Consider the following 91912-nt stretch of genomic DNA (forward strand, 5'->3'; position numbering starts at 1 on the left):
TCGTCCGTAAATCGTGCTTTCTTCATCACTGCTCCTTGCTGTCAAGGAGCCATTGTCTCTAATTTCGCGTGGTCTGAAAATCCCAGGGCAGGTCAGCCTCAGGCTGACGAACGTCGAAATTAGCGTGATTAGTTTCAAGCGGCAGCAACCGAAATGTTTATGCCCACACCTGACGCCCAAACTGGCAACGTCAGGTGCATATCTTGCACCTAGTAACCTCTAGCAGCCTTATGCAACCTAGCGAGTACGCTGTCTACAAATTAGAACCGCGGGCTCCTTCATAATTTGGTGTGAAGCATTTGCAATCGATTGAACACGCTGTAAACATGAGATTTAGAAGATCGTAAACACGTTTGTGTTGCGAGTGAGATACACCGTATACAAAAAATAAAAATAAATTTTTTAGAGAAAATATTACCTGTGAGTTTCTTTATATTTCTTAAGTGTCACCAAGTACTTTGATGATACCGGAACGTGCTATTCCCTAATTGGAGGTCCATCACTAACATTGATTTGTCACCCACAAAGGAGCAAATCTATGATTGATAAAACCGTTGCAAAGACATTTCGATTCTCCGTTGGCCTCTACTCATTACTAGCGTCAGAGTCAGAAAGACTAAAGACCTCAGAGGCTGATGTCGTTCGTCTTTCCCTTCGAAATTATTTTGATGATCGACAAAAAGATGACCAGCTGATGGTACTTGAGCAGCGCATAATCCAGCGATTAGATGCACAGTCCAGTCAGATAGTCTCGATGTTGCAGCAAGTGCTAGCACTTGCTCAGCCTCACGACGGAGACAATCATGCATAAAGGAGAAAAAAGATTGCCTGGCGATCTTGGCTTTGGTCTGATACTGGGTTGTTTAACATCAGTAATTATTTTTGTGGGCTTGTCGTGGCTGCTGTGGCAGATACCATTTCCATTCAAAATGGGAAATTATCTAGACCATTTGCTTGGATGGCTCTCGATGGAAATCAACTCGCTGATCCCCTTGATTTTCAAGGACAGAGGGCACGGATACCTTTTTTATCTTGCGCAGTTACGAGATCCAGTCCAACCTTGGATGTTAGTTAGCAGATTCTACGTGGCATTAGCAGCTGCTGGTCTGTTCGGTATTCTCGTCGGCTATATCGGTTCACGAGGGCAACTCACTGAGAGGCATATCGCGGGGCGTCAATTGCACGAAGGCCAGGCTGCTCTAAGGTTCATGGCAAGACGAGCAAAAATTCTAGCCGAAGCATCGGAACCTGGATTGCGACTCCATCCAAGTTTTAACTGGCAGTTATCCATCGACCGGGAGACCCGCCACACTTTGGTTTGGGGATCTCCGGGAGGCGGCAAAACCCAAATATTGATTCCGTGGATCCGAGCAGCGCGGGCACGCGGCGATAAGTTGATTATTTTTGATAACAAAGGTGACTTCACTTCGTGGCTTCCAGACCCTTTTATTCTTGTCGCACCCTGGGATAGTCGCTCAGTAGTTTGGGACGTAGCCAAGGATTGTAGAAATCAACAGGATGCACGTGAGTTGGCCGCTAGGCTTATCGCTGATGGCCACGATCCGCTGTGGCATATGTCTGCCCGGCAGATTCTGACCGCAGTCATCATTCGGTTGCAACGTGAGCAACCTGGTGTTTGGACATGGGCATCGCTGTATTCAAAAGCCTGCGGTTCGCAGGATGAGTTGATGCAGACTGTAAAACTATACATGCCCGAGGCGCGACACTTATTCGAGTCCCCAGGAAAAACGACTCAATCAGTGCTCATCAATCTTGGTTCGAATTTGAGTATGGTTGGAACACTTGCAGCAGCATGGGGCGCAGCGGAACCCAAGAAAATGTTCTCATTTTCTAATTGGCTGATGACCGAGTCACCGAAACGTCGAACGATTGTGCTACAAGGGTCTGGGCGCTATATTGAACTTGCTCGGGCGTACCTTCAATCGGTGCTGACGTTGGTGTCTTCACGAATAAACTCGCCGCAGTTCCCCGATAGTAATAAGCGTCGCTTATGGTTTTTTCTCGATGAATTTCCTCAGCTTGGCTTAATCAAAGATTTCTCGCCTCTGCTAGAAATAGGTAGATCGAAAGGCGTCAGAGTTGTCATTGGTGCCCAGGACACAGAACAGATTAAAAATCTATACGGTGAACATACCGCAGACAGCTGGACCAGTATGGTCGGTACCCAAATCGTTGTACGGGTGAATCCTGGCTCAACAGCAAACATACTTGCAAAAGAGATAATCGGTACTCGCACTGTTGATCGCGTCATTGTTCATAAAGGTAAGGTTGAACCACCTCAGCGGGAATATCCACTGGTCATTGAGCCCGCTCAGCTTGGAGAGGACTTAGGTCCAACAAAAAATGGTGTTCGAGCGCTAGTGCTAGGCTTTAATGACGTAGCTATGTTGGATTGGCCTTTCAGTGAGATCCCGAAATTACGGCCATCGTCAGTGCCTGCATCATGGTTGCTGAATTCAAATAATTCAGAACGGCCAAGCAGCGAGAATCAAGATCCGCGTGGAAAGATTGATGAACCGCAAGTAAAGAATCTCAAGCCGCATCTAAAGCTGCGGCTTGCATCTTCGAGTGAGCTATCAAAAATGGCTGCTACTGGAACGACGCTTAACATTGCCGCAGAGGATTTATCCGATTTTTCTGACACTGCGAAAGGGGGCACTCATGAACCCCGTTGATTATCGCAAGCAGCTCACAGACCGAATAATCGAGCAACTTGAATCTGGCGTGGCTCCAAGGATTAAGCCATGGGATGAAAACGTCCAAATACTCGGTCGAGTCCATAACGCGATTACAGGTCGACCATACACAGGCGGAAATAGTCTCTGGTTGCAGTGCCATGGCTATGCTGACCCACGGTGGTGCACCTATAAGCAGGCACAAGCTGCGGGCTGGCAAGTAAAAAAGGGACAGAAGGCGGCCGTCGTTGAGTATTGGAAATGGGAGGAAACCGCAAAGGAAGAGGCAGGTCAAGTTATTCGTGACCGTCTGACTATTCCGAAGGTTTTTTACGTACATATATTTAACGCTCAACAAATTGAAGGAATGCCCGAGGTCGTTCCCATTCAGCCTAATTGGGTTCCAGAGGATCAAGCCGAGCGAATTCTTATTGGTTCCGGTGCAAGTATTTATCATGACCAAGAGGCGCGAGCGTTCTATTCTCCGACGTCCGATGACATTCATTTGCCACCCCGTTCGATATTTTCTGATGCTACAAAATATTACGCGACTGCATTACATGAACTGGGACACTGGACCGGTCATGAAAGTAGACTAGGTCGCGAAATAAGTAATCGGTTTGGAACAGAGGACTACGCGCGTGAAGAGCTTCGCGCTGAGCTTGCCAGTTTCTTTGTGGCATCGCGGCTAGGTATCCCCAATGATCCGATAAATCATGCTGCGTACATCGGCAGTTGGATCAAAGTACTGCAGCAAGACCATAATGAAATATTTCGCGCGGCCGGAGATGCGGAGAAAATCACTGAGTTCGTTTTGCAGTTTCAGCATGAAAAGTCGAACCAGATTCAGTCTGAGTCTGAAGCGACGTTTGAACCAGAGGCAGCGCTGTAATGTTGAGCCTAAAAGCAATAGGCGCGGCAAACTCTGACGTGGCCGCGTATTATGAGCAACTCGCACAAGATGACTATTACCAAGTTGGTCTTGAGCCCGCTGGCCAGTGGTTCGGCGAGCTTGCTAAAGACTTACTCCTATTTGGCGACGTTCAAAAGGGTCAGCTCCGAGCAATGTTTCAAGGGTTTCATCCTCTGACAAACGAGCCGTTAGCCAGCAATGCCGGCGCTCAGCATAAGGCGGGCTGGGATTTAACCTTTTCTGCACCCAAAAGCGTAAGTGTGCTTTGGGCAGTGGCGGACGTTGAAAAGCGTGAATTGTTCGCGGTTGCGCATGATGAGGCAGTGCGTTCGGCGATGGTCTATTTGCAAAGTAGGGCATTCTCAAGTCGCGACAGGCTGGGTGCCTCTAGCGTTGATAGATTGTTGGCAGCAGTATTTCAGCACGGCAGTAGTCGAGAGCTAGATCCTCAGTTGCACAGCCATGTGCTGGCCGCAAATTTGGCCGCACGTGGGGATGGGACGTTTTCAGCAATCGATTTTGATTCACGCTACAAAATGGCAGCTGGAGCGATTTACCGAGCGGAGCTTGCTTCGCGGTTAAAGCAGGCCGGTTATCAGATAGAGCGCGAGCAAAAGTCATTTCGAGTGACTGGTGTCGATCAGTCGGTGTGTGATAATTTTTCAAAACGGCGTAATCAGATCCTACAAAGCATGCAGGCCACGGGATATATCGGAGCTAAGGCTGCAAGCATTGCCGCCTTGGCGACTCGCGAAGCGAAAGTAGCCGTTGCGAGAGCTGGCTTGCATGAGGCTTGGCGTGAAGAGGCATCTGAGCTCGGGTTTGTCGGAGTATCGGTCACCGAGCAAAACACGTTGGGTAAGTCAGAGCCTAACGACAAGGTAGATATCGATAGCGTCCTTCGTACGCTGACTGAGAGCTCTTCAACATTTACGATCATGCAACTCGAAGCCGCGCTTGCGATTGAGGCGCAGGGCCGACTTGGTGCAGCTCAGGTAGAAAAATTGATTGAGGACACCCTAATAAGTCGAGTCGCTGACCCGAGCAAAGTCGGGTTGATCGAGCTTCGGGATGGTAAGGAACAACGGCGTACGACAACACGGTATACGACAAGAGAAATGCGGGACTTGGAGACTAGCCTGGTGGCCCAAGCAGCCTCACGTCAAACCGAAACCGAACATTCAGTGGACTGCGCTCAGGCTATAGCTGCATTTCCAACCTTAAGTGACGAACAACGGTTTGCCTTGAAGCACATTACCGAGTGTGTTGGTGCCGTCAAAGTTGTCCAGGGTATGGCGGGAACCGGAAAGTCCTATCTCTTGAGGGCTGCCAAGGATTGCTGGGAGCGGGCAGGCTATTCGGTTCTTGGAGCAGCGCTTGCCGGTAAGGCAGCTGATTCTCTTGAACAAGGCAGCGGCATCCCTAGCCAGACGCTGCATAGTCTTTTGCTACAACTTGATAAAGGGCAGAGAAAGTTAAACAGTTCGGATGTGGTGGTGTTAGATGAATCAGGGATGATAGGTAGTCGGCAGATGGAGCGACTGCTTTCACATGTTCATGAAGCTAGAGCTAAAGCGGTGCTAGTGGGTGACTACATGCAACTTCAGCCAATCGATGCAGGGACAATATTCAGGGCTTTAGCTGAACGCTTAGGGAGCGTTAAATTAGAACAAATACGTAGGCAGGAGAAGTCAGCAGATCGTCAGATGATTCACGACGTCATTTCGGGAAGAACTAGCGAGGTTCTTACCGGCTTGCACGAACGTGGTCTGTTGCAGATACATTCAAAGAATGACCTATTCAATAAGATGATTGCGATGTGGGATGAGCTGAGAGACATCGCTAACCCATCTGAAACTATGATGCTCGCTGGAACACGCGCGGAGGTCTATCAGTTGAATCAATTGGCGCGGAATCGTCTGAAGGAGCAAAACGCCTTGCGCTCCGAAATAACCGTCAATACAGAAGCTGGAGAGCGTCAATTCGCGATCGGCGATAGAGTGGTTTTCACGAGAAATAACAAAGCAATCGCCGTAAAAAATGGTCAAACTGGCAGCCTAACTGGTTGGCAAATTAGTGCGCGAGGCGATATTCAATTTACGGTTCAGACTGATTCCGGCAGGCAGGTTAGTTTTTCGTCAGGCAAATACAACCATCTTGATCATGGATATGCGTTATCCGTGCATAAGGCACAGGGTCAGACGTTAGATAATGCTCTGATTATGTTGTCGGAATCGATGAGCGACCGGGAATGGGCTTATGTTGCTGCTAGCCGTCACAGACAGGAACTGCGTGTTTTCGCAGATCGTGATCAATCGGATCTGCTCAGCCTTATGCTTAGTCGTTCTCGCCCAAAAGACGTTACGCTGGATTACGTTCATCTTGACCAAGGATCGGATTTGGAGATGGATCGTTAGTTAGAGTTAGCAGCATTTATATGTAATGCATTCTTTAGTCTCAGAAATATCGCCAAACGATTGATCAGAGACCATTCGGCCTGACGCACGTTGATCCTCTCGGATTAGCCATATGAGGCAAGTGCTTATGCATAGGGTGATTGACAGGTTTTATGCCAAACTACTAACTGATGCAATTTCTGAAGTTAGATGGGCATTTGCTGAAGTAACCTTGCCTAGTGAGGGGCAATTAAAATCAACTGCATTAATGCACCGAAACCCAATGTTATGGAGTAGTCCGGGTACTGTTATAAAGTGAAAAAATCGGAGCGTTGAAAGAAATGAAGGATGTACTGATTGTAGGATCAGTAACCGAGAAAATAAAAATCGAAGATAGTGTCATGATTAGCCAAAGTTCCCAAACCGCGCTTGAGTCGCATATCGAAATCACACCTGAATGGACAGCTATCGCGTAGGCCATTCGACTAAACTTGATCGATAGTTTCGATTAGACATGAGTTTCCTAGAACCGAAGCATAAAACTGCCAGACCTAGTTTCTTGTTAGATCATCTGATTTTGTAATGATTCAGTAGATAAAGAGTAGGGGATGTTAATTGGATATGAATTTCATACATAGACGCCAACAATGGTCGGTCGGCCACGGTTTCTTTCACACAGCCACTATTGATATTGAGAGGTATTTATATCGTTACATATACGATTGTGGTGCTCAGCAAGGACGGGTAATAGAGCGCGAAATTGATCGATATGAAAAGAATGTAGACTTGGAGGGGAGTGGGAAGGAAATAGACATGTTAGTTATTTCACACTTCCATGCTGATCATATAAAGGGTATTCCAGAATTATTAAAGCGATTCAAAATAAAACATTTGGTAATTCCCTATTTGTCCGAAGAGGCAAAATCTTTAGTGTTGGCATACCTTGCAGCAATTGGTGTAGAGGAGTGGATTGTTTTTTCGAGTCTGATTCTCACCCCTGAGGTTTGGCTAACCGATCTAGGATCCGATGCGCAACTTGTGCAAATTTCTGCTGAAAACGGCAATAGCTCGGATGAAGCTAGTATTCCACGTGCTGGAAATGGCCTATCAATTGGCATCGGAATCTCCAATCAGAGCACACCTAGTGCTATTTTTTTAGATGGTGTACCAATATGGCGATTTAAATTCCATGTAGAGGATAATTCACAGTATGTCGCAGCGATAGTTAAAGAGATTGCAACCGAACTGGCATTGAATGAGGCGCAGTTGAAGGCATGTTTACGAGATAACAAATGGATTAATGCCAATTGGGAAACTTTGAAAAAATGCTTTACTTCAATAGGAACTGCAAAACAAAATGCTACTAATCTTTCTATGTTCTCAGGACCTATTAAAGACATATATGTTGCACGCGCTACCTTCCAGCCCAATGAGAGGAATTTAGGCTGCCGGTGCTGTATGAGGGACGGAATAGGATGGTTAGGCACAGGTGATGCAAACTTGAAAACTTCAAAAGCATATACAGCTTTCGAGTCAAGTTTTAATAACTACTTGTCACAGATCGATACAGTCACAATTCCACATCATGGATCAAAGCATGATTACAACGCGAAAATTGGTGATTTGTGTATTCGGTATGTAATTACTTCAAATCACTTGATCGACCCCAAGGATAAACATCCGGCGAGCGAGGTATTGGTGAATCTGAGGTCAAAGGGCGCTGCTATAGACATAGTGACCGATGACCCAAGCACCACGCAATTTGACAGTTTTTTTGGTTTCTTAAATTGTAAAAACTACGTAACGGTCCGGTGAATACCGTACGCTACCCCTGTGTTTAGTTTATGCTGGTGAAGCAATTTTTATCAAAGCCACTGTAGTTATTAGCATTGGCAATAGAGCAACACATGGCAAATCTGCTATCTAGCCTATAGTCTCTGATATTACGCGCAGCGACTTATTAATCTTTCTGAGCGCAAACTGGTGGACTGTTTGACACGATTGGGCTACGACATTGAAATAAAGCTTCGTTCGAACAAAGGTAACGGTCCGGTCAGTACCGCCTAGAAATCTCTCTCAAATCTAGTCACCATAGCGTCCATTAAGTTCTTAATGGACACTTGAGATGATAGAAAAATCTATGCCTGCCTTAGGTTTGGACTGGATCGAGCCACTTAAACCTGTTCGCAAAAATCGCTCAGTTGAAGAAAAACGAAAAATCGTTTTTGAGTCATTATCTTCTGAAGCTTCGATTGCGGCGGTCGCTCGCGCCCATAACATCAACTCAAATTTACTACATACTTGGCGCTGGCAATACCGTCGGGGTGAACTTGGCGAAAAAAGTGCTAACCCAAGTTTCGTGCCCGTTCAAATTGCAGCGCAGCCTGCTCCTATTAGCGCGCCTATACTCGGGGCGCACTTAGAGATTATTGTTGGCCCGGCAAAGGTCTTGGTTCACGGCACAGTGCCGGTTGAAACCCTCAGTGCGGTGCTCAGAGCATTGCATGTTCGCTTATTTTTAGGTTGACACCTATTCTGGCGAGATCATCGGAGAATGGCTAGTGCGTTGTTGACCGGACGCTTACACCAAATGCGCTTTCAGTTCCCAATTTTGGGTGGTTGTCAATAGACTGAATCAGCAACGGCAATTTACCTTGCAATTCCAATATCCATATAGGTATAATTTGCCATTGATTCATGGAGTAAATGCAGCCATGCCGAATCGTCGCCAAGTTAAGGAAGGTGGGCCTAAAAATACCCCGAATGCGCCCCGTGATCTCGTGCCCTTGTCATCTTTGGGACATGTGGGAAGTGGTCAATTGCTCAATGAGTTCTCTGATACAAGTCACGATGGATCGGTCAAAGCAACACTGGCATCCAGGCTCAACGCATTACTTGATGAGAGTGGGCTAAGTCAAAGTGCAGCGGCGCAGTTGCTAGGGATGCCTCAGCCTAAAGTTTCAGCGATCAGAAACTACAAGCTTCGCGGGATTTCATTGGAGCGCCTGATGCAGGCTCTCCTTGCGTTAAATCAGCAAGTCGAGATCGTCGTGAAGCCAGGTCGAAAAGCTGGTCATTGTTCAATTCGGGTTGCGGCCTGAGAAAGTACAGGGATACATGAATTTATTGTTGCGAGAGGTGGACATATGTCACGAGCTGACCTCATAGTTAGTCTCGTCAAAGCGGGGAGTCAGGGCGATCAGCAACTGTTGCGCACGACCGTGGAAGCGATGGCGGCGGAAGAGCGTGCCAAGCATCATCACCAGCTTGCTGACAAGCTTGAAGAAAATCTGCAGGCTGCTAACGGGCGACCACGCGCACCGGAGGTTGTACGTTCATTTGACGGCGGTCATGGCGGCTTACTGTATGAAGTGGAGCCACGCCGTGCCCTCGAAGCATTGTTTCTGGAAAGCTCGACACTTGAGGCATGCCGCGAACTGGTGGAAGAGCAGCATCGCAAGGACATCCTGCGTTCTTATGGCTTGGAGCCAAGGAATCGTGTGTTGCTTTCTGGTCCTCCTGGCAATGGTAAGACTTCGCTCGCCGAAGCGATCGCTGCGCAGTTGCTCGTGCCACTCTTTGTCGTGCGTTATGAAGCGGTTATTGGCAGTTTCTTGGGTGAAACCAGTGGCCGATTGAAGCGTTTGTTTGACTTTGTTCGGACGCACCAATGCGTGCTGTTTTTCGACGAGTTCGACACGCTTGGCAAGGAACGCGGCGATGTCCACGAAACCGGGGAAATCAAGCGTGTTGTCAGTTCGCTCCTGCTTCAGATCGACGCTTTGCCTAGTCATGTCGTGGTCGTGACCGCCACCAATCATGCTGAATTGCTTGACCGCGCTGTTTGGCGGCGGTTTCAGTTGCGGCTCTCGTTGCCTGCGCCGACTCTCGCGCAGAAAGAAGAATGGTTCACGCGATTTCAGGCTCGCCTGGATGCCCCGCTCGGCTTCTCCCCGAAAACCTTGGCTGCAAAGATTCAAGCTTCCAGTTTTTCAGACTTGGAGCAGTTTTGTGAGGACATCCAGCGTCGCTACGTTTTGGCTCTTCCTGATTCGAATCTGAAGCGCATCGTGACGGCACGACTCAAGCAATGGCAAGCGCGATTTACCATCAACCAATAACAAACAATAACAAGGGATGGTCAACGGATGGCAACAGGAAATTTCCCACTTCTATTTTTTCCCGAACCGACACCCGCTGATCGAAACCTCCTCCCCGGCGGAGGAGGCAAGGTGCATATTCCTGATATTGCACGCCAGCGTTCTCGCATCGCCCCACAGCTCACCGTGCTGCAACAGGCTTTCGATGCACAACGCCTAAAGCTGCAACAGACGGCGCCGATGGAGAACCCAGAACTGATCCTGGTTCTGGAAGTTGCGGGCACGGTGGAGGACTTCGCCAAGGCCGTTGCGAAGATACCTGGACTGGAATGGCTCGTTGAATGGGCTGAGGACCAAATTACGCCGGACAACGATTTTTTCATCCAAGGCAAGGAAGACAAGGCTTTTTCGGGACGCCTGTTCTTGCTTGCGAGCAATCAGGCGGCGCTCACGCAGTTGCTGTCGCTTTGGACCCGTTACCAGAATGACCCTGCCGCGCAGTTCGATCGAGGACTGAATAAGTTTCGCAACATGTTTGGACAGTTGCGCAATATTCGCCATTGGAGCGTAGCGGACCGTATTGATCAAGATGTTCGCCAGTATTGGCAGAACTGTATCGACGATGGCTTGCAGGTTATCCGGTTTGAGATCGAGGCGTGGTGCTTCGTCTCACAGCAGAAGAATGACGCGGCCCGTTCGGAAATCGAGACTCTGGTCCAAAGTCTTGGCGGGCAGATTCTGCGTCGTGCGCTGATTGGCGAGATCGCCTACCACGGGTTTCTTGTGGAGTTGCCTGCGCAAGCCGTTACCCGTGTCATGGCTGGCGAGACGCCTGAGTTGGTGTTGTCCGACCGAATCATGTTCTTCCGGCCCAAAGCGCAATCAATAACGGATGGCGTGAACGAGGCAGATGTATTTCCGCAAGCTGTGGCGGCTGGAGTCTCAGAGCTGCCGCCGGTCGTAGCACTGCTCGACGGGTTGCCTTTGCAGAATCATGCGCAGCTACAAGGGCGGCTGCTGGTGGATGACCCAGATGGCTGGGAAGGAAACTACGCGGCCAAGGACCGGGTTCACGGCACTGCCATGGCCTCTCTGATTTTGCACGGCGAATTGGACGGTGCCGCCGAACCTCTGCAACGTCGCCTCTATGTGCGCCCCGTCCTGCGTCCTGATTCCAATGACAACTTCAACGCGCGCCGGCGCGAACACACGCCGGACGATGTATTGCTGATCGACTTGATTCACCGAGCAGTCAAACGCATTTGCGTGGGAGAAGGTCAGGAGCCTGCAGTAGCTCCGTCGGTGCGTGTCATCAACTTGTCGATCGGCGACGAAGCTCGCTTGTTTGAACGCCAGATGTCACCGTGGGCGCGCCTGCTGGACTGGCTTTCGTTCCGGTATTCCGTGCTGTTCATTGTTAGTGCGGGTAACGACATGCGGCCACTGAGTCTGGATACGCCGAGTCATACTTTGGAAGGACTGACAGCCGAACAGCGATCAGCATTGGCATTCACTGCGATGACCACCGAGCATGCAGAGCGGCGTCTGCTGGCGCCTGCGGAGGCACTGAATGTGCTGACTGTCGGTGCCTTGCACGCCGACCAGGCAAATCCGCCCGTGGTGCCAGGCCGCTACGACCTCTTCCAGGCCGGTGGGCTCAGCCCGCTGTCGCGGGTTGGGCATGGTTTCCGTCGAGCCATCAAACCGGACATCCTGATGCCGGGAGGGCGTGTGCTTTATCGCGCAAGGATGCAGGCCAATCCCGCCGCAAGTGTGCTGGATGCCGTAACGGCAGGAGTGGCACCAGGCCATCGCGTTGCGGTACCTCCGCTACAAGGTGAAACACTGGCCGCAACCGCGTACACGCGGGGCACCAGCAACGCCGCTGCGCTTGCCAGTCGAGCTGCCGTGCAAGCCTATGACATGCTCGAATCGCTGCGTGCCGAGGCGGAGGACGCGCCGGGAAGCGTATACGACGCGGTGCTGCTCAAAGCATTGTTGGTTCATGGCGCGCAATGGGGCGACTGGCCGGAACGGCTGCTGGCGGAACATCCCGAGTTCGAGTCCATCCATGGCGTCGCGAGGCATGCGGCCCAGAAGGACTTGGTGACGCGATGGCTAGGGTACGGTCCCGTTGATGTCGAGCGGGCGATTAGCTGTGCGGCCGAGCGCGCAACGTTGCTTGGTGTAGGAGAGTTGGGTGCGGATGAGGCCTTTGTGTTTTCTGCACCGCTGCCACCGACATTGGCCGGCAAGATTGCGTGGCGTCGTTTAACGGTGACATTGGCATGGATGTCACCAATCAACTGTACACATCAGGGCTATCGCCGCGCCAAACTCTGGATAACGCCGCCGCAAGACCAGCTTCGAATCAAGCGAATGAACAGTGTGCATGACAAGGCCGCACTACGCGGCTCTGTACAGCACGAAATTCTTGAGGGTGAGGATGCAGTTGCATTTGTCGATGGCAACCGGTTCGAGTGCAAGGTTAATTGTGCGGCTGACGCCGGTGACCTTACGGGAAAAATTCGGTTTGCAGTTTGTGTTTCTCTTGAGGTGGGAATCGGATCAGGTATTCCGGTGTACCAGGAGATTCGCGACAGAATTAGGCCGCCGGTCATCATTCAACCTGCTGCGGGGTAGAAGTGCAACGAAGAAGAATAAATATGTGTGACGCAATGAAAGCAATGATGCCACGTAGGCAAGATACCCCATGAATGCAGTAGAAATCGAAGCAGCCATATCGGAACTAGCTTTGCAGCCCTTCGACGCGGCAGAGTTCCCATTCGCGTTCCTGGCCGCTTTCGGTAATAAGGACACGGCCCTCAGTCGCCTGCGTGCAGGCAACAACAACACCTCGGATGTGTCTGGTGGCGTGCTCCAGCGGAACAACATCCATATCGCCGTGTGCGATGTCGGCACCGTAGGCGAAACCCTCAAGGCATTGCGCACCAGCCCGGCCACTACAAAAGCCAAGGCCAAATTTATCCTCGCCACTGACGGGCAGACGCTTGAGGCCGAAGACCTGACTGGCGGCGAAACCAAGACCTGCGACTATCCGGACTTCCCCAACCACTTCGGCTTCTTCCTGCCGCTGGCCGGTATCTCCACCATCAAGGAGATCAAGGACAACCCCATCGACGTGCGCGCGACCGGGCGCATGAACAAGCTGTACGTCGAATTGCTGCGCGAAAACCCGGACTGGGCCACGAACGAGCGTCGCCACGACATGAACCATTTCATGGCGCGCTTGATTTTCTGTTTTTTTGCCGATGGTACCGATATCTTCAACGGCACCGGCCTGTTCATCCAGACCGTAGAGCAGATGGGTGAGCGCGATGGCTCCAATACCCATGCTGTGTTGGAAACTATCTTCCGCGCCATGAATATCAAGATTGCCGAGCGCGCCAATGCCCAACCTCGTTTGCCGAACTGGGCCAATGGCTTCCCCTATGTGAATGGTGGCCTGTTCTCCGGCAGTACCGACGTGCCACGCTTCACGCGCATGGCGCGCACCTACCTGCTGCACGCGGGCGGACTGAAATGGAGAGAGATCAACCCGGACATCTTCGGCAGCATGATCCAGGCTGTGGCCGACGACGAAGAGCGCGGTGCCTTGGGCATGCACTACACCAGCGTGCCAAACATCCTGAAAGTGTTGAGCCCCTTGTTCCTGGATGAGCTGCGCGCGCAGTTGACCGAAGCCGGTGATAACGAGCGCAAGCTATTGAATCTGCGCAAACGCATGGCGCGTATCCGCGTGTTCGATCCGGCTTGCGGTTCCGGCAACTTCCTAGTGATCGCCTACAAACAGATGCGCGAGATCGAGGCGGAAATCAACCGCCGCAGGGGAGAACTCCATCTGGGCAGCGAGATTCCGTTAACCAACTTTCGGGGTATTGAGTTGCGCGATTTTCCGGCTGAGATTGCGCGCCTGGCGCTCATCATTGCCGAGTTCCAATGCGATGTGCTGTATCGCGGGCAGAAGGATGCTCTGGCGGAGTTTTTGCCGCTGGATGCACAGAACTGGATTGTTTGTGGGAATGCGCTGCGGCTGGATTGGTTAAGCATCTGCCCGCCCACAGGCACGGGCGTAAAACTGGTGGCTGATGATTTGTTTAGCGCACCGCTCAATCAGACAAAAATCGACTTCGAGAACGAAGGTGGAGAGACGTATATTTGTGGCAATCCGCCGTATCTTGGCTCCACTTGGCAGACTGATGAACAGAAGGCTGACTTGGAGGCCATTTTCACCACGCGTACCAAGAACTGGAAATCTCTTGATTATGTGGCGGGTTGGTTCATGAAGGCCGCAGACTACGGAACTAAGACCAAAGCCGCCGCCGCGTTTGTGTCCACCAATTCAATTTGCCAAGGGCAGCAAGTGCCCATTCTCTGGCCATTGGTCTTTGCTACGGGGCACGAGATTGCCTTTGCCTATACTTCCTTCAAGTGGACGAATCTTGCCAGCCACAACGCTGGTGTGACCGTGATCATTGTTGGTATTGCCAGCTTTGCGCAGAGAAATCGAAAACTGTTCTCGGTATCTGAAGACGGGAATGTCAACGCCAAAGAAGTTGACAATATCAATGCCTACTTGGTGGCGGGGAAGCAAGTGGTCGTTGAGAAGTCAGCAAAGCCCCTCACGAGTATTTCTGAAATGATGTTCGGTAGTAAGCCAGTAGATGGCGGACATCTATTATTTTCACAAGATGAGCTGGAATCGCTTGGGCTAAGCCAGCAAGACAAAGAGCGATTTATCCGTCCGATAGTTGGGTCCGAAGAATTCATCGGCGGGAAGCAGCGTTTTTGTATCTGGATAGAGGATGAAGACGCAGCTTATGCCCACGCACATCCTGTCATTGGACCGCGCCTGCAGATGGTCCGTTCAATGAGGTTGAGCAGCACCAAACTTGCGACGCAGCGGGGCGCAGAATGGTCGCATCGGTTCGACGAGCGACGCCAAACGGGCGATGAGACAGTGGTGATTGTCCCGAGCGTTTCCTCTGAGTCACGCGATTACCTTCCAGTTGGGTATATGCCCAAGGGGACGATCATTAGTAACCTGGCATTCGCCCTCTACGACGCCCCGCTCTGGAACATGGCTCTTATTGCTTCCCGACTGCATTTGATTTGGATTGGCACTGTCTGCGGCAAACTCGAAACGCGTTATCGCTATTCCAACACCATTGGATGGAATACTTTCCCAGTGCCGCTACTCACCGAGCAGAACAGGGATGACCTTACCACATGCGCCGAGGACATCCTGCTGGCGCGCGACGCGCATTTTCCTGCCACCATTGCCGATTTGTACAACCCGGTCAATATGCCAGACAACCTGCGCCGCGCGCACGAACGTAACGATGAAGTGCTGGAGCGCATCTACATCGGCCGCCGCTTCAAGAACGATACCGAGCGATTGGAAAAACTGTTTGAGCTTTATACGAAGATGACGTCTGCAACAGGCAAGGCAAAGCCTGCAATAAAAGCAACAAGGGAGAAGAAAGCATCATGAGCGAGCAAGTCAGCAACCCGACCAACGCTTACACCGTTCCATCGGTGTCCATCGCCACGGCGCGCACGGGCGCTTCTAGCAAAGCCAACGCGCTGGGGATGCGCGCGATGCAGGAGCGCGCTTATGCCAAGCGTGGCGAACAGTATCTGCTGATCAAATCGCCACCGGCATCAGGCAAATCTCGTGCGCTGATGTTCATCGCGCTGGACAAGCTCAACAACCAGGGCCTGCAGCAGGCCATTGTCGTAGTGCCTGAGCGATCCATTGGCGGCAGCTTTGCTGATGAACCCCTGAGTCAGCAGGGATTCTATTGGGATTGGCAGGTGGCGCCACAGTGGAACCTGTGCAACGCGCCTGGTGTGGACGAGCCGCGCGTGGCGAAGTCCAAGGTAGATGCCGTGCGCAAGTTCCTTGAAAGCACTGACAAGGTGCTAGTCTGCACCCATGCTACCTTTCGCTTTGCGGTGGAAGAGTTGGGTGTCCAAGCGTTCGATAACCGCCTGATCGCCATTGACGAGTTCCACCACGTCTCCAGCAACCCGGACAACAAGCTGGGTAGTCAGTTGGGCGCGTTCATCGTCCGTGACAAGGTGCATCTGGTGGCCATGACCGGCTCCTATTTCCGTGGCGACAGTGAGGCAGTTTTGGGTCCGGCGGATGAGTCCAGATTCGAGACGATCACTTACACCTACTACGAGCAGCTCAACGGCTATCGTTGGCTCAAGTCACTGGACATCGGCTACTTCTTCTACACAGGCCCTTACGTTAATGCCATCGCCAAGGTCTTGGACCCGGCACTGAAAACCATCGTCCATATTCCCAATGTGAATGCCCGTGAAAGCCTCAAAGACAAGGAGCGCGAGGTGAATGAAATCATGCACGGTTTGGGTGAATGGAAAGGTGTCGACCCGGCCACCGGCTTCCATCTGGTGCAGGCCCATGATGGACGTACTCTGAAAGTAGCGGACTTGGTGGACGACAGCGATCCAGCCAGACGCTCCAAAGTGCTCACTGCGTTGAAAGACCCGACGCAGAAGAACAATCGCGACAGTGTGGATGTGATCATTGCGCTTGGCATGGCGAAGGAAGGCTTTGACTGGATTTGGTGCGAACATGCATTGACTATTGGCTACCGCAGCAGCCTGACTGAAATCGTGCAGATCATTGGCCGCGCCACTCGTGATGCTGAGGGCAAGGAGCGATCGCGCTTCACTAACCTGATCGCAGAACCTGCGGCCGAACAATCCGCCGTAGCCGAAGCTGTTAACGACATGCTCAAAGCCATTTCTGCCAGCCTGCTGATGGAACAGGTACTGGCCCCGCGCTATGAGTTCACCCCCAAAAACGCTGGCCCGAAGGAAGGCTTCAATTACGGCGAGGATGGCTACAAGGAGGGTGGACACAACATCGGTGTAAATCAGGAAACAGGCCAGTATCACGTGGAGATCAATGGGCTGACAACTCCACAAAGCTCGGAAGCTACGCGCATCTGCAAGGAAGATTTGAACGAAGTCGTCACCAGTTTCTTGCAGGACAAGACTGTGCTGGAGCGCGGCCTGTTCGACAAGGAAAACACCCTGCCCGAAGAGATAACCCAGCTACGCATGGGCAAGATAGTGCGGGAGCGTTACCCGGACTTGAGCGAGACCGACCAGGAGGCTATCCGACAACACGCCGTCGCCGCCATGAACATCACCCAGCAGGCCAAATTGGCGTTGGCCCAGGCCGATGCCAACGGGAGCGGCACGGCGCAGGGCAATACGGCGTTGCTGGATGGGGTGCGAAAATTCGTCAATGTGCGTGACCTGGACATTGACCTGATCGACCGCATCAATCCCTTCGATGCCGCCTATGCGGTGCTGGCGAAAGCAATGGATGAGAAATCGCTGCGCCAAGTTCAGGCCAGCATTGCCGCCAAGAAGGTGAGCATTCCTGAAGATGAAGCCCGTGAGCTGGCCAAACGCGCCTTGCAGTTCAAGAATGAGCGTGGCCGCCTGCCAGATATCAACTCTGCCGATGCATGGGAAAAACGCATGGCCGAAGGCGTGGCGTCTCTGGCCCGTTACCGTGCGCAGGTCAAGGCAACGCAGGTGCAAGGAGAGTCCGGCAATGGCTGATATGAATGATGACGAGTTGCTGGATGCTCTGGGGGTAGAAGTCACCCCACTCAAGGCCTCCAGCCGCACCCCGCGTGAGGAACGAATCATTGCGGGTTTTGAGGATATTCTGCGATTCCATCAGGCCCATGGCCGCGCCCCGCTGCATGGCGAGGAACGTGACATCTTCGAGCGCCTGTGTGCCGTGCGTCTGGATCAACTACGCAAGTTGCCGGAAGCGAAAACCCTGCTGGCTGGGCTGGATAGTCCTGGCCTCTTGGCTGGTGTGGCAACCACCTCGGCAAATGTGGATGACTTGGACGAAGACGCCTTGCTAGCCGAACTGGGTATTGGCCATGAACCCGCCGACCAAAACGACATCACCGTGCTACGCCATGTACGTTCCAGCACTGAAAAGCGTGCGGCGGAGGAAATCGCAGACCGTACATCATGTGCGGATTTTGACAAGTTCGAATCGCTGTTTGAGCAGGTGGAGCGGGAGCTGAAGTCTGGCATTCGAATAACGTTGCGCTTCGGACGCGACACAAGCATTGCCAATGGAAACTACTTCATCGTCGGCGGGCAGCTCGCCTATGTCGCTGAAACCGGCGAAACCATCAAGGCTCCGAATGGCGAAAGTGATGCGCGTCTACGCGTCATTTACGCCAACGGTACTGAAAGTAATTTGCTACGGCGCTCGCTACAGCGGGCGCTCTATAAGGACGACACTGGCCGCCGCCTGACCGACCCGGACATGGGGCCACTGTTTGGCGATGCGCCGGAGCCTGATGATATTGAAACCGGAACCATCTATGTGCTGCGCAGCCTGTCCAATCATCCATTCATCGCCGAGCACCGTGAACTGATCCACAAGATCGGCGTAACCGGCGGCAAGGTGGAGACTCGCATCACAGGCGCTGAAAAAGATGCCACTTATTTGCTGGCCGACGTGGAGGTGGTTGCCACCTACAAGCTGCACAACTTGAACCGCACGAGGCTGGAAAACATCTTCCACCGCTTATTCGGCGCAGCGCAGCTCGACTTGACCATCGAAGACCGCTTTGGACATCCGGTCAAGCCGAGGGAATGGTTCCTGGTGCCACTCCATGTGATTGACGAAGCGGTTCTGCGTATTCGGGGTGGATCGATTACCGAGGTGGTCTATAACCCGACGACGGCACGGCTGGTAGATCCCAAGACATGAAGTCATCACGCTAGGTTCCAATAGGCGAACCTGTCGCGCATTCACTCGGTGTACACCCCTTTGGCTTCGTTGGCATATAGCTGGTAGAACCGTTCAGCCCTAGACGGTGCCTCGGGAAAGAAGCCGTCATCATCTTCATGCGATAGCAGGTAGTCGTGAAGGTAAGCGACGCTCTGTCGGGCGACCCGCAATCTGGGGATTTGCATTATTTCGTCGAGATCGAGGTGTGCGACAAACTTGTCGCGGTATGTCCGCATATCATTGATGTAGGCCTCAAACTGATCCTCGGTTAACCGTAGCGTTCTAAGCATGTCGTTTAAGAACGCGTTTTGGTCTGTCACAACCTTCCGCCAGTGATGTTTGCCCCGGCCATCCGCGAATAGTTTGCACCATTCAAGGACGCAATGGTCCAAAAAGTTACCGTTCGCAGTTACCCAGAATTGGCTCTTGCGGCGAGCTACACGGTTTCGCCAGCCTGCTTTATAAAAAGCCAAATTTCTGAGAAAGTGGCAACACAAAATCAACGCCCGCCGAACCCGTTCTCTGCGCGTCATAACGAACTTATCGGGTCGTAGCAATGGTGCTTGTCATGGCGGCATCCAAATCAGCAAGACTAAATATCTCAAGTTGAGCAGCCGGACTGCGTTGCTCAACGGGGGTGAGCGCCAAGCCGACGTTATTGATTGCAAGGGTAAAAAACCGGACCCCAAAGGCTCCGATCGCACTTGCCAGCATAGACAATTCCCATGCATCAGGTCGAATGTCACCGTGCACTAGATCATCAATCGCGCGACTAATCACCGTGACTGCCCATTCCCGTTTCTGGACATCGTCAAGAACTATCCAAGCTCCGTCAATTGGGCACCCATCAAAGATTGCGCGCCCATCCATGTTTTTCTCCCTTTGAAAACCACGGTATGACATTGCACCCTAACGCTGGGGTTTGGGTTCAATTGTTGGGTGAATTGCCATGGCTCTTGTGGATGCCCGTTGGTTTAAGTCATTGCACGTGGAACAAACTGTAACCAACCGATGACCGATCATCGCTGAACGGGTAAACGTATCCTAAGTTAACTGGGATTATAAGTAGAGTTTTCTCACCTACGCCTCTACGCACTAGATAAATTCTTATATAAATTTCTTCAATACACCCAATGGGTGTATTTATTTCTGTACAATCGAAAGAGCGTAATGTGCACGCAAGACTTCTTCCCCCGCAGGCTGAGGATTTTGACGGAAAAAAATTATGGGCGAACACTATAGACTATCTGCCGCATCTGACCAAATTAAACAAATAGTGAGCGATTATTTTTCGGGTGAAGCGCACTATGAAGCTGTCGATGCCATTAGTGCGCAGGCAGCGGCGTTAGCTTATAACGATGGTGAGCAAACATTCATGAAGGCAGTTAATAACTATCTCGCAAGCATCGGGCGTGCAGAAGAGTTGTCAGCAGAAGAGTTCGCACGCAGGTTTGTCCCCAATGACAGCATTTTTGGCTTTGATGAAGGAAAATTTAAGGGCAAAATTTTCTCGGTGGATTATGCAAACGACAAATTTTTCGTTGGCACACCCGATGAATATGGGGATCACTGCTGGCTGGAACTCATAAAGGATATCCCAGCGCTAGTTGATGACATGCTGGAGTCTCCGGAACCTGAGGACGTCGCAGCCGCTCGTGCTGTATCTGGTCTCACTCAGACTGAAGCAGCTCGAGTGATTCACTCGACGCTCAGAGCTTGGCAGAACTGGGAGGGTGGGCACCGATCAATGCACCCGGGCCTTTTTGAGCTGTTTAAAATCAAAACTGGTCAGTTAGATATTGACGCCGGATGAAAATTGACCTTCAAAGGGGGTGCGGCCATGAAGTTTGAAGTCCGCCCAACCTTCTGAGGTCAGCCTTTTAATATTTGCAGCAATCACTCAGCCTTATGTACATAGCTATGCTTGTAAGTTAGCAAGCCTACCCAGCCTAAGGTATCCCGTAAATAAGTGATACTTGCAACTTACAATCTTAGCTAATTTGACAGGTGCAAAGTGCGTATGTTGGCAATAGTCAAGATTAGAGAGCAAAGTGCAGCGCCGACACGTGGGAACATTTATCGCCCGCTGGAGAGAATGATGTTTCAAGTTCTCTCTCTAATTTTTGCTAGTTTCTTTTCTTCTATAGTCTTTGGGCAATTGCAATTTCCGGTGTTGCCAGCGCCAGTGCCGACCTTTTCTGCAGAGGATAAGGACTGGAGTGTTGAACCCTCAACAACTCTTAAAAGAGGATCGGCCCGTGCACTTACTCCGAAATCCATTCCTGGCGCTCGGGTGATCAAGACAACGTAACTCAAAGCTCTTTTGGAAAGGAATAATCAGGTAATAGTCGTCGATGTCCTTTATTCATCAAGTAGAAGAACGGTTCCCGATGCTTTCTGGATGTTTGGTGCAGGTGATAGAAGATTTTATGGTGTAGAGAAAAGCAGATTTTCATCTGCCATGAACCAACTTACGGGTGGAGATAAAAAACTTCCGATCGTTTTTGTGTGCAAAAGCGCTGAGTGCTGGTTATCCTATAACGCCTCGTTGTACGGCTCTTGAAGCCGGGTACACAGATGTTATTTGGTACCGTGGACGCTCAGACGCTTGGAGGTGCGAATCTCGACTTGAAAACACAAGAAAGCGTTAGTTGGTAACGGATTGACTAGACACCTAGTTCGGGCACCAGCTTGAGGTGGTAAATTTACTAGCTGAAAGTGACAGGGTGTCTTCAAGACAACACAATCTCGCTTACGTATTGTGTATCGTTAGTGTCTGATTTGAGCTAAGATAGAGACCCGATTGCGTGACGTGTTTCCTTCACACGGCAGGGGTCACAAGTTCGAAACTTGTACCGCCCACCAAAAATTGCTTTTCAATCAGGCCTAATCGACAACGCAAAGTGTCCCGTCCAAATCGATATAGGTTTTGGGGACGCAGTCACACCAGCGCCTGAGTTAGCCATATACCCGGTCATTTTGCGAGACACACCCTTAGATCAAAAGATTCTGTCGAAGGCTGTTGTCGCAACCTTAACGAATCGTAGAACGAAAATGCCTAATAATTTCCCCGTGGGACTGAGTTTTCTTGAGCTAGATAGAGATTTCGAAATGCTCTAAACCACGCTCGGTCCAATGAACGCCATTACGCTCTTCGACTTTGAACCAATGTGCAGCGTCTGAGTCTGATGGTTCGGATGCAATGGTTGTGATTGCGTGCAATTGGTTTTCACCGGCACGTGTATGCGGAGAGCCATAATACATACTGGGCGACTGGTCGTCACTTGAAAATCTAAAAGCCCACATTTCTCGGCCGTTGGTCAAGGCACAAGAGATTCGCATCGGTTCATCTGCATTGTGTCGCTCCATGATTTTGGTCACATCTCGCAGAGTTGATTGCAATGCCCTGATCGGGTCATGGATTAAGCCCTTGCTAAGTGCAACTAAAAACAAGGCTTCACTGTCAGTGGTGCCTTCCCTGTGTGGATAGTGCACATGGTCAATGAGATCTTCTACACTTTTTCTGCAGTCATGCCAATTGCCAATCTTGCCGTTGTGCATGAAGGTCCAGTTTTGCCAAATAAACGGATGGCAATTACTTCTGTTAATCGCAGTGCCAGTGGTAGCGCGGACATGAGCGAAAAATAATCTTGTTCGAATATGGGCTGCAAGCGAGCGAAGATTGGCATCGTTCCAAGCTGGCAGTACATCTTTAAATAGTCCAGGTGTTGTGCGTTGGGTGTACCAGGCAACGCCAAAGCCATCGTCATTTGTGACCCATGCAGATTGGGTTGCAGCCAAGCTTTGGCTCACAATGGAATGCTCTTGATGGAAGATCAAGTCTTCAAGGTAAATTTCTGGACCGGCGTCAGTTGGGCCTAAGCGCCCTTGGGCCCAATGCGGCTGCGCGTCTTGCAGCGGTCACCAGGCCTTAAGCCTGTTAGCCGAAGCAGTAGCTAAAAGCCAAGCAGCGCTTCACAGAATAATGCGACTGGCACGACGATTGTGACAGTGAGCAAAACAGATACTGAAGCGCGACCGACTTGTTTTAAAAGCTGAGTCATGATGAATATCCTCGAGGTGGGTTTAGTTCAGAAAACTTTGTATTTAGAGGCAGCCACTACAGGCTTGTGCCGCATCGTTTAACCTAAACTGGACAAGGTGTTCAGCTTGTGGCGCATTTGGGTTAGCTGTCACGCTCTCACCAAAAATCATGGTCCCAAAACACAACGCGATGACTGCAGCGACTAAAACGACTTTGTTCATGGTTAAGCTCCTGTGTTCCGATTGCTCGGGAGTTGTGTGGCGGGTTTCGAAAATAAAGCAGCAATAAACACGAATACGTTTTCGATATATTTCGACTTCAATTGATTAGTGCTGAGTTGTTCGGGCGTTTGCGCTAAATCAACAATGCGTGTGAGCTCGTGTAGGCGAGGATGCCGAGACATCCTTTTGTTATTTGCTTCTGACTCTGGAGCCAGCTCGCTCGCGATTTGACCCCGCTCTTCATTCTCGACAGGAGCATCAAAAGAAAGGCTATCTATACATATAGTCATTTGCAATTTCCTCGATATCACTGATGGATTTGGGCTCTTTACTACTGATGTAGGCTGCAATATCTTGGGCTTTCGTGTTTCGCGCAAAGGCGAGCACAAATAAATTGAGATGAAATTTGAGTGAATGGCCTGTATGCGGGCGCGCCATGGCCATAGCGTCTGAGAAGGATAGGTCTGTGATTTTGTCCATGGCCGGTGGTCCTCACTGTGAAAGTTATCCCGCAAAAAGGGATTAACTTGACTACTCATTCACAAAGATTACGACCGAACCCAATACAATATTGTTAACTATTGTTACCCGCGTACTTAATAATTAGTCGACAGCTGAGACATGGTGCAAGCGTTGATATTTGCTGAGGTGGACTCGGTCTGAGCTAACTGTTATTGACACACAATTGAAATATTTATGTAACATCTGACGGGTTAACAGCGCTGGTTGGCGCCCTGAAGGTGCAGTGATAAATTCGCAAATAGAATTATCAAAAAAATGAAGCGAGACAAAATGAAATTAATAAAAAAGTGTCTGTTGCTGGTGACCGCCGCAGCGATGTCAATCTTTTTACCGCTCACTGGGCATGCCCAAGACAAATGGCCGACACAAGCGATCACTTTTGTTGTTCCCTACCCACCTGGGGGGCCAACCGATGTCATGGCTAGATTGCTATCAGTGCCATTGAGCACCAAACTTGGGGTCTCGGTTGTTGTTGAGAACAAGGCTGGGGCAAGTGGCAATATCGGCACCGCGCAGGTGGCCAGAGCGAAACCCGATGGCTACACGATCTTGCTAGCCGCCAGCGGCAACATGACCATTAACAAAGTGATCTTTAAAGATCTCGCTTACGATCCGGTTAAAGATTTTGCGCCTATCACGCAGATTTCGAAATTTCCGCTGGTCCTTGAAGTCAAGGCGGATTCAAAGATCAAAACACTGCAAGAATTCATTGATTACGCGAAAGCTAATCCCACAAAAGTCACCTTCGGTTCAGCAGGTAGCGGTTCGCCACAGCATTTAGGGCCCGAATTACTTAAAAAAGTAACTGGGGCGCCTATGCAGCACGTTCCGTACAAGGGTGCTGGGCCAGCGGCCAATGATTTGCTCGGCGGTCAGATTTTCAGCATGTGCGACATCACTGCTGGCTCAATGAAATATATTCAGTCGGGCTTGTTGCGCCCAATCGCGGTCACGACAGCAACTCGCTCTCCTGTGTTGCCAGATGTGCCCACGATGGATGAAGCGGGTGTTAAAGGTTTTGATTTTTTTGCCTGGCATGGTATTTCTGCACCTGCGAACACACCAGTTGCCATCATCGATATTTACAACAAAACGCTTCTGGAAATTTTCAAAGATCCGGATTTCCGAAAAAAATGGGAAGCTATCGGAAGCGAAATCGTTGCCGGGACACCTCAACAATTCGCAGATCTGATTGACTCGGAATCGATCCGTTTGGGTGCGCTGGTTAAGGATCTTAATATTCAGCTGGACTAAATACTGAATCACGATACTTAATCAATCAATAACAAATAGACAAAATTATGAAAATTAAAAAGCTGATCATCAGCGCAATCCTCGTTGCTTTACCGCTTCAAGCAGGCTTCTCACAAACACTCGCCCCACGAGAAGTACCGGCTAAAGTGATCGCGGTGCCAGACACGGTCAGTCCGCAAATCCAAAAGCAGATCGCGATGCCGTTAACCCCAACCTGGAATGTCATCCCCGACACGGCAGAGGGCTGGCGTGAGCAGGTTCGCGCAGGTGCTATCGCCACGGAGAAAACGATCCCAGCACTGCTGGAGTTATTAAAGGTAAAAGTTGAACCGACGATCATCAACGGTGTGAAGGCGTTTGTGATCACCCCAGCGGTCATTGCACCTCAGAATAAGGACAGGTTACTTGTTCACGTGCACGGTGGTTGCTTTGTAAGTGGACCAGGTTTGGCTGGGACGGTTGAGGCGATCTATATGGCGGGCCTTGAGCACTTTAAAGTGATCTCGGTCGATTACCGGATGCCACCCGACTATCCCTACCCAGCTGCGCTAGATGACGCGATGGCTGTATGGAAAGCAACCACTGCCACGCATGATCCCAAGAAAATGGGTATTTTTGGTTCTTCAGCTGGCGGCAACTTAACGCTTGCGATGGTGTTGAGAGCAAAGCAAGATAAATTACCGTTGCCTGCTGCAATCGCACCCGGTACACCGATGTCTGACTTAACCGGCGCGGGCGACTCGTTTCAGACAAACGCAATGATTGACAATGTGCTTGTCGCTTATGGTGCAAGCTGCGATAAGCGCGCGGCGCTCTATACCAACGGACACGACCTGAAGGATCCGATGCTCTCGCCGGTGTATGGAGACTTTAAGGGTTTCCCACCGACGATCTTAACGACTGGGACACGCGATCTGCTCTTAAGCAACACTGTTCGTGTTCACAGAAAGCTTCGCAATGCTGGCGTACTTGCCACGCTGCAAGTTTTTGAGGGGCAGTCACACGCGCAGTTTTACAGAGATATCAACGCGCCAGAAACGAAAGAAGCGTTTGACGAGATCGCTATGTTTTTTAATCAATATTTGAAGCGGTAAAACGACTTGCTCAATAGCCAATTTGTAAGACTTTGAAACAGCCGCCCAAACTCTATTGTTTTTACTCTTCAAAAAGTTCAGACTTCATCCTGTGAGTCGCTTCAAGGCTCAGTTGGATTTTTTGAAGGGTAGTCATGAGTACATTTAATTCTCTTTCTTACGCCAAGCAACTTATTAACGCTGGCGTCCCGAGCGATCAGGCCGAAGTACATGCGCTGATGCTCCAAAGCCTTTATGACGAAGAGCATAATAAATATGCGACCAAAGCTGATTTTTTGAGCCTGAGCCATGATGTCAGAACGCACATTAATCAGCTTGAGGTAAAAACTGATCGGTTAGAGGGTAAGACTGATCATCTAGAAACTAAAATCGTTCAGGTTGAAACTAAAATCGTTCAGGTTGAAACTAAAATCGATCAGATCGAAACAAAAATTTCTGCTGAAATCGCAGATCTAAAAACGACAATCTATCAATGTAAAGACGACTTTGCAGAGTTTCGATCCGATCTCTCGGCGTTGCGGACATCTCACAAATACATTATCTGGATTGGTGGTGGGGTAGCTACCCTGTGTTTAAGTGCTTTTGGCCTGTGCATCACGATGTTTTTACACACAGTAAAGATTTGACGAGATCGCTATGTTTTTTAATCAATATTTGAAAGGATTAGCGGGTTGCTATTGCTAAGCAGGTGGTGACTTCGACCTGTAAGACGAGCAGATTAGCTGATGATTAGCTGTTGTGACTGTGCCTCACCCATTTCACCAATCACCGTAGCTTCATGAAACCCGTGGCGCTTGAAGACAGCCAGGACCTCTGTGACGGTTTCTGGCGCACAACACACCAGCAATCCGCCACTCGTTTGCGGATCAGATAACAAAGTCTGACAGTCAGGCGGCAATCCCGTCGCGAGGCCGATATCTTGGCCATAACTGGCCCAATTTCTGCCGGAGGCGCCCGTCACCATGCCGGCTTTAACAAGCGCTGATACTTGTGGCAACAAGGGCACCTCTGCCCATTTGATATGAGCAGTCAACTTTGCACCGCGCGCAAGCTCTAGCGTGTGCCCAGCCAGACCAAAACCCGTCACATCTGTTAACGCATGCACGCCAGCTGTCTGCGCAAGTTCTGAGCCTGGAGTGTTAAGTTTAGTGGTGGTGGCGATCATGGATGCGTAGCCAGTCGCATCAAGTGCTTCTTTCTTTAGTGCAGCCGACAGAATCCCAACGCCTAGAGGTTTGCCAAGGATTAGGACATCACCTTTGCGAGCGCCGTCGTTTCGCTTCACGCGATCAGGATGAATCAAACCTAAAACCACCAAACCGTAAATCGGTTCGACAGAATCGATGGTGTGACCCCCAGCAATGGGTATCCCAGCCTCACGACAAATTGAAGCACCCCCTTCGAGGATTTTTCCAATGGTCGCTGTCGATAACACGTTGATCGGCATCCCGACCAAGGCTAGTGCCATGATCGGTGTGCCACCCATGGCGTACACATCGCTAATCGCATTGGTTGCAGCGATCCGGCCAAAGTCATGCGGATCGTCCACGATAGGCATAAAAAAGTCGGTCGTTGCGATCAAGGCTTGTTGGTCATTTATTTTATAGACTGCAGCATCATCCGATGTCGCGATGCCGACCAGCAATTCTTTAGGGATGGGCATCTGCACGGTGTCTTTCAAAATCTCAGCCAAGACTCCCGGCGCTATTTTGCAACCGCAGCCGCCTCCGTGTGATAGGGAAGTGAGGCGGGGTTCAGTTGAATTCATGGGGAGGTCTCTTAAGCACGAGCGGCAGTGAGGAACAGATAAACTGGCATGTCAAGCTATTGTAATCAATTCGTTCTGACTTAATTGTCCCCTGTAAAATCAAACAAGTAGCTATTATTTTATTAATCTGCAATTAACGAGATCATCTCGCATGACCCTTAGCACTGAACATCTGTTGCGCACGGCGAGCACCCTAGAGAGAGCGCTTGACGCCTTGAGCAGGATTCCGGCCGGCCAACGCGATGTAGAGCAGGACATTATGTACGACTTGTATCGTAATGCGGCTGTCAAAAGTTTTGAGTTATCCCTTGAAACCACCGGCAAGCTGTTGCGTAAAGCGATCAAGGCATTCAACGCGAATCCGCGCGAAGTGGATTCGCTCGTTTTTAATGATGTATTGAGGTATGCCGGCAAGCATAGTCTGATGGATGAAGCAGCGGTGGTTCGTTGGATTCAATATCGTGCCAACCGAAACAGTACAGCGCATGACTATGGGGTGTCGTTTGCAAACGAAACGTTGGCACTTTTACCTCAGTATCTGATTGATTTGCGACAATTAGCAAAGCGTATTCAAGGCGTTTTTGATGCCGCAAATTAATCTGCAACAGCTTCAGTTGTCACCGAATCATCTCGAACTGCTGAGAATCCTCTTGCGACAATGTGTACCCGCAGCTGAGGTTTGGGCCTACGGTAGTCGGGTGACTGGTGGCTGCCATGAGGGCAGTGATCTTGACCTTGTTTTACGAAACCCAAAGCAATTAGATTGCGTTGTGGACGGGCTTGAGGACTTGACCAAAGCGATACAAGCAAGCTTGCTACCCATGCTTATTGATCTTCATCTTTGGGCGGGATTGCCAGAAGAATTTAAGCGCAACATTGAAAATGCGTACGTCAAAATTCAGGGGTAGGTTACGTCAGTACATGCCGAATTGTTTTTGACACACCGATTGTATTAAGCAGATATAAATGATGCCCAACGAGTTCGATTAAGTCGTCGGTTAGCACAGCACCGTACTGACCGAAGACAGTCTCGACTTGGCACAGCGCTCTCGCTCGGGCTTGGCATGACTGTCGGTCCCCATCCAACGCCGGTGCGACCACCAGCTTTTTTTTAAGGTCATCAGCAAGCGGGTCACTGATCTCGTAACGATTACCGGCCTCGTCATATCCCTGCAAGTATCTCAACCAGCCAGCCAGGCACAAGCTCAATAGCTTGGTTTCGCCTTTCATGTTGCTTTGATCGGTGAGTGTCCCGAGCCATCGTTGTGGGATTTTCTGCGATCCATCCATGGCGATTTGTTGGGTTCGATGAGCGAGTGCTGGGTTGGCAAAGCGAGCAAGCAGACTGTCTCGATAGCTAGCTAGATTTATTCCCGACAGCGAAGACAGGGTTGGTTCGACCTCGTCTCGCAACAGCGCCTCGATGCAGGCGCGCAGTTCTGGTTGTTTGATGGCGATATCAACGGTTGACCAGCCCGCAACTGAGCCTAAATAAGCAATGCCTGAATGCGCGCCGTTCACCATGCGAAGTTTGAGGGTCTCCCATGGTGTGGCGTTCTTTACAAAACGGGCGCCACCAGCAGCCCAATCGGGTCGGCCAGCAGCAAATTCATCTTCGATCACCCAATCGATAAATGGCTCGGCGATAACAGGCCAGTTATCCAGTGCGTTGAGTGCCCCCGCAATCTTGTTTATGTCTGCTTGAGGGGTGCGCGGCACAATTCGGTCAACCATTGAGCAGGGGAAGGTACAGCGCTGTTCAATCCAGTGAGCGAGATCGCTGTCATATTTGCGAGCAAAAGCCAAGACCAGGCTTTTGAGCAGATGACCGTTTGACGGCAGGTTATCCAGAGACATCAACGTTAAGGGCGAGCCCGATTGTCGCTTGCGTGCCGCTAGGCCATAAACGATAAAGCCGATAGCGGTTCGAGGCGACTCGGGGTGTGCAAGGTCATGTTGTATATCTGGGTGGGCGAAGTGCAAGGTACCGTCCGCCGGGGTGTGACAGTAGCCTTTCTCGGTAATGGTTAAGCTAACAATTTTGATATCGGGATGCGCGATCTGATCGAGCACTGCCTGCGAGGAATCCGGCGCGACGAGGATTTGTCTGACACAGCCAATAACTTGAAGTACCTGTCTGGGTTTGCCATCCTGATCGGCATCCCGGATCCCGAGTGTATAGAGCCCCTCTTGGGGAGTCAGCGCATCGCGAGTGTCAGTCTGACGAAGTGAAACGCCGACTATGCCCCACTTTGTCCAATGGCCCTCGTCTCGCTCAGACAAAGCTGCAGGACTAGTTTGGCTCTCGATGAAGGCGTCATGAATTGGCCCAAGGTGGGCTCGCATGAAGGCGCCAATACCCAAATGAACAATACCTGATTTCAGTTTCGTCCGATCATATTGAAAGCATCTGACCCCTACAGCTAAGCGAGACAGATTGTCAGGATGTAGTTTCACTGCGGGCAAGCGATCCACCACCTGAGCTACCAGCTAGTGAGCGTGCCATCATGCTGCAGGCGATTCACGGGCAGATAGGCGCGTTGGTAGGGGTATTTTGCAGCGAGTGCTTCGTCAATATCAACGCCATGCCCAGGCACATCCCCTGGATACATGAAGCCTCGATCGAACGTGTAGGCATGAGGGAAAACCGCCTCCGTTTCTTCGTTGTGCGGCATATGTTCTTGTATGCCGAAATTAGGCACCCAGAGATCAAAATGCAACGCAGCGCCCATACAGACCGGTGAGAGATCTGTTGCACCATGCGATCCCGTTCTCACTTGATAGAGTGATGCAAAATCCGCAATACGCCTCATATGCGTTATCCCGCCTGCGTGTACAACGGTTGTTCGAATGTAATCGATCAGTTGATTCTGAATCAGGTCTTTGCAATCCCAGATCGTATTGAATACTTCGCCCACAGCCAAGGGGGTAGTCGTGTGTTGTCGTATTAGTTTGAATGCCTCTTGATTTTCAGCAGGCGTGAGATCTTCAAGCCAGAACAGGCGATAGGGCTCGAGATCTTTACCGAGTCTGGCAGCTTCGATGGGCGTGAGTCGATGATGAGCATCGTGCAGCAGGTGGTGATCCCAGCCAATTTTCTCGCGCACGGCATCAAACAGCTTGGGTGTGTGTCGCAGGTATTTTTCGGTCGACCAGTCGTGCTCTGACGGCAAGTCAGCATCGGCAGGCTCGTAAAAAGTCGTGCCTTTTCCGACCCCGTAAACCTTGTCGAGCCCAGGTACACCGCTTTGTGCGCGAATGGCGGTGTAACCCATTTCAGCGTGTCGAAGGACTTCTTCAACTGTATGGGAAATATCTCGACCGTTCGCATGGCAGTAAACCATGATTTTGCTGCGGCTCTTGCCCCCAAGCAGCTGATATAGCGGCATGTTGGCAGCCTTGGCCTTGATGTCCCACAGGGCCGTATCGACTGCTGCGATCGCTGACAGGGTGACTGGGCCTCGACGCCAATATGCGCCTTTGTAAAGATACTGCCAGATATCTTCGATCTGCTGCGGATCGCGTCCGATTAAACAGGGGATAACGTGATCCTGCAGATAGCTGGCGACGGCCAGCTCGCGGCCGTTTAGCGTGGCATCGCCCAAGCCAGTTAGACCCTCATCCGTCTCTATTTTCAGGGTCACGAAGTTACGCCCAGGACTGCAGACGATGACACGCGCTGAAGTGATCTTCATGTAATTGGTCCCTAGCTTACTTGATCATGTCGAAGTACTTGGGCAACCAAAGGGTGATCGACGGGATATAGGTAATTGCAATCAGAGCCAGCATCAAAGGGATAAGCCAGGGCAAGATGGCTACCGTGGTTCGCTCAACTGACAGTTTGGATATTCTCGCCAGCACAAATAGCACCATGCCCAAGGGTGGATGTAGCAAGCCCACCATCAGATTCAAAGTCATGATGAGGCCGAAGTGCACCGGATCAATACCCAGTTTGAGAACAAGTGGTAATAAGATGGGGACTAGGATCGTGATCGCAGCTGTGGTGTCGATAAAGCAGCCCACAAACAAGATCAGCAAGTTTGCCAGTAGCAAGAACACCCACTTTTCAGAAGTGATCGATAGAATCCAGGCAGTCAGCGCTTGAGCAGCTTGCGTTGTCGTTAACAGCCAAGCAAAGATCGATGCTGCCGTGACGATAAATAAAACAGAAGCGGTAGTCTCGATCGTATCAAAACTTGCTTTCACCAGGTTTTTTAAAGTCATCGAGCGATAGCGCACTAATCCGAGAAACAGCGCCCAGATGACTGCAGCGACTGCGGCTTCAGTCGGTGTGAACCAACCCATGGTCATGCCACCGATCAAAATGACTGGTGTCATCAAAGCCATGACAGCGGAGAAATTGAACTTCCAATCCAAAGCCAGCAAGAGAACAAACGCGCCGAGCGTGGCAAGGTTGGGCGATACGCCGCGCTCGACCAATAACCAGACGCCTAAGGGGAAAGCCAACACAATCAGGATTTCGAGTGTGGCGCCGCCCAAGCGCTTCCAGTCGAATGCGACATCACTGCCCCAGTTGTTTTTGCGTGCGAAATAAGCAACGGTGAGCATCATGAGCGCTGTCATGAAGATACCTGGCAGGATCCCCGCTACAAACAAGGCACCGATCGACACGTTTGCCATCATGCCGTAAATCACAAACGGCAGTGATGGTGGGATGATGGGACCCAGCGTGGCTGATGCAGCCGTCACACCGACTGCGAACTCGGTGTCATAACCGTGATCCTGCATGGCTTTGATTTCGATTGAACCAAGGCCCGCAGCATCAGCAATCGCAGTGCCTGACATGCCAGAAAAAATGACGGAACCAATAATATTGACATGGCCCAGGCCACCGCGCATCCAGCCGACCAGTGCAACAGCGAAATCATAAATACGCCCAGTGATACCGGCGATATTCATCAAATTTCCAGCCAGAATGAAAAATGGTACGGCAAGCAGCGGGAAAGATTCAACCCCAGAAATCATCCGCTGAGCGACCACCACATCAGGAACCGATCCGGAGACAAAGATAAACAATAAAGAAGAACCCGCCATGGCGACTGCGACGGGCAAGCCAATAATCATCAAAATCAAAAAAGAAACAATCAAAATTAACATGTCAATATCCGATGAAATCAGTCGTATGCTTCGGGTCGTTCAAGGACCGAGTAGCCTTGCTTGAGGTGTAAAAAACTCACCTGTATTGCGCGGATTGTCATCAGAAACATGCCCACAAACGAGAGCCAGTAAACATCGCTTTTGCTCCAGGTAATCGTCGTCATGGGCTCGCCATCGACTGCCATGGCGTAGCGGGCAAACAACCATGAAACATAGCCAAAAAACAGAATTGACATCACATCGGTAATGGTTGCCAGCACTCTGCCAAGTCCACCAGGCAGGTAGCGATAAATGAAATTCACCTGTATGTGGCGACTACGACGAACACAAGCGGCCGCGCCGATAAAGACGACAGGCATGAGGCAATAGACGGCGAGTTCTTCGGTCCAGGCGACTGAGTCGTTCATGACGTAGCGTGTAAAGAATTGCACGCACACGAGCACCGTCATGATCCAGAAGAAGACCAGACAAATCCAGTCTTCTGCCGAATAGCCGGATAGGTCGGCTTCGTGATGGTCCGCCTCGGCGAAGCTCGCCACAATGTCACTGGCACTGACAGTGTGGGGCCCTGTTTTGTTTACTTCAGCGGTTGTCGACATGTTTATTTGACTGCCTGAATGCGGTCCCAGTCTGCCTTGCTATAACCGTATTGCTCAAAGGGCACTTTCTGCAATACGGTGTCACGAAACTCATTTGTATCGATGCTCACCACATTGATGCCTTTTGCCTTGAATATATCTACCAACTCTTTCTCACGGGCCGCGACTTCTTTTGATGCCTTTGCAGCTGCTTCTTGCATCACTTCAGTGAACATTTTTTTATCATCATCACTGAGTTTTTTCCAAGTACTGCTTGAGACAATGGTGTTCAAGTGATCAACGATATGACCGGTCAACACGATATTCTTTTGTACCTCATAAAACTTCTTGGCTTCTATGGTGGTTAGCGGATTCTCTTGTGCTTCGACCGTGCCATTTTGCAAAGCCAAGTAGACTTCTGCAAACGCGATTGGGGAAGTGTTGGCGCCGCAAGCGCGCGGCATGGCAAGATAAGCAGGTACGTCAGGAACACGGATTTTCAGACCTTTCATATCGGCGCATTTTGCAATGGGCTTGTTGCTGCTGGTGTGACGAACGCCGTAATAGGTTGTTGCAACAATCGTGTTGGCAGTTTTGTCTTCGTAGCCTTTGTTTAGTTCTTTATAAATATCGCTTTTGGTGTACGCCAGCAAATGATCAACACCGCGGAAGGTGTAGGGATAGTAAGTCACCCCGATGCGGGGGAAAGACTTCGCGGCAAAGCTTGAGCCGGAGATGATGATATCGACAGTACCTAGCGACAAGCCTTGATTGATGTCGTTCTCTTTACCAAGCTGAGACGAGGGATAGACGTCGATTTCATATTTGCCATTTGAGCGTTTCTTGATTTCTTCAGCAGCCCAAACCGATGAGGTATGGAAGGGCTCGCTCGGTTCGTATACGTGTGCCCATTTCAGTTTGACGGGATCAGCTTGTGCGGGCGATATCGCCGCAATGGTAGCCCCTGCGACTAACAGAGTAGCGAAGGCAAGCTTCATGGGTTTCATATTCATTTTTGGTCTCCTGAATAGTTTTGTATGGTTTGTGCTTGTTGATGACTTTTTTAAAGCAAAATCTAGTCGAACGTAATCTGTACCTTTGTGCTGCGTTGTCGGTCGAGTGCAAGGTCAAATGCGGCTTGAGATTGGGCAAGTGGTAATTGAGCGCTGATGATTGGTCTGACATCAGCACGCCTGGTTCGAATTGCCTCGACGGCCCAATCAAAGGCGGCCAAGGCACGAAACGCACCCACATACTCAAGTTCTCGCGACATGATTTGATTGGCAGGGAAAGTCATCTCAGACGGAAGCGTGCCGACCTGAATAATCCGACCGCCGCGTTTTGCCGCAGTCAGGCAAGTAACTACTGCGGACGGGTGTCCGGCTGCTTCAATACAGACATCTGCACTATCCGCGAGCTCAGAGGCAGAGATCAAATCGGACCTAAGGCACAAATCAGCACCAACTGCCTTGGCAATTGATAACGCTCTGTCTTGCACATCACACACAATGATTCTTGCGGCTCCAGCAATACGTGCAGCGATGGCTGTCATACAACCAATCGTTCCGCCACCTGTGATGAGCACGGTTTTTCCTAAAACCGACCCTGCACGATGAATCGCATGTAAGCCAATTGATAGCGGTTCGGCACAGGCAATTTCACCCAGGGAGATTTCAGCCTCGCTGATAGGTGTGAGTTGGCGCTCACCCACGATGAAGTGCTCACGAAACAAGCCAGGCAAGTGAGGGAATATTGCTGCGCTGCCTAAAAACACCATTTGATTACATAGATTGCCACGGCCTGCGCGGCAGAATTCGCATACGCCACAGGGATGTGAGGGGTTAACCGCCACTTTGTCGCCGACTTTGACCTGCGTCACACCGACACCAATGGACTCCACGACCCCAGACGCCTCATGGCCGGGTACGAACGGTGCCCTGATTGCGAAAATACCGGCCCGGCCATGCTCGTAGTAATGCAAATCTGAGCCGCAAATACCGCCGGCACCCAGCCGGACTCGCACTTCGCGCTCGCCTGGCGCGGGTACTTCGTGATCCGTTAGCCTCAAATCCCGAGGACCGAAAAGGGTGCAGGCAATACTCATGCTTGTCTCGTTGTATTGTTCAAATTGGTCAGACCAATTTCATACTAAACCGCAGCAAAGATTTGTCGATATTAGGGACTACCCTGCCTAGCTTTCGTGCGCTAGACTAACGCTGACAGAAACAGGATTCAGGCCAAATGAACGATAAGACTAAAACTGCGCAAGTCACTAACGATAATCTGTTGGACTTTGCGAGTGATGATGATCAGCCTATTCGTTATATGCAACGTACCCGCGATTGGTACCTCGGCTTGGGCTACGACAATCCTTATCGCTGGGCGCACTATACGGATGTGCCGTTCACCTCGGTCGTTAAGCCGTTGAAAAACAGTTGTGTCACGCTTATTACCACTGCTGCTCCGTATCAGGCAGATAAAGGCGATCAGGGTCCTGGTTCGACCTATAACGCAGCAGCTAAATTTTATGAGGTCTATTCAGGCGATACGAATGCAGAGCACGACTTGCGCATCTCGCATGTCGCAATTGATCGCAAGCATACGAGTATGCAAGATAGCAATACTTGGTTCGCCTTGCCCATGCTGAAAGCACTCGAGCGAGAAAATATTATTGATCGGGTGGGGCCAAATTTTTATGGCGTGCCAACTAATCGAAGTCAACGCCACACACTAGAAGTCGACGCGCCCGAAGTGTTGAAGAGATGCCGAGAAGATGGTGTAGAGGCTGCCGTACTCATCCCCAATTGCCCGGTGTGTCATCAAACCTTGAGTCTCATTGCACGTTTTCTTGAGGCTTCTGGGATACCCACAGTTGTCATGGGCTGTGCCAAAGACATTGTCGAGCATTGCGGCGTGCCGAGATTTTTGTTCAGCGATTTCCCGTTGGGTAATTCGGCTGGGCCGCCTGACGATGCCGACGCCCAGCGTTTCACTCTGTTGCTGGCTTTGCGCTTGTTGGAGACTGCCCCAACGGCTCGCACCACGGTGCAGTCGCCCCTGCGCTGGGCTGCCTCGCATGAGTGGAAGTTCGACTACTCGAATATCGACAGAGTGAGCCCTCAAGAGCTGCTTAAACTTAAGCAGGAGTTTGATCGCGGCAAGGCTGTAGCGGCAAGCCTGCGTCAAACGCAGATCAAGAGTTGAAGCCTTAGTCTGGTGGCAAAGCCGTCTTTAGTTGGTTATGCAAAAACCAGTTTGGTGCTGACCCAAGCCAAAACCAGCGAAAGTAGCCCTCTGATGAGACGATCAGGTACTTTATGGGATAGGCGAGAGCCCAGCCAAATCCCAGGCAGCGAACCAGCAAGCAAAGACGCCAGCAAATACCAGTCAACTGACCCGAGCGAGGCATGCCCCAACCCGGCCACCATGGTCAGGGGTACAGCATAAGCAATATCGGCCGCAATGATGCCGGCCAAGGGCAGTCGAGGATAAAGAATCATCAGCACGGTGACACCAATCGCGCCCGCGCCGACCGAGGTTAGGGTGACGAGACTGCCGATGACTGCGCCGAATAAAATGGGCAAGGACCAATGACGTGGCCGAGTGGCTTCTGCCAGTCCCTCTGCGGTGGTTGCTGGCGCTAACTGGCGACCCCGGATCGCTTTGTAGAGCATGGCACAGGCTGTCAGCAACAGAGCAATCCCTAAGCTAGTGGACATGACATGCTGGACTTCGGGGCTCGACGGCCCAACTTCGTGCAAAACTAAAAGCGTGACTAGTGCCGCAGGGATGCTACCCGCGCAGAGCGACAGCACTGGCTTCCAAGGTACCAGGCCTCGTCTGGACAGGCTAAAGGTTCCACCAGCCTTGGTGAATGCAGCAAAGAGCAGGTCGGTTCCAACCGCCAGATAGGGTTTGATGCCGAAGAAAAAAATCAGCAAAGGGGTCATGAGTGAGCCGCCACCTACCCCAGTCAGCCCAACGATGAGACCGACAAAAAAACCTGCGATGACGAAGCCATAATTTTCCATGGCTCCACTTTAGGTCTGGTTGGCACTAAAACAAACGATTTGTTTGTTTTACCGATATGCCTTGGGGAAATATGGCACCCGATTAAAAACGTTTCTTGTTTAGCTTTTCAAACAAAAACTGAAGGAGTAGGGCGAGGCTTGCGGCCGGGATCGCACCGGCTAGTAACAACTCGTTGTTATTTAAAGCTAATCCCTGGGCAATTCGATCGCCGAAGCCGCCGGCACCAACAAAAGCCGCAATGGTTGCGGTGCCGACGCTCAGCACGGCGGCAATCTGTATCCCACCCAAAATAACTGCTTTTGCGATCGGCAGCTCGATGAGTATCAGTCTATCTAAGGGTTTGAGCGCCAGTGCGGTGGCCGCCTCACGCATCCCCGGAGATATTTCTCGCAGCCCCGCGTGCGTGTTCTGCACGATGGGTAAAAGGGCGTAGAGAAATAGTGCGGTGATCGCAGGCACCATGCCAATCAGACCAAAGGCTGATATGAGAAACGCTAACATGGCCAGTGACGGGATGGTTTGGACAATGTTGCAGGCTGAAAGCACCCAGCGCCCGGTTTTGGGTTGATAAAAACAAAGAATACCCAACGGTAATCCGATGCAAGTCGCCAACCCAACGGAGATCAGCACAAGCAAGCAATGCTGAAGACCCAAGCGCCAGAAATCGTCACCAAAAAGAAGCTTGAAAAAAGACTTGTTGACCGGATTTTGTTGATCACGACTCAAAAACTGAGCCGCTGCCTTCTCGAAAGTCGAGCCTTTAATTTCAACGCTCGTATTCAGTTCAAGCATTTTTTGTTGCGAAATACTATTTCGCAGGCTCAGCAGTGCCTGCCATGATGAGGGAAAACGAGTGGGGAAATCGGCTCGATAGAGCAGCACAGCCTCGTAGACAGGAAAAAAATGCCTGTCGTCTTCCAGAACCGTTAAGTCGTAGCGAATTAACTTCGAGTCGGTCCCGTAGGCATCCACGATATCAATTTGCCCGGACGCGATCGCCTCGTAAGCCAACCCGTGATCTAGCCCGCGAGGGTGAAGTTGGTCGAGCTGATAGGCGCTAACTAGCCCCTTCCACCCGTCTTCACGACCGATAAACTCGTGCGATAAGCCTGGAATCAGCGCTGGATGTTTACTCAGGTCTGATATCTTGCTGATCTTGAGCTTAGCCGCCTGTTCTCTTCGCATGGCAAGCACGTATGCGTTATCGAACCCTAACAAGACGCCTGCTTGTAAGCCAAGCGGTAACAGACGCTTGTTGATGTCGGTTAGAGACAATGCCTGGTCAGTTTTTAAAATCTCACGGGTGATCGTACCGGTGTACTCGGGATAGAGATCGATCTCTCGACTACTGAGCGCGGCAACGAGGATGCCGGTATTGCCAAGCCCGGACTTCAGCGTCACCTTGTCTTGGCCGGCCTGTTTCAGTCGCTGACTAATGATTTCGCCAAGAATATACGCTTCAGTGAACCGCTTTGATCCGATCACGACCCCCGTATCAGAGGGATTTGACGCCACAGTGTTCAGCGGACAGGAGGCAACCAATAAACAGCAGGCCATCAGTCGCAGAAGCTTTGACGCCCGGCGCGTTGCCGGATTATCGGGATGGGTTGTCATAAGGCGGGGCGGATATTTAACAGGGCGACTCACGGTCACGGGTACCGGCTCAACCTTAACGTAAAAAAAGCTCAAAAATCCCAAGCGCGGGTTTTCACTGATTACACATTTCTGGCCATCAGGCGTATAACTGAGTGCAATCACTAAGATTAACGTTGGTATAAGACCGCGGAGTGATTAGGTGACAAAGGGGTGGGCGAGCAATGCGCCTGAAGTTACAAAAAATAGAAAAGCAGGTCGGGGCCGAGCAGTTTTTATATCCGATGAGTATCGACTTACAGCCCAATACGGTCAACGTATTGCTTGGGGCGACCTTGGCTGGCAAAACGACGCTCATGCGATTGATGGCAGGGCTTGAACCACCGACAGGAGGCGAGATTTTCGTTGATGATCAGGATGTCACCGGCTTGACCGTGCGTAATCGCGACGTGGCTATGGTGTACCAGCAATTCATCAATTATCCCTCAATGACGGTATTTGACAACATCGCTTCGCCCTTGCGCTTGCGGCGCGAAAAAAATATCGCTGCCCAAGTCAATGCGCTCGCGGCCAAGCTACACATCGACCCTTTTCTTAAAAGATTGCCGGCAGAATTATCGGGTGGACAACAACAGCGGGTCGCCCTGGCAAGGGCGCTTGCCAAACGGGCGCCGCTGATCTTGCTGGATGAGCCCCTTGTCAACCTTGACTACAAGCTCAGAGAAGAGCTGCGTGACGAGCTAACGCAAATTTTTGCTAATGGTGAATCAACGGTGGTTTACGCGACCACTGAGCCTAGTGAGGCATTGTTATTGGGTGGTTATACCGCGGTGCTTGAGGCGGGTCGACTGCTGCAGTACGGCGCGACCCCAGAGGTTTTTCATCAGCCCGCGTCGCTGAGCGTTGCGAGAGCCTTCAGTGATCCTCCAATTAACTTGATTGCCGCCCGAGTTTCAGCGGATGGTCATCAGATCGCCTTTGGTCAAGGTTTAATTCTGAATCTGACAGCGGCGCTTCAGCCTAGTCAGACTGTGACTATCGGGATGCGAGCTAACGCATTACGAGTGCAGGCTCGACCAGGTGATTTGTCGCTGAGTGGGTTGGTAGAGCTGGCGGAGATATCGGGATCTGACACGTTTTTACATGTCAAGACTCAGTTAGGTAATGTCGTCGCACAGCTAACGGGTGTGCATTATTTTGACATTGCATCGACTATTACTTTGTATATGAGTTCCGAGCACGCTTACTTGTTTGATAGCACTGGGATATTGACTGTTGCGCCCCGCGGCACAGCGATTTCGTTTAAGGCGGGGGTGTGATTTGGCTCAGATAGATCTCGATCTGGCTCACTCCTATCGACCTGGTCCGCAGTCCGATAGTGACTATGCCTTATTGCCGCTCAAAATGAGTTTCCGTGATGGGGGCGCCTATGCACTGTTAGGGCCTTCAGGCTGTGGCAAGACTACCATGCTCAATGTCATTTCGGGTCTGGTTCAGCCGTCTCAAGGATCGCTGCGCTTCGATGGTAAAGACGTTACGACCTTGACCCCTCAGCAAAGAAATATTGCGCAGGTGTTTCAGTTTCCGGTGATTTACGACACGATGACTGTTGCTGAAAACTTGGCATTCCCGTTGCGAAATCGGGGCGTATCCGTCGATCATATTGCCAAGCGGGTGGGTCAAATTGCCGAGATGCTCGAGATCAGTCATCAGTTGAATCAGCGCGCAGCGGGTTTGTCTGCCGATGCTAAGCAGAAGATCTCGCTTGGACGGGGCCTGGTTCGTGAGGATGTTTCAGCCGTTCTGTTTGACGAGCCCTTAACTGTTATCGATCCGCATTTGAAATGGCAATTGAGACGCAAACTCAAACAAATCCACCACGAACTGAAACTCACCCTGATCTATGTCACGCACGATCAGGTCGAGGCCTTGACCTTTGCTGAGGAAATTGTCGTCATGACCCGGGGCAGAGCGGTACAGACAGGATCGGCAGCCGAGTTGTTTGAGAGACCACAACATACCTTCGTGGGTAATTTTATTGGCTCACCAGGCATGAATTTCTTGCCTGCTCACTGCCTTGGCAATCAAATCCAAATTGGCTCTCATGCCTTTGATATCCCTGAGCAAGCTCAGCATGCCTCGTTGCACGCGATCGGCGACTTCCTTATTGGCATTCGCCCGGAGTACGTTGAACTGACGACAGCTGGTCATGCAGGTGCTCTGCCTGCGCACGTCGTGCGGGTTCAGGATGTGGGTACTCACTGGATAATCACCGCGACAGTCGACACTGCTCAGGTAGCCGGTCTGATTACTGTAAAGGCCAGACTGAGCGCCGAGACGACAATGCCTGACGCCGGGGATACAGCGTGGCTTCGGATCATCAATCCCCACACGCGCTTTTATGATAACGAGGAGATGATCGCATGAAGCCGGTCAACCAGAAAGCGTGGTTTCTGATTCTGCCTGTCTTGCTGTGCGTAGCCTTCTCGGCTATTTTGCCCTTGATGACTGTTGTCAATTATTCGGTGCAAGATATTATTTCACCAGAGCGAAGAGTGTTCGTTGGCACAGAATGGTTCGCTTCAGTGATGCGCGATTCTGACCTACACGAAGCGCTTTGGCGTCAGCTTATGTATTCGTTTTCTGTGTTGGCGATCGAGATTCCCATGGGGATTCTCCTCGCGCTCGCGATGCCAGCCACAACCTGGCGTTCATCAGCTGTGTTGGTCATCGTCGCGCTATCTCTGTTGATCCCCTGGAACGTGGTTGGTACCATCTGGCAAATTTTTGGACGAAGCGATATCGGTTTGCTGGGCGTGACACTCGCCAAGCTCGGAGTTGAATACAACTACACCGGGGATTCCCTTGATGCCTGGGTAACTGTTCTGGTGATGGATGTGTGGCACTGGACGCCGCTGGTTGCTTTGCTTTGTTATGCAGGTCTCCGATCGATCCCAGATGCTTATTATCAGGCTGCGCAAATTGACGGTGCAAGCAAGTTCGCGGTGTTTCGTTATATCCAACTGCCTAAAATGCGCGGCGTCCTGATGATTGCGGTGTTGTTGAGGTTTATGGACAGCTTCATGATCTACACCGAGCCCTTTGTCTTGACGGGTGGTGGGCCCGGTAACGCAACAACGTTTCTCAGTCAGTATTTAACTCAGAAGGCGGTGGGCCAGTTCGACCTTGGGCCTGCCGCAGCCTTTTCATTGATTTATTTCTTGATCATCTTGTTGCTCTGTTTCGTTCTGTATAACTGGATGCAACGCGTGGGCACTGCTGACAAAGAGGGTGCCCATGAATAAAACCCCGACGATTGTTGCCAGCGACGCTGGCACACGCCCAGGCTTCAAAAAGCGCACCATATTTCTAATTGCTTACTTGGTGTTCGCCATCTTGCCCATCTACTGGATGATCAATATGTCGTTTAAAACGAATGAAGAAATCGTCGCCAGTTTTTCGTTTTTCCCACAAGCGTTTACGTGGGCTAATTACAAAACTATTTTGACTGATGTGTCGTGGTATTCGGGGTACATCAACTCGTTGATTTATGTCGCCATCAATGTGGTGATTTCCTTAACGGTTGCCTTGCCGGCAGCCTATGCGTTTTCACGTTATCAATTTATCGGCGATAAGCATGTCTTTTTCTGGTTGTTGACCAATCGCATGACGCCAGGCGCAGTTTTTTTGCTGCCGTTTTTTCAACTCTATACAGCAGTCGGGTTGATGGATACGCATCTTGGGGTTGCCTTAGCGCACTTGGTGTTTAACGTTCCACTGGCGGTCTGGATTCTTGAAGGATTCATGAGCGGAATCCCCAGAGAAATTGATGAGACTGCATATATTGATGGTTATAGCTTCCCGCGGTTTTTTCTGACAATCTTTGTGCCTTTGATTAAAGCTGGCATTGGCGTTGCCGCATTCTTTTGTTTTATGTTCAGTTGGGTTGAGCTGCTGTTGGCGCGCACGCTGACCAGTGTGAATGCCAAGCCGATTGTGGCGACGATGACTCGCACCGTTTCAGCAGCAGGTATGGATTGGGCCACCCTTGCTGCTGCAGGTGTGCTGACGATCGTCCCAGGTGCCATTGTGATTTGGTTTGTTCGGCATTACATCGCGAAAGGTTTTGCGATGGGTCGCGTTTAAGGAGGCGTCAGCATGTTTGAATGGATGGCGTGGACCACACCGATCGCAGTTTTTTTTATTTGTATCGTTTTGATGCTTATCGGGTTGACGATTTGGGAGATCAAATCGCCCACCATCATGCGTAAAGGCTTTTTGCCTATTGCGACGACCCGGGGTGATCGTGTATTTATCGGTTTGCTTGGCGCTGCCTACATCAATCTGGCCTTTGTGGGGATATCTGAAAAATTAATGGGATGGCTCAGCCTCGAACAAGAGCCCAGTGTCTGGTTTAGTTTTGTGTTGTCAATGATTTTTGTGGCTGTTGTGCTGCGCAACGGTTAGGAAGTTTGTCGATTTTTTACTGTACTGGTCGCTGTGTTTCCCGAAGGGGATCAGTATTCTTTACACAAAACGGGAAAAATTGTCAGGAGACGACGATGAAACTGCGATACAAAGCACTAGCATTTGCGACGGTAGTTGCAATGGCTGGACTCAGCCATGCGGGGGCTCCCGAAGCCCAGAAGTGGATTGACTCTGAATTTCAACCATCTACGCTGACCAAAGATCAGCAGATGTCTGAGATGCAGTGGTTTATGGATGCGGCCGCGAAACTGAAGGCCAAAGGCGTGACTGAAGTGTCTGTCGTGTCAGAGACTCTCACGACGCACGAGTACGAATCTAAAGTACTGGCAAAAGCGTTCGAAGAAATCACTGGTATTAAAGTCAAACATGATTTGATTCAAGAAGGTGACGTGGTTGAAAAGCTGCAGACGTCTATGCAGTCTGGCAAGTCGATTTATGACGGCTGGATCTCTGACTCAGACTTGATCGGTACCCATTACCGCTATGGCAAAATTTTGTCCCTGACCGATTACATGGCTGGTGCAGGTAAAGAATTCACAAATCCCGGGATCGATCTTAAAGACTATATCGGTACTAGCTTCACCACAGCACCTGATGGCAAGCTCTATCAGTTGCCTGACCAGCAGTTTGCCAATCTGTACTGGTTCCGTGCCGATTTGTTTGCGCGCAAAGATTTGCAAGATAAGTTCAAAGCCAAGTACGGCTATGAGTTGGGCGTACCGAAAAACTGGAGTGCCTATGAGGATATCGCAGCCTTCTTCTCGAATGATGTAAAGACGATTGATGGCAAGCCGATTTACGGTCATATGGATTACGGCAAGAAGGATCCTTCGCTTGGTTGGCGCTTTACAGACGCCTGGTTGTCGATGGCAGGCGAAGCCGATAAGGGTATCCCTAACGGTATGCCTGTAGATGAATGGGGTATCCGCGTCGCCGACGACAAGTGCACGCCAGTTGGCGCCTCTGTGTCGCGTGGTGGTGGTACTAACTCGCCAGCAGCTGTCTACGCATTGGCTAAATATGTTGAGTGGATGAAGAAGTATTCGCCTAAAGAAGCGACTGGCATGACGTTTGGCGAGGCGGGTCCTGTGCCTGCACAAGGTCAGATTGCTCAGCAGATCTTCTGGTACACCGCGTTTACGGCTGACATGACCAAGGCTGGTTTGCCTGTGGTTAATGCAGATGGCAGCCCAAAATGGCGTATGGCGCCAGGCCCGCATGGCCCATACTGGAAAGAAGGGATGCAAAATGGCTACCAGGACGTCGGTTCATGGACTTTCTTTAAAGATCATGATGCCAACAAAGTGGCCGCTGCTTGGCTCTATGCCCAGTTCATCACTGCTAAAACGACCTCGCTTAAGAAATCGATCACGGGCCTGACGTTTATTCGTGATAGTGATATCCGCAGCGAGTTTTTCACCCAAAACGCTAACAAGTACGGCGGCCTGATTGAGTTCTATCGAAGCCCAGCACGGGTTGCCTGGACCCCAACTGGTACCAACGTACCTGACTATCCGAAACTGGCTCAGCTCTGGTGGAAGAACGTTGCCTTGGCTGTAACGGGCGAAAAGACTCCACAGCAGGCGATGGACAACTTGGCCGAAGAGATGGATCAGGTCATGGCTCGTCTTGAGCGTGCAGGGATGGCAGTTTGCGCACCAAAACTCAATGCTAAGAGTGATCCAAGCAAGTGGCTGAGCGATCAGCATGCACCTTGGAAGAAGTTAGCAAACGAGAAGCCCCAGGGCGAGACGGTGGCTTACGAGAAACTCCTGCAAGCCTGGAAAGAAGGTCGCGTGCAGTAAGCTGCATCTTGATCTAGAAAAAAAAGGGACCTCCGGGTCCCTTTTTTGCATGTTGGCCCGTTAGAAACCAATTGAAATAAGTGCATAGATTTGAGTTGATATTGATAGAACCAAGAGGCTTTTCTGAGCTCCAAGCCTTATACCGTTCGCAAATAGATCAACAGTGCGGGTCGGTATTAAAGCGAAGCTGGCTTTATTAATCAAGCTACAACGAGTTCAGGAGCAGATCATGAAAAATACAGTTCGCATTGCTACCGGTGTCTTGATGCTTTCAAGCGCTCTGTATGGGTGCGCAGCCGCGGGACATGGTTACGAAGGTTACGCTTATGGCTCTTCATATTACAGACCAGCCTACAGGCCAGTGGTTGTCGTGCAGCCTAGCCCTTACTACACACCACCTGTCTATGTCGCGCCACCAGCGGTTTACATACAGCCTTCAGTGCGGTACGGCTACGCGAGGCCGTGGTATCAACATGAGCGCGATGAACGAGCCTGGCATCATCACCACCGTGACTGAATTATGAAATACACTGACCCCGTCAAATCATTATTTCTCAGCACATGAAAAAAATATTGATCGGGGTCATGCTGATGGTATTGGCCGGTGTCGCAGTTGCGGCAGATCGAGCGACCAAAAAACAAGAAAAGAATGGCGCGTCGCAAAACGCGCTCAGGTCTTACGCTCAAATGGTGTCCAGCGGTGAAATTCGGATCGCCGTGGCCGAGGATGCCAGCCTTTATTTCTTGCGTGAAGGCAAAGAACAAGGTTTTGCCCCCGAAATCGCTCATGCCTTCGAGATATGGATAAATCAGAAGTTTGTGCAGCGTAAAAAACAGAGAGTCATACACGTTGTCCTGGTCAAGAGCTCACGTGATGATTTGTTTAACAAAGTCAAAAAAGGTGAAGCAGATCTGGCCTTTGCCGATCTAGGTGAAATGGCCTCTGATAAGAATAAAGCCCGAGGCTTGAGCCTGCAGCACTCTCGCAAACCTGCCGAAGAGGTGTTGGTGAGCGGAAGAAGCGTGCTTAACTTTAGCCGGATTGACGATCTGTCAGGTCAAACAGTTTTAAGCGCGCGTCAAACGAATCTTGAGAAGTCCCTGAGTGCTACTAATATGAAGTTAATAGCAGACGGCAAGCCACCAATCGAGCTGGTTAAATTGGCAGCGACCGAGAGGGCGCAGGAAGAAAAAGTGCTTGAGCGACTGGATGCAGGAACTGCGTCCTTCGTGATCGTGAGCGAATGGAAGGCGAATCTCTGGCAATCAGTTTTTCGCAATATCCAGATACATCAAGATATTTCGGCACAGGATCCAAATTGGCTTGGATGGGCTGCTCGCAGGGACTGTACTGACCTGCTAAAGGATGTCGCAGCGTTTGAGGCCAGTGGTTATGATGCACTGGCCAAGCAACGCTTCAGATTGGCTTATTTGAAACTAGTTGACCGCAAGTAATTCGACGTCAAACACCAGCGTGGCATTCGGGGGGATCACGCCGCCAGCCCCGCGGGCGCCGTAGCCCATCTCTGAAGGGATAATAAGCGTGCGTTTTCCACCGACTTTCATGCCGGCTACGCCTTCATCCCAACCCTTGATCACGTGACCTGCGCCAAGCGGAAAATCAAAAGGCTGGCCCCGATCAACTGAGCTATCGAATTTACTGCCTTTATTGTCCGTGGCGGTATCGCTGAAAAGCCAGCCGGTATAGTGGACAACTACCTCTTGGCCTGCACTTGCTTCTTGGCCAGAGCCAACAGTGGTATCGATTTTTTGTAGTGTGCTCACAGTGTGAATGCTCCGGAAAAATGACTTTTATGGATAAGATGAAATCGCAGTGTATAAACTTCTAGGTGAAACAAGCAAATTGACTGATTGCAACGCTGAAGATCCGTACGTTTACGGGGTTGCCAGAAAAGGATAACAAACATGAATAGTTTTCGACAGGTGCAACAGTTGGTTCAGGGAGTAGCGACTTCTGACGGTGCAGGAGTCAAGCTGACACGCGTGTTAACGCAATCATTGCAAAAAAGGCTGGATCCGTTTCTGATGCTGGATGCGTTTCGTAACGAAAACCCCGATGACTATATTGGCGGCTTTCCGAATCATCCGCATCGGGGGTTTGAGACGGTCACTTATATGATAGCTGGCAATATGCGGCACCACGATAGCGCAGGTAATGAGGGCCTGCTTAGGCCTGGTGGGGTTCAATGGATGACCGCGGGCAGTGGTTTGATTCACTCAGAGTTGCCCGAGCAATCCGACGGACTCATGGAAGGTTTCCAGTTATGGCTAAATTTACCGTCGCATAACAAAATGGTGAAGCCCAGCTACCGCGATATCCCGAGCGACAAAATCCCTGAATTCACGACCACTGACGGAATCCTAATTCGAGTGATTGCAGGTCAGTGTCGCGAGGTGACTGGCGCCGTCACGCGGCCCGATACAGAGCCGCTTTATCTGGATGTTCATATGCCGGCGGGCACTCAGTTCACCCAAGTAATCCCTGCTGGCCATAACGCTTTTACCTATACCTACCGCGGCAGCGTGCTGATCGCTGGTACAGAGGTTAACGATCGCAATATGGCTTTACTGGCGAACGACGGTGGTGAGGCGATTCGCGTGAAAGCGACCGTCGACGCGCGATTTTTAGTCATTGCTGGTAAACCATTAGGCGAACCGATCGCGCAATATGGTCCCTTCGTGATGAATACCGCAGATGAGATACAGCAGACTTTGCGTGACTACCGCAACGGATATTTCGAAGCAGCTAGCGTGCAAGCATTGTGACGAGCAGTAGTTGATTTACCAGCAAAGTTAGGCCTGAGGGCGCGTCACCCAACAGGCCTCGGTTGTTACTCGTGCTTGGCGCGTGGATCCCGCTCTACCCAAGTCCCAGCCTCAACGTGAGCGATGAAATCCGCTAGAAACATGTTGAACCAATCCGGCTCTTCGAGATTGATGGTGTGACCTGTTTTAGGCAACATCAACAAGCCGCAGGCGGGCAGCATTTTCTTCAAGAAAATGCCGGGGTTGATGCAAGGATCGTCTTCATCGCCATTGATCACGAGGGTCGGTACTTTCATGACTTTGAGTTTTTCCTCAAAGTCGTAGATCGAGGGGCGTGAGGACTGCACGCCGAACATCGTATTGGCAGAGCCAAGGCTGTCATGTTCACCCAGTCGCGTCATGAACTCGTGCCAGCCTCGTGGATCTTTATTTTGTAGCTGAACACGTGTGGGGCTTAAGGCGTACCCGGGGGCAACTGCTTTGGCTCCCTCGTTCAAAAAGCGCTTTGAGGTCTCGCGAGCCTTGCCGCGATAATATTCTTGCGTTGATTTCTCGGCTGCAAAACCTGCCCCAGCAACACAAAGCGACAGCGCGCGCTCCGGGAACATCATCCCGAAATGAATCGTCGCAAAGCCACCCATGGATAGGCCAACGATATGTGCTTTCTCTATACCGGCTGCGTCAAGCACAGATACTGCGTCTTTGACGGCTTGTTCTTGTGAATAAGAACTGGCATTTGGCGGTACGTCCGACGGGGTGTAGCCGCGAGCCGAGTAGGTGATGCAACGGTGACGACGCGAGAAGTAGCGCATCTGGGGCTCCCAGGCACGCCAGTCACCGGCAAACTCATGTACAAAAAGGATGGGGGTACCTTTGCCTGCTTCTTCGTAATGAAGGCGGAAATTGTCTGTCGTGGTTGCCCAAGTCATGATTGGTCTCCTTATACTTCGGGTTGGCAGTTGGTGAAGGCGGGCGTGGCTTCGCAAGCTTGCGAATGTGCTTTGAGCAGATAAAAACGCTCTGAGTCCGCCGCCACAGGCATGGCTTTCGCCAAGAAGCGCCAGCCGACGACTGCGGTGACGCCGCCTAGGGTCATGTTTGCACCGCCTGGCATGTTACCCAACGCCAGTGTTTTCTCAATCAGGACTAGACCGGCGGTCACCTGGTCGACCAGACCGTCAACCACAGGCTGATGGACTTTCTCTGGCGGGCGCTTCATGTGTTCATAGACAAAGTTAACGGCTTTATCTAATGCATTGGTCATGATGGCACATTGCTGTAACACATGCCGCCTTTCAATTCCGCTAGCTGGCAACAGCGTCTGACCGGGCGTCATTTCGCAAAGCGAATCCAGTATCGCGCTGCTGTCGACCAACACTTCACCGTCAGAGAGGATGAGCGCAGGGACTTTGCCCATGGGGTTGTGAGCTCTGATTTTGTCACCGTCGGTCAATGCCGAGATCGAACGGTGTTCGAAGTCAAGGCCCATGAGGGTCATCGAAATGCCAACTCGGCGAACGAAAGGTGATGCATAGCGGCCGATCAAAATCATATTTGGCTCCAGTTTTGTGTTGTGATTAGATTTCGTAATAACATCAGGGTTTTGCAGTGGTGACAAGAGATTACTGCAACCGATATGACACCACCGGAGATTATTCATGGCCACGCCCATTAACGCTTTGACCCCTGATTTTGGTGTAGCGCCCCAGATGAACCCAGATGATATGGCCGCAGTGGCGGCTGCAGGCTTTAAAAGTGTCATCATCAATCGCCCCGACTACGAGGGTGGTCCGGATCAGCCTACGGCAGCGTCTGTTAGCGCGGCCGCGCTTGAGGCTGGTTTGCAAGTGGTATTTCAGCCTGTGGTCAGTGGGGGGATGACGCGTGATGATGTGGTTCGGTTCGCCGAATTACTCGAAACACTGCCCGCACCAGTTTTGGCTTATTGCCGCACGGGGACGCGGTGCACTAATCTCTATCAGGCCGCAAAGAGTTTGAATTAGGCGTAATCCAAGGGTAGTGCAGTGGTGCATTTAATTGTTTCCATTGCAAAAGCCGAGCTAACGTCGAGCAAATCCACTGACCGGATCAGTCGTTTATAAACACTGTCATAACGGCTGATATCGGGCACCACAATCTTGAGCAAATAATCCGCATCGCCGCTTAGCCGGTAAATCTCAACAATTTCGGGGATGGCCGTGGCCCCGTCGACAAAGCTTTTCATCCATTGTTCGTTGTGTTGACTGGTGCGTATGGTCACGAAGGTGGTGAGCCCGAGATTGAGCTTAGTGGCATTGCACAACGCCACCTGTTTCTCGATCACCCCGTCTGCTTGTAGCTTTTGTATGCGACGCCAGCATGGCGTCGGCGTCAGGCTCACCGCGTTTGCCAAATCGGCGAGCGGCACACTTGCATCGTCTTGTAACAGTCGAAGGATTTCACGATCTTTTTTATCGATAGCCATAATTTTCTAAATATTAGTAAAAAATTAGAAATAAATACTATTTTAATAGCAAATATCGAGAAATAAGCAAACAAATGCTATGGGGCTCTCTCTAAGATAGAGTCTATGCAAAGTGAACAAATTGTTACCCCAACCAGCACCGCCTTAGTCACGCGTGCCCAGTATTTCGGGCAAACGGAATCCTTGCTCGATCGTTGGCTGCCTGGCTGTTCTGCCAGGTTAAGTCGTGTCTGTTGCAGTTTGGCCGAGCGCTTACCTTTCAGTGTTCGTGAGGTGTTGAACGAGGCTTTAACGCAGGATCGTCTAGCAAATATTGTCGATAGCCTATTAGCGTTACCTCAGTCAGAAAATCAATACACTCGGCACGTCCTGCATGCTGATCCGGAAGGTCGCTTTACGGTGGTGGGTTTGGTTTGGGCGCCGCAACAATTCAGCCCAGTGCACGCTCACTTTACCTGGTGTGCTTATCGAGTGTTGACTGGCGAATTGACAGAAACTCAATACACTTGGGATTCAGCGACGGATACTGCTGTGTCAGCTAAGACGATAACGCGCAGAGCAGGCCAGAGTGCCTGTGGGCATGCTGGCTTGGATTTCATTCATCGACTCGGCAATGCGACACGTACCAACAAAGCAGGCTCGGAGCCAGCCGTTTCAATACACGTCTACGGGGTCGACGCTGACCGCATCAGCAGTCATGTGAATCGCTTGTTAGCGGTCAATGAATAGTATCTTTTGGCGTCAGACTCAAAGCCCAGTGGTCAGATTAAAAAGGACTACTGGTATTACCCATTTTTCTATTAGCTAGCTTATGATTGTGTCCACTCGGGGTTCAAGTTGAGGCGGCCATCGTCGCCCGTGATATCCCAGGAGTCCGAACATGACGATTAAAGTTGGCGATCATCTGCCCGAAGCAACCTTAACTGAATTCATCGAAACCGAAACTGCGGGTTGCACCTTGGGACCAAACGCTTTCAAGGTCTCTGATCTTGTTAAAGGCAAAAAGATTTTGATGTTCGCTTTGCCTGGCGCTTTTACACCGACTTGTTCTGCCAAGCACGTGCCTTCCTATGTCGAGCATTTTGATGCAATCAAAGCTAAAGGCGTTGACGAAGTGTGGTGTGTTTCGGTTAATGATGCGTTTGTTATGGGTGCGTGGGGTCGTGAGCAGCACGCATCCGGGAAAGTGCGCATGATGGGTGACGGGTCTGCAGCGTTTACTAAGGCGATGGGCTTAGAACTGGATTTGGTCGCTCGCGGTATGGGGGTCCGGTCACAGCGTTATGCAGCCTACATCGTTGATGGTGTCGTCAAAGTCTTGCACGTTGAAGAGGGTGGTGGCTATGCAGTGAGCGATGCAGCATCTATGCTCGCAGCAATCTGATTTAAGATTGAGTTTGACGTTCGCCCGCTTGGGATTTCGCGCCCAAGCGGGCGAAACTTTTTCTATCTGCAGCTTATAAAGAGGTGCAATGCTCGGCACAATGATTTCTTTTTCGTCTTTGTATTGTTCAACTTTTCTCATGCTCATGGGCACGGGATTATTCAATACTTATATTGGCTTGAGTTTGACAGCCCGCTCAGTCAGCGAGGTATGGATTGGCGCCTTGATCTCTGCTTATTACCTCGGCCTCGTTGGCGGTGCTAGATTGGGTCACTTGTTGATCTCCAAATTTGGTCACATTCGCACTTACGTTGCGATGGCAGCAGTTGTGGTGACCATGGTTCTGCTTCAGATGCTGGTCGACTCGGTGCCTGTGTGGGTGTTGTTCCGATTTGTCGTGGGCTTAGGGACAGTGGCTCAATACATGGTGCTCGAAAGTTGGCTAAATGAACAGACCGAAAATAACAAACGCGGTCGAGTGATGTCAATTTATTTGGTGATGTCCAACTTAGGGACAGCGCTGGGCCAACTGGCGATCACCCTTTATCCTACTCAAGATGTCCGGCCGCTAACTTTTGTAGCAATTTGCCAGGTGCTTTGCATTTTGCCGATAGCCTTGACCAAGCGCTCGTCGCCTTTGCCACAGCCTCTGCGCCCGATGGATCTTGCCTATTTCTTTAAGAAAATACCGAGACCCATGATCATTCTCTTTATGTCTGGCAATATCGTCGCGTCGTTTTACGGTCTGGCCGCGGTTTATGCCGCCAAGCGAGGCCTATCGACTGAGCAGGTCGCATTGTTTGTCTCAGCGACAGTCATCGCTGGTCTGCTTTCTCAGTTGCCCATCGGGTTTTTGTCCGACAGGATTGGGCGAGCTCGCGTGCTGGGGTTTAGCGGCCTTGTGTTGGCCGGATTGATGTTTTTGCTTTGGGGCTGGATTGATTGGCCCTATGCTGCCATGCTGGTCGTCACGATTGCAATTGGGTGTTTGCAATTCACGCTCTACCCAACTTCCTCCGGTTTTGCCAATGACTCGATTGATTCGGACAGACGGGTTGCCTTAGCTGGGGTGATTTACATGACCTACGGTGTTGGTGCCGGGATTGGGCCACTCATTGCGGGAGCGTTGATGCGGTCGGGTGGCCCCGGTATGCTTTACGTTTTTACTTCGCTTTGCGCAGTGGTACTCGTCTTAGCTACGCGCGTGAACGTGTCGAAATAATAGTTTGCGCCGCGATATAGCCACCCGCAATCGCGCTCAGCAAACCATTGCCAGACAAATAGCCCCAGACTGCCTTGCCTGAGACCCCACGCGCCGCGCCACCCGCAGCGAACAGGTTTGGCAGGGTGGTGCCATCAGGTCGCCTGACTCGGCAAGTGGCGTCAATATCCAAACCACCTTGAGTATGAAACAAAGCGCCGGTTACTTTGATTGTATGAAAGGGGGCCACCAAATTACGCTTGAACCGTCGGCCTGTTTGTGCGTCGAGGCCTTCACCCATTGCGGACAGTGTTTCAGCAAGTGTTCGCTCATCGCAACCGATATGCTCTGAGAGCGCTTTAACATGATCAAAGCTTCTCACGGCGCCATTACTTTGGGCGTCTCTAAAATCCGGGAACCCCTGTGCAAAGTGAAGTAATGGATCATCGAATACATTCCATGCAACGCCAGCCGGTTGTGCAAGTACCTGAACAGCGGCCTCTGAGTAACCTTGCGTCTCATCGTGAAAGCGCTGACCGTGCGAGTTGATCTGAACGCCGCCTTCCATCATGATCGCCCACGAAATAAGTGCGCCTTGCGGCGTCGCCCAAGAGCCGTGGCCCTGGTAACCACCGAGATCCGAGAGTTGAGCGCCAAGCTGCTGCCCCCAGATAATGGCACTGCCATCGTTGCCTTGATGGCCGGCATAGGTGGCATGCGTCATCTCTGGTAACAACTTTGACACGAGCTCACCATTGCCACCAAAGCCGTTACAGGCCAAAAGCACATGAGCGCAAGAGAGATACTCGATTTGATTATCTGGTCTCACGAAGCCAAGACCAAGCACCTTGTCTTGTGCATTCACCCAAAGCTCAGTCACGCGCGCCTCGTTGAGCAGCATAACGCCAGCGGCATCTGCAGCGCTGTGCAAGCGCATCATCAATCCCGCACCGGTTCTTTCAGGGACTGCGTGCATACGATGCACGCTGTGACCAGGATATAAAAAGCTATCCAGTATTTGCCACGGTATTTGGTGATTCGATTGCAATGCATCCATCGCTGGACCAATTGCCTGTGTATAAGCGTGCACTAGTTCTGCACTGGCTGTCCCGTGAGCTTTAGCTTGGATGTCTTTTGCAAATAGCTCGGACGAGTCACTAATGCCTAATGTTCGTTGCGCCAGACTACCTGCAGCCGGAACAAAGCCCGAGGATAGTGCGGTTGATCCGGCTGCCAGAGCATCTCGTTCAAGGACAACGCAATCCACCCCAACTTGATTCAGGCTTAGTGCGGCGGTTAGGCCACAAGCCCCGCCACCGACAATTGCAACGGTGACATGAGCCGGCGCATCAAAATGCTCGCTTCGGTGAATAGTCGGCTGCATTGATTAAAAACTAGCGATGAAATCCGCACAGGTCATGACATCAGCTACGGTTCGCATATCGGCCAGTGCAGCTTGCTGCGCGGCATCGGCAAAGGTTGCACAGCCGTCGCTCAATACAATGGTGTGGTAATCACGCATATGGGCATCGCGCACAGTACTCGCTACCCCGCCATTGGTCAGAATGCCGCAGACCGCAACCGTATCAATGCCTGCCCGACGCAGGACCCAATCCAACTGCGTGTTGAAAAAAGCCGAAAAAGCAACTTTGCACACCGATACATCTACTAGCGGTTTAATTTCATCGATGTTGGCCTGTCCCCAGCTGCCGGGTTCAAAGTCGCCTTTGCGCAAGAACGGACGACGCTCAAGTAAGTGAGGCGAAATCATCGGTTGACCCGAGGTATCAGGCCATAAGGTAAATAAGCTCGAGGCGACTAAGCCCCCATTTTTCTTAACAACCTCGGCAACAGGGACCACGCGAGCTGCTAATTTCAGGGCTTCTGGACTAAAGGTATTGCCTCTTGCGTAAGCTCCAGCGGGTGCTAAAAAATCATTTTGCAAGTCGACCACAATCAGCGCAAGGTGTCGATTTTTTAGACTCTCGTTCATGCCGAAACCTTTTCAACAAGCAGATTGCCAAGCGTATCGACCCGGGCTGAAAAGTTCGGTTCAAGCCAAACGGTCGTGTCTGCCTGTTCCAGAATTGCTGGGCCCTGGATCTTTGTACCAATGGGTAAATCCAGACGAGCGTAGCGCTTGGCATCCCACCATTGCCCTGCGTGATAAACGCGTTGTAACCCTAACGAGGCTGTACTACCTAAGCCTTTGGGGGCGAGAACTGCCAGATCAAATTTCGGTCTGACCCCGATTCGAGCGTAGCGCAAGTTCATCACGCGAATGACCAGACCGGTCAATACACGACCAAATGATGAGGCATAAGCTTTTTCGAAGGCTGTTTGGATATGCTCGCGCGTCAGATTGCCTGAATCGATCGTAACTTGCAGAGTATGTGTCTGCCCCATGTACAACATATCGAGCGCAACGACTTCTTGGATGGCGTCAAACTTGACGCCAGCTGAGTCCAAGCGGGCCTGACAGGCCTTGGCTAATTCTGCTACGCGTTTTTGGAGTTGCACAAGATCCAGACTGTTCAGAGACTGATTGAGCGTCTGTACGGCATCGTGGCGCATATCAGCCATGACGCATCCAAGCGCCGAGGTGACACCGGGGTAGCGCGGTACGATGCCGGTTTTAACGCCAACCTCCCGCATCATGGCGCAGACATGCAGGGCACCGCCACCACCGAAAGGCATGTAGGCAAATTGACGAGGGTCGTGACCCTTCTCGATTGAAACAACTCGGATAGCACCCGCCATTTTGGCATTCGCGACGGTCAGAATTGCCTCGGCTGCGGCCAGTACACCCAAGCCAAGTGGTTCGGCCAGATGGAGACGAATCGCTTCTTCGGCGGCGGTTGCGTTGAGCGCTTTGAGCAGACCACCGCCCAAAGGACGATCAGCGGCGATCCGACCCAGCACCACATTCGCGTCGGTGACGGTCGGCCTTGTGTTACCCCGGTCATAACAGACAGGGCCAGGGATACTCCCGGCAGATTCAGGACCCACTTGCAACATACCGCTGGCGTCAACCGAGGCGATCGAGCCACCCCCTGCACCAATCGTTTCAATCTGAATCATCGGTGATCGGACCACTAAACCGAAATCGATCGATGTTTGGGCAGCAAGCGAGGCTTCACCATTTGCGACGAGTGATACATCAAACGAGGTGCCACCCATGTCGCCTGTGATCACATTTGGATAGCCTGATGCACGAGCCACTGCAGCACAAGCGATGACACCTGCGGCGGGGCCAGACAGCGCAGTGCGTACGGGGATATCGCATGCGGTTTCGCGCGACATCACGCCGCCATTACTTTGCACAATGAGCAACTCACCGCTGAAACCGTGTGCCCGCAAATCGTCCTCCAGACGAGCAAGGTAACTACCGACGACAGGTTGGAGAGCCGCATTGAGGGTTGCAGTCGAACATCGTTCGAACTCGCGTATTTCCGGCAATACCTCACTAGCCGATGTGACATAAGGATTTGGCCAAAGCTCACGCACGAGGGCAACTGCCTGTTGCTCGTTGACGGGATTAGCGTAAGCGTTGATAAAAAATACACAAACCGCTTCGCACCCTGCATCAAGTAACGCCTGTGTTTGGGCGCGAACCTGGGTCAGGTCGACTGCGGTGTGCAAGCTGCCATCGGCCAGCACGCGTTCATCAACCTCAAGCCGCAAGTCACGCGATACGACTGGGGTGAAGCTACCCCTTAAGCCCCAAGTTTGGGGACGATCGCGACGGCGCATCTCTAGCACGTCACGAAATCCGCGGGTAGTGATGATGCCTGTTCGGGCAACCTTGCGCTCAAGCAGCGCGTTAGTTCCAACAGTCGTGCCGTGAACAATCGTAGCCAGAGTGGCCGCAATACCATTGGGGCTCTCAGGGGTGGTTGGGTTTTCACTGACTCGCGCAACACCGTTCATGAAGCCGCGTGCTTCCTCGCCACGAGTCGAAGGAACCTTGATAATCCGGGCTGAGCCATCGTGTTCGTCCAGCACGAACAGATCGGTGAAGGTGCCGCCGACATCCACACCGACAACCAGGTGGGGTTTTATGGTGTTTTGCTCACTCATGCCTGCGCCTTTGTTGAATGAGTTGAATCAAGGCTGACATAGCCTAAGTCCTGATCTGTCTGCCGGGCAGCGCTACTGCGATCGGCCGCGTGTCCCCAGCCACCGCCACCAGGGGTTTCTAGTCTTACCCTTTCGCCTTTCTTTAACTTGATGCCAAGCATTTTCGAGACCATAGGCGGCTTGCACCATTGACCGTCTTGTTCATAGGAAAAGACATTTGGCAAGGCATTACCACCGCCTGCAATCCCTTTGGGCGAAGCTTTGCCGCGCTCGCCAAAGATGAAGGCCTCGGCTTGATCTTCGAGTAATTCGATTTCGTAAATAGCACCCAGGCCACCACGATTGGTTCCGTCCCCACCTGAATTGGGCCTTAAGGCCCATTGAGTAAAACGCACCGGGTAGGCCGCCTCAAGGATCTCAAGCGGAGGAATGGTGGCAGTAGAGATCGGCGCGTTACCGTGGCTAAGCCCATCGCTGCCACTATGGCCGCCATGACCACCGCCAAAGAAACTGAACATGACCCAGCGCTGCCCCTTGCGCGCCGCGTCAGTTCGATGTCCTGCAATCGATAGCGCGTTGATGGTGCCGTAGGCTTGAGCCACCGCGCGATTAGGATCCGCTTGTGCCGTCGCACTAAAGATCACGTCAATCATGCGCAGAATGGTTTCGGTGTAACCACCCACTGGGCAGGGACGAGCGGCCGTGATCACGAGCCCTTCTGGCATCACGACGTTGACCGCATCCAACACACCAGCGTTAGCCGGCACATCAGGGAAAACATGTTTCAACGCCACGTAGCACGCAGCAACCGCGGTCGCGCGGGAAATGTTGACGGGGCCCGCACACTGCGGTGACGTGCGTGAGAAATCAAGCGTCATCCGATCACCTCGAATCGTCATGTCGAGCGCGATAGTGAGTAGTTCGTCTTTCACCCCATCGTTATCAAGCAAATCGTCAAAGCTATAGCAACCGTCGGGTAGGTCTTGGATATGAGCCCGCATGAGAATAAGCGCTCGTTTACGTAACTCTCCCATCGCCTGCAACACTGTGCTGTCACCATACTCATCGAGCAAGCCGTCCAGACGTTTAGCCCCAAGTTCAAGCGCTGCGAGTTGCCCGTTCAAATCGCCCCACAGGCTGTCTGGTAAGCGGGTGTTGGCACGCAAGATCGCTAGCACGTCCTCATCCAACTGGCCTTGCCTGATGATACGAACTGGAGGAATTTGTACGGCTTCTTGCCAGCACTCGGTGGCGGCTGGGTTGTAGTTGCCCGGCACCGCGCCACCCACGTCATGCCAGTGCGCGGCCGAGGCGAGATAGCAGAACAATTTGCCTTCGCGAAAAAAAGGCCGTACCAACTTGAAATCGTTGGCGTGCGTACCACCTTCGTATGGATCATTAAACAGCCAGGTGTCGCCATCAACCATGCCTCCCCTTTCTTCGGCGATTCTTGCTGCAGCACGCACGGCAAAGGCCATGGCCCCCACGAATACCGGCAGACCTGATTTGCCCTGAACGAGCGTGTCACCACTGCGTGCATCATAAAGGCCGTGACAGGCGTCGTGTGCTTCGGCAATGATGGGATTGAAGGCGCTGCGATAAAGCGTTGCATCCATCTCATCGGCGATTTGTTCTAACCGACCTTTCAGTACGGCGAGTGTGACGGGATCCAGCGATACCGTATCGGTCTGTTGCTTCGTAGTCATCGTTAAACGCCTAAATATGCTTGGCGTAGCGAGTCGCTAGCCAATAATTCTGTTGGTGTGCCACTGAAACGGATGCTACCGTTTTCCATGACGTAGGCCCGGTCGGCAATCTCAAGAGACTGGCCGACATTTTGTTCGACTAATAAGATGGCGAGACCTTCTCGCCTGAGTTTCGCAATCAGGGTGAACATTTCTTCGACAAGTAAAGGTGACAAGCCCAGCGATGGTTCATCAAGAATCAATAATTTGGGCTCTGCCATCATGCCGCGGCCGATAGCAAGCATTTGCTGCTCTCCGCCGCTCATGGTGCCGGCCAACTGAGTTTGTCGCTCACGCAAGCGAGGGAAGGTATCGAATACTTTATCGAGATTGCTTGCGCGACGAGTGCGGGCGCGAGTAAAGGCGCCTAGTTCGAGGTTTTCTCGCACGTTGAGATTGGGGAAAACCTTGCGCCCCTCAGGGACTTGAATCAAGCCCGATTGCACAACCTGCCGGTAATGAATATTGGTCATGTCTTGACCGTCGAACATGATTCGCCCAGACCAAGCGCGGACAAGACCCGACATAACAGAGTTGAGCGTTGTCTTGCCGGCCCCATTGCTGCCTAATAGGGCAACGAGCTCCCCTTTGTTCACGCATAGATCGACCTTGCGCAGAATCTCTACCTCACCGTAACCAGCTCGAATACCGTCAATGACAAGGAGCTCGGTCATACGCTGTCCTGTTTGGCTTTTCGCAGTCGTGCCGCTGTGCCTTGACCCAGGTATGCCTCGATTACCTGTGGATCTTGCGTGACGGACTCGGGAGATCCCTCGGCAATCAGTTGGCCTTGGGCAAGGACCCAGACATGTTGCGCGAGATTCATGACGGCTTGCATGACATGTTCGATTAACAGAACCGTCACACCACTCTCGGCGATACCTCTAACAACTGGCAACATGTCTTGGATTTCTTGCGGATTCAGTCCAGCCAAAACCTCGTCAAGGAGCAGTAATTTTGGTTGCGTAGCAAGCGCGCGGGCGAGTTCAAGCCGCTTACGCCCAGCGACCGTTAAATCTTTGGCGGGCTTGTCGAGTTGAGAGGCCAGACCAACTCGTTCTGCCACGGTTTCAGCAGCGTGCAGGGCGTCGACGCGTCTGGCGTGTTGGAGATGCGCCCCAACTGCAATGTTTTCTCTGACTGTTTGTGCGGCGAAAGGCTGAACAATCTGGAAGGTTCTCGTTAAACCAAGTTTGGCACTGAGATGGGGTGCTTGACCAGTGATATCTTTACCATCAAATATGACAGTGCCTGTGTCTGGGGTCGTGAAGCCTGATATCAGTGAAAATAAAGTCGTCTTACCTGCGCCGTTGGGACCGATCAAGGCGGTCAGACTACCTAGCGGGATACTCATGCTCACATCCTGAACTGCTTTAACTCCGCCAAAACTGCGCGATAGATGGCTAACGGTCAACAGGCTCATGAGCTGTCCTTTTTGCTGCCAAAAAGCTTACGGCACGATTCGCCCAAGCCGCTAATGCCGCGTGGCAAAAACAGCATGATCAAAATCAGTACACAACCGTAGATCACCATATTGATGCCTGGTAATTGACCGAACATATTGCGAGTCACATCCCCAAGAATGCTGAGTACCACAGCACCGAGCAATGGCCCCCAGAGCGTACCCATACCACCTACGATGGCACCCACTAAAGCTTCAACCGAAGTTGCCGGGCCGAAGGCGAGACCGGGATCAATATAATGAAAGACTTGAACATAAAATGCGCCGCCCGCCGCCATCAAACCACCCGAAAGAATGGTCGCCCACAGTTTGACCTTGAATGGATCGACACCAATGGCGCGCGCTGCATCTTCGTTATCACGAACAGCTTGCAGGTAAGCACCAAAGCGCGATTGACGCAACCAGGTCGTGGCAAGCAGAGCGATGGTAACCAAACCCAGCATCAACCAAACGTATCCAGCTTTGTCAGTAAACTGCATGTTGGCTGCGGATTCTTTCAGTGGCAGCATCAAACCGACACCAGCGCCAGTAAACGGCACTGATAAAGCAATAATTCGAAATACTTCAGCAAAAGCTAAGGTAATCAACGCGAAGTAGGATCCTTTGAGTCCGTAGCGAAACGATACTGAACCAATGAAACAGCCCACTGCGGCGCCTGACATCACCGCTAAGATCAGGGTGAGCCATGGATTTAAGCCCGCATGCACTTGCGCCATGGCCTGCACATAGGCCCCAGTCCCAAAAAACAGTGAATGCCCAAAAGAAAATTGTCCGCCATAGCCGCCGAGAATATTCCAGGCTTGCGCAAGGAGACAGGCGTAAAGTGACATCATGACGAAGTTCAGCACCACACCCGAATGAGTCAAAAGGGGTACGAGCGCAATCAGCGCCGTGAACAGTGCGATAGCACGAAGGTCTCTCATGCTCGAGCTCCGAATAAACCCTGAGGACGAAAGAGCAGCACAGCGATAAAGATCACAAAGATGCCAACTTGACCGAGAGATTCGCCAAGATACAAACCACCAATTGATTCAACCACCCCGATCAGGAGCCCCCCTAGCAGAGCCCCCATGAAACTGCCCATCCCACCGAGTACGACAATGGTGAAAGCGATCAAGACGAAGCCGTTCCCGACCAAGGGATTAACGTAATAGGCGGGCAACAAAAAACAGGCTGCCGCACCCAGGCAGGCTAAACCAATCCCAAACGACATGGCGTAAACGTGATCAACGTCTATGCCCATCAAACGGGCACCGTGCTTTTCTTTCGCCACAGCTCTGATGGCCCGACCTAAATCTGTGTAACGCATAATTGCCAGGAGAACGCCGGATACTGCCAAGGCACCTGCAAAGGCCACCATTTTTGGTAGGGCGATCATCGCTGGGCCGATCGTAACGGTTGCCAGCGTGTATGAAGTGTCGATACTGCGAGTATCAGATTTGAAAAACAATAGCGCTAGATTTTCGAGCACGATTGAAATCCCGAGCGTGACCAGCAAAATGTTCTCGTCTTTGCCATGACTTGCTCGGTTAATGATCCCTCGCTGCAAAAAATAACCCAAAGCAAACATCGCCGTGACAACAATTGGCAGCGCTGCATAAGGATCAATGCCCAACTGTTCTTTTAAGAAGTACACGCCATAGAGCGCCACCATCAACGACGCACCGTGTGCGAAGTTGATGATGTGGAGCACACCGTAAATCAACGTGAGCCCCAGAGCAATCAGAGCGTAGACAGCCCCGGTGGTGATGCCGTTTAAGACAGACGTGAATAGAATCGATAAATCAAACATACATCAGCGTTGCGTCTACCCTTAAGCCTTCATCGGGAACATGGGCTCAACTTCACGATAGTCACTTGGTACGATCACTTTGATGTCACCTTTGACCACTTGAGTCATCAACGGTTGTGCGCCCAAGTTCTGACCGTCGACAAACTTTGTTGCGCCGTAGGGCATGAAGTGATTGGCAAAGGTGCTGGTAGCGAGCGCCTCAGTGATGGCTGCGCGATCTGTCGATTTGGCGCGTGTGATTGCATCTGCCAGCAGCATCATGGCTGTGTATGACATGAACAACTCATAACTGAAGAACAAGCCCTTAGCGTCGACACGTTTCTTCAGGGCAAGTGCTTGCTTGTCTTGTGGATTGAACCAATGATTACAGTCAATAATGCCATTGGCCGCATCGGGAAACTCTTTCACAAACTTGTAGCTTGATGCAGCACCGCCCAGGACAGAGTAAATTGCTTTGGGCGCCACTTTTTGTTGTTGCATCGTGCGAAGCAGCAAAGCGTATTCATTGTAGTAATTAGCTGGAATAACAATATCAGGATTGATCTGTTTCATGCGCAAAACGATATTGTTGAAGTCGCGAGTGGGGTTGGCGTGTTTGATCACGTCTTTCACTTCAAAACCGTAGCCCGGTAGTTCGCTCGCTAACAAATTTGCTGTGCCGGTGCCAAACAGTGACTCTTCATGGATAATCATGACGGTCTTGGCTGGTTTGCCAGCGATTGTGTTGAGCACGTTCAAGTTCGAGATACCGACTTGCGTGCATTTTTTATAGCCAGGTCCGAAGCGGAAAGTATTTTTCAAACCGCGTTCGACGATCTGATCCGCCACCCCGACGTCGACGACGTGCGGCAAATTATATTTAGCGGCTGCTTGGGTGGTAGCCAGACAGATTGCCGACGCGTACGCACCGACAATGGCGCTTGCACCCGCTTCGTTTACTTTTTCAACTTCGGCAATACCACCTTGTGGCGTGGACTGGGCGTCGCCCAGCAAGGCCTCGATTTTTGCCCCGCCCAAAGATTTAATCCCACCTGCTTTGTTGAGGTCGTCGATCGCCATTATGACGCCTTCGCGGCATTGCTGACCCGAATACGCCAGAGCCCCTGTGACCGGGTGTATAACACCGATTTTCACTGTGTTTTGTTGAGCTCGCCCAAGAAGTGGGAAAGCTAAACTAGAAGCTGCTACGGCCGACTGGCCGATAAACTGACGACGTGAAGTCATGGGGTTCTCCGGTGAGGAAATCGATGAGATGCTACCCACAACATGTGAGTACGCGAGACTAGGCACCATAGCCCAGAATACTATCAGGATTTTTACTATTTCTCTTCTGAATTTTTCGTCTGCGGCTTACCGTTCTTCCAATCGCCAAAGAACTTGCGTCCGCTCCCCATCGTTAGCGTCCCCCGGCCATCAGGCAGTCCATTTTTAAATTCTCCCACGTATTTAGTTCCGTCTGGCCAGGTCATCGAGCCCTCACCCGTCGGTTCGCCATTGAAAAACCCCCCTGTGTATTGTCTGCCACCAGGGTAGGTGTAGGTGCCTTTTCCGTTGGGTCGGCCGCGCAACCATTCGCCAGAGTATTGGCCGCCGTCTGCTTTGCGCAAGGTGCCCGGGCCGTTCGGTTTGCCACTTTTCCACATCCCATCGTAGCTTGAGCCGTCGGGGTAGTTAGATTTCCCTGCGCACAGATCCCAACTGCTCGGCGAGCCTGTGCATGGTCTGGGTTCGGCCCAGGCAGCCGTTTGGACGAGGAGAAGTGTGACGAGAAGTAGGGCTTTCATTGTCACTTTATACACGAGCCAAATGGTTGGGCGATGTTTATTTCGATCAATGCAAAATCGTTACGCTTTGACGTGTTCGTATATTGCACCAGGTGTTGTGAACCAGATCTGGCCTTTGTCCCTATAGGAAACAATATGTCGAAGGGCGCGGCGCAGATGCACCAAGCGATACGGTTGCCCGACTAAATAAGGGTGTAGGGCAATACCCATCACAAGTGGTTGCTGCTCGGCTTGCCTCAGCATCTCATCGAAATTGTCGATCATCATTTGAGCGAACGCTTGCATGTCCATCTGACGACCGACGAGCATGGGTATGTCGTTAATCTCTTGCGGATAGGGAATCGACCACAACGCTTTGCCGGTTCGCGTACGCATGGGTCCAGGTTGATCGTCGTGACACCAATTCAAGTTGTATTCGTATCCTGCTTCGGCGAGCAAGTCTGGCGTCAAGTTGCTTTCCGATATCCAGGGTGATAACCAGCCCTTTGGAATTTGACCGGTTTTTTCGGTGATCAGGCGTCGACAGGCAGTCAGCAGGGCGAATTCTTCTTGCTCGCTCATTTGACCTTGCCGGACCGCATTGGTATGCCCATGTCCGACGATTTCGTCGCCCCTTTTTACGAGAGCATCGATTAACTCAGGACAATGATCGAATAACGCGGTGTTGATCAGGGCACCGGTAGGTATCTTCAGTTCGTCAAAGAGCTGAAGACAGCGCCAAGCACCTACTCTGTTGCCATATTCCCGCCAACTGTAGTTCAGGACATCTGGCTGTGGCGAAGCAGGGCCCAGATTCGCACCAAGGCCACCACCAAAGTCGAAATGCTCAACGTTAAAGCCAATGTACACGGCCAGCCCTGTGTTGTTTGGCCAACGATAAGCAGCGCGGTCAGTAATTGCCTGATAGGTGAAACGATGATGGTCGGTCAATTGACCCAGTGGGTTGTTTTCGTGAGTGTTCAAGTTCGCTATCCCAAATAGGCTCTGTCTAGCAGACCTGACTCAAGCAAAGCGTCAGATGTGCCAGTAAAAATGATTTGCCCCATATCCAATAAGTTTGACTGATGCGACAAGGTTAGCGCCAAATCAGCCATTTGATCGACCAATAGAAGCGTGAGCCCTTGGTCGCGTAAGGCAGCCAGACGCACAAACAAGTCATCCACTATGGCTGGTGCAAGCCCGAGCGAGGGTTCGTCTAGCATCATCATCAGAGGCGAGCTCGCTAACCCTCTGGCGATAGCAAGCATTTGCTGTTCCCCACCAGAAAGTAGGCCCGCACGGCGAGTGTGAATCGCTTTCAATTTGGGGAACATCGCATACAGTGTTTCCAGTTGTTGAGCTGTCAAACCCCCACGCGTATGAGCCCCAAGTAATATGTTGTCCTGGACCGATAGTTCTGTAAAAACCTGCCGACCTTCGGGCACCATGACCAGGCCTAACGACGCTACTTTGTGGGCGGGGAGATGACTAATGTCTTGTCCATCAAAAGCAATGGAACCCTTGAATTTTTGGTGCAAACCAGAGATCACTCGCATGAGGGTTGACTTGCCTGCCCCATTCGCACCCAAGACCGAGACGGTCTGCCCCTGTCGAACATCAAGTGCAACATTTGACAATACATCTGTCGCACCATAATTCGCGCACAAACCTCGTATGACCAGAATATCCTGTGGCCTGGTGAGTTTCGTTTTGTCGAGGGGGTCGATGCGAGAGGCGAACGTGGCTCGGCTCTCGCCTAGATATGCCAATTTCACTTGCGGATTGTTTTTGATCTCTTCGGGGCTTCCTGAGGCCAGCAGCCGCCCGCCATCGAGCACATGTATCCGGTCAGAAATGCGCATGACCAGTTTCATGTCATGCTCAATAATAAATACGCCTATGCCTGCTGAAGCAATGGCGAGTAATGTTTCGGTCAGCTGAGCTTTGTCTTCGGCGGATAAGCCTGCAGCAGGTTCGTCGAGAAGCAAGACTGCAGGTTGACTAGCCAACGCCCGAGCAACCTCAACGAGTCGGCGATCGACATGCGGTAGGGCGCCAGCCAGCCCGGTCGCATCGCCTTTAAATCCGACGAAATCCAGTAAGCCTGAACAGATTGCCCAAGCCTCTTCCGGCAGCTTGCTGTTGATGAGACGCCCTCGCAACATACCGAAGTAAATGTTTTCGAGAACGGTCATGTCGTTAAATAGTTGCGAGGTCTGAAAGGTTCTGCTTACTGCGCTTCGTCCAATCTGGAAGTCACGCAGACCCGTCAGATCCCGGCTGCCCAATTTAAATGAGCCTTGGCTAGGATTGTAGAAACCAGTCACTAGATTCAAGAGGGTCGTTTTACCAGCGCCATTCGGGCCGATCAGACTGGTCACTCGACCTCCCTCGGCGGTAATACTCACATTATCGAGCGCCTGATTACCACCAAAAGCGATCCCCAGTTGACTGACGGTCAGCGACAGCGGTTCTGGGCGCATGAACCAATGCCTGACAGTTGCTACTGAGTTTATGTTTGTGCGAGGTGACAATATTTTCTTTCGGCTTTGGACAAGGCTAGTCAAGGTTCCTGCAATGCCGTTTGGCACGATTAATAAGACCGCCAATAGCAGTCCTCCAAAAAACATGAGACGGTACTCCGCTAGTCCAGAAAGCGTCTCTGGTAGCAACACGACCAACAAGGCACCAGCGAGCGGCCCTGCCGCATACCCTATTCCACCAATCATGACCATCAATAAAAACGTGAGCGACTGAAAAAACGGAAACGATTCGGGGCTGATAAAACCGTTTAAGCTAGCAAAAAAAGCCCCCGCGGTGCCTGTCAAAGCAGCCGAAAGACCAAATGCTATTGCCCTGACTGCCATTAAATTGGCACCCAGTGAGCTTGAAGCGATCTCTGCATCACGGGTTGCCCGCATGACAATACCCCACCGTGACTGGGCAAAAGCTGAGAATGCTGGCACCAGTAAACCAGCGATGACGACGACGACGCAGGCTAGCTGAGCCGTGTTTAACTCATATCCAAAGGCATGCGGATGGGGAATGTTCATGATGCCGTTCCAGCCGCCAGTGACGCTTTTCCAGTCCGCGATCCCCTGTTCGACAAAATAGCCAAAAGCGATGGTGACCATTGCCAAATAAGGACCTTTTACTCGCAAGGCTGGCAAGGACAGCAAGGCACCGGCCGTCCCAGTGACGATTGCACTAAGGGCGAGTGCGACGATATACGGCAATCCCAAATTCATTGTCGCAATCGTTGTTGTGTAAGCCCCAATAGCGTAAAACGCGGCATGGCCCAAAGAGGTCTGACCAGCCAAGCCCATGAGGATATTCAGCCCAATGCCGACGATTGCCATACAGGCAATCGATCCAATGACTAGCGCGTAATATTCGTTTGCAAAAAAAAGGATCGCAGAACCACTCAAAATCCAAACAAGGGCAACAGTCCAATCGGTTGTGCGAGCATTCATATTTTTTTGACTGCGCTTCTACCAAATAGACCGGCGGGTTTGATCGTTAGCACCAGAATAGTCAGACCAAAGGAAAACATTTGCGCGTACGTCGAGCCAAAAGTGGTCACAAGCAGGGCCTCGATGATACCCAAGACGAGTCCTCCAGCCATCACCCCCCAGGCGCTGTCTATGCCTCCCAGAATAGCAGCGGCAAACGCCTTGATCCCAAAAATTGTTCCCATCCCTGCGGAGACTGTATAGAGCGGGGCGATCAGCATCCCGGCGATGCCAGCCAAGACGCCCGATAGTGCAAATGCAAAGGCGATATATTTTTCGGTGTGTATCCCCATTAGACGAGCCGCAGAGGGATTCAGGGCGATTGCTGCTAAAGATTTTCCGCGAGCAGTGGACTTGATAAATAAGCCAAGCAGTAAGGCGATGCTAAAGCCAGCTGCAGGGATGAGCAGCTGCAATGCATTGACTCTCACGTCGAACAGGACGAAGTTAATTTGCAGCAATGTCGACGCCATCCCGCGTGAATCTTTCCCGAACGTGAAGAGCACTACGTTTTCAAGAATTAATCCAAGTGCCACAGTGGCCATCAGCCAGGATTCCGAGCCACGCGCAACAAACGGTGCGACCGCAATTCGCTCAACGACTGCACCCCAAAGTCCACAGCAAAGCAAGGTTATCGGAATCGCTAGCCATATTGACCAGTGGTAGGTCTGGACCAACGAAAAAGCGACCACTGCCCCCATCATCAGTGAGGCACCTTGCGCAAAATTTACGGTCCTGGATATCGTGTAAGTGATGTAAAAGCCCAAGGCAGTCAGGCCATACATGCTGCCGATTCCCGCCCCGGTAAGCAGGGCGGATAGGTATTGTTGCAACATTCTTGCGCTACTTGACCGGGGTTATTTTGCCGCCATCGTAGCGAACCATGACGTAGTCCTCTGGTGATAGCGCTTCGTGCGCAGGCGTGCCAAACGGATTTTTGTATTTTTTGATCAGACCGTCATAGCTTTCGACTTGTTCGAGCGCTTGACGAACTGCGTCTCCATCTGTGCTCTTGGCTTTTTCGATTGCAAGAGCAAGCAGTTGCATCGCATCGTAAGCATTTGCTGTGCCGACAGGCGCCATGACGTCCGCCGGTGACTTGACACCATAAAGTTTGCCCAGCGCAGCCATCACTTTGGTCGAGACGGGTGTGGGTGCAGAGAAGAAACTATAGGTTTGAACAAAATGCACGTCGCCCGCGGTCGGTCCGACTAATTCGTCGAACCGTCCGCCGGAGATTCCCCAGTGCGAGACCACTGGCACCATCCAGCCCATACTGGCTCTGGACTTCATCATTTGGGCGCCTGGTGCAGGGTTGGCAACAAGAATCAGCGTATCGGCGCCAGCCGCTTTCAGGCGTCCGAGTTGAGGGGTGATGTCGACATCGGTGAGCTCAATTTTCTCGATTCCAGCCAGATCGATCTTGGCAGCAGCGGCAGCCGCTTTCAGTCCGCGTTCATTCGATTCACCCCAGGGATTGTTGATCAGCACCAACCCGGGCTTTTTCGCTTTGTATGTGTTCATTGCATAGTTGATCAAGGCGATGTCAACCAAATCGTCTTGAGCCGACACCCGGAACACATAATTGGGTGTCGCGCCATTTTTGGTGATGTTGGTGCCAGCAGCCCAGGCGCCGATAAACGGCGTTTTGTTCTGATTGGCGATTGGTACGATAGCGAGTGACACCGGTGTGTCAATGCCGCCAAAGAGTGCAGTCACTTTTTCGTTAGAAATCAGTTCGCGCGCGGCCGTGACACCCTTAGGTGGGCTCGATTCGTCGTCGCGCTTCACCAGGACCAGTTTTTTGCCGAGCACACCGCCTTTGGCGTTAATTTCGTCTATAGCAATCGTCAAGCCGCGGGTAATCGCTTCGCCAGATTGAGCAGCTTGGCCAGTCAGTGCTGCCACCAGACCAATTTTTATGTCCTGGGCTTGCACGAGCCCCGTCGCCAATGTGAGTGCTGACAGTGCGCCAATCAACACCGCCTTGTTGAACTGCTTCATCTTTGTCATTTCTTTTGCCTCAATAAAACGTTTAAGTTGGCTATCCAGAAAAATATCAATAGGCACGTTATTTGCTTGAAACATTTCATTCAAACCAGAAACCGCAAACTAATTTGCCCGTATATGGAGTTCGCATACTATGCAACGCATCCCGCTACTCGATCTGAATGCTTTTTACGATCCGCAATCAAGTACTTTGGATCTGAAGCAATTACTGTGCCAATTGGACGAGACGCTCTCGGATACTGGTTTCTTGTGTATCAAGGGAACTCAAGTGAGCCCGGAGTCCGTCAGTTTTACTCAACAAACAGCACTGGCTTTCTTTGATCAAGCGCAGACGGATAAGGACAAGGTTAAAGCGGTCAGGCATGCCAACCGCGGCTATACGGCTTTGTCTGAGCTCGGGCTTTCCTATGCAATGGATGCTGCCGACCTGAAGGCCGATCGTCAGGCGCCGCCAGATCTGTTTGAGCGCTACCGGATCGGGCCCGTGGATGAGTTTTCGCCGGCCTTGATGGCACCATTTTTGACCACAGCCTATGCGCCCAATATCTGGCCGACTACCCCATCAAATTTCACTGTAACGATGCAGGATTATTACAGGCAGATGAACCGCCTGTCGCAAGATCTGCTAAGTCTTTTTGCACTAGTTTTGGGCTTACCGGTTAACTGGTTTTCCGATAAGGTCGACCGCAGCATGGGGTCTCTGGCTATTAATCACTATCCCGCACAGTTGACGCCCCCGCTACCTGGTCAGTTAAGAGCAGGGCCTCATACTGACTACGGGACATTGACCATTGTGGCGCCTACCGCGGCTCCTGGTGGACTGCAAATCCGGACACGTGACGGTCGCTGGGAAGATGTTCACGTTGACCCGGGAACTTTTGTAGTCAACATTGGCGACATGATGGCGCAATGGAGCAATGATCGTTGGGTGTCGACGGTGCATCGCGTTGCTAATCCAGATTTGTCTCATGGGCTGGCGGGCAGGCGGCTTTCGCTCGTGTTTTTCCATCAACCTAACCCCGATGCCGTCATTGACTGTATTCCGACATGCTGTGGTGCTGATCGACCCGCAAAATACCAGTCGGTTCTCGCTGGTGAATACATCAACGCAAAGATCAATCGGCATTTCAAGAGTTATCTCGCTGCTTAGTCGGTTCTGGATTTTTCTCAAACCTAACTGGTGGCACAGAACTTGCTTGAGGTCTCAGAACCAATTAACCCGGTGGAGAACCCATGAGAAAGTCCGCATCTTTAGCTCAATCCAGTAAGACTAAATTAGGTCTTGGCATTTTGGCTGGCGTCTTAGCTTTAGCGTTTGCCCAACCAAGCCTGGCACAAGATAAAACGCTAACCATCGCGATGACCGCAGGCGATATTCCTCGCACGCTGGGGCAGCCCGATCAGGGCTTCGAAGGCAATCGCTTTACCGGTATCCCGATGTATGACGCCTTGACAGGTTGGGATCTGACAAAAGAGGATGCGGCCAGTGCAGTGATTCCGGGCTTGGCACTATCGTGGGCGGTTGATGCAACCGACAAAACCAAGTGGGTTTTCAAGTTGCGTCCAGGCGTTAAGTTTCATGATGGATCCGCATTCAATGCAGACTCTGTCGTTTGGAACGTACAAAAAGTACTGGATAAAACTGCGGTTCATTTCGACCCCAGCCAGGTGGGTGTGACCGCGTCGCGCATGCCAACACTGGTTAGTGCGAAGAAGATTGACGATATGACAGTGGAGTTGACAACCAAAGAGCCAGACTCTTTTCTGCCAATCAATCTGACGAATCTGTTTATGGCATCACCTGCTCATTGGGAAGCGAAACTCAAGGCAGTCGCGGCAAGCGTGACTGACCCAGCGGAGCGCACCAAACAAGCATGGACGGCATTCGCGGCCGATGCCTCTGGCACCGGCCCGTTCAAGATGACACGCTTTGTGCCAAGAGAGCGTCTCGAGCTTGGGGCTTTCAAGGGCTATTGGGACCCAGCACGGGTTCCCAAGATCGACAAGGTCGTCATGATCCCCATGCCTGAATCGAATGCCCGAACGGCGGCGCTGTTATCCGGTCAAGTTGATTGGATTGAAGCACCCGCGCCAGACGCATTGGATCAAATTAAACAACGCGGCTTCAAAATTTATAGCAATGCCCAACCGCACGTGTGGCCTTGGCAGTTATCCTTCGCCGAGGGCTCGCCTTGGTTGGATAAGCGGGTTCGCCAGGCAGCTAATCTTTGCGTTGATCGTGCAGGTTTGAAGAATCTACTTGGTGGCATGATGGAGATCCCCAAAGGCACCTTCCCGCCTGGACATCCTTGGTATGGCAACCCTACTTTCGATATCAAGTACGACCCTGAGGCCGCCAAGAAAATGATGGCAGAGGCCGGTTACTCTGCCGCCAAACCTATGAAGACTAAAGTGCAGATCTCGGCTTCCGGCTCTGGTCAGATGCAGCCCTTGCCGATGAATGAATTTGTGCAACAGTCGCTTAAGCAGTGTTACTTCGATATTCAGTTTGATGTGATTGAATGGAACACGATGTTTAACAGCTGGCGCTTGGGTGCTAAAGATCCAGCAGCAGCAGGAGCAACTGCCACGAATGTCAGTTTCTCGGCCATGGATCCGTTCTTTGCCCTGGTTCGTTTCTCAAGCACCAAGGCTTTCCCGCCAGTATCCAATAATTGGGGTTACTTCGGCAGCGACGAACTCGACAAACTTGTTGCTGCGGCGCGTACCAACTTTGACGAGAAAGGGCGTGATGAGGCACTTGCAAAACTGCACGCCAAGATCGTTGATGAAACAGCCTTTGTCTGGATCGCTCACGACGTCGGTCCTCGTGCGATCAGTGCAAAAGTGAAGCATGTGGTGCAACCCAAGAGCTGGTTCATTGATATCGCGACGATGACTAAAGATTAATCATTTTGATATTCAAGGGCTGCCCCGACTGTTCGTGGGCAGCCGCGATTAATCCTAGGATCGGCGGTCATGGTGAATTTCATTCTTCAACGAGTGTTTCAAACGATACCCATTATGTTGGGCGTCGCGTTGGTGTGCTTCGCGCTTGTTCATTTGGCACCTGGCGACCCCTTAGTCTCGATCATGCCACCTGACGCTTCGCAAGATATGCAAAAGCAGTTAATGGAAATCTACGGCTTCAACAAATCCTATCCCGAGCAATTCATACGTTGGGCATGGCGTGCTGCCCAGGGCGATCTCGGTAATTCAATCGCGAGCGGGCGCTCGGTTTCTACAGAAGTGATGCGTGCAGTCGTCAACACATTCAGGCTTGCAATCGTCGCGACCTTGATCGGTTTCATCTTTGGTTGCTTATTTGGTTTTGTCGCAGGCTATTTTCAAAATTCCTGGGTCGATAAGCTAGCCTCTTTGACTTCCGTGCTTGGTGTGAGCGTGCCGCATTATTGGTTGGGCATGGTTTTAGTCATCATTTTTAGCTCACTACTGATGTGGCTGCCGCCGAACGGGGCAGGGCCCGGTGGATCGTCCGATTGGAGCTGGGATTTTGAACATTTGAAACATATGATTTTGCCGGCAATCACAATGAGCGTGATCCCGATGGGCATCATCTCTCGAACCGTTCGCGCACTCGTTGCAGAAATTTTGTCGCAAGAATTTATTGTCGGTTTAAGGGCAAAGGGCTTGACTAATCTGGGTATCTTTTTACATGTTGTTAAAAATGCAGCGCCTACTGCCTTAGCTGTGATGGGTTTGCAACTGGGCTATTTACTCGGTGGCTCAATCCTGATCGAGACAGTGTTCTCTTGGCCTGGCACAGGCATGCTGCTTAATGCTGCAATCTTTCAAAGAGATCTGCCGTTACTGCAAGGTACGATCCTTGTGTTGGCGACATTTTTTGTTGTTCTGAACATGATCGTTGACATTATTCAAACCATGCTCGATCCGCGTATTGCGAGGGGCTGAAGGGCATGATGAATATCACCGTAGATATGAGCAAAGTGCCAGCAATCAACCCAGAGCGATCGACGGGTTATTGGAAGGGGGTAGTTCAAAGACTTGTGCGTGACAAAGTCGCGATGTTCTGTGCATGCATCATCCTGTTGCTGCTGATCTTGGCTATTTTTGGTCAGTGGATTGTGCCATCAGATCCCTATGCTGCGTCAATCATGAAGCGGCTCAAGCCAATTGGCTTCTCGGGGCACCCCTTGGGGACAGATGAACTTGGGCGCGACATGTTGTCACGACTGATGGTCGGGGCGCGGCTCTCGCTGTTTATGGGCATCACCCCCGTGTTGTTGGCCTTTGTCATTGGCTCTGTCATCGGGATCGTCGCAGGTTATGCCGGAGGAGGGTTGAATTCGGTCATGATGCGTACGATCGATGTGTTCTATGCGTTTCCTTCGGTGTTGTTGGCCATTGCTTTGTCAGGCGTGCTTGGTACCGGGATCAGCAACGCGTTGATCTCATTGACGATTGTGTTTATACCGCCCGTCGCGCGCGTTGCGGAGAGCGTCACAACGCAAGTGCGCAGCCGAGACTTTGTCGAAGCCGCCCGAGCCTCGGGCGCCAATGCGTTCACTATCGTGCGAGTGCACATCTTAGGCAACGTGCTGAGTCCGATATTTGTCTATTCGACGAGCTTAGTTGCTGTCTCGATGATTCTTGCTTCTGGCCTGAGCTTTCTGGGGCTTGGGGTGAAGCCACCAGAGCCTGAGTGGGGCTTGATGCTCAACACTTTACGCACGGCAATCTACGTTCAGCCATGGATAGCAGCGCTACCCGGCGTCATGATTTTCGCAACCTCCATCACGTTCAATTTGTTCTCTGATGGTTTACGCACAGCGATGGAGATCAAGACGTGATGGATAAGTTCTTGAATCAGAATGCGGACATTGGTGGCGCGGCACAACCTTTGCTTATGGTCAAAAACCTGATCAAACACTTTGCCTTGAAAAAAGATATGTTCAGTCGTCGTCAAGACGTTGTGCGCGCGGTTGATGGTATCGATTTCGCGGTGCGAAAAGGTGAGACCTTGGGCGTTGTGGGTGAGTCAGGGTGCGGCAAATCAACCACCGCTAGATTGCTGCTTAGTCTGATTGCGCCTGATAACGGTGAAATTGTGTTTGATGGGCAAGCAGTAGGTGGCCGACAACTGAGTCTGAAAGCGTTCAGGCGACAGGCTCAGATGGTTTTCCAAGACAGTTACGCCTCATTAAATCCGCGACTGACAATCGAGGACTCGATTGCTTTTGCGCCTCAGGTGCACGGTGTGAAAAAAGCCGAGGCGATCGCACGGGCCCGCGACTTGTTGCAACGGGTTGGTCTAGATCCTCAGCGCTTCGCTGGACGCTATCCGCATGAACTATCAGGTGGACAACGGCAGCGAGTGAACATCGCCAGGGCGCTTGCCTTGCAACCAAGGTTAGTCATCCTTGACGAGGCGGTATCCGCCTTAGATAAATCAGTTGAAGCACAAGTGCTAAACCTTTTGCTTGATCTGAAAGAAGAGTTCAAGCTGACTTATGTCTTTATCAGCCACGACTTAAATGTCGTGCGCTACATATCAGACCGAGTCATGGTGATGTATCTTGGGCAGGTCGTTGAAATTGGCCCTTGTGAGCGTCTCTTTGATTCACCTCGCCACCCATACACAAAGGCGCTGCTGTCGTCAGTGCCCTCGATTGATCCTGATCATCGTACAGAGGTTCCGCCGTTAGCCGGCGATCCTCCTAATCCCATTAATCCGCCATCCGGTTGTCGTTTCCATACACGTTGCGCGCGGGCGCAAGCCGTGTGCTCGACGACTATGCCGCCTTTGGCGCTCAGCAAAGACGGGCAAGGCGTTGCCTGCTGGATTCACGTTGAAAACAGTGGCCACACCGATGCCCCAACAACAGAGACGAGGTCGATATGAACGGAACCGAGAAACCATTTGTTGAACTGCGCGATCTCACTGTCACGTTCACAGGGGGCAAGAGTCCTATCAAAGCGGTGAATGGTGTGACCTTGTCGCTCAAGCGCGGCGAAGTGGTGGCGTTAATTGGCGAATCGGGTTCTGGTAAGAGCGTTACTTTGCGGTCAATTTTGCGCTTGCATAATCCTAACCGCACGCAAATTGAAGGCGAAATCCGAGTGGGCGAGCACAACGTCGTCCAGCTTTCGAACGCAGCCTTGTCGAGTTTCAGGGGCAAAGTAGCCTCGATGATTTTTCAGGAGCCTTTACTCGCACTCGATCCGGTGTACACAGTCGGGCAACAGATTGTTGAGGCAATCTTGAGGCACGAAAATGTCTCGCTTGAGCAAGCGAAGGCAAGAGCATTATCCTTGTTTGAGCGAGTGAGAATTCCCAGCCCCGAACGCCGCTTAGATGCCTATCCGCATGAGATGTCTGGCGGTATGCGTCAGCGTGCCATGATTTCGCTGGCACTCGCGAGTTCGCCTGAGTTGCTCCTTGCTGATGAACCGACGACTGCGCTCGACGCAACCGTGCAGATTCAAATTTTGCTCTTGTTGCGTGAGCTGCAGCGCGAATTAGGCTTGTCGGTGATATTTGTTACTCATGATATCGGTGCAGCGGTTGAAGTAGCAGATCGAATCGCGGTCATGTATGCCGGTCGTATTGTCGAGCAGGGTACAAGTAGGGATCTTATCCGCTCGCCCCGCCATCCTTACACGAGAGCTTTGTTAAAAAGCCTTGCTCACGGGTCAGTTCAAAAAGGATCTCGGCTTGAGACGATTTCAGGCTCACCGCCGGATTTGAGCAAGCTGCCGCCTGGTTGCGCTTTTGCGGATCGCTGTGGTCTGGCGCAAGACGCTTGTCGACAAACACAACCTCAAATCGTCTGGTTTACGTCAGATCATGGCGCCCGATGCCTGCGAACTGAGCAAACTTTGCCAGAACAGGTTGCAAATTAATATTCACTTTAGCCTCAATTTTTAACCGGATTCATTTATGTCTGATATCGCCTTTGCAACACTTGCAGAACTCGCGCAGGGTTTGAGTTTAAAGAAATACAGCGCTGAAGAACTCGCTACCGAATATTTGAAACGGATCAGCGTGGCGAACAAAACGTTGCACGCCTACGTGAGTGTTGATGAAGCAGGTGTGCTGGCACAGGCGCGCGCGGCTGATTCGCGGCGGGCGGCAGGTTATCGGCTGAGTGAGCTGGATGGGGTGCCTTTTGCGACTAAAGATTTATGCGAACTTGAAGGGCAAATCACCACAGGTGGTTCGCAAGACGGGATTGCACGGCGCAGTCAAACGACTAGTACCGCGTTAGAACGCTTATTGCGCGCGGGAATGGTGAATCTTGGCAAGACCCACATGGTTGAATACGCCTTTGGTGGCTGGGGTACGAATCCGCTCATGGGGGCACCTCGTAACCCCTGGGATCTAAATGTTCATCGCATTCCTGGTGGCTCCTCCAGTGGGTCTGGTGTCGCCGTGGCAGCCGCCCTGGCGCCTGCGGCCTTGGGATCGGATACGGGTGGCTCAGTCCGTATCCCCGCTTCACTAAACGGTATCACCGGTCTAAAGACGACTCGTGGTTTGATCAGTGTTTACGGCACCCTGGCGTTATCAGGCACCTTGGATTCGATTGGTCCGATGACGCGCGACATGCGTGACTCAGCGATCTTGACTGATTTAATGGCAGGTGCTGATCCACTTGACCCCTCGAGTTGTGGTCACCCGTTATTCAAATGGCACCCACCGGCCGAGGGCTCAAAGCCATTGCAGGGCACTCGGATTGCTGTCTTCCCTCTCTCGCAATATTCTATTGAAGTGTCTAGCGAAATCGCTCACGCTGTGAACGAGACGCTCAGAGTCCTAGTCGAGCTTGGTGCCAAAGTGGTTGAGAAATCCTTTCCGTTTGACTTTAAGGACATGGTGGCACGTAACGGTCACATCATCGCCGCCGAGGCGTTCGCGATTCATCGTGCCTACATTGATGACATGTCCAGACCGATAGGCGAGTTCGTTCGTAAACGTGTGCAGTCAGGTCGAAACGTTTCTGCTGCGGATTACATCGATGCAATGGCTGACCATAGGCGGGCGATCGCAGTCTGGACTGATTGGATGAGTGACATCGATGCCCTCTTATCGCCTGCTGCACCGATGGTTGCCTGCCCGTTGACTGAGGTCGATGAGGCGATTACACCGGTTTCGTCCTTTACGCGTGCCGGTAACTACATGGGAGCCACGGGTGTTTCGCTGCCAGCGGGTTTGTCCTCAGGTGGCTTGCCAATTGGCGTTCAATTGTTGGGTAAGCCTTTTGACGATGCAATGATGATCAAGATTGGGATGGCGTTTCAGCGAGTAACGAAACATCATTTGGCAAGACCAGATTTGAGTAAATTAGGGCTCTGAGTCCGCTAAATTAAATGCTCGCTTTTTATGGCAACTTCGATACAATAATTTAACCACTACCTTCCAAGCTCCAGCTAAGACACATCTTTTTAGTCTCTCTTTTAGTCAAGGATCTTTCGCCGATGAAACGCCGCAGCCTACTCCAACTAACTGGTGCCGCAATTGGCCTCACCATCGCAGGTATTCCTCTTCACGTTTTCTCAGCGGGCAAGAAAGGGGGCGTGATTAACGCGATGGTGCAGCCTGAACCTCCTAATCTGATGGTCGGCATCACACAGAACGGGCCGACGCAACTGGTTGCTGGCAACATCTATGAAGGACTGCTCAGATACGACGAAAAAGTGAATCCTCAGCCGTGTCTTGCGACTTCGTGGACAATGAGTGAGGACGGTAAGACCTATACCTTTAAACTTAAGCCCGGCGTGACTTGGCACGATGGTAAGCCATTTTCAGCCGATGATGTGGTGTTTTCTGCAGATGTTTTCTTGCGCAAAATGCACGCGCGGCTTCGCGCCAATCTCGCCTCCGTTGAGACGATTCGGGCAGTCGATGCTCAGACCGTTGAATTCAAACTTAAGTATCCTTTTGGCCCTTTCCTTGGTATTTTTGAAGTTGGTAGCATGCCGATGGTGCCAAAACATATCTACGAGGGAACCGACTTCGCGACCAATCCTGCAAACGCAACCCCGATTGGCACAGGGCCCTTCAAATTCAAAGAGTGGGTCAAAGGTTCTTATATCCAGTTAGTGGCTAACGATAAGTACCACGTGACCGATCTTCCTCTAGTGGACAGTATTTACTTTCATGTCATTCCGGATGCAGCTGCTCGAGCGAACGCTTTTGAATCTGGCAAGGTTGATGTCGCCCCGGGTGGCTCAGTTGAGTACTTCGACGTGCAGCGACTTGCCAAGTTGCCTGGGGTTGAATTCACAACTAAGGGCTGGGAGTTCTTCGCCCCTCATTCATGGCTCTGGATCAATCACCGTAAAGCGCCGATGGACAACGTTAAATTCCGTCAAGCGTTGATGTTTGCCATCGACCGCGAAGCGATGGCTAAGATAGCTTGGCTTGGTTTTGCCAAGCCAGCAACGGGTCCTTTCAATAGCAACATCAAGTTTTATAGTGATGACGTGAAGAAGTATCCTCATGACGTCGCGATGGCGAAAAAACTGTTAGCCGAATCGGGCTACAAGGGCGAAACTTTGCGCTTGTTGCCTCTGCCCTATGGCGAAACCTGGACCCGTCAGGCTGAGATTTTGAAGCAAAATCTCATGCAGGCAGGCGTAAAAGTCGAGATGGTCGCCACAGACGTGGCGGGCTGGAACCAGCGCTTGAATGAGTGGGATTATGACCTCGCCTTTACCTATGTGTATCAGTATGGCGACCCAGCACTGGGTGTGGCGCGTAACTACACCACTTCAAATATTGCCAAGGGTTCGCCATTCAATAACGTAGAGGGATACTCGAATCCCAAAGTCGATGAATTGTTTGAGGCAGGCGCGACAGCAGCTGATCCGGAAAAAAGACGTGAGGCCTATCTGCAAGTCCAAAAAATCTTACTCGAAGACGTGCCGGTTGCCTGGTTGCACGAAATCAACTTCCCGACTTTGTACCGTAGCAAGATTACCAACATCATCAATTCTGGTATTGGTTTGAATGACAGCCTGGCAAGAGCGTCGATTAATTGATTCTTGATCGCCGCAGCAGAGACTGAGCATGAACCGCACGCGCTACATGCTCTTGAGACTCTTGCAGGGGTTGCTGACACTTGCGCTGATCGCCACGATCAACTTCATATTAGTGCGTGCTGCGCCCGGAGATCCGGTCTCTGTACTCGCTGGGGAATCGGGCGCCTCAGACCCACAGTTTGTTGCCCAGTTGCGGGCCCAGTTTGGCCTGGACCAACCGCTCGGCACCCAACTCGTTACCTATCTCGGAAAGGTTGCGCGCTTCGATCTGGGGTTTAGTTATCGCCAGCAACAGCCCGTATTAAAGTTGATTCTAGACCGGTTACCCGCCACACTCTTGTTGACCGGTACAGCTTTTATGTTGTCTCTTATATTTGGCATTACTCTGGGGGCGCTCTCAGCGCGACGTGCAGGCACTTGGGTCGACTCTTTGATTACCCTATTTGCCTTGATTTTTTACGCCACCCCACTTTACTGGCTGGCCTTGATGGCGGTGCTTGTGTTTACGGTACAACTCGACTGGCTGCCAGGATTTGGTTTTATGACAGTTGGAGCAGGTCTCAGTGGCTTCGCGCTTGCACTGGATACTGCAAAGCACTTGTTGATGCCAGCCCTTGTTCTGGCTTTGTTTTATATGGCCGTCTATACACGGATGACCCGTGCAGCGATGCTTGAAGTGATTCAGATGGACTTCATTAAAACAGCACGTGCCAAGGGCCTGAAGCCTCACCGTATTTTGCGCGCACATGTGCTTCGTAATGCCTTGTTACCGGTGGTCACCCTAGCGGGTATACAAGCGGGCAGTATGATCGGCGGTGCAGTTTTAACTGAAACTGTATTTGCTTGGCCAGGTATTGGCCGCCTCATGTTTGATGCACTTTTACAGCGTGACTACAGTTTGTTGCTAGGCAGCTTTTTGATTACGGCTGCGATGGCAGTCTTGTTCAACTTGATCACCGACCTGGTTTATACGATCGTCGATCCTCGTATCGAGTTGACATGACAAAAATATTCTGGCGCCGGTTTTGTCGTAACAAAGGAGCCGTGCTCGGCTTAATCCTGCTTTTGTTTGTAGTGGTGACAGCGCTACTCAGTGGTGTGCTCATCAATAATGATCCGTGGGCAATGGTCCAACAGCCGTTTCTGAAGCCAGGGGCGGAGCCTGGTTTTTTGTTAGGCACCGATACACTGGGTCGAGATATTTATTCGGGGCTCATTTACGGTGCGAAGATTTCTCTGCTGATTGGCTTGATTTCGACAGCTGTCGCGCTTTTGATCGGCGTAACGCTTGGCGCAATGGCTGGCTATTATGGTGGGTGGCCCGATATTTTGATCATGCGGTTTACCGAGATCTTTCAGGCAATCCCCAGTTTTGCGCTGGCGATTGTGCTGGTCGCAATTTTTGAACCATCCATCCATTCAATTGTTGCAGCCATTGCGATCGTCTCTTGGCCGCCTGTTGTTCGTCTGGTGCGAAGTGAATTCATGACTTTGCGCCAGCGAGACTTCGTGATGGCTGCGCACTTAGCCGGTGAGTCAGCGCCGCGCATCCTGCTCACTCAAATATTGCCCAACGCCATGTCACCCATAATTGTGATGGCCTCTTTAATGGTCGCAACCGCCATTCTGCTTGAGTCCGGGTTGAGCTTTCTTGGGCTCGGTGATCCTAACCAGATGAGTTGGGGTTATATGATTGGCTCAGCCCGCACTGCGCTTCGCCAGGCCTGGTGGATGGCGGTGTTTCCAGGCCTGGCAATCTTATTGACAGTACTTGCATTAAATCTAGTGGGCGAGGGCTTGAACGATGGCCTGAATACTCGCATTGACGGCCGCACTTCATGACTGACCCAGTCGTAACATCCCCAGTGCTTGAAGTGGTAGGGCTGAGCATCAAATTGCCGGCGGGGGCTGAGCGCAAACTTGCGGTCGACAATACAAGCTTAGTCGTCATGCCTGGTCAGACCTTGTGTATCGTGGGCGAGTCGGGCTCGGGTAAATCCATGATCGCCAACGCGACCATGGGCCTGCTTGCGTATCCCAACGTGGTACCGGTTGCTGGAAAAATTTTGTTCGACGGCAAGGATCTCTTGCAACTCACGGAGCAAGAGATGCGCACACTAAGAGGCCGTCGCCTTGGGATGATATTTCAGGAGCCAATGACTGCCTTAAATCCTGTGATGCGAATTGGACAGCAGCTCGAAGAGATTATTGATGCGCATGAAAACACAACGGCGGCGGACAAGCGTCGTCGTATTGTTGCGGCGCTCGCAGACGTTGGCTTACCTGATCCTGAGCTGCTGATCGATAGCTATCCGTTTCGTTTGTCGGGGGGACAACGTCAGCGAGTATTAATCGCTTGTGCGCTTATTTTAGAGCCAGCATTACTGATCGCTGATGAGCCAACCACAGCACTCGACGTTACAACACAGGCTCAAATATTGGCGTTGATTCGTGATTTGCAACACAGACGCGGTACTGCTGTCCTGTTCATCACACATGATTTTGGTGTGGTGGCACAAATCGCGGATCAGGTTGTGGTGATGCAAACCGGTCAGGTAGTTGAGTCAGGCAGCGCCAAGGGCGTCTTATCGAATCCCCAACACCCCTACACGCGAAAATTAATCGCTGCAATACCCGACGGACAGAGACGCGATCGCCAGGCTAGTGAGCGTTCTCGTCTGGTACTTGAAGTGAAGGGTTTACACAAAACCTATCGTTCTGGTGGTGGACTCTTCAAGAAATCGCGACACGTTGAAGCAGTCAAAAATATCAGCTTTGATTTATCTGAAGGGCAAACACTCGGGTTGGTTGGTGAATCCGGATCTGGCAAATCTACTCTCGGTCGTTGTCTGGTTGGCCTAGCCGCCTTTGATAGTGGCCAGATCATTTTTAATGGCGATGCCTTGAAAGCCGGCGAACGGTTCAAACGCTCATTAAGCGGTAAAGTGCAGATGGTGTTCCAGGATCCTTATGCTTCGTTGAATCCAAGACATCGCATTGGTGCAAGCATCGCAGGTGGCCCGATTGCTCAAGGGGTAGCCCCAAAACTCGCGATGGGTCAAGCCCTCGAGCTATTGCAGCTAGTCGGGTTAGATCAGGCCGCTGCGCAGAGATATCCGCATGAATTCTCAGGTGGTCAGCGCCAGCGAATTGCCATCGCGCGAGCCCTGGCGATGAAACCTGAACTGCTCGTGGCCGATGAGCCCGTTTCTGCGCTTGACGTGTCCGTGCAGGCACAAATACTTGAGCTTTTCATGTCAGTACGAAAGCAGTTTAATCTGGCGATCGTCTTTATCACGCATGACCTGCGGGTAGCAGGTCAAATGTGCGATCAAGTGGCGGTGATGCAAAGAGGTGAGGTCGTTGAGTTCGGTGCGACGCATCAGGTACTGTCCAGTCCCAACCACGCGTATACGCGTCAGCTCGTTGAGGCGGTTCCGCGGTTGGCTGCCTCTGTCGCAGTCACGGCTCGCGCTTAATTTCAAAGATGGAGCAGTTCATGCCGAATAAAGTGGCGCCCTGTATCGGGTTATTAAGCACAGCCATCAATATGGATTATCTCGTTAAACCGTTTCAACGAGTGATGCCTGAGATTGATCTGCGTATCGGGCGCGCACTGGCAGACCTTGGAAATCTCGATCAGATTGAGGCCGCCGTCTGCTGGCATCCCCCTCAGGGGGCGCTTGCAGGATTGCCTAACCTTCGTCTGATGCAGTCTCTGGCAGCAGGAATTGAACACATGATGATCGATTCGAGCTTGCCCCGAGAGGTTCCGCTTTGCAGGATTGTCGATCCCGGAATGGCTGGTGGTATGAAGGCTTATGTGGCTTGGGCCGTCAGTCACCAGCAACGCTTCATGCCCGCGTATCTCAGCAGTCGGGCTGAGCAAAAATGGCTAGAGCAACCGATCGTTGCGCCTCGCAAACATCGTGTTGGTATTGCAGGCCTGGGTACCTTGGGGCTAGATTGCGCAACTATGTTGGCCAATATCGGTTACTCGGTCAGTGGCTGGAGTCGTACTGAAAAGCTCGACCTACCGTCGGCGATTAAAGGATTTCACGGCGCTGCTCAGCTCGGATCATTTTTGGCAACTTGCGATACGCTGATCTGCTTATTACCTCTTACCAATCAAACAAAAGGCTTTTTGTCTGCCGAACTATTTCAGCAATTACCTCGGGGTGCTCACCTCATCAACGTGGGACGTGGTGATCACTTGGTGGAGGAGGATCTGATCCCTGCGCTCGATGCAGGATTGCTTTCTGTGGCGACACTTGATACTTTCTCGCATGAGCCTTTGCCGCCGCAGCATCCTTTCTGGGCGGATTCTCGCATTGTGATCACTCCGCATATCGCCACGCGGACCGAGCCAGAGGTGATTGTGCGACAGACTTTACAAAACCTTGAAATGATTAAACAAAATCAAGTGCCGGCCCATCAAGTCGACATCAAGCTGGGTTATTGATCATCTAAACTAGGAGGCAGACTCGATGAAAGTGGTCTACAGCGATTTGCATCAGAATCATGATCCCCAACTGTTCCTTTTGCGTGGGCGCTTCAAACGCAGCAACGAGCAGCCAGAGCGCGCCTATCGGCTGCTGTCCGCAGTGCAAAAGGATGGACACGAGATCGTCGCGCCTGCCGATTATGGGTCCGGGCCACGGGCTTGCATCCACTCCCCTGAATACTTGCGTTTTCTTGAAACCGCTTGGGCGCGTTGGCAACTACTGGATGACCCTTCGGAAGAAGTCATGCCCAATATTCATCCGTTTCCGGGTCAGCCCAGCTCTTATCCTGAAAGTGTGGTCGGGCAAGCCGGATTTCACATGGGAGACAACGCCTGCTCGATTGGCGAGCACACCTGGGTCGCCGCAACGGCCTCAGCAGACGTAGCCACCCATGCCGCTCAACTTGTGCTCGATGGGCAGCGCGCTGCCTATGCTTTATGCCGCCCGCCCGGTCATCATGCCTATACGGATCGGGCTAACGGCTTTTGTTATCTCAACAACGCTGCGATTGCCGCGCAATATTTAAGACAGCGTTACACACGCGTGGCTATCCTGGATTTGGATGTGCATCACGGTAACGGTACTCAGGGTATTTTTTATCGACGAGCCGATGTGCTGACGATTTCACTGCACGGAGATCCGCGCAACTTTACGCCTTTTTTTACCGGATATGCGCATGAGCGTGGCGAGGCTGAAGGCCTCGGGTACAACATCAATAAGCCCTTACCGCTAGGCACTGATCTGACTGGCTATCTGCCTGCCTTACGAGACGCTTGCGCGAGCGTGAAAGCCTTCTCACCTGGAGCACTGGTCGTGGCACTTGGCCTTGACGCTCATGAACATGATCCGTACAAGGGCATGAGGATCAGCACCTCTGATTTTGCAGTCTTGTTGAGTCATATCGCGGAATTGGGACTGCCTACGGTTTTGGTTCAGGAAGGCGGTTATCTGTCTGAGGATCTGGGACCCAATCTGGTCAGCGCTCTAAAAGGGTTTGAAACAGCAGCATGAACAGCATGCTCATGAGTGATGTGCGGCATCCGTTAGCGCCTGACTGGGTGCAGGCGATCGTGCGTGAACAATACGGACTTGTTGCGTCAGTCGAACTGTTGCCAGGTGAGCGAGATAGCAACTACCGTCTGGAAGTCCAATCGACTGGTGAGTGTTTGGTGCTCAAGGTTTCTCATCCTGCCGAAACGCCCTTGATCGCAGACTTTCAAACACAAGCGTTGTTACACATCGCACGTACGGCGCCGGATAGTATCGTACCGCGGGTGATTCTCACTGTTCAAGGTGAGGCATCAGCTTTGTGCGAGACTGCGACTGGTGTCAAACGCGTCGTCAGGCTTTTTACTTATCTTTCTGGCAAACCATTGCCTGGGGCAGCTCGTTCAACGGCTCAGCGTATTCATCTGGCACAGAAACTTGCGCAAATCGATTTCGCACTGAGTACCTTCTGGCATCCTGCTTGTTCGCTGGAGCTACCTTGGGATCTGCAACGTGCTGACAGCGTGCGCAGTCTGCTGGTGCACGTCAAAGACCCTGCCCGTCGTGCAATGGCTGAAGAGGTGTTGGATTATTTCGAACTACATACTCAGCCAGCCCTGGCTCACTTGCGTAAGCAACCGATTCACAATGACTTGAATAGTCATAATGTCCTGGTCGATGAACACGACAACGATCGGATCAGCGGGATCTTAGATTTCGGCGATATGGTGTATGCGCCGTTAATCAACGACCTAGCGGTTGCTTGCGCCTACCAGTTACGCGAGTCATTTGATGACCCTGCCATCCACCCTTTGGCTGAGATCATTCCCTTTGTGTCGTCTTACCACGTCGCCTTAATACTCACCGAGGCGGAGGTTGAACTGTTGTTCAGTTTAATTTTGACTAGACTAACGATGATCGTGGCAATCAGCGGCTGGCGAGCAGAGCTTGAGCCCGAGAATGCCGATTATTTGTTGCGTAATAATGGCTTGTCATGGCTTCGGTTAGCCGCCTGTACCCGTCTGAGCTATGCAGAGGCTACAGTCATGTTGCGGCAGGCTTGCTCCTTCGATTGACGAGGTTTTTTTTGACAATAGATTCCATCCCGACGCAAGAACTCATGCAACGCAGAGCGCGCTTGCTTGGCCCAGCCTATCGTCTTTTTTACGAGTCACCCTTACACGTCACCCGTGGAGAAGGAGCCTGGCTGATTGACGGGAAGGGTAAGCGCTATTTAGATGCTTACAACAACGTTGCTTGCGTTGGCCACTCACATCCTGCCGTTGTCGAAGCACTTGCCAAACAGGCAGGAGTGCTCAATACGCATACGCGCTACCTTCATACTGGCATCCTTGATTACGCGGAACGTTTGCTGGCCACGATGCCACCTGAGCTTGCCCACGCCATGTTCACCTGCACGGGTAGTGAAGCAAATGATTTGGCTCTGCGAGTCGCTCGTGCTCATACCGGCGCTGAGGGTTTAATCATTACGAATTTTGCTTATCACGGCGTCACGGCTTCGCTTGCTGAGGCCTCACCTTCACTGGGTAAATATGTGAAACTCGGGCATACGGTTCGCACCGTACCAGCCCCAGATACCCTGCGAATCGCGCCCGAACGACTCAGTAACTATTTCGCTGACAGCGTGCGTCACGCAATCAGCGATCTGCAGGCGGTTGGCATTAAGCCTGCCGCTTTGTTAGTCGACACCGTATTTTCAAGCGATGGGGTCTACACTGATCCGCCAGGCTTTCTTGCTCAGGCTGTTGAGGTGATCCGTCAGGCCGGTGGCGTGTTTATTGCGGATGAGGTGCAGGCAGGGCTTGGGCGCACTGGCGACTCGCTGTGGGGGTTTGCCCGCCATCAACTCGTACCGGATATTGTTACCATGGGCAAGCCCTTAGGCAATGGTCATCCCTTAGCCGGCATAGCAGTCAAACCTGAAGTACTGGCCGCGTTTGGGCAGCAATGCCGCTATTTCAATACCTTTGGCGGAAACCCCGTTTCAATGGCCGTTGGCATGGCAGTCCTGGACGTTCTGGATAACGAGCAATTGATGGCTAACGCAAAAAAAGTCGGTGACTATTTGCGGATGGAACTCAACAAATTACAAGCGCGACATCAGTTGATTGCAGCGGTGCGCGGGGCAGGGCTTTTTATTGGCGTTGAACTGGTCAGTAACCTCGATACGCTTACCCAAGCCACCGCGGTCGCCGCGCGGGTGGTCAATCAAATGCGGGATAGGCAGGTGCTACTGGGTACCAGCGGCGAACACGCGAACATTCTGAAAATTCGACCGCCTCTGGTATTTTCAAAAGAAAACGCAGACCAACTCGTGCACGCGCTTGATTGTGTGTTGGCCACTCACTCGTGATTCCTATTCCTTGGTCGAAATCCCTGCCTTTTTAATGACGTCGCCCCAGCGGGCATAGTCTTTTTGCATGAAGTTTGCGAAGTCTTCCGGGCTGCCATCCATCACGATTGCTCCGTTGTCTTCGAGCTTGCTTCGCAACGCGGGATCAGAAAGCGTTTTGTTCATCGCCTTGTTTAGAATTGTGATCACCGTTGACGGCGTACCTGCAGGTGCCATCAAACCGTACCAAACTGACGTGACCATTCTGGGGTAGCCGAGTTCGGTAAATGTCGGTAGATCTGGCAACTGACTATTGCGTTTAAGGCTGACTGCAGCAATGGCGCGAAGCTTGCCGCTTTTGATCTGCGGCATCAAGGATGGGATGCCGTCAAACATCATGTCGACTTGCCCGCTTGCCACATCGACCACTGCAGGTGCCGAGCCTTTATAAGGAACATGCACAAGCTTGCTGCCAGTTTCGATGTTAAAGAGCTCACCAGACATGTGCGGTGCGCTGCCAGTGCCCGCAGACGCGAAACTTAAGGATCTGGTTTTGGCTAGCTTAACCAGATCGTCAACCGTTTTTACTGGCAACGAGGCATTGACGGCAAGAATAATCGGAAACTCAGCCAAGCCGCCGACAGACACTAAATCTTTGAAGGTCGAATAGGGCAGGTTGTCATAAAAGTAAGGCCCAATCCCGTGTGTCGAAATGCCCGCCTGCAACAAGGTGTAACCATCGGCTGGCGAGCGAGCTACAGCTGCGGCAGCGATGGTTCCGTTGGCGCCAGCCTTGTTTTCAATAATGATGCTGGTGCCTAAGGCTTTGCTGAAACCCTCTGACATGCTTCTAGCGACGAAGTCAGAAGCCCCGCCTGGCGGGACAGTCACCACTAATCTGATGGGCTTATCAGGGAATTTATCCTCTGCCCCACACAACTGAGTAAATCCAAGCGTTGCGTTCAAAACAAATAACAACAGCAGGCGGAGGTTTTTTTTCATCATCAACTCAAAAAATTGTTCACTCAGACAGGGCTGTAAGCAATATCCCTGCCAGGCACGACGCCGGGAGGCAAGCTTTCGATATATTGGCAAATGCCACCAGGCGTTGTCAGCCACAGCTCATCGCGGTGTTGCATGATGTGTTCGATCACGCGTCTGAATTGCCTTAAACGGTAAGGCTGGCCAAGAATGAAACTATGTAAAACGATAGGCATGACCAGAGGTCTGCGACGAGACTCTTCCAGCAACTCGTCAAATTGATCGATCAGATTTTGACAATAGAGTTGTGAAGGCGTGCGGCGTGTCACTGCCTCAAGCGAGTCATTCAAATCATGTTGATAAGGCACCGACAAAATGGGCCCGTGCTTGGTTCTGAACCAGACTGGCTGATCATCTAGTGACCAGTCCATCATGTAACGATAACCAGCTTGTTTCAACAGATCGAGTGAGTCAGTTGTCTGGGAAATATAAGGGGCTAACCATCCCAGCGGTAGCTTGCCTTCGTGACGCAGGATCGCTGCGGTCGCCTCGCCAATGCAGGCCTTCTCTTGCTCATAGCTCATGTCGATTTGACGTTCAGCGTTGGTTCGGCCGTGACCGACGATTTCGTCACCACGGTCACTGAATGCTTTGATCATCTCAGGGCAATAGTCATACAGCTCGGTATTGATCAGCAGAGCGTAGGGAAACTGATACGCCTCGGCCAACTCAAGCAGACGCCAGGCACCCACGCGATTGCCATAATCGCGCCAGGCAAAGCTGCGAGTATTTGGTTGTGGGGCGGGCCCCCCGTAGTCATTGCCTAAGCCCTCTCCGAACGCAAAGTGTTCAACGTTCAGACTAAAGTGCACCGCCAGCCGCTTGCCGTCAGGCCAACTGTAATCAGGGCGAGTAGGGATAGGGCTGTAATCGTAACGATGATGTGTTTTCAGCATGATGAACGCCAGTGACGATGAAAAGAGTAAGAATAAAGAGTATTGTGCTGAGTCCAGAATAATGCTTACCTCACTCAGACTCAAGCCCGCCCATCAAAATGAAGATACGTCTAGCAGAAAATTTTCGTGCAGTGTTCTATGCCCCGTTCTACGCAACGGTTGCCCTGGGCTTTCACCGTGACGAAGGGGTTGACATCACGCTGGTGGACTCGCCGTCGCCGGGCGCGGGGATTGCGGAACTGGCAGCGGGAAACATCGACTGCATGTGGGGTGGCCCATTGCGAGTGATCAAAGAGCGTGATCAAGCACCCAAAACTGAAAGCTCGATTGTAGCCTTCTGCGAAGTCGCTGCTAAAGATCCATTCTTTTTAGTGGGCAGCCCATTGTTGCAGCCGTTTGCTTTAGAGGATTTAGCGAGCCTTCGCTTGGGCGTGGTGTCAGAAGTACCCACACCCTGGCTCTGCCTTGAGCAAGACTTGAGGGATTTGCAGATTGATCCAGCCGGGATAGCAAAAACCTTAAATAAAACGATGGCGGACAATGCGCTTGGTTTAACTCAATGCACGCTGGACGTGGCGCAGCTCTTTGAACCCTATGTTTCGCAATTAGAGTTAGCTGGTGAGGCAGTGGTCCTGCGCGCAGCAAGCGATCGGGGCTTTACCGCCTATACGACTTTTATTTCAAGCTACGCTAATCTTGCTCGACACTCAGCGGCCTTTGAAGCAATGATCCGCGCTGTTGAAAAGTTCAATCCTTGGCTCGCCGAGCACGGTCACAAAGAGCTTGCCCGGGTCGTTCAGCCGTTTTACCCAGCGCTGCCTCGACAGACCTTAGAACGAGCGATGCAGCGCTACGAACAGGCTGAACTGTGGACTTGTCGGCGAGCGATCTCACGGCAAGGTTTCGATCGGCTGGTTTTAAGCATGCAGCAGTCAGGTTTTGTGAAATCATCACCAAGCTACGAAGACTGTGTTGCCCCGTGCTCTTATGAGAGTGATTAGCCGGGGGTTAAGACGTTTTCATAATTTCAGCGCTCAGCGCGCGGGGGTCTCTTTCGAGCCAACGGCCCGCTTCGACTGTTGCAATGAAATCTGCGACATCACGATTGAAGCGATCAGGTTCTTCGAGATTGAGGGTATGCCCGGTTTTAGGCACCACGATCAGACCACTCGCGGGGATCATTTTCTTCATAAAAATCCCCGGCTGCAGGCAATGATCATCTTCATCGCCCACCATGATCAAAGTCGGTACCGTTAGCTTTTTAAGTTCGGCCTCGAGATCGTAAATGGAGGGCCGCTCAGCCTGTACCCCGCGCATGGTGTTGGCACAACCCACACTGTCGTGCTCGCCGAGCTGAGTCACAAATTCGAGCCAGCCACGTGGGTCTTTATTTTGAAACTGAACCCTCGAGGCGCCCAGCGCATAGGTTTGAGCAAAGGCTTTGCTGCCTATCGTTTCGAATTGCTTGGCGACTTCACGTGACAAGCTTCTGAAGTGCTCTTCGCTTTGTTTTTCTGCCCCGTAACCCGCACCAGCCACAGTTAAAGAAAGCGCGCGCTCGGGTGCGATCAAGCCAAAGTGCAAAGTCGCAAAGCCGCCCATCGAGAGACCGACGATATGTGCGCGATCAATATTGGCTGCATCTAGTACCGCCAGAATATCTAACGCGGCTTGGCGCTGAGAATAAGCGCTGACCGCGTTAGGCACGTCAGATGGAGTAAAGCCACGCGCAGAGTAGGTAATGCAACGGTGCCTTCGGGAGAAATAACGCATCTGCGACTCCCAGCTACGCCAGTCACCAGCGAACTCATGCACGAAAACAATCGGTGTCCCGCTACCAGCCTCTTCGTAATGCAAACGTATGTTGTCTGTGGTGAGTGCCCAGCTCATGGCGTGCCCTTTATTTGCAAAATTGAAAACAAGTGTAACGAGAGTATTGCCCTTGGAGCAAATGATCAGCTACCTTACCAAACAGAACGACAACTCGATAGTATTTGAGTCGTTTTATTTATTAACGGATTTGTGATGGACATCAGAATGACTCCACTAGAAACACGCTTTGACACAATACTGCCCACGCTTGTAACTAAAGTGGATCTCAAACAGGTTGAAATCAGACTTGCCAATCTTGAGACGAGATTTGACACAATCTTACCGACGCTAGCGACCAAAAAGGATCTCAATTACGCAACGGCTCAAATCATCAATCTTGAACACAAACTGACTGCGACGATCCATCGTGAAATCAATTCATGCATTTGGAAAATGACTAGCTGGATAACTTTCGTGATGTGCGCTGGTTTTAGTGGAGTTTTTTACATTGCGAGATACGTTGCGCCGTGATTAAAAGCTAGGTCTACCTGGTTTAGCCGTCCAACGCGTGGATCGCAAGCTGGGGATCCATGTCTGGGCTAAGCCCTCAAGCCGCCCGTCTTGCGTTCACTG

Annotated in this window: 84 protein-coding genes; 49 read left to right on the plus strand and 35 right to left on the minus strand. The window is 51.5% G+C overall.

Features of this window, described 5'->3' with window-relative positions; all coding sequences use genetic code 11:
• Window positions 1-538 precede the first annotated feature (538 nt).
• From BCM14_RS00490 to BCM14_RS00545, 13 genes are all read left to right on the plus strand, one after another.
• On the plus strand, window positions 539-811 hold the full coding sequence (locus BCM14_RS00490) for a hypothetical protein (protein WP_106226047.1): 273 nt from the start codon (window positions 539-541) through the stop codon (window positions 809-811).
• Entirely contained in the window at window positions 804-2696 is a 1893-nt protein-coding gene (locus BCM14_RS00495; protein WP_106226048.1) for a type IV secretion system DNA-binding domain-containing protein, read from the plus strand. The genes BCM14_RS00490 and BCM14_RS00495 overlap by 8 nt, the downstream gene beginning before the upstream one ends.
• Complete coding sequence (locus BCM14_RS00500) at window positions 2683-3588, plus strand: ArdC family protein (protein WP_106226049.1); 906 nt, start codon at window positions 2683-2685, stop codon at window positions 3586-3588. The genes BCM14_RS00495 and BCM14_RS00500 overlap by 14 nt, the downstream gene beginning before the upstream one ends.
• Window positions 3588-6026, plus strand: coding sequence for a MobF family relaxase (gene mobF, locus BCM14_RS00505; RefSeq protein ID WP_106226050.1), 2439 nt, complete (start codon window positions 3588-3590; stop codon window positions 6024-6026). The genes BCM14_RS00500 and mobF overlap by 1 nt, the downstream gene beginning before the upstream one ends.
• 320 nt (window positions 6027-6346) lie before the next feature.
• A complete protein-coding gene (locus BCM14_RS15195; RefSeq protein ID WP_259673320.1) occupies window positions 6347-6481 on the plus strand; it encodes a hypothetical protein in 135 nt (44 codons plus the stop codon).
• 145 nt (window positions 6482-6626) lie between these two features.
• On the plus strand, window positions 6627-7820 hold the full coding sequence (locus BCM14_RS00510; protein ID WP_106226051.1) for an MBL fold metallo-hydrolase: 1194 nt from the start codon (window positions 6627-6629) through the stop codon (window positions 7818-7820).
• Window positions 7821-8130: 310 nt separating this feature from the next.
• The gene (tnpA, locus tag BCM14_RS00515) at window positions 8131-8532 is read left to right on the plus strand and encodes an IS66-like element accessory protein TnpA (protein WP_259673321.1); all 402 of its coding nucleotides are present in this window, start codon (window positions 8131-8133) and stop codon (window positions 8530-8532) included.
• 187 nt (window positions 8533-8719) lie between these two features.
• A complete protein-coding gene (locus BCM14_RS00520) occupies window positions 8720-9106 on the plus strand; it encodes a helix-turn-helix domain-containing protein (protein ID WP_106226053.1) in 387 nt (128 codons plus the stop codon).
• Window positions 9107-9151: 45 nt separating this feature from the next.
• Entirely contained in the window at window positions 9152-10126 is a 975-nt protein-coding gene (locus BCM14_RS00525; protein ID WP_106226054.1) for an AAA family ATPase, read from the plus strand.
• A 27-nt stretch (window positions 10127-10153) separates the two neighbouring features.
• Window positions 10154-12748 (plus strand): S8 family peptidase, encoded by a 2595-nt coding sequence (locus BCM14_RS00530; RefSeq protein WP_106226055.1) that lies wholly within the window; start codon window positions 10154-10156, stop codon window positions 12746-12748.
• A 70-nt stretch (window positions 12749-12818) separates the two neighbouring features.
• A complete protein-coding gene (locus BCM14_RS00535; RefSeq protein WP_106226056.1) occupies window positions 12819-15620 on the plus strand; it encodes a class I SAM-dependent DNA methyltransferase in 2802 nt (933 codons plus the stop codon).
• Window positions 15617-17737 carry a DEAD/DEAH box helicase gene (locus tag BCM14_RS00540; RefSeq protein WP_106226057.1) on the plus strand — a complete coding sequence of 707 codons (2121 nt, stop codon included), beginning with the start codon at window positions 15617-15619 and terminating at the stop codon, window positions 17735-17737. The genes BCM14_RS00535 and BCM14_RS00540 overlap by 4 nt, the downstream gene beginning before the upstream one ends.
• Window positions 17730-18920 carry a GIY-YIG nuclease family protein gene (locus BCM14_RS00545; protein WP_106226058.1) on the plus strand — a complete coding sequence of 397 codons (1191 nt, stop codon included), beginning with the start codon at window positions 17730-17732 and terminating at the stop codon, window positions 18918-18920. Before BCM14_RS00540 ends, BCM14_RS00545 begins: the two co-directional genes overlap by 8 nt.
• 41 nt (window positions 18921-18961) lie before the next feature.
• Here BCM14_RS00545 and BCM14_RS15130 read toward each other — a convergent pair whose 3' ends face one another.
• Both BCM14_RS15130 and BCM14_RS00555 read right to left on the minus strand, forming a co-directional pair.
• A complete protein-coding gene (locus BCM14_RS15130; RefSeq protein ID WP_146129707.1) occupies window positions 18962-19261 on the minus strand; it encodes a hypothetical protein in 300 nt (99 codons plus the stop codon).
• A 220-nt stretch (window positions 19262-19481) separates the two neighbouring features.
• The gene (locus tag BCM14_RS00555) at window positions 19482-19811 is read right to left on the minus strand and encodes a hypothetical protein (RefSeq protein WP_106226060.1); all 330 of its coding nucleotides are present in this window, start codon (window positions 19809-19811) and stop codon (window positions 19482-19484) included.
• A 355-nt stretch (window positions 19812-20166) separates the two neighbouring features.
• Between BCM14_RS00555 and BCM14_RS15205 the strand changes: the two genes are divergently transcribed.
• A complete protein-coding gene (locus BCM14_RS15205; RefSeq protein ID WP_259673322.1) occupies window positions 20167-20754 on the plus strand; it encodes a helix-turn-helix domain-containing protein in 588 nt (195 codons plus the stop codon).
• A gap of 1280 nt (window positions 20755-22034) precedes the next feature.
• On the opposite strand, the gene BCM14_RS00570 is transcribed toward BCM14_RS15205, so the two are convergent.
• From BCM14_RS00570 to BCM14_RS00580, 3 genes are all read right to left on the minus strand, one after another.
• Window positions 22035-22742, minus strand: a complete 708-nt coding sequence (locus tag BCM14_RS00570) for a class II glutamine amidotransferase (protein WP_259673323.1) — start codon at window positions 22740-22742, stop codon at window positions 22035-22037.
• A 306-nt stretch (window positions 22743-23048) separates the two neighbouring features.
• Window positions 23049-23207: a hypothetical protein gene (locus BCM14_RS15210; RefSeq protein ID WP_259673324.1), complete on the minus strand. Its 159-nt coding sequence runs from the start codon at window positions 23205-23207 to the stop codon at window positions 23049-23051.
• A gap of 270 nt (window positions 23208-23477) precedes the next feature.
• On the minus strand, window positions 23478-23687 hold the full coding sequence (locus BCM14_RS00580) for a hypothetical protein (protein WP_106226064.1): 210 nt from the start codon (window positions 23685-23687) through the stop codon (window positions 23478-23480).
• A 357-nt stretch (window positions 23688-24044) separates the two neighbouring features.
• Here BCM14_RS00580 and BCM14_RS00585 point away from each other — a divergent pair, with 357 nt between their 5' ends.
• From BCM14_RS00585 to BCM14_RS00595, 3 genes are all read left to right on the plus strand, one after another.
• A complete protein-coding gene (locus BCM14_RS00585; protein ID WP_106226124.1) occupies window positions 24045-24983 on the plus strand; it encodes a Bug family tripartite tricarboxylate transporter substrate binding protein in 939 nt (312 codons plus the stop codon).
• Window positions 24984-25030: 47 nt separating this feature from the next.
• Window positions 25031-26077 (plus strand): alpha/beta hydrolase, encoded by a 1047-nt coding sequence (locus BCM14_RS00590; protein ID WP_106226065.1) that lies wholly within the window; start codon window positions 25031-25033, stop codon window positions 26075-26077.
• A 134-nt stretch (window positions 26078-26211) separates the two neighbouring features.
• On the plus strand, window positions 26212-26703 hold the full coding sequence (locus BCM14_RS00595) for a CCDC90 family protein (RefSeq protein WP_106226066.1): 492 nt from the start codon (window positions 26212-26214) through the stop codon (window positions 26701-26703).
• A gap of 92 nt (window positions 26704-26795) precedes the next feature.
• Here BCM14_RS00595 and selD read toward each other — a convergent pair whose 3' ends face one another.
• Window positions 26796-27845, minus strand: coding sequence for a selenide, water dikinase SelD (gene selD, locus BCM14_RS00600; RefSeq protein WP_106226067.1), 1050 nt, complete (start codon window positions 27843-27845; stop codon window positions 26796-26798).
• A 151-nt stretch (window positions 27846-27996) separates the two neighbouring features.
• Between selD and BCM14_RS00605 the strand changes: the two genes are divergently transcribed.
• Both BCM14_RS00605 and BCM14_RS00610 read left to right on the plus strand, forming a co-directional pair.
• The gene (locus tag BCM14_RS00605) at window positions 27997-28443 is read left to right on the plus strand and encodes a nucleotidyltransferase substrate binding protein (RefSeq protein ID WP_106226068.1); all 447 of its coding nucleotides are present in this window, start codon (window positions 27997-27999) and stop codon (window positions 28441-28443) included.
• Window positions 28430-28753 carry a nucleotidyltransferase family protein gene (locus tag BCM14_RS00610; RefSeq protein ID WP_106226069.1) on the plus strand — a complete coding sequence of 108 codons (324 nt, stop codon included), beginning with the start codon at window positions 28430-28432 and terminating at the stop codon, window positions 28751-28753. The genes BCM14_RS00605 and BCM14_RS00610 overlap by 14 nt, the downstream gene beginning before the upstream one ends.
• Window position 28754: 1 nt before the next feature.
• On the opposite strand, the gene BCM14_RS00615 is transcribed toward BCM14_RS00610, so the two are convergent.
• The 6 genes from BCM14_RS00615 to BCM14_RS00640 form a co-directional block, all read right to left on the minus strand.
• Window positions 28755-30302 (minus strand): mannitol dehydrogenase family protein, encoded by a 1548-nt coding sequence (locus BCM14_RS00615; protein ID WP_259673326.1) that lies wholly within the window; start codon window positions 30300-30302, stop codon window positions 28755-28757.
• A gap of 26 nt (window positions 30303-30328) precedes the next feature.
• Window positions 30329-31540, minus strand: coding sequence for a D-mannonate dehydratase ManD (gene manD / locus BCM14_RS00620; protein WP_106226071.1), 1212 nt, complete (start codon window positions 31538-31540; stop codon window positions 30329-30331).
• 16 nt (window positions 31541-31556) lie between these two features.
• The gene (locus tag BCM14_RS00625) at window positions 31557-32963 is read right to left on the minus strand and encodes a TRAP transporter large permease (RefSeq protein ID WP_106226072.1); all 1407 of its coding nucleotides are present in this window, start codon (window positions 32961-32963) and stop codon (window positions 31557-31559) included.
• A 17-nt stretch (window positions 32964-32980) separates the two neighbouring features.
• A complete protein-coding gene (locus BCM14_RS00630) occupies window positions 32981-33562 on the minus strand; it encodes a TRAP transporter small permease (RefSeq protein ID WP_106226073.1) in 582 nt (193 codons plus the stop codon).
• Window positions 33563-33564: 2 nt separating this feature from the next.
• The gene (locus BCM14_RS00635) at window positions 33565-34554 is read right to left on the minus strand and encodes a sialic acid TRAP transporter substrate-binding protein SiaP (protein WP_106226074.1); all 990 of its coding nucleotides are present in this window, start codon (window positions 34552-34554) and stop codon (window positions 33565-33567) included.
• Between the two features lie 62 nt (window positions 34555-34616).
• Entirely contained in the window at window positions 34617-35645 is a 1029-nt protein-coding gene (locus BCM14_RS00640; protein WP_106226075.1) for an L-idonate 5-dehydrogenase, read from the minus strand.
• 137 nt (window positions 35646-35782) lie between these two features.
• On the opposite strand from BCM14_RS00640, the gene BCM14_RS00645 reads away from it, so the two are divergent.
• Window positions 35783-36745, plus strand: coding sequence for a glycine/sarcosine/betaine reductase selenoprotein B family protein (locus tag BCM14_RS00645; protein WP_106226076.1), 963 nt, complete (start codon window positions 35783-35785; stop codon window positions 36743-36745).
• Between the two features lie 35 nt (window positions 36746-36780).
• On the opposite strand, the gene BCM14_RS00650 is transcribed toward BCM14_RS00645, so the two are convergent.
• Together BCM14_RS00650 and BCM14_RS00655 are read right to left on the minus strand one after the other, a co-directional pair.
• Window positions 36781-37572, minus strand: coding sequence for a sulfite exporter TauE/SafE family protein (locus tag BCM14_RS00650; protein ID WP_106226077.1), 792 nt, complete (start codon window positions 37570-37572; stop codon window positions 36781-36783).
• Between the two features lie 82 nt (window positions 37573-37654).
• Window positions 37655-39187 carry a glycine betaine ABC transporter substrate-binding protein gene (locus BCM14_RS00655; protein ID WP_259673329.1) on the minus strand — a complete coding sequence of 511 codons (1533 nt, stop codon included), beginning with the start codon at window positions 39185-39187 and terminating at the stop codon, window positions 37655-37657.
• Between the two features lie 203 nt (window positions 39188-39390).
• Between BCM14_RS00655 and BCM14_RS00660 the strand changes: the two genes are divergently transcribed.
• The 8 genes from BCM14_RS00660 to BCM14_RS00695 all read left to right on the plus strand — a co-directional run bounded on the left by BCM14_RS00660 (window position 39391) and on the right by BCM14_RS00695 (window position 46914).
• A complete protein-coding gene (locus BCM14_RS00660) occupies window positions 39391-40485 on the plus strand; it encodes an ABC transporter ATP-binding protein (protein WP_106226078.1) in 1095 nt (364 codons plus the stop codon).
• A 1-nt stretch (window position 40486) separates the two neighbouring features.
• Complete coding sequence (locus BCM14_RS00665) at window positions 40487-41593, plus strand: ABC transporter ATP-binding protein (protein ID WP_106226079.1); 1107 nt, start codon at window positions 40487-40489, stop codon at window positions 41591-41593.
• Complete coding sequence (locus BCM14_RS00670; RefSeq protein WP_106226080.1) at window positions 41590-42471, plus strand: carbohydrate ABC transporter permease; 882 nt, start codon at window positions 41590-41592, stop codon at window positions 42469-42471. The genes BCM14_RS00665 and BCM14_RS00670 overlap by 4 nt, the downstream gene beginning before the upstream one ends.
• Window positions 42464-43312, plus strand: a complete 849-nt coding sequence (locus BCM14_RS00675) for a carbohydrate ABC transporter permease (RefSeq protein ID WP_106226081.1) — start codon at window positions 42464-42466, stop codon at window positions 43310-43312. Before BCM14_RS00670 ends, BCM14_RS00675 begins: the two co-directional genes overlap by 8 nt.
• A 12-nt stretch (window positions 43313-43324) precedes the next feature.
• Window positions 43325-43633, plus strand: a complete 309-nt coding sequence (locus BCM14_RS00680; RefSeq protein WP_106226082.1) for a DUF2160 domain-containing protein — start codon at window positions 43325-43327, stop codon at window positions 43631-43633.
• A 95-nt stretch (window positions 43634-43728) separates the two neighbouring features.
• A complete protein-coding gene (locus tag BCM14_RS00685; RefSeq protein WP_106226083.1) occupies window positions 43729-45459 on the plus strand; it encodes an ABC transporter substrate-binding protein in 1731 nt (576 codons plus the stop codon).
• A 229-nt stretch (window positions 45460-45688) separates the two neighbouring features.
• Complete coding sequence (locus tag BCM14_RS00690; RefSeq protein ID WP_146129708.1) at window positions 45689-45976, plus strand: hypothetical protein; 288 nt, start codon at window positions 45689-45691, stop codon at window positions 45974-45976.
• A gap of 44 nt (window positions 45977-46020) precedes the next feature.
• Window positions 46021-46914: a transglycosylase SLT domain-containing protein gene (locus tag BCM14_RS00695; protein WP_106226085.1), complete on the plus strand. Its 894-nt coding sequence runs from the start codon at window positions 46021-46023 to the stop codon at window positions 46912-46914.
• On the opposite strand, the gene BCM14_RS00700 is transcribed toward BCM14_RS00695, so the two are convergent.
• Window positions 46897-47244, minus strand: coding sequence for an FKBP-type peptidyl-prolyl cis-trans isomerase (locus tag BCM14_RS00700; protein WP_106226086.1), 348 nt, complete (start codon window positions 47242-47244; stop codon window positions 46897-46899). The genes BCM14_RS00695 and BCM14_RS00700 overlap by 18 nt on opposite strands.
• 141 nt (window positions 47245-47385) lie before the next feature.
• On the opposite strand from BCM14_RS00700, the gene BCM14_RS00705 reads away from it, so the two are divergent.
• Complete coding sequence (locus tag BCM14_RS00705) at window positions 47386-48246, plus strand: pirin family protein (RefSeq protein ID WP_106226087.1); 861 nt, start codon at window positions 47386-47388, stop codon at window positions 48244-48246.
• A 65-nt stretch (window positions 48247-48311) separates the two neighbouring features.
• Here BCM14_RS00705 and BCM14_RS00710 read toward each other — a convergent pair whose 3' ends face one another.
• Entirely contained in the window at window positions 48312-49175 is an 864-nt protein-coding gene (locus BCM14_RS00710; protein ID WP_106226088.1) for an alpha/beta fold hydrolase, read from the minus strand.
• Between the two features lie 11 nt (window positions 49176-49186).
• The gene (locus tag BCM14_RS00715) at window positions 49187-49798 is read right to left on the minus strand and encodes a glutathione S-transferase family protein (protein WP_259673331.1); all 612 of its coding nucleotides are present in this window, start codon (window positions 49796-49798) and stop codon (window positions 49187-49189) included.
• 106 nt (window positions 49799-49904) lie between these two features.
• Between BCM14_RS00715 and BCM14_RS00720 the strand changes: the two genes are divergently transcribed.
• The gene (locus BCM14_RS00720) at window positions 49905-50249 is read left to right on the plus strand and encodes a protein tyrosine phosphatase family protein (protein WP_106226090.1); all 345 of its coding nucleotides are present in this window, start codon (window positions 49905-49907) and stop codon (window positions 50247-50249) included.
• Here BCM14_RS00720 and BCM14_RS00725 read toward each other — a convergent pair.
• Complete coding sequence (locus BCM14_RS00725) at window positions 50246-50704, minus strand: Lrp/AsnC family transcriptional regulator (RefSeq protein WP_106226126.1); 459 nt, start codon at window positions 50702-50704, stop codon at window positions 50246-50248. The two genes, BCM14_RS00720 and BCM14_RS00725, sit on opposite strands and share 4 nt — an antisense overlap.
• A gap of 111 nt (window positions 50705-50815) precedes the next feature.
• Between BCM14_RS00725 and BCM14_RS00730 the strand changes: the two genes are divergently transcribed.
• The 3 genes from BCM14_RS00730 (at window position 50816) to BCM14_RS00740 (ending at window position 53316) form a co-directional block, all read left to right on the plus strand.
• Entirely contained in the window at window positions 50816-51439 is a 624-nt protein-coding gene (locus tag BCM14_RS00730) for a cysteine dioxygenase family protein (RefSeq protein WP_106226091.1), read from the plus strand.
• Window positions 51440-51590: 151 nt separating this feature from the next.
• Window positions 51591-52094 carry a peroxiredoxin gene (locus tag BCM14_RS00735; protein ID WP_106226092.1) on the plus strand — a complete coding sequence of 168 codons (504 nt, stop codon included), beginning with the start codon at window positions 51591-51593 and terminating at the stop codon, window positions 52092-52094.
• An 88-nt stretch (window positions 52095-52182) separates the two neighbouring features.
• Window positions 52183-53316: an MFS transporter gene (locus BCM14_RS00740; protein WP_106226093.1), complete on the plus strand. Its 1134-nt coding sequence runs from the start codon at window positions 52183-52185 to the stop codon at window positions 53314-53316.
• On the opposite strand, the gene BCM14_RS00745 is transcribed toward BCM14_RS00740, so the two are convergent.
• The 14 genes from BCM14_RS00745 to BCM14_RS00810 all read right to left on the minus strand — a co-directional run bounded on the left by BCM14_RS00745 (window position 53291) and on the right by BCM14_RS00810 (window position 69737).
• Window positions 53291-54679, minus strand: a complete 1389-nt coding sequence (locus tag BCM14_RS00745; protein WP_106226094.1) for an FAD-dependent oxidoreductase — start codon at window positions 54677-54679, stop codon at window positions 53291-53293. The two genes, BCM14_RS00740 and BCM14_RS00745, sit on opposite strands and share 26 nt — an antisense overlap.
• A gap of 3 nt (window positions 54680-54682) precedes the next feature.
• On the minus strand, window positions 54683-55288 hold the full coding sequence (locus BCM14_RS00750) for a cysteine hydrolase family protein (RefSeq protein ID WP_106226095.1): 606 nt from the start codon (window positions 55286-55288) through the stop codon (window positions 54683-54685).
• Window positions 55285-57375, minus strand: a complete 2091-nt coding sequence (locus tag BCM14_RS00755; RefSeq protein ID WP_106226096.1) for a hydantoinase/oxoprolinase family protein — start codon at window positions 57373-57375, stop codon at window positions 55285-55287. Before BCM14_RS00755 ends, BCM14_RS00750 begins: the two co-directional genes overlap by 4 nt.
• Window positions 57372-59081 carry a hydantoinase B/oxoprolinase family protein gene (locus BCM14_RS00760; protein ID WP_106226097.1) on the minus strand — a complete coding sequence of 570 codons (1710 nt, stop codon included), beginning with the start codon at window positions 59079-59081 and terminating at the stop codon, window positions 57372-57374. Before BCM14_RS00760 ends, BCM14_RS00755 begins: the two co-directional genes overlap by 4 nt.
• A gap of 2 nt (window positions 59082-59083) precedes the next feature.
• The gene (locus BCM14_RS00765; RefSeq protein WP_106226098.1) at window positions 59084-59794 is read right to left on the minus strand and encodes an ABC transporter ATP-binding protein; all 711 of its coding nucleotides are present in this window, start codon (window positions 59792-59794) and stop codon (window positions 59084-59086) included.
• Window positions 59791-60543: an ABC transporter ATP-binding protein gene (locus BCM14_RS00770; RefSeq protein ID WP_106226099.1), complete on the minus strand. Its 753-nt coding sequence runs from the start codon at window positions 60541-60543 to the stop codon at window positions 59791-59793. Before BCM14_RS00770 ends, BCM14_RS00765 begins: the two co-directional genes overlap by 4 nt.
• Window positions 60540-61505, minus strand: coding sequence for a branched-chain amino acid ABC transporter permease (locus BCM14_RS00775; RefSeq protein WP_106226100.1), 966 nt, complete (start codon window positions 61503-61505; stop codon window positions 60540-60542). The genes BCM14_RS00770 and BCM14_RS00775 overlap by 4 nt, the downstream gene beginning before the upstream one ends.
• Window positions 61502-62374 (minus strand): branched-chain amino acid ABC transporter permease, encoded by an 873-nt coding sequence (locus BCM14_RS00780; protein WP_106226101.1) that lies wholly within the window; start codon window positions 62372-62374, stop codon window positions 61502-61504. The genes BCM14_RS00775 and BCM14_RS00780 overlap by 4 nt, the downstream gene beginning before the upstream one ends.
• A 21-nt stretch (window positions 62375-62395) precedes the next feature.
• Window positions 62396-63598 carry an ABC transporter substrate-binding protein gene (locus BCM14_RS00785; RefSeq protein WP_106226102.1) on the minus strand — a complete coding sequence of 401 codons (1203 nt, stop codon included), beginning with the start codon at window positions 63596-63598 and terminating at the stop codon, window positions 62396-62398.
• A gap of 95 nt (window positions 63599-63693) precedes the next feature.
• Entirely contained in the window at window positions 63694-64158 is a 465-nt protein-coding gene (locus BCM14_RS00790; RefSeq protein WP_106226103.1) for an MORN repeat-containing protein, read from the minus strand.
• Window positions 64159-64218: 60 nt separating this feature from the next.
• Window positions 64219-65121, minus strand: coding sequence for a polysaccharide deacetylase family protein (locus tag BCM14_RS00795; RefSeq protein ID WP_259673335.1), 903 nt, complete (start codon window positions 65119-65121; stop codon window positions 64219-64221).
• Between the two features lie 5 nt (window positions 65122-65126).
• On the minus strand, window positions 65127-67610 hold the full coding sequence (locus tag BCM14_RS00800; protein WP_106226104.1) for a branched-chain amino acid ABC transporter ATP-binding protein/permease: 2484 nt from the start codon (window positions 67608-67610) through the stop codon (window positions 65127-65129).
• Window positions 67607-68485, minus strand: a complete 879-nt coding sequence (locus tag BCM14_RS00805) for a branched-chain amino acid ABC transporter permease (RefSeq protein ID WP_106226105.1) — start codon at window positions 68483-68485, stop codon at window positions 67607-67609. Before BCM14_RS00805 ends, BCM14_RS00800 begins: the two co-directional genes overlap by 4 nt.
• A gap of 7 nt (window positions 68486-68492) precedes the next feature.
• Window positions 68493-69737, minus strand: a complete 1245-nt coding sequence (locus tag BCM14_RS00810) for an ABC transporter substrate-binding protein (RefSeq protein WP_375318452.1) — start codon at window positions 69735-69737, stop codon at window positions 68493-68495.
• Between the two features lie 55 nt (window positions 69738-69792).
• On the opposite strand from BCM14_RS00810, the gene BCM14_RS00815 reads away from it, so the two are divergent.
• The 15 genes from BCM14_RS00815 (at window position 69793) to BCM14_RS00885 (ending at window position 87551) form a co-directional block, all read left to right on the plus strand.
• Window positions 69793-70809, plus strand: coding sequence for an isopenicillin N synthase family dioxygenase (locus BCM14_RS00815; protein ID WP_106226106.1), 1017 nt, complete (start codon window positions 69793-69795; stop codon window positions 70807-70809).
• A 209-nt stretch (window positions 70810-71018) separates the two neighbouring features.
• A complete protein-coding gene (locus BCM14_RS00820; RefSeq protein ID WP_259673341.1) occupies window positions 71019-72569 on the plus strand; it encodes an ABC transporter substrate-binding protein in 1551 nt (516 codons plus the stop codon).
• A gap of 69 nt (window positions 72570-72638) precedes the next feature.
• The gene (locus BCM14_RS00825; RefSeq protein WP_106226108.1) at window positions 72639-73592 is read left to right on the plus strand and encodes an ABC transporter permease; all 954 of its coding nucleotides are present in this window, start codon (window positions 72639-72641) and stop codon (window positions 73590-73592) included.
• Between the two features lie 8 nt (window positions 73593-73600).
• A complete protein-coding gene (locus tag BCM14_RS00830; RefSeq protein ID WP_106226129.1) occupies window positions 73601-74491 on the plus strand; it encodes an ABC transporter permease in 891 nt (296 codons plus the stop codon).
• A complete protein-coding gene (locus BCM14_RS00835) occupies window positions 74491-75543 on the plus strand; it encodes an ABC transporter ATP-binding protein (protein WP_259673336.1) in 1053 nt (350 codons plus the stop codon). Before BCM14_RS00830 ends, BCM14_RS00835 begins: the two co-directional genes overlap by 1 nt.
• Complete coding sequence (locus tag BCM14_RS00840; RefSeq protein WP_106226109.1) at window positions 75540-76544, plus strand: ABC transporter ATP-binding protein; 1005 nt, start codon at window positions 75540-75542, stop codon at window positions 76542-76544. Before BCM14_RS00835 ends, BCM14_RS00840 begins: the two co-directional genes overlap by 4 nt.
• 37 nt (window positions 76545-76581) lie before the next feature.
• Window positions 76582-77997 (plus strand): amidase, encoded by a 1416-nt coding sequence (locus tag BCM14_RS00845; RefSeq protein ID WP_106226110.1) that lies wholly within the window; start codon window positions 76582-76584, stop codon window positions 77995-77997.
• A 122-nt stretch (window positions 77998-78119) separates the two neighbouring features.
• Window positions 78120-79685 (plus strand): ABC transporter substrate-binding protein, encoded by a 1566-nt coding sequence (locus BCM14_RS00850; RefSeq protein WP_106226111.1) that lies wholly within the window; start codon window positions 78120-78122, stop codon window positions 79683-79685.
• A 28-nt stretch (window positions 79686-79713) separates the two neighbouring features.
• Window positions 79714-80688: an ABC transporter permease gene (locus BCM14_RS00855; protein WP_106226112.1), complete on the plus strand. Its 975-nt coding sequence runs from the start codon at window positions 79714-79716 to the stop codon at window positions 80686-80688.
• On the plus strand, window positions 80685-81527 hold the full coding sequence (locus BCM14_RS00860; RefSeq protein ID WP_106226113.1) for an ABC transporter permease: 843 nt from the start codon (window positions 80685-80687) through the stop codon (window positions 81525-81527). Before BCM14_RS00855 ends, BCM14_RS00860 begins: the two co-directional genes overlap by 4 nt.
• The gene (locus BCM14_RS00865) at window positions 81524-83164 is read left to right on the plus strand and encodes an ABC transporter ATP-binding protein (RefSeq protein ID WP_106226114.1); all 1641 of its coding nucleotides are present in this window, start codon (window positions 81524-81526) and stop codon (window positions 83162-83164) included. Before BCM14_RS00860 ends, BCM14_RS00865 begins: the two co-directional genes overlap by 4 nt.
• Window positions 83165-83184: 20 nt before the next feature.
• Entirely contained in the window at window positions 83185-84147 is a 963-nt protein-coding gene (locus tag BCM14_RS00870; RefSeq protein ID WP_106226131.1) for a 2-hydroxyacid dehydrogenase, read from the plus strand.
• 25 nt (window positions 84148-84172) lie between these two features.
• A complete protein-coding gene (locus BCM14_RS00875; RefSeq protein ID WP_106226115.1) occupies window positions 84173-85201 on the plus strand; it encodes a histone deacetylase family protein in 1029 nt (342 codons plus the stop codon).
• On the plus strand, window positions 85198-86253 hold the full coding sequence (locus BCM14_RS00880) for a phosphotransferase (protein ID WP_106226116.1): 1056 nt from the start codon (window positions 85198-85200) through the stop codon (window positions 86251-86253). Before BCM14_RS00875 ends, BCM14_RS00880 begins: the two co-directional genes overlap by 4 nt.
• Window positions 86254-86264: 11 nt before the next feature.
• Window positions 86265-87551 carry an aspartate aminotransferase family protein gene (locus tag BCM14_RS00885; RefSeq protein ID WP_375318453.1) on the plus strand — a complete coding sequence of 429 codons (1287 nt, stop codon included), beginning with the start codon at window positions 86265-86267 and terminating at the stop codon, window positions 87549-87551.
• Between the two features lie 3 nt (window positions 87552-87554).
• On the opposite strand, the gene BCM14_RS00890 is transcribed toward BCM14_RS00885, so the two are convergent.
• The gene (locus BCM14_RS00890; protein ID WP_259673338.1) at window positions 87555-88532 is read right to left on the minus strand and encodes a Bug family tripartite tricarboxylate transporter substrate binding protein; all 978 of its coding nucleotides are present in this window, start codon (window positions 88530-88532) and stop codon (window positions 87555-87557) included.
• Window positions 88533-88555: 23 nt separating this feature from the next.
• The gene (locus BCM14_RS00895; RefSeq protein WP_106226119.1) at window positions 88556-89467 is read right to left on the minus strand and encodes a polysaccharide deacetylase family protein; all 912 of its coding nucleotides are present in this window, start codon (window positions 89465-89467) and stop codon (window positions 88556-88558) included.
• Window positions 89468-89565: 98 nt separating this feature from the next.
• Here BCM14_RS00895 and BCM14_RS00900 point away from each other — a divergent pair, with 98 nt between their 5' ends.
• Window positions 89566-90468 carry an ABC transporter substrate-binding protein gene (locus tag BCM14_RS00900; protein ID WP_106226120.1) on the plus strand — a complete coding sequence of 301 codons (903 nt, stop codon included), beginning with the start codon at window positions 89566-89568 and terminating at the stop codon, window positions 90466-90468.
• Between the two features lie 7 nt (window positions 90469-90475).
• Here BCM14_RS00900 and BCM14_RS00905 read toward each other — a convergent pair whose 3' ends face one another.
• Complete coding sequence (locus tag BCM14_RS00905; RefSeq protein WP_106226121.1) at window positions 90476-91357, minus strand: alpha/beta fold hydrolase; 882 nt, start codon at window positions 91355-91357, stop codon at window positions 90476-90478.
• Window positions 91358-91912 lie beyond the last annotated feature (555 nt).

This window comes from Jezberella montanilacus, from assembly GCF_003003055.1.
Classification (GTDB): Bacteria; Pseudomonadota; Gammaproteobacteria; order Burkholderiales; family Burkholderiaceae_B; genus Zwartia; species Zwartia montanilacus.

What these genes read in the sequence shown, in the direction of transcription:
- BCM14_RS00490 (WP_106226047.1), top strand. Translation starts at nt 539, where the DNA reads ATGATTGATAAAACCGTTGCAAAGACATTTCGATTCTCCGTTGGCCTC.
- BCM14_RS00495 (WP_106226048.1), top strand. Translation starts at nt 804, where the DNA reads ATGCATAAAGGAGAAAAAAGATTGCCTGGCGATCTTGGCTTTGGTCTG.
- BCM14_RS00500 (WP_106226049.1), top strand. Translation starts at nt 2,683, where the DNA reads ATGAACCCCGTTGATTATCGCAAGCAGCTCACAGACCGAATAATCGAG.
- mobF (WP_106226050.1), top strand. Translation starts at nt 3,588, where the DNA reads ATGTTGAGCCTAAAAGCAATAGGCGCGGCAAACTCTGACGTGGCCGCG.
- BCM14_RS15195 (WP_259673320.1), top strand. Translation starts at nt 6,347, where the DNA reads ATGAAGGATGTACTGATTGTAGGATCAGTAACCGAGAAAATAAAAATC.
- BCM14_RS00510 (WP_106226051.1), top strand. Translation starts at nt 6,627, where the DNA reads ATGAATTTCATACATAGACGCCAACAATGGTCGGTCGGCCACGGTTTC.
- tnpA (WP_259673321.1), top strand. Translation starts at nt 8,131, where the DNA reads ATGATAGAAAAATCTATGCCTGCCTTAGGTTTGGACTGGATCGAGCCA.
- BCM14_RS00520 (WP_106226053.1), top strand. Translation starts at nt 8,720, where the DNA reads ATGCCGAATCGTCGCCAAGTTAAGGAAGGTGGGCCTAAAAATACCCCG.
- BCM14_RS00525 (WP_106226054.1), top strand. Translation starts at nt 9,152, where the DNA reads ATGTCACGAGCTGACCTCATAGTTAGTCTCGTCAAAGCGGGGAGTCAG.
- BCM14_RS00530 (WP_106226055.1), top strand. Translation starts at nt 10,154, where the DNA reads ATGGCAACAGGAAATTTCCCACTTCTATTTTTTCCCGAACCGACACCC.
- BCM14_RS00535 (WP_106226056.1), top strand. Translation starts at nt 12,819, where the DNA reads ATGAATGCAGTAGAAATCGAAGCAGCCATATCGGAACTAGCTTTGCAG.
- BCM14_RS00540 (WP_106226057.1), top strand. Translation starts at nt 15,617, where the DNA reads ATGAGCGAGCAAGTCAGCAACCCGACCAACGCTTACACCGTTCCATCG.
- BCM14_RS00545 (WP_106226058.1), top strand. Translation starts at nt 17,730, where the DNA reads ATGGCTGATATGAATGATGACGAGTTGCTGGATGCTCTGGGGGTAGAA.
- BCM14_RS00555 (WP_106226060.1), bottom strand. Translation starts at nt 19,811, where the DNA reads ATGGATGGGCGCGCAATCTTTGATGGGTGCCCAATTGACGGAGCTTGG.
- BCM14_RS15205 (WP_259673322.1), top strand. Translation starts at nt 20,167, where the DNA reads ATGGGCGAACACTATAGACTATCTGCCGCATCTGACCAAATTAAACAA.
- BCM14_RS15210 (WP_259673324.1), bottom strand. Translation starts at nt 23,207, where the DNA reads ATGAACAAAGTCGTTTTAGTCGCTGCAGTCATCGCGTTGTGTTTTGGG.
- BCM14_RS00580 (WP_106226064.1), bottom strand. Translation starts at nt 23,687, where the DNA reads ATGGACAAAATCACAGACCTATCCTTCTCAGACGCTATGGCCATGGCG.
- BCM14_RS00585 (WP_106226124.1), top strand. Translation starts at nt 24,045, where the DNA reads ATGTCAATCTTTTTACCGCTCACTGGGCATGCCCAAGACAAATGGCCG.
- BCM14_RS00590 (WP_106226065.1), top strand. Translation starts at nt 25,031, where the DNA reads ATGAAAATTAAAAAGCTGATCATCAGCGCAATCCTCGTTGCTTTACCG.
- BCM14_RS00595 (WP_106226066.1), top strand. Translation starts at nt 26,212, where the DNA reads ATGAGTACATTTAATTCTCTTTCTTACGCCAAGCAACTTATTAACGCT.
- selD (WP_106226067.1), bottom strand. Translation starts at nt 27,845, where the DNA reads ATGAATTCAACTGAACCCCGCCTCACTTCCCTATCACACGGAGGCGGC.
- BCM14_RS00605 (WP_106226068.1), top strand. Translation starts at nt 27,997, where the DNA reads ATGACCCTTAGCACTGAACATCTGTTGCGCACGGCGAGCACCCTAGAG.
- BCM14_RS00610 (WP_106226069.1), top strand. Translation starts at nt 28,430, where the DNA reads ATGCCGCAAATTAATCTGCAACAGCTTCAGTTGTCACCGAATCATCTC.
- manD (WP_106226071.1), bottom strand. Translation starts at nt 31,540, where the DNA reads ATGAAGATCACTTCAGCGCGTGTCATCGTCTGCAGTCCTGGGCGTAAC.
- BCM14_RS00625 (WP_106226072.1), bottom strand. Translation starts at nt 32,963, where the DNA reads ATGTTAATTTTGATTGTTTCTTTTTTGATTTTGATGATTATTGGCTTG.
- BCM14_RS00630 (WP_106226073.1), bottom strand. Translation starts at nt 33,562, where the DNA reads ATGTCGACAACCGCTGAAGTAAACAAAACAGGGCCCCACACTGTCAGT.
- BCM14_RS00635 (WP_106226074.1), bottom strand. Translation starts at nt 34,554, where the DNA reads ATGAATATGAAACCCATGAAGCTTGCCTTCGCTACTCTGTTAGTCGCA.
- BCM14_RS00640 (WP_106226075.1), bottom strand. Translation starts at nt 35,645, where the DNA reads ATGAGTATTGCCTGCACCCTTTTCGGTCCTCGGGATTTGAGGCTAACG.
- BCM14_RS00645 (WP_106226076.1), top strand. Translation starts at nt 35,783, where the DNA reads ATGAACGATAAGACTAAAACTGCGCAAGTCACTAACGATAATCTGTTG.
- BCM14_RS00650 (WP_106226077.1), bottom strand. Translation starts at nt 37,572, where the DNA reads ATGGAAAATTATGGCTTCGTCATCGCAGGTTTTTTTGTCGGTCTCATC.
- BCM14_RS00655 (WP_259673329.1), bottom strand. Translation starts at nt 39,187, where the DNA reads ATGACAACCCATCCCGATAATCCGGCAACGCGCCGGGCGTCAAAGCTT.
- BCM14_RS00660 (WP_106226078.1), top strand. Translation starts at nt 39,391, where the DNA reads ATGCGCCTGAAGTTACAAAAAATAGAAAAGCAGGTCGGGGCCGAGCAG.
- BCM14_RS00670 (WP_106226080.1), top strand. Translation starts at nt 41,590, where the DNA reads ATGAAGCCGGTCAACCAGAAAGCGTGGTTTCTGATTCTGCCTGTCTTG.
- BCM14_RS00675 (WP_106226081.1), top strand. Translation starts at nt 42,464, where the DNA reads ATGAATAAAACCCCGACGATTGTTGCCAGCGACGCTGGCACACGCCCA.
- BCM14_RS00680 (WP_106226082.1), top strand. Translation starts at nt 43,325, where the DNA reads ATGTTTGAATGGATGGCGTGGACCACACCGATCGCAGTTTTTTTTATT.
- BCM14_RS00685 (WP_106226083.1), top strand. Translation starts at nt 43,729, where the DNA reads ATGAAACTGCGATACAAAGCACTAGCATTTGCGACGGTAGTTGCAATG.
- BCM14_RS00690 (WP_146129708.1), top strand. Translation starts at nt 45,689, where the DNA reads ATGAAAAATACAGTTCGCATTGCTACCGGTGTCTTGATGCTTTCAAGC.
- BCM14_RS00695 (WP_106226085.1), top strand. Translation starts at nt 46,021, where the DNA reads ATGAAAAAAATATTGATCGGGGTCATGCTGATGGTATTGGCCGGTGTC.
- BCM14_RS00705 (WP_106226087.1), top strand. Translation starts at nt 47,386, where the DNA reads ATGAATAGTTTTCGACAGGTGCAACAGTTGGTTCAGGGAGTAGCGACT.
- BCM14_RS00710 (WP_106226088.1), bottom strand. Translation starts at nt 49,175, where the DNA reads ATGACTTGGGCAACCACGACAGACAATTTCCGCCTTCATTACGAAGAA.
- BCM14_RS00715 (WP_259673331.1), bottom strand. Translation starts at nt 49,798, where the DNA reads ATGATTTTGATCGGCCGCTATGCATCACCTTTCGTTCGCCGAGTTGGC.
- BCM14_RS00720 (WP_106226090.1), top strand. Translation starts at nt 49,905, where the DNA reads ATGGCCACGCCCATTAACGCTTTGACCCCTGATTTTGGTGTAGCGCCC.
- BCM14_RS00730 (WP_106226091.1), top strand. Translation starts at nt 50,816, where the DNA reads ATGCAAAGTGAACAAATTGTTACCCCAACCAGCACCGCCTTAGTCACG.
- BCM14_RS00735 (WP_106226092.1), top strand. Translation starts at nt 51,591, where the DNA reads ATGACGATTAAAGTTGGCGATCATCTGCCCGAAGCAACCTTAACTGAA.
- BCM14_RS00740 (WP_106226093.1), top strand. Translation starts at nt 52,183, where the DNA reads ATGCTCGGCACAATGATTTCTTTTTCGTCTTTGTATTGTTCAACTTTT.
- BCM14_RS00745 (WP_106226094.1), bottom strand. Translation starts at nt 54,679, where the DNA reads ATGCAGCCGACTATTCACCGAAGCGAGCATTTTGATGCGCCGGCTCAT.
- BCM14_RS00750 (WP_106226095.1), bottom strand. Translation starts at nt 55,288, where the DNA reads ATGAACGAGAGTCTAAAAAATCGACACCTTGCGCTGATTGTGGTCGAC.
- BCM14_RS00755 (WP_106226096.1), bottom strand. Translation starts at nt 57,375, where the DNA reads ATGAGTGAGCAAAACACCATAAAACCCCACCTGGTTGTCGGTGTGGAT.
- BCM14_RS00760 (WP_106226097.1), bottom strand. Translation starts at nt 59,081, where the DNA reads ATGACTACGAAGCAACAGACCGATACGGTATCGCTGGATCCCGTCACA.
- BCM14_RS00765 (WP_106226098.1), bottom strand. Translation starts at nt 59,794, where the DNA reads ATGACCGAGCTCCTTGTCATTGACGGTATTCGAGCTGGTTACGGTGAG.
- BCM14_RS00770 (WP_106226099.1), bottom strand. Translation starts at nt 60,543, where the DNA reads ATGAGCCTGTTGACCGTTAGCCATCTATCGCGCAGTTTTGGCGGAGTT.
- BCM14_RS00775 (WP_106226100.1), bottom strand. Translation starts at nt 61,505, where the DNA reads ATGAGAGACCTTCGTGCTATCGCACTGTTCACGGCGCTGATTGCGCTC.
- BCM14_RS00780 (WP_106226101.1), bottom strand. Translation starts at nt 62,374, where the DNA reads ATGTTTGATTTATCGATTCTATTCACGTCTGTCTTAAACGGCATCACC.
- BCM14_RS00785 (WP_106226102.1), bottom strand. Translation starts at nt 63,598, where the DNA reads ATGACTTCACGTCGTCAGTTTATCGGCCAGTCGGCCGTAGCAGCTTCT.
- BCM14_RS00790 (WP_106226103.1), bottom strand. Translation starts at nt 64,158, where the DNA reads ATGAAAGCCCTACTTCTCGTCACACTTCTCCTCGTCCAAACGGCTGCC.
- BCM14_RS00800 (WP_106226104.1), bottom strand. Translation starts at nt 67,610, where the DNA reads ATGAATGCTCGCACAACCGATTGGACTGTTGCCCTTGTTTGGATTTTG.
- BCM14_RS00805 (WP_106226105.1), bottom strand. Translation starts at nt 68,485, where the DNA reads ATGTTGCAACAATACCTATCCGCCCTGCTTACCGGGGCGGGAATCGGC.
- BCM14_RS00810 (WP_375318452.1), bottom strand. Translation starts at nt 69,737, where the DNA reads ATGTTTCAAGCAAATAACGTGCCTATTGATATTTTTCTGGATAGCCAA.
- BCM14_RS00815 (WP_106226106.1), top strand. Translation starts at nt 69,793, where the DNA reads ATGCAACGCATCCCGCTACTCGATCTGAATGCTTTTTACGATCCGCAA.
- BCM14_RS00820 (WP_259673341.1), top strand. Translation starts at nt 71,019, where the DNA reads ATGACCGCAGGCGATATTCCTCGCACGCTGGGGCAGCCCGATCAGGGC.
- BCM14_RS00825 (WP_106226108.1), top strand. Translation starts at nt 72,639, where the DNA reads ATGGTGAATTTCATTCTTCAACGAGTGTTTCAAACGATACCCATTATG.
- BCM14_RS00830 (WP_106226129.1), top strand. Translation starts at nt 73,601, where the DNA reads ATGAATATCACCGTAGATATGAGCAAAGTGCCAGCAATCAACCCAGAG.
- BCM14_RS00835 (WP_259673336.1), top strand. Translation starts at nt 74,491, where the DNA reads ATGGATAAGTTCTTGAATCAGAATGCGGACATTGGTGGCGCGGCACAA.
- BCM14_RS00840 (WP_106226109.1), top strand. Translation starts at nt 75,540, where the DNA reads ATGAACGGAACCGAGAAACCATTTGTTGAACTGCGCGATCTCACTGTC.
- BCM14_RS00845 (WP_106226110.1), top strand. Translation starts at nt 76,582, where the DNA reads ATGTCTGATATCGCCTTTGCAACACTTGCAGAACTCGCGCAGGGTTTG.
- BCM14_RS00850 (WP_106226111.1), top strand. Translation starts at nt 78,120, where the DNA reads ATGAAACGCCGCAGCCTACTCCAACTAACTGGTGCCGCAATTGGCCTC.
- BCM14_RS00855 (WP_106226112.1), top strand. Translation starts at nt 79,714, where the DNA reads ATGAACCGCACGCGCTACATGCTCTTGAGACTCTTGCAGGGGTTGCTG.
- BCM14_RS00860 (WP_106226113.1), top strand. Translation starts at nt 80,685, where the DNA reads ATGACAAAAATATTCTGGCGCCGGTTTTGTCGTAACAAAGGAGCCGTG.
- BCM14_RS00865 (WP_106226114.1), top strand. Translation starts at nt 81,524, where the DNA reads ATGACTGACCCAGTCGTAACATCCCCAGTGCTTGAAGTGGTAGGGCTG.
- BCM14_RS00870 (WP_106226131.1), top strand. Translation starts at nt 83,185, where the DNA reads ATGCCGAATAAAGTGGCGCCCTGTATCGGGTTATTAAGCACAGCCATC.
- BCM14_RS00875 (WP_106226115.1), top strand. Translation starts at nt 84,173, where the DNA reads ATGAAAGTGGTCTACAGCGATTTGCATCAGAATCATGATCCCCAACTG.
- BCM14_RS00880 (WP_106226116.1), top strand. Translation starts at nt 85,198, where the DNA reads ATGAACAGCATGCTCATGAGTGATGTGCGGCATCCGTTAGCGCCTGAC.
- BCM14_RS00890 (WP_259673338.1), bottom strand. Translation starts at nt 88,532, where the DNA reads ATGAAAAAAAACCTCCGCCTGCTGTTGTTATTTGTTTTGAACGCAACG.
- BCM14_RS00895 (WP_106226119.1), bottom strand. Translation starts at nt 89,467, where the DNA reads ATGCTGAAAACACATCATCGTTACGATTACAGCCCTATCCCTACTCGC.
- BCM14_RS00900 (WP_106226120.1), top strand. Translation starts at nt 89,566, where the DNA reads ATGAAGATACGTCTAGCAGAAAATTTTCGTGCAGTGTTCTATGCCCCG.
- BCM14_RS00905 (WP_106226121.1), bottom strand. Translation starts at nt 91,357, where the DNA reads ATGAGCTGGGCACTCACCACAGACAACATACGTTTGCATTACGAAGAG.